Source organism: Streptomyces sp. NPDC002309, from assembly GCF_053593375.1.
This window is the reverse complement of the sequence record NZ_JBSFCI010000017.1, coordinates 1-113,428: the sequence shown is the minus strand read 5'-3', so window position 1 is coordinate 113,428 and position 113,428 is coordinate 1. Positions and strand designations below refer to the sequence as shown.

Sequence of the window (113,428 nt, the reverse complement as noted above, 5' to 3'; positions counted from 1 at the left end):
AGGCGGCGGCCGACGTGGACTGGCCCAGCGCCGGTTCCGCCTTCTCGATCACCGGCAGTCTCGCCGTCGTGCCCTCGGAGCCCTCTGGATCAGTCATCGGATCCTCCCCTGCGCCGTGTGCGCCGCCACCAGGTGCAGCCGCTCCACCTGGACCGCGACCTCCGGAACCTCCATTCCCACCAACGCGCCTACCCGCTCGACCACATGACGACGCACCTCGGCGCAGCGGGATCCGATGTCGCTCGGGTAGTCCAGTTCGAGATGGACCCGGACGCGTGCGGTGTGGGCGGGCGTTCCCGCGGGTCCGGCGGGGTCGGGAGGCTGAGGGCGGACCACGACCGTCGCCTGTGGGCGGGCCGCCTCCCGAGGCAGCGGCCCGAGCGCCTCGTGGGCGGCCCGGGCGGCGATCCTCGCGACCACCCGGTCGGCGATCGTGGTCTGCCCGCGCTCGCCCGCCGGGACGGCGGGCCGCGTCCCGCGGGGTTCGTCCGGCCCCCCGCTCACGGGTGTCACCGCCGCCGGTCGCGGGTGCGGAAGAAGTCGCCGACTTCCAGATCCCCTTCCAGGATCCGGCCGACGACGAAGCCGACGGCGCCCAGCGCCGCCACCAGCAGGAACGCGCCGAACCCGCCGAAATACCCGGCGAAGCCCAGCGCCATTCCGGCGATCATGCCGACCACGGCCCTGCTCATCGTGCGCTCCTCAGCTCGTAGCCGTGCGGACTGTTCCGGCCCGAAGGGATGCTTCCCTTCCCATTGTGGTGCAAGAGGGAATTCTGATGACGTTCCGTCACTGGATGCGGGGCTCCGGTTCGTCGTCCTCCTCGTCCGGAAGCTTGACGTCGCTCACCGCGATGTCGACCTCGACGACCTCCAGGCCCGTCATGCGCTCCACGGCCGCGACGACGTTCTCCCGGACGGCGCGCGCGACGTCCGCGATGGACACCCCGTAGTCGACGACGATCTCCAGGTCGAGCGCGGTCTGCACCTCGCCGACCTCGGCCTTCACCCCGCGCGTCACGGACTTGGAGCCGCCGGGCACCCGGTCCCGCACGGCTCCGAGGGTGCGGCTCAGTCCGCTGCCCATCGCGTGGACTCCCACGACATCGCGGGCGGCGAGCCCGGCGATCTTCTCCACGACACCGTCGGCGATGGTGGTCCTGCCCCGGGTGCCGGGGTCCCCGCCGCCTCGCCCGACCGGCCCCCGGGCCCGCGCCGTCGAGTCGGGCTCCCCTTCGGAGGTGTGCGTCCGGTCCCGGTCCGTGTCGGTCATGGCCCGCGTCCTTCCGTAGTCCTGCGACCACGGTAGGTGAGGTTGCGCGGACCCGCGCCGGGAATGCGGCAGGCTGGAGCAATGACCGCGGACCGTTGGACGCAGGCAGTACGACAGCAGCTGCATCTCGGCAGACTGCTCCCGCTCGGCGATCCGCTCGACGGCGCGTGGGTCACGGAGGCGGCGGCCCGGACCGTCATGCGGCAGGCCGCGCACGCGGTGCCGGGAGTCCGTCCGGGAGCGCTCCGGCTCACGCTGTCCGACCCGGACGCCGCGCCGGCGCCCGCCGTGCCCCCGCCGCCGAGCGCGCTGCCGCCCGGTCCGCTCCGGGTGACGGCCGACTTCGCCGCCACGCCCGCCGAGCCGCTGCCGGCCACGGCCGACCGGCTGCGCACGGCGTTGTCGGCGGCGGCGGAGGGACGGCTCGGGCTGACAGTGGCCGAGATCGACCTGCGGGTCACGGCCCTGCTGGACGAGGAGAGCGACCCCGATGCCGTACCGCCGCCCCGGCCGCCTCGGGCACGGCCGTCCGAGGGCGGTGAGGCCGCCGCCGTGGCGGCCGCGGCTCTGGCGGTGCCAGGGGTGTCACATCTGACCGGCGCGCTGGGCGGGACGGGCCGCGCGGTGCACATCGAGGCGCACCCCGGCGGCGCCTCCATGCCACGTCGGCATGTCCGGGTGGAACTGGCCGTCGACGCGGACCACCGGGCCGTGGAGGTGGCCCGGAAGGTCCGCACGAGAGTGGGCATCGCGCTGGCTGATCACCCGACGGTGGCCGTGCTGATCACGGCGGTCGGCTGAGCCGTCACTCGCCGAGGCCCGCGAGGTCCCGCAACCTCCGTGCCTGCGCCGCGCGTTCGGCGACGCGCTGCTCCTCGTAGGTCCGCTCGCCCGCGCCCCGCAGCAGCGCCTTGGTCTCGATCACGGCGTCGCGCGGCGCGGCGAGGAGCGCCGCCGCCAGGTCGCGGACCGCGCCGTCGAGCTCGGCCGTCGGCACGGCGACGTTCGCCAGGCCGATCTGGACGGCCTCGTCGGCCTGCACGGAGCGTCCCGTGACACAGATCTCCAGCGCGCGGGCATAGCCGACGAGCCCGACCAGCGGGTGCGTGCCGGTCAGGTCGGGTACCAGGCCCAGGCTGGTCTCGCGCATGGCGAACTGCACGTCGTCGCCGACGACGCGCAGATCGCAGGCGAGGGCGAGCTGGAAGCCCGCGCCGATGGCATGCCCCTGGACGGCGGCGACGGAGACGATGTCACTGCGCCGCCACCAGGTGAACGCGTCCTGGTACTCGGCGATGGTCGCGTCCAGCTCCGTGTCGTCCCCGCGCGCGAGGTCGATGAAGGAGGGCTCGCCGTCGAAGCCCTCGGGAGTGAAGGCCTGCCGGTCGAGGCCCGCCGAGAAGGACTTGCCCTCGGCGCGCAGCACCACGACGCGGACGGTGCCCGGCAGCAGCCGGCCCGCCTCGGCCAGCGCCCGCCACAGAGCGGGGCTCTGCGCGTTGCGCTTGGCCGGGTTGGCCAGCGTCACCGTGGCGATCGCGTCGTCGACGGTGAGCCGTACGCCGTCCTTGTCGAGAACCGGGTCGAACGAAGCCATGGGGCGCCTCCGATGGGTGCGGTCAGCGTGAGTGCCGTACCGAGGCACTCATAAGTGACTGCACAGTAACCACCCGGCCGATCACGGGACCGACCGGGTGGCCACCATCGAAGTCGAGGCGACCGCCCGGGCGTCAGGCCGAAGCGGCCTTCTTGCCCCGTGTCGCCCCGCCACGCCCACGGAGCGTGACGCCCGACTCGCTGAGCATGCGGTGAACGAAGCCATACGAGCGGCCGGTCTCCTCGGCCAATGCCCGGATGCTCGCACCGGCGTCGTACTTTTTCTTCAGGTCTGCCGCGAGCTTGTCGCGCGCGGCGCCGGTCACCCGGCTGCCCTTCTTCAGAGTCTCGGCCACCCGTGCCTCCTCATGGGAAGTGCGCTCTGGTCCCCTCATGATCACCCCTCCGGGCCTTCATGGCCACCCATTCGGCAAGGTCCGTGGACGGGGTTGTGACGACAGGAGCACATCCCCACAAGCGGAATTCGCTGCTCCGCAGAGTGGTGCACAGGAGACCGAACGGGTTGTTCCCCGAAGCCCCAGGTCAGGGCCGTGGCGTCACCCAGCCCTTGTCGACAAAGGGGTTCACCCGGAAATGGGTGTACGACACACCGGGGTACGAGGAGATCTCACACAGATGATGGATCACGGATAGGCCGAATGATCCATAGGCAGTGGATCAACCATTCGATCAAGCGGGACCGACCGATCGGCCGGGCGGCCGATCGGCGGTGGAGCGGGCGAACGAGCGCCCCCGGGCGGTCAGGCGAGGGCGACCAGGTCCGCGTAGTCCGCGCCCCACAGGTCCTCGACGCCGTCCGGCAGCAGGATGATCCGCTCCGGCTGGAGCGCCTCGACGGCGCCCTCGTCGTGGGTGACCAGGACGACCGCGCCCTTGTAGGTGCGCAGCGCGCTGAGGATCTCCTCGCGGCTGGCCGGGTCGAGGTTGTTCGTGGGCTCGTCGAGGAGGAGCACGTTCGCCGAGGACACCACGAGGGTGGCGAGGGCGAGACGGGTCTTCTCGCCGCCGGACAGGACACCGGCCGGCTTGTCGACGTCGTCGCCGGAGAAGAGGAACGAGCCCAGCGTCTTGCGGACCTCGACGAGGTCGAGGTCCGGGTTGGCGGTGCGCATGTTCTCCAGGACCGTGCGCTCGGGGTCGAGGGTCTCGTGCTCCTGGGCGTAGTAGCCGAGCTTGAGGCCGTGGCCCTCGATCACCTGACCGGTGTCGGGCTTCTCCACGCCGCCGAGGAGACGCAGCAGGGTCGTCTTGCCCGCGCCGTTGAGACCGAGGATGACGACCCGGGAGCCCTTGTCGATCGCCAGGTCGACGTCGGTGAAGATCTCCAGCGAGCCGTAGGACTTGGACAGTCCCTCGGCCATGAGCGGGGTCTTGCCGCAGGGCGAGGGCTCGGGGAAGCGGAGCTTGGCGACCTTGTCGGACTGCCGGACGGCCTCCAGGCCGCTGAGCAGCTTGTCCGCGCGACGGGCCATGTTCTGCGCGGCGACCGTCTTGGTGGCCTTGGCGCGCATCTTGTCGGCCTGCGAATGCAGCGCGGCGGCCTTCTTCTCTGCGTTCTGCCGCTCGCGCTTGCGTCGCTTCTCGTCGGCCTCGCGCTGCTGCTGGTAGAGCTTCCAGCCCATGTTGTAGACGTCGATCTGGGAGCGGTTGGCGTCCAGGTAGAACACCTTGTTGACGACCGTCTCCACCAGGTCGACGTCGTGGGAGATGACGATGAAGCCGCCGCGGTAGGTCTTGAGGTAGTCGCGCAGCCAGACGATCGAGTCCGCGTCGAGGTGGTTCGTGGGCTCGTCGAGCAGCAGGGTGTCGGCGTCCGAGAACAGGATGCGGGCCAGCTCGATCCGGCGGCGCTGACCGCCGGAGAGCGTGTGCAGGGGCTGCCCGAGCACCCGGTCGGGGAGGTTCAGCGCGGCGGCGATGGTCGCGGCCTCGGCCTCCGCGGCGTATCCGCCCTTGGTCAGGAACTCCGTCTCCTGACGCTCGTACTGCTTCATCGCCTTGTCGCGGGTGGCGCCCTGGCCGTTGGCGATGCGCTGCTCGTTGTCACGCATCTTGCGGATCAGCACGTCCAGGCCGCGCGCGGACAGGACGCGGTCACGGGCGAGCACGTCGAGGTCGCCGGTGCGAGGGTCCTGGGGGAGGTAGCCCACCTCGCCGGAGCGGGTGACGGTGCCGCCGGCGGGCTGGCCCTCACCGGCGAGGACCTTGGTGAGGGTGGTCTTGCCGGCGCCGTTGCGGCCGACCAGGCCGATGCGGTCGCCCTTGGCGACGCGGAAGGTGGCGGACTCGATGAGGACACGGGCACCGGCGCGCAGCTCGATGCCGGAGGCGGAGATCACGGACAGACTCCTGGGCAGGTGGTTGGCGGGACGGACGGCTGAGGACGTTTCCCGCCGTCTAATGCGCGAGGAGAATGGCCATGAGGCCAGTCTAACGGGGCGATGCAACCTGTTTTGGCGGGCGCGTCCGTTCCGGCGGCGGGGGCGTCCGTTCCGGCGGCGGGCGCGTCCGTTCCGGCGGCGGGCGCGTCCGTTCCGGCGGCGGGCGCGGGTCGGCGGCGCGCGGTACGGGCCGCGGAGCTGGACCGACGGGTGCAGGGCCTACGCCCGGGCCCACCGGGCCCGCGGAGCCGGCCGCCGACCGGGTCCGCCGAGCCGGTCAGGTCTGCGGAGTCGACCGGGTCCGCCGAGTCGACCGGGTCCGCCGGGCCGGGCCTGTCCGGGTCAGTCGGCGTCGTTGCCGAGGGGCGCTCGGTGCGGGGCGATCCGGCCGAGGTCGTCGAGGGCGACGAGCTCGCTGGTCCAGGCGGCCCGGGCGCAGGGCTGGGCGACGAGCAGGGCGCCGCCCCGGCGCAGCGCGCGTTCGGGCCGGAACGCGCAGCCCGCGCGGGCGGGCAGTACCCAGCGCAGGTCGCCGTCCGCGGTGCGGTACGCCGCGACACGGCCCGGGGTGACGACCGCGAGCATGCCCCGGCCCAAGGGGCGCAGGACGCCCCTGCCCCCGTGCGCCGCCAGCCAGCCCGCGGCGGCCGGGAGCGCGCGGTGCCAGCGGACGGTGGTGCCGTCGGTGTCGGTGACCATTCCGTCGTCCCAGAGCGTGAGCGCCTCCCCGCGCGCGGGGAGCACGGTCAGGGGGCGGGCTCCTTCGCGCGTGTAGCGCCAGCGGAGTCCGCCCGTGGCCCGCTCGTACGCCTCCACGGCGCCCCTGCGGATCCGCAGGGGCGCCGGAGGGTGCTGCACGCGCGCGTGCGCGGTGAGGCGGTCTCCGTACGGGGCCGGTCGGGCCTGGTGGGCGGCGGCCAGGAGAGGGGCGGTGAGCAGGAGGGCCGCGACGGCTGCCGGCAGGCGGCGGGGTGTGTGGCGCGGCGGCGGGGGCGCGGCGGGTCTCGTGTCCGGGGGGAGGGGCTGGATCGGCTTCGCCTCAGCCGGCAGGACGACCACCGGGCTCCCTTCGACAGCCGTGCTCGCGGGTAGGCGCAGAGCCTAACCAGGGGTGCCGGACGCCCCCGGGAGGGCGTGGGCACGCGGTGGGCACGTCGCCCGTTCGGACGCCCGCCCGGCGCCGGGAGGCTTCGGGCCCGTGAGGATGGCGCCAGGGGGACGGTGCGGCAGAGGGTGGTGCCTTCATGCAGTTCGACGACGACGCCAGGCTGGACACGTCCGAGGTGCAGGACGTGCGCGGCCGCCGGATCCCCGGGGGCCGGGCCACCGTCGGTGGTGGCCTCGCCGGTCTGATCGCCCTGCTGCTCGGCCTCTTCTTCGGTGTCGGGCCGGACCAGCTGGGCCTGACCGACGGAGGCGCGGAGCCGGTGCCGACGTCGTCCTCGCTCGCGCAGGTGCAGCAGAACTGCCGTACCGGCCAGGACGCGAACACCAAGGACGACTGCCGGATGGTGGCCGTGGTCAACAGCGTGCAGGACTTCTGGGACGAGGAGTTCCGGCGGCGCGAGGGCACCTACTCGCGCTCCCCCACCGTCTTCTTCAGCCAGCGGGTCGGCACCGCCTGCGGCGCGGCGACCTCGGCGGTCGGGCCGTTCTACTGCCCGGGTGACCGGAAGGTCTACCTGGACCTGGGGTTCTTCGACGAGCTGCGGACGAAGTTCGGCTCCAGCGGCGGCCCGTTCGCCCAGGCGTACGTGGTGGCCCACGAGTACGGGCACCACGTCCAGGACCTGATGGGCACCCTCGGCCGGGCGCAGGACGGCGGGACGGGCGCGAACAGCAACGCGGTGAAGGTGGAGCTGCAGGCGGACTGCTACGCCGGGGTGTGGGCCCACCACGCCACGACGACCCCGGACGAGTCGACGGGGCGACCGCTGATCACCAGCCTCACCGACGCCGACATCCGCGACGGGCTGGACGCGGCGGCGGCCGTGGGCGACGACCGGATCCAGGAGCGGTACCAGGGGCGGGTCACGCCGGAGAACTGGACACATGGGTCGGCACAGCAGCGGCAGGCGTGGTTCGAGCAGGGCTACAGGACCGGGGACATGGCCCGGTGCAACACCTTCGGCTGACGCGCGCCGGGCGGGAGTTTCGCGCCGATCCGGGCGGCGTTGTCGGTGGCGGGTGCCAGGATGAACGCACCGGGCGGGTCCTCGTACGGCGACCGCGGCCCCGACGCACAGCCCCGACGCACGGAGGAGTGATCGGCATGGCGGACACGAGCGGTGGCGGTCCGAGCATCTACCCGACCTTGCTGTACGCGGACGCCAAAGCGGCGATCAAGCAGCTCACGGAGGGCCTCGGCTTCACGGAACTCGCCGTGTACGAGGGAGAGGGCGGCACGGTGACCCACGCCGAGCTGGTCCAGGGCAACGGTGGGGTCATGATCGGTTCGAAGGGGCGCGGCGGGCTCTTCGACACGGTGATGAAGGACGCGGGACCGGTGGGGGTGTACGTCGTGGTGGACGACGTCGACGCACACCACCAGCAGGCCGTGGACCACGGCGTGGAGATCCTGATGCCCCCGACGGACCAGGACTACGGGTCGCGGGACTACATGGCCCGGGACACCGGGGGCAACGTCTGGAGCTTCGGCACCTACGCGCCCCGGACGGCCGGCTGACCGCGCCCGCCTCAGCTGCCCCCGGTGTGCACCTGGAAGGCGGCGCGGCGGACGGCCTTGGCCAGGGCGGGATCGGGGTGCGCGGCGGCCAGCGCGACCAGGACCTGCACGGTGCGCGGATGCCCCACGGCACGCACCTCGTCGAGCAGGGCGGGCACGGTCGGCTGCACGGCGGACTCCAGATGCCGTACCAGCAGCGGTGCCTCGCCGTGGTCGGCGACGGCGGCGGCCGTGTCGACCCACAGCCAGGTGGCCTCCTCCCGGGTGAGCACCTCGTGGGCGTCCTCGGGATCGGCGCCGTCGTGCTCCGCGAGCCACAGCAGGGCGTACGGCCGCAGCGTCGGCTCGTCGACCACGCCGCGGACGTCGGGTTCGGCGGGCGCGCCGACGACGCGCAGCGCCTCGAAGGCGAGGCCGCGCAGCAGGGCGTCCTCGCCGCGGGCGGCGTCGAGGAGTTCGGTCACGGCGCCGCCGACGGGCCGGGCCGCGAGCCAGGCGCGGTACTCGGCGCGGGCGGCGTTGGGCCGCAGCCGGGCGCAGCCGCGCAGCATGTCCTCGGCTACGGCCTCGATGTTGCCGGCGGGGCTCTGCGCGGCGACGCAGATCTGCTCCAGCTTGACCCAGACCGCCCAGCTGCCCAGCGGGGTGAGGGTGGCCTGGCCGCCGCCGTAGGTGAGGGCGCCGACGGAGGCGAGGGCGTGCAGTGCCCAGTCGAGGAGGGGGGCGAGCTCGGCGTTCTCGGGCTCGGTCCCGACGGCGGCCGCGGTGTCCGGGGCCGGAGGGCCCGCGGGCTCGCGCTGCGGGCCGTAGGGGACCTCGCAGCGTTCGGTGCGCAGTTCCGTCACCCGCTGCCGGAGGAGGTCGAGGAGCTGCTCGACGGGGACCGGACCGGCCGAGAGCTGGAGGAGGGAGAGGACCTGCGGCATCGCCGAGACGACCTCGGCGACCGAGGCGGGCTCGTGATCGGCGGGCTCCGGGTGTGCCAGCGACCAGGCGTCGAAGAAGGCGACCCAGCCGCGCAGGACGGCGGTGTCGTCGCGGTCCCAGGCGCGCAGCCGCCAGCCGGGACGGGCGCTGTCGCCGTGCACCTCGACGAGCCCGGCGAGCCGGGCCGTGTCCCACTCGGCACGGATCTGGGCCGGTGTCAGGCCCAGCTCACCGGCCGCGCGTTCGGCGGTCGCGTCGGCGAGGGTGGCCTTGCCGTCGGAGGTCGCGTTGCCCTTGCCGGGGCGCAGGGCGGCGTCGGCCCAGCGGGCTACGCGGGCCGCGCCCGCCAGCCTGGAGCGCGCCATTCCGGCCAGCTCCACGGGGGCCGGGGTGCCCTCCGGCGGGCGGGGGGCGGGGCGGCGAGAGCGCTGCTGGCTCATCGCTCGGGGGGCGGCGGCCAGGGGTCGCGGTCGGACGAGTCGGAGCCTGGAGTCGCGCGGGATACGGGACGTCACGGGTGCAGTCTTCCGGTTGACGGTCCGAAAACCCAAACGGAATGTCACGTGGGGCGACGGGAGTGGCCAAGGGACGGCCCCGGGAAGGGGGTGCCGGGCGAAATCCGGACAGTGGTACGCCGTGAAACGGAACCGCGGGCCGCGGGGTCACATGAGCGGCGTCAGGAAGCGGCGCAGCGCCTCCTCGCAGCCGCCGGGGTCGACGTTCCACATGGCGTTGTGCGGGGCCTGCGGGACGGTGTGGAGGGTGACCAGATCGGGCCGGCGCTCGGCCAGGCGGCGGGAGAAGGCCCAGGGGGCCACCAGGTCGTCGGGGCCGTGGAGGATCAGGGCGGGGACGGTCAGCCGCTCGGGGTGGGCGGCCTCGTCGATGCGGTCGCCGTACAGACCGGTGCGGCCCTGGGCGGCGCGGACGGCCAGCGGCAGCAGCCGGCTCGGGGTGTGCCGGGCGGCGGCGAGCGCGCGCAGGGTCGCCTCCCAGTTGAGCACCGGGGAGTCCAGGACGAGCCCGCTGACGCGGTCCCGCAGCGAGGAGTGCGCGGCGGTGCGCAGGGCCATGGTGGCGCCGGTGGACCAGCCGTGGAGGACCACGCGCGCGGCGCCCTGGGCCGTGGCGTGGCGGAGCGCCGCGTCCAGGTCGCGCCACTCGGTCTCGCCGAGGTGGTTCAGTCCGTCCGGGGGGCGTGGGGCACCGGGGTCGCCGCGGTAGGCGAGGTCGAGCACCGGGAAGCGCAGGCCGTGCAGGAACGCCATGAGGTTCATGGGGAGTTCCCGGCCGGCGCCCAGACCGTGCGCCGTGATGATCCAGGTGTCCCGGGCGCCGGGCACGTACCAGGCGGGCAGCGGTCCGAGTTCGCCGGGGATCTCGACGTCCGTGTGGTCGAGGCCGAGGGCGGTGCCGGGGTCGCCGGTGTGCAGGCTCGGAGTGAGCCGGACCTTGTCGCCGGGCTCCAGGGTGCCGCGGGTGACGTGTTCCAGGCGGCGTACGACGGAGTCGGGCGGGTGCGGGGTGGCGTCCAGGACGGGGCCGACCACCGCGTGGGAGCCGTTGCCGGCCAGGCCGTAGCTGCCGGGGCGCAGGGAGGCGAGGGTGCGGGTGAGGGTGACGCGGCCCGCGGCCGTGCCGTGCACGGTGAGCCGCGGTTCGGTGGGCAGGGGGCGGCCGGGCGGCGCCTTCAGCGCGGCGTCACTGGCGTACCGGCCGGCGGCCACCGCTGCGGCCCCGGCCACCGTCACGGCGGTGACGGCTGCGGCCGTCGCTCTGACAGTGCGCACCCGTCCAGTGTCCGGTCCCGCCCGTCCGGCGGCCAGCGGAGCGGCTGGACGGGGTGATCCGGCGTGGTGCGCGGACGGGGGCGCCACGGGTGGCGGGGCGCGAGTGCGGGGGCGGACGTCAGGAACGGGCGGCAGGGCACGGACGTGAGAAACCGGCGGCAGGCCCGCGGACACCAAGAACGGATGGCAGAGGGCAGGTGGCAGGTGGCGCCCACCCGCCCGTCGTCAGCCCGGCTGTCCGTAGCCCCGGAGCCGCTCGCCCGCCTCCAGCAGCTGCTCCCGCGACAGCAGGGACGGCGCCAGGCCCGGCACGGTGGACGCCGTCAGCCACACACGGCACATCCACTCGAGCTGGGCCGTGCGGTCGTACGCCTGGGTGAGGGTGGCGCCGTGGGTGACGGTGCCGTGGTTCTGGAGCAGGCAGCCGGAACGGCCGGCCAGCGCGCGCAGCATGTTCTCGGCCAGCGCGTCGGTGCCGTAGGTGGCGTAGGGGGCGACCCGGACGGGGCCGCCGAGCGCACCGGCCATGTAGTGGATGACCGGGAGTTCGGGGACGAGGGTGGAGACCGCTGTGGCGTGCACGGCGTGGGTGTGGACGACGGCGCGGGCGTCGGTGGTGCGGTAGACGGCGAGGTGCATGGGCAGTTCGCTGGTCGGCACGAGCGTGCCGCGCACCTGACGCCCGTCGAGGTCGACGCCGGTGACGTCGTCCGGCGTCAGCCGGTCGTAGGGAACGCCCGACGGGGTCACCAGGACCGTGTCCCCCACGCGTACCGAGACGTTGCCGGACGTACCGACGACGAGCCCCTCGGAGACGGTCCGGCGTGCCGTGGCCATGAGTTCCTCCCAGGCCCTCGCCTCCTCGTCCGTCATGCCGCCGCCCCTCCCCCCGGCCGCGTCCCGCGCGTCGGGGACGCCTCTCCGCCCCACGGCCACCTCCCCCGCGCCGCGGGCGCCGTCCCGCTCTCCCCGTGCGCCCCGCCGCTCCCACCGCTGTTCAGCCATGCCGAGATCCTGCCAGGGCGGGTCGCCGGCATGAACCCGCGCGGACGGACCGCCGGAACGCGCGCCTCACCCTCGTCGAGGCGGCCGAGTGACCGCAATCTCTTCGACGCGTCCTGGGCCCGGCCGGCGCGGTTCATGAAGGACCCGGTGACCGTACGGGGCCGATCGCACGGCGCGAGGACCGGCGGCTCACGCGGGTGCAACCACCCCCTCTTCCGGACACCCCCACGCCCCCCTCAGTTCATCTTTCGTTCACCTAGGTTACCTACGTTCGTCCAGCCAATGACCTCGAATGATTGCCTGGGTAAATGGAAGGCATCTCGCTCATCCTCGCGATAGTGGTGGTAACCGCTCTCGCGTTCGATTTCACGAACGGTTTCCACGACACCGCGAACGCGATGGCCACCACCATCTCGACAGGTGCCCTCAGACCCAAGGTCGCGGTGGCCATGTCCGCCGTCCTCAACCTGGTCGGCGCCTTCCTCTCCGTGGAGGTCGCCAACACGATCTCCAAGGGCCTGGTCGACGAGAGCGGCATCCGTCCCGAGGTCATCTTCGCCGCGCTGGTCGGCGCGATCCTGTGGAACCTGCTGACCTGGCTGGTCGGCCTGCCGTCCTCCTCCTCGCACGCCCTCATGGGCGGCCTGATCGGTGCCACCGTCGCCTCGGCCGGAGTGGGTGCCGTCCACAGCGACGCGCTGGTCACCAAGGTGCTGATCCCGGCGGTCGCCGCCCCGCTCGTCGCGGGCCTCGCGGCGATGCTCGCGACCCGGCTGACGTACAGCCTCGGCAGGAAGGCCGACGGCCAGGCGTCCGCCAAGGGGTACCGCGCCGGCCAGATCGCCTCCGCGGGCCTGGTCTCGCTGGCGCACGGCACCAACGACGCGCAGAAGACGATGGGCATCATCACCCTCGCCCTGGTCGCGGGCGGCACCCTCGCCCCCGACTCCGACCCGCCCCTGTGGGTCGTCCTCTCCGCGGGCGTCGCCATCGCGCTCGGCACCTACCTCGGCGGCTGGCGCATCATCCGCACCATGGGCAAGGGCCTGACGGACCTTCAGCCGCAGCAGGGGTTCGCCGCGCAGACCAGCGCCGCGACCGTCATCCTGGCCTCCTCCCACCTGGGCTTCTCCCTCTCCACCACGCACTCGGTCTCCGGTGCGGTGATGGGCGCGGGGCTCGGCCGCAAGGGCGGAGTGGTCCGCTGGTCCACCGCCACCCGGATGTTCGTCGCCTGGGGTCTGACGCTGCCGGCCGCCGCGCTGGTCGGCGCGATCGCCGAGTGGGTGACGGGCTTCGGCCCCTGGGGCACCGCCCTGGTCGCCGTCTTCCTGGTCGGCTCCAGCGCCGCGATCTGGAAGATCTCCCGCCGCGAGGTCGTCGACCACACGAACGTCAACGACGCGGCCGGTGAACCGGCCGGTGTGGTGACGACGGCGATCGCCGCGGTGACGCCGCCGCCCGCCGGCCCGCCGGCGGACGACCTCACGTCCACGTTCCCCCGGCAGTCCCCGACTTCGGAGCCGACCCGCTCCCAAGCCGGCGTCTGAGCACCCCTTTCACCGAAGGAAGCAGCACAAGCATGAAGATCGACTGGGTGGCCCTCGGCTCTGTGTTCGGTGTCAGCCTCGTGGTCACGGTGGCTCTGGTGAGCCTGTTCACCCTCGGGGTCGCCGGTCTGTCACGGCGCGAACGGGCCGTGGCACGAGGGGAGTCGGCGGCACTGGCGGTGACCGGCGCGTACGCGGCGTTCGCAGCGTGCGCGGGAGCCGTGGGATACGGGATCCATCTGATCGTGGTCTGACGGCCGCCGTTCATGTCGCGCCCTGCGCGGAGCCCTCGACAAGGGCCCCGGGCAGGGCACTTGCCGTCGAGGGCCCGTGCAGGGCACTCGCCGTGCGCCGGTGACCGCGCGGCGGGCGTGAGTCCGGTGCCACCAGTGCCGCGTGGGTCTTGGCACACTTACCCCGCCGCAGGTCAAGGGCAGTTGACGGCCGTTCCGGCCCCGTGGTGGACTGCCGGGGCCATGTACGGCGGCAGGAGAGGAAGCCCGGTGTGAATCCGGCGCGGTCCCGCCACTGTGACCGGGGAGGCGACTCCCCGGGAGCCAGGAACTCTCACCGCCGGTCTAGTCGAACCAGGGCGTGGACACCCTGAGTGAGGACGTACCGCGATGCCTGGCCGCTCAGTGAGGTCCCGTACCGACTCCCTGCCCGCCCGCACGGCCGGCTGAGCCCCGTGCGTGCCGATCGCGTCTTCGCGTACGGCGCCGCCGCCGGCCTCCTGGGCGACCTGCTGCTCGGCGATCCCCGCCGCGGGCATCCGGTCGCCGCGTTCGGGCGGGCCGCCGGCGCCGTCGAGCGGGTGCTGTGGCGGGACCACCGCGGGTGGGGCGCGCTGCACGCCGTGGTCTGCGCCGGAGGCGCCGTGGCGCTGGGCGCCGCGGCCCACCGGGTCGTACGGTCCTCCCCCGCCGCCTCCGTCGCGCTGACCGGGGTCGCCACCTGGGCCGTGGTCGGCGGGGCCTCGCTCGGGCGGGAGGCCCGGGCCGTCGGGCGCGCCCTGGAGGCGGGGGACATCGAGGCGGCGCGGGCACGGCTGCCGCATCTGTGCGGCCGGGACCCGCAGGCGCTGGACGCGCGGGGGATCGCGCGGGCGGTGGTGGAGTCCGTCGCGGAGAACACCTCCGACGCCGTGGTGGGCGCGCTGGTGTGGGGGGCCGCGGGCGGGGTGCCGGGGCTGCTCGGGTTCCGGGCGGTCAACACGCTGGACGCGATGGTGGGTCACAGGTCGCCGCGCCACCTCCGCTACGGATGGGCCAGCGCGCGGCTCGACGATCTCGCCGGGTGGCCGGGCGCCCGGCTGACGGCCTCGCTCGCCGTGCTGGCGGGCGGCGACCCCCGAGGGGCCCTGCGGGCCTGGCGGGCCGACGCCGCGAAGCATCCGAGCCCCAACGCCGGGCCCGTGGAGGCGTCGTTCGCGGGGGCGTTGGGGGTGCGGCTCGGGGGGACGCTGTCGTATGCGGGACGGGTCGAGCACCGGCCCGTACTGAACGGTGGAGGGCGCGCGGTGGAGGTCGGCGACATCGAGCGGGCCGTCCGGTTGTCCCGGCGGGTCGGCCGGCTTGCCCTGGTGGCCTGCGCGGCGGGAGCGTGGCTGCGCGGGCGGCTGCCGGGGAGGTGCGCGTGAACGGCCGCGGGCTGCTGGTCGCCGGTACCACCTCCGACGCCGGCAAGAGCGTCGTCACCGCGGGGATCTGCCGCTGGCTGGTGCGCCAGGGCGTCAAGGTGGCGCCCTTCAAGGCGCAGAACATGTCGCTCAACTCGTTCGTCACCGGCGAGGGCGCCGAGATCGGGCGGGCCCAGGCCATGCAGGCGCAGGCGTGCCGGGTGGAGCCGACCGCGCTGATGAATCCCGTGCTGCTCAAGCCCGGCGGGGAAAGCAGCAGCCAGGTGGTGCTGCTCGGCAGGCCCGTCGGGGAGATGAGCGCGCGGGGCTATCACGGCGGACGGCAGCAGGCGCTGCTCGGCACCGTGCTCGACTGTCTCGCCGAGTTGCGGGGCACGTACGACGCGGTGATCTGCGAGGGGGCCGGCAGCCCGGCCGAGATCAATCTGCGCCGGACGGACATCGTGAACATGGGGATCGCCCGCAACGCCGGGCTCCCCGTGCTGGTGGTCGGCGACATCGACCGCGGCGGCGTCTTCGCCTCGTTCTTCGGGACGGTGGCGCTGCTGTCGCCGCAGGACCAGGAGTGCGTCGCCGGGTTCCTCGTCAACAAGTTCCGAGGGGACGTCTCCCTGCTGGAGCCGGGCCTGGACATGCTCCACTCGCTCACCGGGCGGCGCACCTACGGCGTGCTGCCGTTCCGGCACGGGCTCGGCATCGACGAGGAGGACGGACTGAGGGTGTCGCTGCGGGGGACCGTGCGGGAGTCCGTCGTCGCGCCGCCCGTCGGTGAGGACGTGCTGCGGGTCGCCGTTTGTGCCGTGCCGCTGATGTCGAACTTCACGGACGTGGACGCCCTCGCCGCCGAACCGGGCGTCGTGGTGCGGTTCGTGGACCGCCCGGAGGAACTGGCCGACGCGGACCTCGTGGTGGTGCCGGGGACACGCGGGACCGTACGGGCGCTGGAGTGGCTGCGCGAGCGGGGACTCGCGGCGGCCCTCGTCCGCCGGGCCGCCGAGCAGCGGCCCGTGCTCGGGATCTGCGGCGGCTTCCAGATCCTCGCCGAGCGCATCGAGGACGACGTGGAGAGCCGGCGCGGCCGGGTGGACGGGCTGGGGATGCTGCCCGTGCGGGTGCGCTTCGCCCGGGAGAAGACCCTCGCCCGGCCGTCCGGCGAGGCCCTCGGGGAGCGGGTCGAGGGCTACGAGATCCATCACGGCGTCGCCGAGGTCCTGGGCGGTGACCCCTTCCTGGACGGCTGCCGGGTCGGGCAGACCTGGGGCACGCACTGGCACGGCTCGCTGGAGTCGGACGGTTTCCGGCGGGCCTTCCTGCGCGAGGTGGCCACCGCCGCGGGCCGCCGCTTCGTGCCGGCGCCCGGCACGTCCTTCGCCGCGCTGCGCGAGGAGCAGCTCGACCGGCTCGGCGACCTGATCGAACAGCACGCGGACACGGACGCGCTGTGGCGGCTCATCGAGTCCGGCGCGCCGCAAGGACTGCCCTTCATTCCACCGGGAGCGCCCGCATGAGCACAGTGTTGTTGTTGTCGACCGCCGACACCGATCTGCTGGCGGCCCGTGCCTCCGGCGGGCCCTACCGCATCGGCAACCCGACCCGCGTCGACGCCGACAGCGAGCTGCCCGCCCTGATCGAGGGCGCGGACCTCGCCGTCGTACGACTGCTCGGCGGCAAGCGGGCCTGGGAGGACGGGCTGGCCCGGCTGCGGGCGTCGGGCATCCCCACCGTGCTGCTCGGCGGGGAGACCGTGCCGGACGCCGAACTGATGGCCGAGTCGTCCGTGCCCGCCGGCGTCGTGGCCGAGGCGCTGCGCTATCTCGTCGAGGGCGGGCCCGGGAACCTCGCCGAGCTGGCGCGGTTCCTCTCGGACACCGTGCTGCTGACGGGTGAGGGGTTCGACAAGCCGCGGCAGATGCCGGAGTACGGCGTCCGCGGCTCCCGCCCGTGTGCCGAGGGCCGCCCGACCGTCGGCGTGCTCTTCTACCGGGCGCATGAGCTCAGCGGCAACACCGCCTTCGTGGACACCCTGTGCGAGGCGATCGAGGAGAGCGGCGCCAACGCCCTTCCCGTGTACTGCGGTTCGCTGCGCGGCGCCGACGCCGGGCTGTACGGGATCCTCGCGAAGGCCGACGCGCTCGTCGCCACCGTGCTCGCCGCCGGCGGCACCCACGCCTCGCATGCCTCGGCGGGCGGCGACGAGGAGGCGTGGGACATCGGGGCCCTCGCCGACCTCGACATCCCCCTGCTGCAGGGGCTGTGCCTGACCTCCTCGCGCGGCGCCTGGGCCGAGTCGGACGCCGCCCTGTCCCCCATGGACGCGGCGATGCAGGTCGCGATCCCGGAGTTCGACGGGCGCCTGATCACCGTGCCGTTCTCCTTCAAGGAGCAGGGCCCGGACGATGTCCCGGTCTATGTCGCCGACCCCGAGCGGGCCGCGCGCGTCGCCGGGATCGCCGTAAGGCACGCCCGGTTGAAGCACCTGCCGAACGCCGAGAAGAAGCTCGCGCTCGTCTTCACCGCGTACCCGACCAAGCACTCGCGCGTCGGCAACGCGGTGGGCCTCGACACGCCCGCGTCGGCCGTCCAGGTGCTGGACGCGCTCAAGCAGGCGGGCTACTCGCTCACCGAGTACCCCGACAACGGCGACGAGTTGATCCACCGGCTCATCAACGCCGGTGGCCACGACGTCGAATGGCTCACCGAGGAGCAGCTGGCCGCCGCGCCCGCACGGGTACCGCTCGCCGACTACCGGGCGTGGTTCGACAAGCTCGACCCTCAGCTGCGGGAGGGCATGCTGGAGGCGTGGGGCGAGCCGCCGGGCAGCCTCTACGTCGACGGGGACGAGATCGTGCTCGCCTCCCTCCAGTTCGGGAACGTCGTCGTGATGATCCAGCCGCCGCGCGGCTTCGGGGAGAACCCGATCGCGATCTACCACGACCCCGACATGCCGCCGTCGCACCACTACATGGCGGCGTACCGCTGGCTCGACAACTCCTTCGGCGCCGACGCGATCGTCCACATGGGCAAGCACGGCACCATGGAGTGGCTGCCGGGCAAGGGGCTCGGGCTGAGTGGCGGGTGCGCGCCGGACGCGGTCCTCGGCGACCTGCCGCTGGTCTACCCGTTCATCGTCAACGACCCCGGCGAGGGCACCCAGGCCAAGCGGCGCGGGCACGCCACCGTCGTCGACCACCTCGTACCGCCGATGGCGCGGGCGGACACCTACGGCGACCTCGCCAAGCTGGAGCAGCTGCTCGACGAGTACGCGCTGGTCTCCGACCTGGACCCGGCGAAGGCGCCGGCGGTGCGCGCGCAGATCTGGACGCTGGTGAAGGCCGCCGAGCTGCATCACGACCTGCGGGTGGACGAGCAGCCGGACGACGACACCTTCGACGAGTTCGTGATGCACATCGACGGCTATCTGTGCGAGATCAAGGACGTGCAGATCCGGGACGGCCTGCACGTCCTGGGCGGTGGGCCCGTGGGTGAGCCGCGGGTGAACCTGGTCCTCGCGGTGCTGCGGGCCTCGCAGGTGTGGGGCGGGCAGGCCGACGCGCTGCCGGGGCTGCGGGCCACGCTAGCCGCGCACTTCGGGCTGGTGGAGAAGGAGTTGCTGGCCGAGCCGGGGGCGCCGGTGAAGGTGCCGGTGGAGCTGACGGAGCTGGTGGACGGGCCGGCGCGGTCGGCCGCCGACGCGATCGATCTGCTCGAGCAGCTGTGCCGGCGGTTCGCACAGGGCATGGAGGACCGGGGGTGGGCGGCGTCCGGGAGCGGGGCCCTGGTGCGTGAGGTGGTCGGCACCGGCCTCCCGGACACCGAGGCCGTGCTCACGTTCGCCTGCACCGAGGTCGTGCCGCGCCTGGCCCGCACCACCGACGAGATCGGCCACATCCTCAAGGCGCTCAGCGGCGGTTACGTGCCGGCCGGCCCGTCGGGTTCGCCGACCCGCGGTCTGGTCAACGTCCTGCCGACCGGGCGCAACTTCTACTCCGTGGACCCCAAGGCCATCCCGTCCAGGCTCAGTTGGGAGGTCGGCCAGTCGCTGGCGGACTCCCTGGTGCAGCGCTACCTCGCCGACAACGGGGAGTACCCGAGGTCCGTGGGCCTCACCGTGTGGGGCACCTCGGCCATGCGCACCCAGGGTGACGACATCGCCGAGATCCTCGCGCTGCTGGGCTGCCGTCCGGTCTGGGACGACGCCTCGCGCCGGGTGAACGGCTTCGAGGTGGTGCCCCTGGCCGAACTGGGCCGGCCCCGCATCGACGTCACGGTGCGCATCTCGGGGTTCTTCCGGGACGCGTTCCCGCACGTCGTCGGGCTGATCGACGACGCGGTGCGGGCGGTGGCCGAGCTGGACGAGCCCGCCGGGTCCAACTACGTGCGGGCGCACGCCGACGAGGACACCGCCGCGCACGGCGACCGGCGGCGCGCCACCGCCCGCGTCTTCGGCTCCAAGCCGGGCGCGTACGGGGCCGGGCTGCTGCCGCTGATCGACGCCCGCAACTGGCGCTCCGACGCCGACCTCGCCGAGGTGTACGCCGTCTGGGGCGGCTACGCCTACGGGCGCGGGCTCGACGGGCGGGCGGCGCGCGGGGACATGGAGACGGCGTTCCGGCGGATCGCGGTCGCCGCGAAGAACGTCGACACCCGCGAGCACGACCTCGTCGACGCCGACGACTACTTCCAGTACCACGGCGGCATGGTCGCCATGGTCCGGCACCTCACGGGCACCTCCCCCGAGGCGTACGTCGGTGACTCGGCCACCCCCGACCAGATCAGGACCCGCACCCTCGGCGAGGAGACCCACCGCGTCTTCCGCGCCCGCGTGGTCAACCCGCGCTGGATGGCGGCGATGCGGCGGCACGGCTACAAGGGCGCCTTCGAGATGGCCGCCACCGTCGACTACCTCTTCGGCTACGACGCCACCGCCGGGGTCGTGGACGACTGGATGTACGAGAAGCTCAGCGCGGAGTACGTGTTCGACCCGGAGAACCGGGACTTCATGAAGCAGTCCAACCCGTGGGCGCTGCGCGGCATCACCGAGCGGCTGCTGGAGGCCGCCGACCGGGGCCTGTGGGCGGAGCCGGACGCGCGGACGCTGGAGCGGCTGCGCACCACCTACCTCGAACTCGAAGGCGATCTGGAGGGCGACGACAAGTGAGCACCCCCTTTCCGTTCACGGCCGTCGTCGGCCAGGACGACCTGCGCCTCGCGCTGCTGCTGAACGCCGTGTCGCCGGCGGTCGGCGGCGTGCTCGTCCGCGGTGAGAAGGGCACGGCCAAGTCGACGGCGGTGCGGGCGCTGTCGGCGCTGCTGCCGGAGGTCGGCGTGGTGCCCGGCTGCCGCTTCTCCTGCGACCCCGCGGCACCGGACCCGGCCTGCCCGGACGGCCCGCACGAGCCCGGCGCGGGGGCCGGCCGGCCGGCCCGTGTGGTCGAACTGCCCGTCGGTGCCTCCGAGGACCGGCTGGTCGGGGCGCTCGACATCGAGCGGGCGCTCGCCGAGGGAGTGAAGGCCTTCGAGCCCGGGCTGCTCGCCGACGCGCATCGCGGCATCCTCTACGTCGACGAGGTCAACCTGCTCCACGACCACCTGGTCGACCTGCTGCTGGACGCCGCCGCGATGGGCGCCTCGTACGTCGAGCGCGAGGGTGTCTCCGTACGGCACGCCGCGCGGTTCCTGCTCGTCGGGACCATGAACCCGGAGGAGGGGGAGCTGCGGCCGCAGCTCCTCGACCGGTTCGGGCTGACCGTCGAGGTCGCGGCCTCGCGGGAGCCGGACCAGCGCGTCGAGGTCGTGCGGCGACGGCTCGCGTACGACGACGATCCGGGCGGTTTCGCGGCGCGTTGGGCCGCCGAGGAGGCGGACGTGCGCCGGCGGATCGTCGCGGCACGGGAGCTGCTGCCGTCCGTGCGGCTGGACGACGGGGCGCTGCGCCAGATCGCGGCGACCTGCGCCGCCTTCGAGGTGGACGGCATGCGGGCCGACATCGTGATGGCCCGCACCGCCACCGCGCTGGCCGCGTGGGCGGGACGGACCGACGTGCTGGCCGAGGACGTGCGCCGGGCCGCGCTCCTCGCGCTGCCGCACCGGCGCCGCCGCAATCCGTTCGACGCGCCGGGCCTCGACGAGGACAAGCTGGACGAGACGCTTCAGGAGTTCGCGGACGGCGACGACGATCCTGATCCGGACGGCGACGGCCCGGACGGCGACGGTCCTGGCGGCGACGGTCCTGGCGGGGGCGGCGGGCAGCCGGCACCGGACTCCGGGCCGGGGGGCGGTGACACGGGCGCGCGTCCCGAGGCCGGGAAGGACGGTGAACCGCGGCCCTCCGGCGCGGGCGAGCAGTCCCCGGCACGGGCCGCGGAGCCGTTCCGCACCAAGGTCCTGAGCGTGCCCGGTATCGGCGAGGGCGCGGCCGGGCGGCGCTCGCGGGCGCGTACGGAGCACGGGCGCACGACCGGGGCGCGCCGCCCCCGGGGAGCCCTGACGAAGCTGCACCTGGCGGCGACCGTGCGGGCGGCGGCGCCGCATCAGCGGGCGCGGGGCCGGACCGGGCGGGGTCTGGTGGTGCGCCGGGACGATCTGCGCCAGGCGACGCGCGAGGGGCGCGAGGGCAATCTCGTGCTGTTCGTGGTCGACGCCTCCGGGTCCATGGCGGCCCGGCAGCGGATGGCGGCCGTGAAGGGGGCCGTGCTGTCGCTGCTGCTGGACGCGTACCAGCGGCGGGACAAGGTGGGCCTGGTGACCTTCCGGGGGGCCGGCGCCGACGTCGCGCTGCCGCCCACCTCGTCCGTGGACGCGGCGGCGGCCCGGCTGGAGTCGCTGCCGACGGGGGGCCGTACACCGCTCGCGGCCGGTCTCCTCAAGGCGTACGACGTGCTGCGCGTGGAACGGCTGCGGGACCCGGCACGGCGGGCGCTGCTCGTGGTGGTGACCGACGGACGGGCCACCGGCGGGCCGGAGCCCGTGGCGAACGCCGGGCGGGCGGCGCGCCTGTTCGCCGCCGACGGGGTCGCCTCGGTCGTCGTGGACTGCGAGTCGGGGCCCGTGCGGCTCGGGCTCGCGGGGCGGCTCGCGGGTGAGCTGGGCGGTACCGCGGTGACGCCGGCCGAACTGCGGGCCGACTCGATCGCCGGGCTGGTCAGGGATGTGCGGGGCGCCGGGTCGAGGAGGGCCGCGTAATGCCGCAGGGACAGCCGAGCGTCGTCCCCGACGACGGTCTGACGACACGTCAGCGCAGGAACCGTCCGCTGGTCGTGGTGCACACGGGCATCGGCAAGGGCAAGTCCACCGCCGCCTTCGGGCTGGCGCTGCGGGCCTGGAACCAGGGCTGGCCGATCGGGGTGTTCCAGTTCGTCAAGTCGGCGAAGTGGAAGGTCGGCGAGGAGAACGCGCTGCGGGTGCTGGGCGCCAGCGGCGAGGGCGGGTCCGTCGACTGGCACAAGATGGGCGAGGGGTGGTCCTGGGTCCAGCGGGACCTCCAGGGGGACAACGCGACCAACGAGGAGAAGGCCCGCGAGGGCTGGGAGCAGGTCAAGCGGGACCTCGCCGCCGAGACGTACAAGCTGTACGTGCTGGACGAGTTCGCCTATCCGATGCACTGGGGGTGGGTCGACGTCGACGAGGTCGTGTCGGTGCTGCGGGAGCGGCCCGGGACCCAGCATGTGGTGATCACCGGGCGGAACGCGCCGGAGAAGCTCGTCGACCTCGCCGATCTCGTGACCGACATGTCCAAGGTCAAGCATCCGATGGACGCCGGGCAGAAGGGGCAGAGGGGCATCGAGTGGTGACGTCCGTGCCCCGGCTGGTCGTCGCCGCGCCCTCCTCGGGGAGCGGCAAGACCACCGTCGCCACGGGGCTGATGGCCGCGTTCGCCGCGCGGGGGCTCGCCGTGTCCCCGCACAAGGTCGGGCCGGACTACATCGACCCCGGCTACCACGCGCTCGCGACCGGGCGGATGGGGCGCAACCTCGACGCGTACCTGTGCGGGCCGGAGCTGGTCGGGCCGCTCTTCGCGCACGGGGCGCGCGGGTGCGACCTCGCCGTCGTCGAAGGGGTGATGGGGCTGTACGACGGGGCCGCCGGGGAGGGGGAACTGGCGTCCACGGCGCAGGTCGCGAAGTTGCTGCGGGCGCCGGTGGTGCTGGTGGTCGACGCGTCGTCGCAGTCCCGGTCGGTGGCGGCGCTGGTGCACGGGTTCGTCTCGTGGGACCCGGAGGTACGGGTCGGGGGCGTGATCCTGAACAAGGTCGCGTCGGACCGGCACGAGGAGTTGCTGCGGGAGGCGCTGGAATCGGTGGGGGTGCCGGTGTCCGGGGTGCTGCGAAGAGTGCCTCAGGTGGAGACCCCCTCCCGGCATCTGGGCCTGGTGCCGGTCGCCGAGCGGCGGGCCGCGTCCGTCGAGGCGGTGGCCGCGATGGCCGCGCAGGTGGAGGCGGGCTGCGATCTGGAGGGGCTGCTGCGGCTGGCGCGGGGCGCGGGTGCGTTGCCGTGCGCGACCTGGGATCCGGCCGAGGCGTTGCTCTCCTCGCCCCCGCCGCCCCTGCCCGTCCGGTCCTCCACGGGCTCCGGCCCTTCGACCCCGCCGGGGGGCTCCGCCCCCTGGACCCCCGCTTCGGGGACCACCGCCCCCGTGCCCCCGCTCGGGCCCGAACGGCCCCGTCCTCGAACGCCGGACGGGCCGGTCGGTGCCGGACCGCGTACGAGGGTCGCCGTCGCCGGAGGGGCCGCGTTCACCTTCTCCTACGCCGAGCACGCCGAGTTGCTCGCCGCCGCCGGGGCCGAGGTCGTGGTCTTCGACCCGTTGCGGGACGAGGCGCTGCCCGACGGGACGCGCGGACTGGTCGTCGGCGGCGGGTTTCCCGAGATGTACGCCGGGGAGCTGTCGGCCAACGAGCCGCTGCGCGAGGCCGTCGCGGCGCTCGTGGAGCGGGGCGCGCCCGTCGCCGCCGAGTGTGCCGGGCTGCTGTACCTGTGCCGGGAGCTGGACGGCCTGCCGATGTGCGGGGTGCTGGACGCGAAGGCGCGGATGTCGCAGCGGCTGACGCTCGGATACCGGGACGCCGTCGCCGTGAACGACAGTGTGCTCGCGGCGGCGGGCACACGGATGCGGGGGCACGAGTTCCACCGCACGGTCGTCGAACCGGCGGCCGGGCCGGCGCCCGCCTGGGGGGTGCGCGCCCCCCGGCCGCGCGTCGAGGGTTTCGTGGAGCGCGGTGTGCACGCGAGCTATCTGCACACGCACTGGGCGTCGGCGCCCGGTGTCGCCCGTCGGTTCGTGGAGAGGTGCCGGACGTCATGAGCAGCAGGCTGGTCGGAGTGGGGGTCGGGCCGGGCGATCCCGAGCTGGTGACGGTGAAGGGGGTGAACGCCCTGCGCGCCGCCGAGGTGGTCGTCGTACCGGTGATGGCTGCGTCGGACGGCGAAGACGGCGGTGAGCGGGGTCGCGCCGAGGCGACAGTGCTGCACTACGTGCCGGTGGAGAAGGTCGTCCGGGTCGTCTTCGCGCTGAACGAGCGGACCGACCGGGCCCGGCGCGAGGCGGCGTGGGACGCGGCGGGCGAGCGGGTCGCCGGGCTGCTGCGGCGCCACGGCCACGTCGCGTTCGCCACGATCGGGGACCCGAACGTGTACTCCACGTTCACCTATCTCGCCCAGACCGTCGCCGCGTCGGTCCCCGGCACCGTGATCGGGACGGTGCCCGGCATCACCGCCATGCAGGACCTCGCGGCGCGGTCGGGTGCGGTGCTGACGGAGGGGACCGAGCCGCTCACGCTGGTGCCGGTGACCGCCGGTGCCGCCGTGCTGAAGGACGCGCTGAACGGGCCGGGGACCGTCGTCGCCTACAAGTTCGGGCGGCAGGCGGCCGAGGTCGCCGAGGCGCTCCGGGAGACCGGCCGTCTCGAAGGTGCCGTCTGGGGGTCGGCGCTCGGGCTGCCGGAGGAGTCGGTCCGGCCGGCCGCCGAACTCGACGGGGCGCCGCTGCCGTATCTCTCCACCCTCATCGCGCCCGCGCGGCGCGACGGTGGGCGGGGCGGCAAGCTGTGACGCTCCCCCGGTCATTCGGCGATGCCCACCACCAGCCAGATGAACGCCGCTCCCCCGACCGTGCACAGCAGGGTCGGGCCGGCGGCGTGCTTGTGGTGGGCCTCGGGGAGGATCTCGGCGGCGGCCAGATAGAGCAGCGCGCCGCCGAAGAGGCCGAGATAGCCGCCGAGCACGGGCTGCGGGACGGTGACGAGCAGGGTGCTCGCCGCGCCGACGACGGGCGCCACCGCGTCCGCGAACAGCATCGCGACCGCCCGGCGGCGGGCGTTGCCGTACAGGGTGGTGAGGGTGAAGGTGTTGAAGCCGTCCGCGAAGTCGTGGGCGATCACCGCGAGCGCGACCGCCACTCCCATGCCCTCGCCGATCTGGAAGGCGGCGCCGATCGCGACGCCGTCCATGGCGCTGTGCGCGACCATCGCGCCGGCGGCCGTCAGGCCTACCTCGGGGGTGCGCCCGTGCTCGTCGGCGCCGTGCGCCGCGCGGCGCGCCGCCAGCAGCCGCTCCACTCCGTGGGCCAGCAGGAAGCCGGCCACGAACAGGAGCAGGGCGACCGGCACGCCGTGCACCTCGGTGCCCGCCGCCGCGAGTGCCTCCGGCAGCAGGTCCATGCCGACCACGCCCAGCATCAGGCCGCCGGCCAGGCCCAGCACGAGGTGACGGCGGTCCGTCACACGCTGCGCCGTCCAGCCACCCGCCAGCGTCATGAGGAACGCGCCCAGCGCGACGAAGACCGCCATGCGCCCTTGCTATCCGATCAGTACGCGCTCGCGCACATCCGGCCGCACGCGCGTTGACTTCCGCACGAGAGGACTCGAACCCATGGCCGAAGCCCCCACCGGCAAGGTGACCTTCGTCGGTGCCGGCCCCGGCGCCGCCGATCTGCTGACGTTCCGTGCCGCGCGTGCCATCGCCGAGGCCGACGTCGTGATCTGGGCCGCGAGCCTCGTCCACGAGGACGTTCTCACCCACGCCCGGGAGGGCGCCGAGATCCTCGACTCGGCGGCGATGTCGCTGGAGGACGTCGTGGCCGTGTACGAACGGGCGCGCGCCGAGGGTCTGAAGGTGGCCCGCGTCCACTCCGGCGACCCCGCCCTGTGGGGCGGGACGCAGGAGCAGGCCGACCGGTGCGCCGCGCTCGGCATCGCGACCGAGATCGTGCCGGGCGTCTCCTCGTTCTCCGCCGTCGCCGCGATCGCCGGGCGGGAGCTGACGATCCCGGAGGTGGCGCAGTCCGTGGTGCTCACCCGGCTCGGCGGCGGCAAGACGCCGATGCCGCCCGGTGAGGAGGTGCGCGAGTTCGCCCGGCACGGCACCACGATGGCGGTCTTCCTGTCGGCGGCCCGCAGCGGGCAGTTGGTGCGGGAGCTGCTGGAGGGCGGCTATCCGACGACGACCCCGGTCGTCGTCGCGTACCAGGCGACCTGGCCGGAGGAGCTGGTCGTGAAGTGCACGATCGGGACGCTGGAGGAGACGGTGAAGGAGCACAGGCTCTGGAAGCACACCCTCTTCCTGGTCGGGCCGGCCCTCGACGCCCACGGCACCCGCTCGCACCTCTACCACCCGGGCCACTTCCACGGCTTCCGCAAGGCCGACCCCGAGGCCCGCCGGGCCCTGCGCGACAGGGGTGCGAGCACATGATCGGGGTCGCCGGCACGGGCAGCAGAACGCCTGCGCCGCACGACGTGGCCGCCGGCGCGGGGCACCTCGCCGGGAGGCGGCGGGCCGGCGCCGCGGCTCCCCGTGCCGGGGCGCGGATGGCGCGCGGCGCGGTGGACCGGGCACCGGCCGGGCCCGACCGGAACGACGCGGCGTCCGGCGGCGGCCGGGAGCGCGAACTGCCCGTGCCGGTGACCGGGTGCGCGCGACGGGCGGTGGCCGCCGCGCCGGCGGCGTCCGACCGGGAACCCGCGGCGGGGTTCCCCGGCGACGGCGTGCCGTCGCCGTCGTCGCGGCTCACCTCGCGGCCGGGTGCGGTGAGCCGTCCCGGGGCCGCCGACCCGGTCCTCCCGCCGCGGGGCGTCCGGCCTCCGGCTCGTACCGAAGGAGTCGTTCGGTGATCGGTCTCATCTCCGCCACGGCGAACGGAACGGCGGCACGGGACCGGCTGGCCGCGGCCTGGCCGGACCGGACGCGCGTGTACCCGGGGCCCGTGGGCGACGCCGTGCGGGCCGCGTTCGCGCAGTGCGAGCAGCTGGTGTGCTTCCTGGCCACGGGCGCGGTGGTGCGGCTCGTCGCCCCGCTGCTGGGCGACAAGGCGTCCGACCCCGGGGTGGTGTGCGTCGACGAGGGCGGCCGGTTCGCGGTGTCCCTGGTGGGCGGGCACGGCGGCGGCGCCAACGAACTCGCCCACGAGGTAGGCGGGTTGCTGGGCGCCGAGCCGGTGATCACCACGGCGACGGACTCCGTCGGGCTGGCGGGCCTGGACACCCTGGGCCTGCCCGTGGAGGGTGCCGTGGCGGCCGTGTCCCGGGCCCTGCTGGACGGCGAACCGGTGGCCCTGCGGGCCGAGTTGCCCTGGCCGCTGCCCGCGCTGCCGGTCGCCGCGGAGGGGACCCGCGTCATCCGGGTCACCGACCGTGCCCTGGAGCCCGGGGAGGACGAGGTCGTGCTGCGGCCGCCGTCCCTCGTCGTCGGTGTCGGGGCGTCCAGGGGAGCCCCCGCCGACGAGGTGCTCGCCCTGGTCGAGGGCGCCCTGCGCGAGGCCGGTCTCTCCCCTCGCAGCATCGCCGAACTCACCACCGTCGACGCCAAGGCCCGGGAACCCGGGATCGTCGCCGCGGCCGGGCGGCTGGGCGTCCCCCTCGTGACGCACCCCGCCGAGCGGCTGGCGGCCGTGCCGGTCCCCAACCCGTCCGACGCGCCCCTCGCCGCCGTCGGGACCCCTTCCGTCGCGGAGGCCTCGGCGCTGCTCGGCGGGGGTGAACTCCTGGTCCCCAAACGGAAGTCGGCGATGGCGACCTGCGCGGTCGTACGGCGGCCCGCGCGCGGCCGGCTCGCGGTGGTCGGGCTCGGGCCCGGGGCCCGCGATCTGCTCACCCCGCGCGCGCAGGCGGAGCTCCGCCGCGCCTCGGTGCTCGTCGGTCTCGACCAGTACGTCGACCAGATCCGCGATCTGCTGCGCCCCGGGACCCGGATCCTGGAGTCCGGCCTGGGCGCCGAGGAGGCGCGGGCGCGGACGGCCGTCGAGGAGGCGCGCAAGGGGCACGCGGTCGCCCTGATCGGCAGTGGTGACGCGGGCGTGTACGCCATGGCCTCCCCGGCGCTGGCCGAGGCGTCCGACGACATCGACGTGGTCGGCGTCCCCGGCGTGACGGCCGCCCTCGCCGCCGGCGCGATCCTCGGGGCGCCGCTCGGGCACGACCACGTCTCGATCAGCCTGTCCGACCTGCACACCCCGTGGGAGGTCATCGAGCGGAGGGTGCGGGCCGCCGCCGAGGCGGACCTCGTCGTGACGTTCTACAACCCGCGCAGCCGGGGCCGTGACTGGCAGTTGCCGAAGGCGCTGGCGATCCTGGCCGGGCACAGGGCTCCGGCGACGCCCGTCGGCGTCGTGCGCAACGCCTCCCGGCCCGACGAGTCGAGCCTGCTCACCACCCTCGCCGCACTCGATCCGGCGACGGTCGACATGATGACGGTCGTGACGGTGGGCAACACGGCCACCCGGAAGATCGCGGGGCGTATGGTGACTCCGCGCGGCTACCGTTGGCAGCGGGAGGAGTCCCGGTGAACCGCGCGGTCCACCCCGTCGAGCAGTCGGTGTTCCGGCCGCGCGATCGGCTCGGCACCGCGCGCTCCCTCCGCACGCACGGGCAGTGGTGGAGCGGGTGACCCACTCCGCCGCCGCGTCCCGGGCGGCGCCGCGCGGGAGCGGACCGCCCGCCGTGCGCGCCGAGTTCCGGGAAGTGCGGCCCGGCGGTCGCCGCAACGCCACGCCCAACACCCGGCCGTACCCGTCCACTTCGTACGAGGAGTCACCGTGACCACCCCGCCGCCCGCCCTGCTCATCGCCGGCCACGGCACCCGGGACGACGCCGGAGCCGAGGCGTTCCGCGCCTTCGTACGGGAGTTGGGGCGCCGCCGCCCCGAACTGCCGGTCGCGGGCGGCTTCATCGAGCTGTCCCCGCCGCCGCTCGGCGAGGCCGTCACCGAACTGGTGGAACGCGGTGCGAGCCGCTTCGCCGCCGTCCCGCTGATGCTGGTGTCCGCCGGGCACGCCAAGGGGGACATACCCGCCGCGCTGGCCCGCGAGAAGGAGCGGCATCCCGGGATCTCGTACACCTACGGCCGCCCGCTGGGCCCGCACCCGGGGCTGCTGTCGGTCCTGGAGCGGCGGCTGGACGAGGCACTGGGCACCGAGGGGCGCACGCCCGGGGACCGTGCCGACGTGACGGTGCTGCTGGTCGGGCGCGGGTCGACCGACCCGGACGCCAACGCGGAGGTGCACAAGGCGGCGCGGCTGCTGTGGGAGGGGCGCGGATACGCCGGGGTGGAGACGGCGTTCGTGTCGCTGGCGGCGCCGGACGTGCCCAGCGGGCTGGACCGGTGTGTGCGGCTCGGGGCGCGACGCGTCGTCGTGCTGCCCTACTTCCTGTTCACCGGCGTCCTCCCCGACCGGGTGCGGGCGCAGACGGAGGGCTGGGCCGCCGCCCACCCCGAGGTCGAGGTGCGCTCGGCCGACGTCATCGGCCCGGAGCCGGAGCTGCTCGACCTGGTGATGGAGCGGTACGAGGAGGCCGTGAACGGCGATGTGCGGATGAACTGCGACACCTGTGTGTACCGGATCGCGCTGCCCGGCTTCGAGGACAAGGTGGGCCTGCCGCAGCAGCCGCACTTCCACCCCGGCGACGACGGCCACCACCACGGGCATCACCCTCACCACGGCGCGCACTCCCATGCCCACTGACGGACCCGACCTGCGGCATCACGGTGACGCCGAGGTCCGCGACGACGGCGCGGCACTCGTCGACCTCGCCGTCAACGTCCGCCCGGAGGCGCCCCCGGCCTGGCTGCGGGAGGTGATCGCCGGTTCGCTGGCCGGGCTCGCCGCCTATCCGGACGGGCGCCGCGCGCGGGCCGCGGTGTCCGCGCGGCACGGGGTCGGCGTGGAGCGGGTGCTGCTGACGGCGGGCGCCGCCGAGGCGTTCGTGCTGCTGGCGCGGGCGCTGAAGGTACGTCACCCGGTCGTGGTTCACCCGCAGTTCACCGAGCCGGAGGCGGCACTGCGCGACGCCGGGCACACCGTGCGGCGGGTGCTGCTGCGCGAGGCGGACGGCTTCCGGCTGGACCCGGCGGCCGTCCCGGAGGACGCCGACCTGGTGGTGATCGGCAATCCGACCAACCCGACGTCGGTGCTGCATCCGGCCGCCGCCGTCGCCGGGCTGGCGCGTCCCGGGCGGACGCTGGTGGTGGACGAGGCGTTCATGGACGCGGTGCCCGGCGAGCGCGAGGCGCTGGCGGGCCGGACGGACGTCCCCGGGCTCGTCGTGCTGCGGAGCCTGACGAAGACATGGGGCCTGGCCGGGCTGCGCGTCGGCTATGTCCTGGCGTCCCCGGAGACCGTCGCCGACCTCGCGCGCGCCCAGCCCCTGTGGCCCGTCTCCACCCCCGCGCTGGCCGCCACCGAGGCGTGCGTGGCTCCGCGGGCCCTGGCGGAGGCGGACCACGCCGCCCACCGCGTCGCCGCCGACCGGGCCCACCTGGTGGCGGGGCTGTCGCGGATACCCGGCCTCCGGGTCGTGACACCGGCCGAGGGCCCCTTCGTCCTCGTCCGGCTGCCCCGGGCCGCCGCCGTGCGCCTGCACCTGCGCGACCTGGGCTTCGCGGTCCGGCGCGGGGACACCTTCCCCGGGCTGGACGAGGAGTGGCTGCGGCTGGCGGTAAGGGACCGGACGACGACCGGAGCCTTCCTGCGGGCGCTGGAACGCGCGGTGAGGTGACGCCGGCCGGCCCCCACCACACCTGAGGGCCGGGCCCATGGCGACGCAGGCGCGCGCCGGCACGGGCCCCGCGGTGACCGGTCTCAGCCGCGGTTGCGGCGGGCCAGGGCGACCGCTCCCCCGCCGGCCACGAGCAGCGCGAAGGCGCCGCCCGCGAGGTACGGAGTCATCGAACTGCCGCCGGTCTCCGCGAGGCCGGCCTCCGCGGCGCCGCCCTGGGGTTCGATCTCCGTGACGGGGTCGGTGCCGGTCCCCGCGCTCGGCTCCGGGGCCTCCTTCTCCGGCTCGGCGGGCGCCGGAGGCGTCTCGCAGGTCGCCTCGGCCAGGGTCACGGTGCCCCGCACATCGGCCACGTTGAGCTTCAGCGGGTTGACGGACACGTTCAGTTCGAGCGCGGTGGCGGCGGCCGTGCGGGAGGTCGTCTCGCGCCGGGACAGATCCAGGCGCACCTCGCCCACGCCCGGCACCGTCACCTCCGTCGTCCCCCCGGCGGTGAGCGTCACCTTCTTGCCCAGCACGGTCACGCCGGCCACGTCGGACTCGGCGACCGGCGCCTGTCCCGCGGCGCAGGTCGCGGTCGAGGTGACGGTGTCGACCTCGACGACCGACAGCAGCGGCAGACCGGGCACGTTCAGCCGGGCGTCGGCCAGCCGGGTGCTGCCCTCGGCCTTCCCGTCGGCGACGGTGGCCTTGGCCTGCGCGACGTCCGCGCGCAGCACGCTGAAGGGCTTTCCGCCGTCGACACCGTCCAACTGGGCCGTCAGCGCGGTCTTCTCGGCGCTCCGCGGGGCCGTGACCTCGTTGAGGGTGACCGCGAGCGGGACTTCGACGGTCTTGTTCAGCAGGGAGACGTCCAGTCCGGTGCGCAGGACGACGGCGCTCGCGCGGCCCTCCTCCGGAGTCGCCTGCGCGGAGCCCGCGCCGGCCAGGACCGCGGGACCTGCGGCGAGGACGGCGGCGGCCACGAGCGCGACCGGACGGCGTGCGGGCATACGGAAGTTGTTGCTGTTCAAGGCGGTGGGACCCCCACAAGAGTGACGCTTGGGACCCCGCAAGGATTACGCACTCAGAGTGAACAGGCTGCGATCCTGAGTCACTTCACTCCATCGTGGGGTTTCTGTGAACGAGTTCGATTTCCCGGCACGGGTGTTCGCTGCACCGTTCCCCGTTCCCCGTTCCCCGTTCCCCGTTCCCCGCTCTCGCTCTCGCTCCGACGGGCGACGCCGCATGAGCGCTCCTATGCTGAGGTGGACGTGGGCCGGGTCGCGGGCCCTCTCCCTCGGGGAGCTGGGAGTCAGCCCATGAGGCGCGCGTGTGGACGACTGCGCAGGGGTGCCGTGGTCGCGGTGGCGGCGGGGGCCCTGGTCGTCCCGGTCTGCGGCGGGACCGCCCTCAGAGCTGGTGAACGCGTTCCGTCGGTACTTGGGGACGAAAAGCACGTGAGCGTGCAGGTTGTACACAATATGGCGACCGGTTCGGACATCGAGGTGAGGGTGCCGGTGAGGTGACATGAACCAACGCTATGCTCACGCTCCGTGAGTCAAGGCGCCCTGGTAAAGCGGCAGTTCGGGCACCGTGCCCGACTGGTGAGGGCCCAGGGAATCCCGGCCGCCCTTCGCGGACAAGGCTCGGGGAACCCCGCCGCCCCTGCGCCAGCAAGGACCCGGGAAAGCCCCGCCGCCCTCCGCGAGCAAAGGCCCGGGGAAACCCCGCCGCCCTACCCGACGACCCGCCCGTCGAGCACCACCCGTTGCGGGGCCGCCAGCGCCCGCACGTCCTCGCGCGGGTCCGTCGCGTAGACCACCAGATCGGCCGGCGCCCCCTCGTCGAGGCCGGGGCGGCCGAGCCATTCCCGGGCCGCCCAGGTGGTCGCCGACAGCGCCTGGAGCGGTGGGATCCCGGCGGTGACCAGTTCCGCCACCTCGGCGGCGGCCAGCCCGTGCGCGAGAGCGCCGCCCGCGTCGGTGCCGACGTAGACCTGGATGCCGGCGTCGTAGGCGTCGCGGACGGTGTCGTAGCGGCGCTCGTGCAGCCGGCGCATATGGGCCGACCAGGCCGGGAACCGGGCCTCGCCGCCGTCGGCCAGCCGCGGGAAGGTGGCGATGTTGACGAGGGTCGGGACGATCGCGACGCGGCGCTCGGCGAACAGGGGGATCAGGTCGCCGGTGAGGCCGGTGGCGTGCTCGACGCAGTCGATGCCGGCCTCGACCAGGTCCTTCAGCGAGCTCTCGGCGAAGCAGTGCGCGGTGACGCGGGCGCCCAGGCGGTGGGCCTCGGCGATGGCGGCCTCGACCGCGTCCCTGGGCCAGCAGGCCGACAGATCGCCGAGGTCGCGGTCGATCCAGTCGCCGACGAGCTTGACCCAGCCGTCGCCGCGGCGGGCCTCCTGGGCGACGTAGGCGACCAGGTCCTCCGGCTCGATCTCGTGGGCGTAGTTGCGGATGTAGCGGCGGGTGCGGGCGATATGGCGTCCGGCACGGATGATCTTCGGCAGGTCCTCGCGGTCGTCGACCCACCGGGTGTCCGAGGGCGAGCCCGCGTCACGGATGAGGAGGGTGCCGGCGTCGCGGTCGGTGAGGGCCTGCTTCTCGGCGACGTCCCGCGGCACGGCACCGTGCGCGTCGAGCCCGACGTGGCAGTGGGCGTCGACCAGGCCGGGGAGGGCCCAGCCCCGCACCGTCCGCACGTCGTGGGCGCCCAGGGGGCGGGCGTACGCGATGCGCCCGCCGACGATCCACAGCTCGTCGCGGACGTCTTCGGGGCCGACGAGGACACGGCCCTTCACGTGCAGCACTTCGCTCATGTTCCGCACCCTAACGCCAGGCCGCCGGCCCGGTGTCGGGGTGCGCTCGTCCATGGTCGCGCGCGGCCGCCCGCGCCCCTCAGGGCGTGTTCTTCTCCTCCACGTCGGCCATCGCCGGGTCGAGGAGCCGGGACAGGAAGTGACGGGTCCGCTCGTGCCGGGGCCGGGCGATGACCTGCTCGGGGCTGCCGTCCTCCACGACCACCCCGCCGTCCATGAAGATCACCCGGTCCGCGACCTCGCGGGCGAAGGTCATCTCGTGGGTGACGACCATCATCGTCATGCCGTCCTCGGCGAGCATCCGCATGACCGCGAGGACATCGCCCACCAGTTCCGGGTCGAGGGCCGAGGTCGGCTCGTCGAAGAGCATGACCTCGGGGCCCATCGCGAGCGCGCGGGCGATGGCCACGCGTTGCTGCTGGCCGCCGGAGAGGGAGGAGGGGTAGGCGTTCGCCTTCTCGGCGAGGCCGACACGCTCCAGGTTCTCCGCGGCCACCTTCGCGGCCAGGGCCTTGTCCCGCCGCAGCACCCGGCGCTGCGGCAGGGTGAGGTTCTCGGTGACGGTCAGGTGCGGGAAGAGGTTGAACTGCTGGAAGACCATGCCGATCCGGCGGCGTACGGCGTCGATGTCGACGTCCCGGTCGGTGAGCTCGGTGCCGCCGACGAAGACCTGGCCCCCGGACGGTTCCTCCAGCAGGTTCACGCAGCGCAGCAGCGTCGACTTGCCGGAGCCGGAGGGTCCGATGACGCAGGTGACGTCGCCCTGGCCGATCTCCAGGTCGATGCCGCGCAGGACGTGGTTGTCGCCGAAGGACTTGTGCAGGCCCCGGATCTCGATCTCGGGTCGGCTCATTTCACGGCCTCCTGGGCCTTCGACTCCATACGGCGTACGACGAAACCGAGCGGGATCGTGATCAGCAGGTAGCACAGGCCGGCGACCAGGATCGGCGTCGAGTTGGCGGTCTGGCTGGCCAGGTCGCGGCCGAACTTGGACAGTTCCCGCTCCGCCAGCGTGACGCCGAGGAACAGGACCAGGGAGGAGTCCTTGAAGAGGAGCACCAGTTCGTTGGTGAGCGGCGGGAGGATGATCCGGAACGCCTGCGGCAGGATGATCGAGACCATCGCGCGGGCCGGGGAGAAGCCCAGCGAGCGGGCCGCTTCCATCTGCCCCTTGGGCACCGCCTGGATGCCCGCGCGGAACGTCTCCGCCATGTACGCCGCCGCCACCAGGCCGAGCGCGAGGGCGACCTTGCCGTAGGTGCCGCCGGGGATCTCGACGCCGGGGAAGGCGAGCGGGACGGCGACACCGATGAAGATGAAGATCAGCAGGGCGGGCAGCCCGCGGAAGATCTCGATGTAGACGCCGGCGACCCAGCGGTAGGGGCCCACCGACGACAGCCGCATCAGCGCGAGCACCATGCCGAGCACCAGGCCCACGGCGAAGCCGGAGACGGTGTAGAGCACGGTGTTCCTCAGCGCCAGGGTGATGACGTCCGGGAACATCTGCCGGGCGATGTCGCCCTGGGCGAACTGGTTGGCCAGCCGGCCCCAGTCGGCGCCGACCGCGAGGGCGATCAGGGCGCCGACGAACAGGACGTACTGCGCGCCCCGGGACAGGCCCCGCTTATGGCTGCGGGTGAGACCTTTCCTGCGGGGCTGGACCTCGGCCTTGGTGGCGTCGGTCATGAGGCGGTCGGCGACGGGGAGGCGGCGTTCTCCTCGTACGGGCCGATCCACTGCTCGTACAGCTTCTTGTACGTGCCGTCGGCCTTGGCGTCGGCCAGCGCCTTGTTGACGGCGGCGAGCAGCTCGGTGTTGCCCTTCTTCACCGTGATGCCGTACTGCTCACCGGTGTTGACCTGCTCGGCGACCTGGAAGGCGGCCGCGTTGGCCTTGTCCTTGAGCCAGCCCTGGACGACGGGGTAGTCGATGACGACGGCCTCGACCTGGCCGGTGCGCAGGCCGTTGAGGACGGCGTCGGAGGACTCGAAGGAGACCGGGTCGAGGCCCTGGCTCTTCGCGTACTCCTCGCCGGTGGTCTGCGCCTGGGCGCCGACCTTCTTGCCCTTGAGGCCGGCGAAGGACGTGATCCCGCTCTTCTTGTCGACCAGCACGGCCTGGGTGGCCTCGAAGTACGGGTCGGAGAAGTCGACGTTCTTCTTGCGCTCCTCGGTGATGGTCATGCCGGCGGCGGCCAGGTCGCACTGGCCGGCGTTGAGGGACCCGCCTGTCTTGAAGTTCTCGAAGGGCTGGTCGACGACCTGCTGCTTCACGCCGAGGTCTTCGGCGACCAGGTCGACCAGGGAGACGTCGAAGCCCTGCACCTTGCCGTCGATCTCCGACTGGAAGGGCGGGTACGGCAGGTGGGTGCAGGTGGTGAGCTGACCGGCCTTGACGAGTTCGACCCCGCCGGCGGTCTTCGTGCCGCCGCCGTCGCCGTCCGACGAGCAGCCGGCGATCAGCACCAGCCCGGCCGTCGCGGTGGTGGCGGCCAGAATGCGGGCCCGGCGCCCGAGGACCGTGTTCACGGGGTACCTCCTGTGGGGGAACTGAATGATCCGATTATAAGGAGAGCTTTGGGGTGCTCAAAACAAACAGATGACCGAAGGGTCCCGCGGCCCGCGGACCCACCGGTGACCGGGGGCCCGGCGGACGGGCGGACGGGCGGACCTCGGCTGACGTGGCACTAGGCTCGTCCGCGTCGATCCCGTGACCGAAGAGAGCACCGCCGTGACCCACCCCTTCCTGGACCTCGCCCCGCTGAGCGCCGCGCACTTCGCCTCCGTCGAGGACCGGGTGGCCCGGTTGCTGGACACCCGGCAGGACGTCGTGATCATGCAGGGGGAGGCGCTGCTGCCGCTGGAGGGCGCGATCCGGGGGACCGCGGGTCCCGGGACGGTGGCACTGAACGTCGTCACCGGTCCGTACGGGCAGACCTTCGGCGGCTGGCTGCGGGACTGCGGGGCGACGGTGCACGACCTCGCGGTGCCGTTCCACACGGCGGTCACCGCCGAGCAGATCCGGGAGGCCTTCGCCGAGCACCCGGACATCGACTTCGTGTCGCTGGTGCACGCGGAGGCGGCGACCGGGAACACCAACCCGGTCGCGGAGATCGGCGCGGCGGTACGGGAGCGGGGCGCCCTGTTCTATCTGGACGCCGTCGCCTCCGTGGGCGCCGAGCCCGTGCTGCCGGACGCGTGGGGCGTGGACCTGTGCGTGATCGGGGCACAGAAGGCGATGGGCGGGCCCGCCGGAGTGTCGGCCGTGTCGGTGAGCGAGCGGGCGTGGGCCCGGATGGCGGCGAACCCGCGGGCTCCCCGGCGCTCCTACCTGTCGCTGCTGGACTGGAAGGCGCGCTGGATCGACGCCGGCCGCAAGGCCCTGCCTCACGCCCCCGCACAGCTGGAGATGCTGGCGCTGGAGGCGTGCGTCGAGCGCATCGAGGCGGAGGGGCCGGCGACGGTCATGGCCCGCCACGCCCGTGCCTCTGCGGCGACCCGTGCCGGGGCCACGGCACTGGGCGGCGGTCTGGAGCCGTACGTCCACAAGGCGTCCGAGGCGGCGCCGGTGGCGACGACCCTGCGCACGCCGCCCGGCGTCGTGGCCTCGGAGCTGGTCGCCCGCGCCCTGGCCGCCGACCCGGCCCTTCCGCTGGCGGCGGGTGGCGGTGCCCTGGCCGAGGAGATGATCCGCGTCAACCACTACGGCCCCGACGCGACCCCCCGCGCCGTCCAGGCGAGCCTGGCCGCCCTGGGAGCGGCGCTCGCGGACGAGGGCCGTCCCACCGACCTGGAGGCCTGCCGCCGCGCGGTAGAGGGCGCCTGGCGCTGACCCGCCCTCCTCTGCCAGGGGCGCGCGCGGCACAACGGTCACGCCGGCATCCTCCGCGAACATATCGACACAGCGACCGGAAATTGAATTCACGGAAATAGCCGCGCATTCTCCGATCGATATTCCGCATTTCGATCCAGCGCAGCTTCCCGTACGCTTCTGCCCGCTCCTCCCGACCCTAAACGCAAAGATTTCGCGAACGCGGAACGGTCCGGAACGGGCAGATCCCGTGCGGGCCACATGCCTGTGACGCATTACACATCGCGCTTGATTTGCACTTTTTGACCGTGCCAAATCGTGACACTTCACCAGTGTGTCGCGCGATCACCCGCGCCCGCGCGATAACACATGACACGGTCTCGCGTAAGCCCGAACCGCCATGCATTTTCAATTCGCGATGGGTAAATTGAATTTGCATGACTGCCGCACAAGCAGACCTGCACATAGACCGCCCGGCGGTGGCCGACGGCGCCGCCCTGTGGCGGCTCGCCAAGGAATCCGGAACGCTCGACCTGAACTCCGCCTACAGCTATCTGCTGTGGTGCCGCGACTTCGCCGGCACCTCGGCCGTGGCACGCACGGCCGACGGCGAGGCCGCCGGGTTCGTCACCGGCTTCCTGCGGCCCGACCGCCCGGGCACCCTGCTCGTCTGGCAGGTGGCCGTCGCCTCCGCCCAGCGCGGCCGCGGGCTCGCGGCCCGCATGCTCGACGCCCTGACGGCCCGGGTCGCCGCCGAACACGGACTGACCTCCGTCGAGACCACGATCACGCCGGGCAACACCGCCTCCGAGCGCCTGTTCACCTCCTACGCCGCCCGCCACGACGCCCGCGTCGAGCGCGAGGTGCTGTTCGGCGCGGACCAGTTCCCCGACGGTCCCCACGACCCCGAGGTCCTCTACCGCATCGGCCCGCTGACACATCTGCCGCGGACCTCGGACTGACCCGCACCCGCGGGAACCACCCGGGCCGGCCCCCGGGCCCCACCCTGCTCTCACCACGCCCCCCGCACTCGCCTGCCGTACAGAGGAGCGAATTACCGTGACCATCACCCAGCCCGACCTCAGCGTCTTCGAAACCCTGGAGTCCGAGGTGCGCAGCTACTGCCGCGGCTGGCCCACCGTCTTCGACCGTGCGCGCGGCAGCCGGATGTACGACGAGGACGGCCACGAGTACCTCGACTTCTTCGCCGGCGCCGGCTCCCTCAACTACGGGCACAACAACCCGGTGCTGAAACGGGCCCTGCTCGACTACCTGGAGCGGGACGGCGTCACCCACGGTCTCGACATGTCGACCACCGCCAAGCGCGGCTTCCTCCAGACCTTCCAGGACCTGGTCCTGCGCCCGCGCGACCTGCCGTACAAGGTCATGTTCCCGGGCCCGACGGGCACCAACGCCGTGGAGTCCGCGCTGAAGCTGGCGCGCAAGGTGAAGGGGCGCGAGGCGATCGTGTCGTTCACCAACGCCTTCCACGGCATGTCCCTGGGTTCCCTCGCCGTGACCGGCAACGCCTTCAAGCGGGCCGGCGCCGGCATACCGCTGGTGCACGGCACGCCGATGCCGTTCGACAACTACTTCGAGGGCAGGATCCCGGACTTCCTGTGGTTCGAGCGCCTGCTGGAGGACCAGGGTTCCGGCCTCAACAAGCCCGCCGCCGTGATCGTCGAGACGGTGCAGGGCGAGGGCGGCATCAACGTCGCCCGTCCCGAGTGGCTGCGCGCGCTCGCCGACCTGTGCGAGCGGCAGGACATGCTGCTGATCGTCGACGACATCCAGATGGGCTGCGGCCGTACCGGCGCCTTCTTCTCGTTCGAGGAGGCCGGTGTCGTCCCGGACATCGTGACCGTCTCGAAGTCCATCAGCGGCTACGGGCTGCCCATGTCGCTGTGCCTGTTCACGCCCGAACTCGACGTCTGGGAGCCGGGCGAGCACAACGGCACCTTCCGCGGCAACAACCCCGCGTTCGTCACCGCGACCGCCGCGCTGGAGACGTACTGGACCGACGGCTCGGCCATGGAGAAGCAGACCCGTGCGCGGGGCGAGCAGGTCGAGCAGGCCCTGATCGCCATCACCGAGGAGAACCTCGCCGACGTCAGGGAGTACCGGGGCCGCGGCCTGGTCTGGGGCATGGAGTTCCACGACAAGGACCGCGCCGGGCGGATCGCCAAGCGCGCCTTCGAACTGGGGCTGCTCATCGAGACGTCCGGCCCCGAGAGCGAGGTCGTCAAGCTGCTGCCCGCGCTGACCATCACGCCCGAGGAGCTCGACGAGGGCCTGCGCGTCCTCGCCCGCGCGGTGCGGGAGACCTCCCCGGCCGCCCTCTGAGGGCCCTCACCACCCGTCCCGTTCACCTAGGAGGCATCGCACCACCGTGATCGTCCGTTCGTTCAAGGAACTCGAAGGCACCGACCGGCACGTGAGGTCCGCGTCCGGCACCTGGGAGAGCAAGCGCATCGTCCTCGCCAAGGAGAAGGTCGGCTTCTCCCTGCACGAGACGGTCCTGTACGCCGGCACCGAGACGTCGATGTGGTACGCCAACCACGTCGAGGCCGTGGTGTGTGTCGCGGGCGAGGCCGAGCTGACCGACCACGAGACCTCCCGGACGTACACCATCACGCCCGGGACCATGTACCTCCTCGACGGGCACGAGCGGCACACGCTGCGCGTCAAGGAGGACTTCCGCTGCGTCTGCGTGTTCAACCCGCCCGTGACCGGGCGGGAGGACCACGACGAGAACGGCGTCTACCCCCTGCTCACCGAACCCGAGGAGGTGTGACCGGACATGGCCACCACCGTCACCGATCTCTACCCCAGCCGGGGCACCACCGAGGTGTCCACTCCCCGCAAGGACCCCGTCCTCTGGGGCGCGCCCGGGACGCCGGGCCCGATCGGCCTCGCCGAACTCCAGGCGTACGAGCGTGACGGCTTCCTCACCGTCGAGGAGATCGTCACCGAGGACGAGGCCGCCGTCTACCGGCGGGAGCTGGACCGGCTGGTGAACGACCCGGCGATCCGGGCCGACGAGCGGTCGGTCGTCGAGCCGCAGTCCAAGGAGATCCGGTCCGTCTTCGAAGTGCACCGGATCAGCGAGCTGTTCGCCTCCCTGGTGCGCGACGAGCGGGTCGTCGGGCGGGCCCGGCAGATCCTCGGCTCGGACGTGTACGTCCACCAGTCGCGGATCAACGTCAAGCCCGGTTTCGGGGCGAGCGGCTTCTACTGGCACTCGGACTTCGAGACCTGGCACGCCGAGGACGGACTGCCGAACATGCGCACGGTGTCGGTCTCGATCGCCCTGACCGAGAACCACGACACCAACGGCGGGCTCATGATCATGCCCGGGTCGCACCGGACGTTCCTCGGGTGCGCGGGAGCGACGCCGAAGGACAACTACAAGAAGTCGCTGCGGATGCAGGACGCGGGCACGCCCTCGGACGAGGCGCTGACCTCGATGGCCTCGGAGTACGGCATCAAGCTGTTCACGGGCAGGGCCGGTTCGGCGACCTGGTTCGACTGCAACTGCATGCACGGGTCGGGCGACAACATCACGCCGTTCCCGCGCAGCAACGTCTTCATCGTGTTCAACAGCGTGGAGAACGCGGCCGTCGAGCCGTTCGCCGCGCCGGTGCGCCGCCCGTCGTTCATCGGGGCGACGGACTTCACCCCGGTGAAGTGACTGATCACGCCTGATCGCCGCGACCGGAGCCCGGACCCCCCTCGTGCGGGGGTCCGGGCTCCGGTCGCGGGATGGGTCAGCCGGACAGCACGTCGAGGATCCGGTCCACATCGGCGGCCGTGTTGTACAGGTGGAACGAGGCCCGCAGATTGCCCGCGCGGCCGGAGACCTGGACGTCCGCGCGCGCCAGTTCCTCCGCGCGGTGCGCGAGCCCGGGGACGGAGACGATCGCGGAGCCGGGCGCGGGAACGGCCTCGTGGCCGAGGGCGGCGAGTCCCTCGCGGAAGCCGTCGGCCAGGGCGACGTCGTGGGCGTGCACGGCCTCCACGCCGAGTTCCTCGATCAGTTCGAGGGAGCGGCGCAGCCCGGCGTAGGTGAACAGGGCCGGGGTGAGGTCGAAGCGCCGCGCGGAGTGGGCGAGTTCGGTGACCGGGCCGTAGCAGCTGTCCATCGGGACCTCCCCGGCGACCCAGCCCGCCAGCACCGGCGTCAGCCCGGCGAAGTCCTCCGGCAGGACGAGGAAGGCCGCCCCGTGCGGGCCGAGCAGCCACTTGTAGCAGGTGACCGCGGTGAAGTCGTCAGCGCTCGCGTCCATCGGGAGCCAGCCGGCGGCCTGGGAGAAGTCGAGGTACGTCCGGGCGCCGTGCGCACGGGCCGCCTCGCGCAGGGCCGGAAGGTCGGCGAGGCGTCCGTCGGCGGACTGCGCGGCGCTGACGGCGACGAGCGCGGTGCCCGGGCGGACGGACTCGGCGATCCGCTCCAGCGGCACGGCCCGCACCTTGAGGTCGCCGCGCACATGGAACGGATTGAGGACGGAGGTGAAGTCGTCCTCGGCGGTGAGGACTTCGGCGCCCGGCGGCAGCGAGGCGGCGATCACGCCGGTGTGCGCCGCGACCGAGGCGCCGGCCGCCACCCGGCCGGCCGGGACGCCGGCCAGCCGGGCGAAGGCGGCGCGGGCGGCTTCCACGTCGTCGAACAGCGGGTCCAGGGGGCGGCCCTCGGCCCGCAGCCGTACCGCGTCGTGCAGGGCGGTGACGGTGCGGGCCGGCAGCAGCCCGTTGCTCGCGGTGTTCAGATAGGTGTTCTCCGGGACGAACTCGGCGCGGACCAGGCTCTCGAAGGTCTCCATGGATCCACTGTGCGGCCGGGGGTTCTCCCCGTCCATCGCGTGTTTCTTCCTGGATTCCCTAAGGGGCTCTTATGGACCCGGCCTGACCTGGGCGTTCACTGGCGGGGCGGTACCGCGCACCCGTCAGGGCCACACGCTTCGCCCTCACCGTCCTGGATCAGCGTCAGCGGGGAGCGCTCGCCCCATGCCTGGGTCAGCACCTGCTCGAAGACCTCGATGGGCTGGGCACCGGACACCCCGTACTTGCGGTCGAGCACGAAGAACGGCACGCCCTTCGCCCCGAGCTGGGCGGCCTCCCGCTCGTCGGCGCGCACCTCGTCGGCGTAGGCCTCCGGGTCGGCGAGCACCTTGCGCACCCCGGCCTCGTCGAGCCCGGCGGCGACGGCGATCTCCACGAGCCGCTCGTCGTCGTTGAAGACGGACCGCTCCTCGGCGAAGTTGGCCTGGTAGAGCCGCTGGACCAGTTCGCCCTGGAGGCCGTGCTCCTTGGAGAAGTGGAGCAGGCGGTGCATGTCGAAGGTGCTGCCGTGGTCACGGTCGCGCGTGCGGTAGTCCAGCCCCACGGCGGCGGCCTGCGCGCCGACGTTGTCCTGGGCGGCCTGCGCCTGCGCCGGGCTCATGCCGTAGTTCTCCGTGAGCCTCGTCAGCACGGGCTGCACGTCGCCCTTGGCCCGGCCGGGGTCCAGCTCGAAGGAGCGGTGCACCACCTCGACCGCGTCGCGGTGCGGGAAGGCCGCGAGCGCCTTCTCGAAGCGGGCCTTGCCCACATAGCACCAGGGGCAGGCTATGTCGCTCCAGATTTCGACACGCAGGGTCACGGCACTCTCCAGGTCGTACGGCGGCGGAGGCCCTCTCCGCCGAGTGCGTGAACGTTCAACGGCTCCCGATCATTCCCGCGCGCCGCGGCCGGACCGCGGACTCAGCTGCCGTCGCGCAGCTCCCGCGGCCAGTCGGGCCGGAACTCGATGTGGTCGTACGTCACCACGCACCCCTCCCCCGTCGGCGACTGCGTCATGAACCCGATCAGGGCGGCACCGGTCTCCTTCTCCCCGCCCAGCGTGAACAGCCGCACGAAGGTCCAGTGCTCGCCGTCCCGGGAGGCGTGGAAGGCGAAGGCGCGGCCGGTGCGGCTGACCCTGAGCCAGGCGGAACTGCCGTCGAGGGTGAAGGAGTTGGCGTCGTCGGAGTGGCCTCGCGTGACCACCGTGCAGATGGTCGGCACGTCCGGGGAGTACTCCAGGCAGAGCTTGGCCCACTCCCCCGCGCCGACGTGGACGTAGAGCACCCCGGCGTCGAAGGCGGCGTTGAAGCCGACCGTCACGCGGGCGATCAGCTGGAAGTCCCCCTCGGGCGCCCCCAGCAGCCGCGGCGCGTCCGAGGCGGGCTCCAGCGCCTCACCGGTGGGCGGCACGAACCGGTCCTGCCGCCCGCCGGCCCACCCGGAGAGCACACCGTCCTCGTAGGCCCAGTGGCCGTCGGGCCCGTAGCTGCGAAGGGAGAAGGGCAGTTCGGGAAGCTCCATGTCCATGGCCAGATCTTCTCAGGCCCGGGAAGCCGCTACTGAATCAGCTCGACGTGCGGATGGTCCGGCGCCATCGGGCAGACGTGGAGTTGCAGGTCGTAGCCTCGGGCCAGATCGATCATGGTGAAGTTCGCCGGAGGGGTGCCGGGGAGAAGCTCTGTGGGATCGGCCTGGTCCTCTTCGGGGGCCCAGCTCTCGGTGCCGTCGTTCCATTCGGTAGAGGCGATCGTCAGCAGCGGGTCCATCCCGGTGCCGCAGTCGGGGCAGAGCCGGGGCACGGGGTCGGTGAGGCCCCAGCGGGTCCAGCCGCCGACCTTCCAGCCGGGGGAGACGGACAACATGTCCATGTAGAGCTCCTCCGGGGCGACCTCGTAGGAGCTGTCCAGCGCGGATCCGGCCGCCTGCCATCTGCTCCAGTCACCGAGCTGTTCCTGCAGCTCCTTGCTCAGCTCCAGGTGGTGGGGGTACTCGGTGACCTGCTCCGGCGTGAGCGGACAGGGCTCCGGCAGATAGGTGGGGAACTGGATCGCGGGCGGCTCGGGCGGGGTGCCGAGCACGTCGGTGACGGTGGCGGCGGAGCGCCAGAACAGCCCGGTCCTCGGGTGTGCCGGGTGGTCGAACGGGCACCACAGGACCTGGAGCAGATCGGCTTCGGAGCTGCCGGGCGGGCGGAGCTGCGGGATGTCTCGGACGTACAGCTGGGCCACGGGCAGCATGGCGACGGGACCCTCGGGCCACGGGCGCCCGGCCATGATCCGCTTCTCGGCCGCCAGTTCCTCGGGCGTGGCCCAGGGCTGCTGGGGATCGCGGCGGCGCCGGTCGGCCGCCGCCGCACGATTGCGGCGCCACAGCCGTACGTCCACCGGCGAGAGGGCCGCGTTGACCCGGTCCCACCTGTGCGGGCCCTCGCAGTACGGCCACGGCTCGTCGGCGGGCCACAGCAACGGCCCGCCGACGGAGCTGTCGTGCGGTGACGGGGACCCGGGGCGGGGATGCAGCCGAGTCGCCGTGCGTGCCAGGGGGGCCAGTTGAGGAAAGAGCGCCGCGACGTCGAACGGCCGTGGCGGGGTGGTGCGGCTCATACTGGCTCCCGTGGACACGAACTGGCCGATGTCAGTTTCCGAGGTTGAGCAGCCCAGTGTCTGCCTGGGTGTTGGGGATGTAGACGTTGGGGAACAGCTGTTCCGTAGCTCCGTTCGCCCGTTCGATGCTAGCGCTCATCGTGACGCCCACCGGAATCGTGCTGGTGGCGTCCCGGAAGACGGGCGTCACCTGGTAGGAGATCGCGTCGTTCGGCCCGAAGGAGTCCAACGCCACCGTCTTCTGCGCCTCGAACTCGTAGGTCCGCATGCTGGGCGTACCCGTGTTCATCCCCACCTGCCAGCACGGGACGAGGTTGTTCTGCCCGCCGTCCCGGATCCTGCCCGGTCCGCCGAGGATGTTGGCGATCAGGTGACACCGGGCCTGGCTGACCAGGGGCGGGTTCGCCTGGGCGAACAGCTGCGCGTCCTGCCAGCCGGTGATGTCTCCCGTGGCCTCCTTGCCCTTCCCGAGCGTCTTCCCCAGGCAGGCCTGCGCCACGGCCGGCCGGGTCCCGGGCGGGCCGGGCGGGCTGGTGGTCTTGTTGACGTGGGCCACCGATTCGGTGGTGTTCTTGATCCAGCCGTTGCCCGAGGGAAGCGCGCCGGTCGGCAGATTCGCCAGGCAGGAGGCCTGCGGGACAGTGGCGGGCATCGTGAACTCCACCTGGAACTGGTCGGCGTCGACGACCCGCTGGTTCCTGAAGCCCTCGGTCAGCTCTCCGTCGGCGAACTGCTTGTCGGCGGCCGGGACATGGGCACGCACACACGGTGCGGCGGGATCCATGTCCCTGCTGTCGCCGAGGATGTAGGTGTCCCATGCACCACTGCTGGCATTGGGAATCACCTCGACGCACCGGGCGCCGTCGATTCCCCCTTCCCCGGCCTCGGCGAAGGGGAATTCGCCACAGGTATCGGTCTCGACGAGGTCCGTATTGGCCTGGAAGGGCTCCGTGCCCGCGCTTCCGCACGTGCGAGCCGTTCGGCCGGCCGTGCCACTCACCTCTCGGGTCAGCGGCTTGCCGCGCCCCCAGCCGTCGGCGAGGTTCTGCTGCGCCCACTGATAGGCGGCCACCGCGCCACCCGGGTCCGAGCCCCGCGCGCTCATCGCCACGACGGCCATGACGGAGGGAACGGCGCAGCCCGCCACAGAGGTGCCGCCGACCGCGTCGTCGCACCTGATCTGACGCGCGTTCCTCCACGACGCGTTCGGGTCGACCGCCGTCGCGCCCGGGGACGTCACGTACATCGCGTAGGCCGTGTGGAAGGAGGCGGAGGAGCCCGTCGTCCGGGGCGAGGAGTAGGTGACGGTTCCGGTCAGGGTCTGGCCGAGGGTGATCGCGCCGCCGTACCAGGGGGCGGTCTTGGTGGCCGTGCAGCCGGCGTCGCAGGAGGCGCGGAACTTGACGTTCAGCGCGGCGACCTGGCCGGTGGCGCCGGTCATGGTGACGGAGACCTGCTCGCTCCAGGTCGTGGCCGTCGCCGAGAGGTCACCGCCGGTGGAGACCTGCAGGACGCCGCGGCCCAGCTCCGCGCCGTTGGTGTCGCGGAGGACGTAGGTGACGTCGATGCCGGTCACGCAGTACGAGAAGCGCTCGTAGGTGTAGCTGCCCGGGTTGGTGATGTCGCAGCTGCCGGCGTCGGCGGCCGCGACCGCGGCGGGGGACTGCCGTTGTGTCGCCGTGCTCCTGGCCGGGGCGGGGCTCATGCTCACACATGCCTCGGCGGCGCCTGCCCGGCGTTCCTTCGAGCGTGCCCGCGTGGGCTCGCAGTGCTCCCCGGAGTCCGCCGGCAGAGCGCTGGTCCTGGTGAGGGGCGCGGTCGCCGGCGGTTCCGCCGGATCCGCACTGCCCGCTTGTCGCGGCCTCGCTTCCGCCTCCTGCTGCGCATGGCCCACGCCGGATGTGGTGAGCCCCATCGCCACCACGGTCAGCAGGGTCAGTACCGCCGATCTGGCACGTATTCGTCCAGGCCGTTCGGATCGTCTCGCACGCGTGCTCGTCATACCTCTCCTCGTGACAGGGAGGCCGGCCAACTGCGGATGTCCCGGGGGGTCTTGGCCGGCCATGACGGCGCCACCGCCCCGACGCGAAGCGTCGGGGCGGTGGCGCCTGGGTCGGTCAGCGCGCCGCGTAGCCGAAGCGGTCGCCGACTGCCGGGAGGCCGCCCGCGCCGGGCTGGTAGGTCGTCACCGGGGCGACGGCGCCGCCGGCGGTCACGTTGGACAGGGGCAGGGCGTACAAGGTGCCGTAGGCGCTCGGTCCCAGCGGCAGGCCGACGTACAGCTTGGTGCCGGTGTAGCGGATGCTCGAACCGAGTTGCTGGTCGGCCCCGGGCGCGGTGGGGATGCCGTCACCGTCGCCCGCCTCCAGCCACCGGTCGTTGGCGCCCGGGGCGCCCAGCAGGGAGAAGGTGTGCACCGCGCCCGCCTTGGCCGCCGTGCCGATGGCCTCGCCGGGGGCGCCCACGGCCAGCTTCATCGTGGCCGTGGTGCTCACGGCCCGCGGGGCGGTGTTGACCGCGGTCAGCGTGGTGCCCATGCGGTCCCCGGCCTCGGAGGTGCCGGTCACATCGTCCTCGCCGTTGCCCTGGGAGATGCCGTAGAGCTGGGTGACGGCGCCCGCGGCGGTGACGCGGAAGGTCAGGGCGGTGCCCGCGTCGGCCTTGGCGACGCCGTCGACGTCGAGGTCCTCACCGGGAGCACCGACCGCGAGGATCGAGTCGGTGGCGCTGGTCGCGCCGGAGGGGCGGTAGGGGGCCAGGGCCAGGGAGAGGCCGAACTGGTCGCCCGCCTCGGCGCCGCCGGAGACGGTGTCGAGGTCCTGGTCGAGCCCGAACTTCGGGGTGGGCAGACCCGCGGAGGTCAGGGTGTGGCTGAACACCGCCAGGTTGCCGGCGCCGGCGTCCTCACCGATGGCCTCACCGGGGGCCCCGACGGCGAAGAAGTTGGCGTCGGCCGCGACCGAGCCGCCGAAGCCGTCGTTCGCCTCCGCAGCACCGGGCACGTCGGTGCTGTCCTGGTGGAAGACGATGTTGGTGGTGCCGTGGATGTAGAAGGCGGCGCCGGCCTTCGCCAGGCCGCTGACGGCCTCGCCGGGCGCGGTGCTGACCACGAACGGCTTACCGGCGGCGGTGACGCCGGCCGCGACGGAGTCGCCGAACCGGTCGCCGCTCTGGGTGACCGCGGTCGCCAGGGAGCCGGCGCCGGAGCCCTCCTCGAAGTGGGTGTTCTTGAGCGCGCCGGTGCCCAGGCCGCCCGGGGCGCCGTGCAGGATGTCGAGCGTGCCGGCGTCGGCCGCGCTGCCGATGTCCTCGGCCGGGGTGCCCACGACCAGGTCGGTGCAGCCGTCCTCGTTCCAGTCGACGGTGTCGAGCGACTCGCCGAACCAGTCGCTGGCCTCGGCCGCGCCGGGAACCCAGTCGAGGTTCTGATTGATCTCGGCGGTGCCCTTGCCGCCGCCGTAGACGATCCGCACCAGGCCCGCGGCGCCGACCCCGGCGACGGTCGCCCGCGGGTCGGAGATCGCGATGTCCTCGACACCGTCGCAGTTGAAGTCGGTGACCCGGACCGCGCCGGTGGTGGAGCTCACCCAGGAGGCGAGGTCGTCCACGCGCGTGACGACACCGCCCGTGCGGGTCTCGGTGGTGTCGATGCCGTAGCAGCCGCCCTGGTACGACCGGCTGGCGAGCGCGGCCAGTTGGGCCGTGCCGCCGCTGCCCCGGACCAGGGGGCCGCCGGTGTCTCCCCTGCACGCGGCCGTGCCGCTCGTGCCGGTGACCGAGGCGGTCGTGGCGGCGGGGGCGTCCACGGTGAAGGTGCCGGTGTGCAGGCTCAGCGGTGCCCACTCGGTCGCGGTGCGGCCGTAGCCGGCGAGGCTGAGGGTCTCGCCGGCGGTGGGCGCCGTGGTGGCCGGCGAGATCGGGGACACGTTCGTGACGGGGCGGTTGAGGCGGGCCAGCACCGCGTCGCGGTCGGTGCGCGGGACGAGTTCGACGATCTCGCGGGCGGCGCCGGCGGTGCCGGTGAGGTCGGAGCGGCCGATGACGGCGGTGGTCCTCGTGACCGGCTTGCCGGCGGGCACGGACAGGCTCGTGGCGGGGTCGGCGGCGAAGCAGCTGGCCGCGGTCAGCAGCCACTCGCGGTCGACCAGGACGCCCGAGCAGCCGCGGTCGTGGTCGCCGACGGTGATCTGCGCGGTGTAGGCGTAGGTGGTGTCGGCGGCGGCGACCGCGGGGCCGGTGACGGCGGCGGCGGAACCGGCCGCGAGCGCGGCGGAGCCGAAGGTCAGGGTGGCGGCCAGTGCGACGAGGCGCACGGGTCTGGCGTAGGTCATGAAGTCGTATCCCTGGTGGGTGGTGACGGATCGGACAGGAGGGCTCGGCGGGGCGCTACTTGGAGGTCCGAAGCTCCAGGAGCGTCCACTCACGGGCCTGTTCGTCCGAGCTCTCGCCCACGGGGGTCCAGGCGTTCTTCACGATGTCGTACGACTGCTGCTCGGTACCGACCGTCATGTCCGCCTCGGTCGCGTAGTCGTTGCCCCGGATGAGGTAGACCGAGGGCAGCTCCAGGGTCAGCCAGCCGGAGTTGCCCTTGACGTCGAAGCAGACCTTGCTCCGGTCCCGGGCCTGGACCTCCAGCTGGCCGGTGCCGCTCGCGCAGTCGGCGAGCGTGATGTGGCCGTCGCCCCGCTTGAGCGCGATGTTCTTCTCGGTGAGGATCTTGTCCGCCTGCGGGTAGTCGAAGTCCTCGACCGCGTAACCCGGGGCCTCGTCGGCCACCGCAGCAGTGCCTGCCGGGGCGTGGGACCCACCGGGGACGCCGGCCGCCAGGGCGGCCCATGCCAGAGCGCCGACCGCCGCGCTGCCCAGGGCGCGGGTCAGAAATCTCCCGCGTCGTTGCCGTATCGCAAATCGGCCCGGCTGCGCCGCAAATGTGGTGCGCGACTTCATCACTTTCCTCAACTCGTTGCTTCCAAAAAGATGTCCGTAACGTGGTTCAAGGCATGCGTGAAGGAATCGTCTTTCCCCCGTACAAGAAAGCCCCCCAAGAGCCGGGAGGCCGCCTTCCCCTTCCCCATGCCACCTTGCTTCCCCGACTTTGTCCACTACGCCAACAGCCCTAAAAAGGACGGCAGTTGGTGGTCCGGCGTGACCCTCACCACACACCCGGAACGGTTGTATGGACTCTTGTAAAGAAACGATAACGAAGGCGCGCCGCGCTGCGCCCGGGCGAATTGATTCGCGGCACCAAATTGATTGCGCCGCGAACGCGCATTGATATGGTCACGTCATTGCGCAGGCAACGCATACGCCTCACGGGGGCCACACATGACTGCCCGGGCATGCGGGGGAAGCCTGCCGCGTCAGTGATCGCCGATCTGCCTAGCCGGCAGAAACCACGAGGGCAAACTTCCTATGCAGACGATTTTCTGGAGTCGCAGACGACTCCTCGGCTCGCTCGCCGCCGTCACGGCCGCCGCCGCCACGCCCCTGGCGTGGACGCCCGTGGCCCGCGCCGCCGGGACACGGGCCGCGACGGCCGATCCGCTCACCCTGCCGGACACCGACCGGGCGAAGGTGGTCAGGGCCTGGATGACCGGCGGCAGGGCCACCAAGGCGGCTGCCGCCGACGCACTCTTCGGCACCGACGCCGACATCCAGGTCTTTCTCGGCCAGACACTGCCGAAGGTGACGACGGAGGACAACCGCGTCGCGATCGCCGGCTACCTGGCCCGTTCCGGCAAGGGCCTGCGCCGTGAGGCCACCGCCGCCCTCGACGGCGGCGACAGCGCCATCGCCGCCTTCCTCCAGGGCGGATACGAAGCGGCGCTCCTCGAAGACCTCCAGGTCGCCACCGCCATCCTGTCGGCCACCGGCGGAAAGGCCGTCCGGCGCAAGGCGTCCGCGGCCCTGGACACCGGCACGCGGGCGGCGCTGGAGTCCTTCTTGACGGGGGGTCAGTACTCAGCCCGCCTGGAGGACTCGCAGCTCCTGGTCGCCGCCATGCTGGTCAACGCCGGGCCCGAGGTGCAGAAGTACGCCAACCGCGCCCTGAACGGCACCGCGACGGACGTCCAGTGGTTCCTCGACACCGGCCAGCACATCGCGCGCGCCCGCGACCAGGAGACGGCGACCATCGAGGAACTCGTCGCCGTCGTCGACCGGGAGGGCAAGCGCGCCCAGGCCGAGACGGACCTCGCGGTCGAGGCGTCCGAGCGGGCCCTGGCCGCCGCGGCCGAGGCGAAGAAGGCGGCGGAGAGGGCCGCCGCCGAGGCCGAGGCCGCGAAGGAGGACGTACAGAAGTCCGCCGCCGCGGCCCGCAAGGCGGCCGGCGCGGCCACGGGCGCCGCGAACGCCGCCCGTATCGCCATCAACGCCTCCAACGCGGCCGTGAACGCCTCGCGTCGCGCCTCCTGGGCGGCCACGGCCGCATCCCAGGCCGCGTCGGCCGCCGGCGGAGCCGCGTCCCGTGCCTACAACGCGGCCATCGCCGCCTCCAAGGACGCGAGCAAGACCCAGGCGGCCAAGGACGCGGCGGTCGCGGCGCGCAACTCCGCCGCCAAGGCCCGCACCGCGGCCAAGGCCGCCGACTACGCGCGGGCCGCCTGCGCCCAGTCCGTCAACGCCAGCGCCTCGGCCGCCTCCGCGGCCCGCAACTCCGCGGCCGCCGCCAACGCCGCCGCGCAGGCCGCGGCCGCGTCCGGAGCCGCCCAGTCGCAGGCAGCCGAGGCCCGGCGCCAGGCCGCCATCGCCACCGCCGCCGCCAACCGCGCCACCAACGCCGCGTCCACCGCGCAGTCCCTCGCCAACACGGCGGCCTCCGCCGCGCGCGTCGCCCGGGACGCCGCCAACTCCGCCGCCGCCCACGCCGAGAAGGCCGCGGACGCCGTCGACGAGGCCGTGGCGAACGCCGGCAAGGCCATCGACTTCGCGAACAAGTCCACCGCCCACGCCGGCGAGGCCGTCAAGGCCGCCGACACCGCCACCCAGGCCGTCACGGACGCCGTCGCGGTCGCCCAGGCGGCCCGCAACGCCGAGCGGGCACGCCTGGAGCAGGAGCGGCTGCAGGGCCTGGACGAGGCCCGGCTGCTGGCCGAGATCGAGACGGAGGAGCAGGCCGAGTACGCGAACAAGCGGGCTCAGGAGGCGCAGACCGATCAGGCGATCAAGGACCTGATCAGCGCTGCCGAGAAGGCCCTGTTCACGGACGGCGACCTGTCGCTCGCCGCCACTCTGGGCCGCAAGGCCGCCACCGGGCTGCTCGACGCCAAGGGCGCGTGGACCCGGGAGGCCGCCCAGTTCGCGCTGTCCGGCAGCGACGACGACGTGTTCTCCTGGATCGACCTCGACCGGGGCGTCGCCCGCAACCAGGATGACCGGGAGACCGTCCTGTACATCGCCCAGGTGTCCAACCCCGCCATCGCGGCGGCGGCGCACGCGGCGCTGGCCAGCGGCAGCTCCACGGCGGTGGGCGACTTCCTCACCTCCGGGGTGATCCGGGCCTCGCAGGACGACAACCGGGTGCAGATCGGGCGCATCCTGGACCAGAAGCCCGGCAGGGCCGTCACCGAGGCGGCCAACGACGCGCTGGACAAGAACACCCCGGAGGCGTTGCAGGACTTCTTCGACCGCACCTATCCGGCGGCCGTACGGGAGGACGACGCGGTCGAGACCGCGACCTCGGTGGCGAACGGAGGCGAGTACACCAAGGCCTACGGGGACGTCGCCCTGGAGGGGCCGACGTGGATGCGCCGGAACTTCGTCCAGGTGGTGCAGTACTCCTCGGCCCAGCTCGACCACGACTCCGCCACCCACGTCGCCGCGATCCAGGGGGCGATCGCCGCCGCGGCCAAGACCGCCTACGCGGCGCAGCAGACCGCAGCACTGGCGTCGCAGGTGGCGGCGACCGCCCGCCAGGCGGCCGGGGAGGCGCAGGACTGGGCGGACAAGGCCATCGCCGCGGGGGCGAAGGCCGGCCAGTACTCCGACCAGGCCCGGCAGAACGCCGACGCGGCGGACAAGTCGGCCGCGGACGCGCGGGCCTCGGCGAACAAGGCCTCGGCCGCCGCGACGACGGCGCGCAGCGCCTCCCGCTCGGCGAACTACTCCGCGAACAAGGCCGTCGACGCGGCCCGTTCGGCCCTGAACTCCGCCTACAGCGCCCAGGCGTCCGCGGCCGACGCCCGCCAGTCCGAACTCGCAGCGGGCCGGGACGCGGCCACGGCTGCCGCCGCGGCCAACCAGGCGCGCGCCATCGTCGTCCAGAAGCGCCAGGAGGAGGACCGCGAGGCCGCCCGGAAGGCCGCCGAGAAGGCGCGGGAGGACCGGGACAACGGCAGGGACCCGGCCGACAGCGACGCCCACGACGAGGTCAACGAGAACGGCAGCGGCGGCGACAACGACGACTGGTGGTCGGACGCCGGCTGGTGGGCCGACGCCTTCAGCTACGTCAGCGTCGCCGCGGGACTGGTCGCCGCCGGCCTCGGGGTCGCCAGCCTCGTCTTCCCCCCGTTCGCGGTCGTCGGTGTCCCGGCCGCGGCCGTCTTCGGCGGCATAGCGATGGGTGCCGGCGCGCTGAGCACCCTGTTCACCGGCCTCGAACACGGCTTCACCAGCGGCGAGTTCATGTGGTCCGCGGCCGGCACCGCGCTGAGCCTGGTCACCCTCGGCCAGTCCCGGTGGATCACCCCGGTCGCCAAGAGGGTGGCTCCCGCGGTGAAGCGGGTCGCGGAGGAGGGCAAGGAACTGGTCTCCTCGATCACCAGCGGCCTGTCGTCGATGTTCTGACCGCCGTCCGGGCGTCCCGGGCGGGTGACGTGACATCCTCCGCCCGGGACCCCGCGTGAGGCCGGCGCTCGACCGGACCGACCCGGCGAGGCGCCCCGCGTCCTGTGGCGCAGGGCCCTCGCCAACCGGGGACCTTCCTCCCTCAGTGCTCCAGACGGCCGTTGAACCGCCGCGGCAGTCCCAGCGGATTCCCGTCGCGCAGCTCGGGCGGCAGCAGGGCCTCGGGCGCCCCCTGGTACACGACCGGCCGCAGCCACCGCTCGATCGCCGTACCGCCCACCGAGGTGGACGTCGAGGTCGTGGCCGGGTAGGGCCCGCCGTGGTGCTGGGCCGGCGCCACGGCGACCCCGGTCGGCCAGCCGTTCACCAGCACCCGCCCCGCGAGCGGCGTCAGCTCCGCGAGCAGCTCCGGCCCGCGGCCCCGCCCCGCGGCCTCCTCCGCCGACAGGTGCACCGTCGCCGTGAGGTTGCCCGGCAGCCGGGAGAGCACGGCCGTCGCCTCGTCCTCGTCCTCGTAGCGGACGACGACCGTGACCGGCCCGAAGCACTCCTCCAGGAGCAGGTCGTGCGCCCCCTCGTGCGCCAGCCTCCGCGCCGGCACCGTCAGGAAGCCCGCGCTGACCGTGTGCTCACCGCCCGCGCCCGGCGTCACGGGCGACTCGACGCCGTCGAGCGCGGTCCGCTCGGCGACGCCGGCGACGAAATCGTCCCGCATGCGGCGGTCGAGCAGGACGCCCGCCTCGGTGTCGCTGACGGCGTCCGTCAGGGACTTCACCAGCCGGTCCCCCGCGGCGCCGGACGGCGCCAGCACCAGCCCCGGCTTCACGCAGAACTGCCCGACGCCCAGCGTCATCGAGCCCGCGAGCCCCCCGCCGATCTGCTCGGCGCGTTCCTCGGCCGCCGCCTCGGTGACCAGCACCGGGTTCAGGGAGCCCAGCTCGCCGTGGAAGGGGATCGGGACGGGGCGGGCCGCCGCCGCGTCGAACAGGGCGCGCCCGCCGCGCACCGAGCCGGTGAACCCGGTCGCCGCGACCAGCGGGTGCCCGATCAGCTCCACTCCCGCCCCGAAGCCGTGCACGAGGCCCAGCACGCCGTCGGGGACGCCGTGCTCCCGGGCGGCGCGGCGCAGCACCTTGGCGACCAGCTCGGACAGGCCGGGGTGGTCGGGGTGCGCCTTGACGACGACGGGGCAGCCAGCCGCGAGGGCGCTGGCGGTGTCACCGCCGGCGACGGAGAAGGCGAAGGGGAAGTTGGAGGCGGCGTAGACGGCGACGACGCCCAGTGGGACCTTGTGGCGGCGCAGGTCGGGGACGGGCGGGGTCGCGGTGTCGTCGGGGTGGTCGATGACGACGTCCAGGAAGGCACCCTCGTCGACGATGCCGGCGAAGGCCCGCAACTGGTAGCACGTGCGGGCGAGTTCACCGGTCAGCCGGACGGGGCCGAGCGCGGTCTCGGCGTCGGCGGTCTCCACGAGCCCGTCCCGGGCCGCTTCCAGCTGGTCCGCGGCGGTGCGCAGGAAGGCCGCGCGGACGGCACGGTCGGCGAGGGCGCCGCGGGCGGCGTGGGCGGCACGGACGGTGGTGTCCACCTCCTGGGCCGTGGCCTCCACCGCAACCTGTTCCCGCTGCTTCCCGGTACGGGGGTCGACACTCCAGACTGGTGCTGCTGCCACCGCGGGTCCCTCCCAGATGTCCTGCCGCAGTACGTACGTCACTCACACGTCACTGACCAGCGCTGTTCGATATACTGAACATCGTCTCCGTCCGTGAATATGATGGAGACTATATCTCCGGTTTCCCGTCGAACGAAGGGGTCAAGGGCGATGTCGGCAGCCGAGACAGGCGGCGGGGCTCAGGTCAAGTCCGCGGTGCGGACGGTGGAACTGCTCGAGTACTTCGCGGGCAGTCCCGGTATGCACTCGCTGGCCGCCGTGCAGGAGGCCGTCGGGTACCCCAAGTCGAGCCTCTACATGTTGCTGCGCACCCTCGTCGAGCTCGGCTGGGTGGAGACGGACGCCACGGGCACGCGGTACGGCATCGGCGTCCGGGCGCTGCTCGTCGGCACGTCCTACATCGACGGCGACGAGGTGGTCGCGGTGGCCCGGCCGACCCTGGACCGGCTGTCGGACGACACGACGGAGACCATCCACCTGGCCCGCCTGGACGGCACCAACGTCGTCTACCTCGCCACCCGCCAGTCGCAGCACTACCTGCGCCCTTTCACCCGCGTCGGCCGCCGGCTGCCCGCGCACTCCACCTCGCTGGGCAAGGTGCTGCTCAGCACCTTCTCCGACGAGCAGGTGCGCAAGCTGCTGCCGGAGACCCTGCCGGCGCTGACCGAGCACACCCTCACCGACCGGGAGAAGCTCATCGAGGAGCTGCACCAGGTGCGGGAGCAGGGGTACGCGGTCGACCGTGAGGAGAACACCCTCGGCCTGCGCTGCTTCGGCGTGGCGATCCCCTACCGGACCCCGGCCCGCGACGCCATCAGCTGCTCCATCCCGGTGGCCCGGCTCACCCCCGCGCACGAGCAGATGGTGAAGGACGCCCTGTTCGACGCCCGCGACCGCCTCACGCTCGCCACGCGGAGGCTGTGACCGCGGCGCGAGCGGTGCCCGCGCGGGGCGGGCCGGTTTCCTGAGGAGCGGATGAGAAAACGGACGCAAGGGAACGTTCCGGCCGGTTCCGTTCGTCTCCACCAGTGGGATGAACAAGACGATCAGGCGGGCGGCGGTCTTCACTCTGCTCCTGGTGCTGGTCCTGCTGGTCAGGGCCACCTGGGTGCAGTTCTACGACGGCCAGGCACTCGCGGACGACAAGGACAACCGGCGGAACGCGATCGAGCTGTACAGCGCGCCGCTCGGCGACATCGTCGTGGCCGGCGAATCGGTGACCGGCTCGGCCCGGACGACGAGCGGCGACCTCAGATACAAGCGGACGTACAAGGACGGCGCGCTCTACGCGGCCGTGACCGGCTACAGCTCGCAGGTGTACGGCGCCACCCAGCTGGAGGGCGTCTACCAGGACCTGCTGGACGGCACCGACACCCGGCTGAAGAGCGTGCTGGGCACGGTCACCGGCAAACGCGCCGACCCCGGTGACGTGATCACGACGATCGACCCGGACGTCCAGCGGGCGGCCTACGAGGCGCTCGGCGACAAGAAGGGCGCCGCCGTCGCGATCGACCCGGGGACGGGAAGGCTCCTGGCCGTCGTCTCCACCCCGTCGTACGACCCGTCGGAGATCACCACGGGCAACCCGGAGGCCTGGGCGCGGCTCACCGAGGACGATGAGGACAAGCCGATGACCAACCGGGCGCTGCGCCGGCCGCTGCCGCCCGGCTCCACCTTCAAGCTGGTCGTGGCGGCGGCCGCGCTGGAGGACGGGCTGTACTCCTCGGTGGACGAGAGGACGAAGAGCCCCGACCCGTACCCGCTGCCGCAGTCCACGCGCGACCTCACCAACGAGAACCGGAACGCGCCGTGCGAGGACGCGTCGATCAGGGTGGCGCTCCAGTACTCCTGCAACAACGTCTTCGGCAAGATGGCCGTCGACCTGGGCCAGGACAAGGTCCGGGAGATGGCGGAGAGGTTCGGCTTCAACGACGGCGAGCAGGACGTGCCCGTGCGCGCGTACGAGAGCGTCTACCCGAAGGACATGGACAAGGCGCAGACCGCGCTGTCCGGCATCGGCCAGTTCGACGTGACCGCGACGCCGCTCCAGATCGCCATGGTCTCCGCCGCGCTGGCCAACGGCGGCGAACTGGTCGAGCCGCACATGGTCTCGAAGATCACCGACCACAGCGGCGACGTGCTGGAGGACTACGACGACAACGCCTCCAGTACGGAGGTCGTCAGCCCGGAGACGGCCGAGCAGTTGCGGTCGGCGATGCGGACGGTCGTCGAGGAGGGCACGGGGACGAACGCGCGGATCCCCGGCGCCACCGTCGGCGGCAAGACGGGCACGGCCCAGCACGGCGAGAACAACAGCAGCACGCCGTACGCCTGGTTCACCTCGTACGCCGAGTCCGACACCTCGGACAAGGAGGTCGCCGTGGCGGTGGTGGTGGAGCAGTCGGACGCGGAGCGCTCGGAGGTCAGCGGCAACGGACTGGCCGCGCCGGTGGCCAAGGCCGTGATGGAGGCCGCGCTGCGGTAATCGCCCGACGCGAGACCGGCGATTCCCGCTACACCAGCCAGGGGGCGGCCCCTCAGGGTCGCCCCCTCGCCGGCACCCTCACCCCGACGCCGGAACCGGTCGCCATATTGCCTACAACCTGCACGCTCACGTGCTTTTCGTCACCGAGTACCGACGGAACACGTTCACCGACGCCATGCCGACCCGCACCGAAGAGATCACACGGGAGGTCTGCGCCGACTTCGCGGCCGAACTGAAACAGTTCAACGGCGAACAGGACCACGTCCACCTGCCCGTGCACCACCCGCCCAAGGTCCAGCTCCCCAAACCGGTCAACTCCCTCAAGGGCGTCAAGTCCCGCAGACTCCGCCAGGAGTACGACAGCCACGTCCACCGGAACCTGTGGGACGGACACTTCCGGTCCGGCTCCTACTTAGCAGGATCATGCGACGGGGCGCCCCCGACCGTCGTCAAGCAGTACATCGAAAACCAGCAGCGTCCCGTCCGACCGTCACCCCTCAAACGCAGAGCACGCCGGCGCTCCACGCCTCCGGGCCAAGGACGGCCTTCACCCCCGCCCTGAAGGGCCGAGCACTGGCCAAGATCAGAGGTAGTGAACGGCATCACGACGATGGTGAGGAACGCCGGGACGGCGATCTCGTAGCGGTCCCGGTCGATCTGCGTGACCTCAGCGCCGCCCGCACCGCGGCGAGGTCGGCGTCCGACGCCAACCCGGCGTGATACAGCCGCAGTTCCGTCGCCCCGAGGGAACGCGCGCGTGCGGCGTCCTCGGCCAGGGTGCCGGGGCGCCCGCCCATCCCGGAGACCACGGTGAGGTTGGCGGCGAGCACGGCACCCCCGGGGGCCCGCTCGGCGAACGGCGTGAGCAGGCCGGCCCCCCTCGTGCACGGCACGACGACACCGTCCGCCACGGACAGGATGTGCGCCGGGTCGACGCCCGCGTCGGCACCGCAGTGGTACGACACCGGATGGGCGTGCAGGAGGACCTGGAAGCCCTCGGGCGCGGCGGCGCGGACCGCGGCGACCGCCGCCTCCTGGAGGGTGCGTGCCGTGTCGTCGCGCCACGCGCGCGTGGCGGTCGCCAGGTTCTCGCCGAGCAGCTTTTCGACGCCCGCCCAGCCGCCGTCCGACGGCGCGCCCCGCCACACCGGCTCCAGCGCGCCGCGTACGGCGTCCGCCAGCCGGTCGGGGTCGACGCCCCGCGCGGCGTAGCCCGCCCGGCAGGAGGGGCAGAAGCACAGCGACATCAGGTACTGGCCGGCGTCCCCGAGGGCGACGCCCGCGATCTTGTCGTGGGCGTGCAGATGGGCGAGGCCGTACCAGCCGAGGGACTCCAGCTCGGTGCCGCGCGCGCCGGGCCGTACGGCGGCCTCGGCGGCCAGCTCCACGAGGTACGCGCGCGTGGCGGGCTGGGCGACGCAGGGCGCCCAGGGGTAGCGGTCGCCGTAGGCGTTGACGACGGAGGTGTCCGGATGCTCGGCGCCCAGCCGGGAGTTGTGCGCGAGCACCACCCAGGTGTGCACCTCCAGGCCGGCCCGCGCGAGGGCGGCCGCCGCCTCGCCGTACGCGTCGCCCGGCGCCCAGTCGCCGGCCGGGTGGGGGCGCAGGGCGCGGCCCTCCCAGCGGGCCTCGTCCGCCGGGTAGAGCACCGCGGCGTGCGCGGCGGTGACGACGCGGTGGCGGGGGTGGCGGGGTGTCAGGGCGCGCGTGGAGTGGTAGGCGGCGGCGAGCGTGACCTGCTCCACGCCGAGCACGGCGATCCGGTCCGGGGCCCGCGGGTCCCCGTTGACGTCCCAGGGGTAGACGAAGGCCGACGCCTTCACCGGCCCTCCTCCAGCAGCGCGTGGCCCCGCTCGATCACCTGGGCGAGCTGCTTGACGTGGTCCTCGCCCGGCTCGTGCAGCGGGGGCCGTACCTCGCCCACGTCGAGCCCGCGCAGCCGCACGCCGGCCTTCACGAGGGAGACGGCGTATCCGCGGCCCCGCGCGCGCAGTTCGACGAACGGCCGGTAGAAGCCGTCGAGCAGGCGGTGGACGGTGCCGTCGTCGCCCGAGGCGAGCGCCGCGTGGAAGGCGAGCGCGATCTCCGGGGCGAAGCAGAAAACGGCCGAGGAGTAGAGCGGGACGCCGACCGCGCGGTAGGCGAGCTGGGTCTGCTCGGCGGTGGGCAGACCGTTGAAGTAGAGGAAGTCACCCGCGGCCTCGGTGCGTACGGCGCTCACTATCCGCTGCATCAGGTCCAGGTCGCCGAGGCCGTCCTTCAGGCCGATGATCCCGTCCGTGCGGGCGAGTTCGACGACCGTCTCCGGGGTGAAGACGGCGTTGTCGCGCTGGTACACGACGACCGGGAGGGCGGTGGCCGAGGCGAGTTCGCGATAGTGCCGCAGCAGGCCCTCCTGCCCGGCGACGACGAGGTACGGCGGCATGGCGAGCAGCCCGTCCGCCCCGGCGCGTTCGGCGGTCCGGGCGTAGCGCACGGCGAGCGCGGTGCCGTATCCGGCGCCGGCGACCACCGGCACGCGTCCCGCCGTCTCCTCCACCGCCGCCCGGACGCAGGTCTCGAACTCCTCAGGTGTCAGCGCGTGGAACTCCCCGGTGCCGCAGCAGGCGAAGACGGCGGCGGCACCGGCCTCGACCCCCCGGCGGACATGGGCTCGGAAGGCGTCGAGGTGCAGGGAACCATCGGGTCCGTAGGCGGTGACCGGAAAGAACAGCGGCCCGCTGGGCACGCTGAGGCGGGCGGCGAGCGGAGCTGGCGTCACAGGCTCTCCAAGGTCCATATTCATGTTTCGCGTCCACATTCCTGAACATGCCCACGCTAAGGCGGCGACCTGTGGGGGGTCAAGCAGGCCAACCCTCGATGCACCAGCGGATTCCCTGCCTCCGCGCGCCCCTTGACGGTCATTGGTCGGACTCCCTAGCGTGTCCACACATGTGAATTCCGTGCATGGATACGGCCATCGGTGGGCACGTCCATGCAGGGACACGGCCGCCCGCCCGTTCCTGGAGACCCGCAAGGAGACCCGAGGATGCCCGCTCCCCGCACCGTTCTGCTCACCGGCGCCGCCGGCGGGCTCGGCACCCTGATGCGGGACCTGCTCCCGGCGTACGGGTACACGCTCCGCCTGCTGGACCTGCGTCCCGTCGAGGGCGCGCCGGAGGCGATCACGGCGGACCTGGCCGACCGGTCCGCCCTGCGCGAGGCCGTCCGGGGCGTCGACGCGATCGTCCATCTCGCGGGCATCTCCCTGGAAGCCCCCTTCGAGAAGATCCTCAAGGCGAACATCGAAGGCACCTACCACCTGTACGAGGCGGCCCGCGAGGAGGGCGTCCCGCGTGTCGTCCTCGCCTCCTCCAACCACGCCGTCGGCTACACCCCGCGCCCCCAGGGCGACGACCCGCTCGTCCCGATCGACACCCCGCGCCGCCCGGACACCTTCTACGGCCTGTCCAAGTCCTTCGGCGAGGACCTCGCGCAGCTCTACTGGGACAAGCACGGCATCGAGACCGTCTCCGTGCGCATCGGCTCCTGCTTCCCGGAACCGACCAGCGTGCGCATGCTGTCGGTGTGGATGAGCCCGGCCGACGGCGCCCGCCTCTTCCACGCCGCCCTGACCGCCGAGCACGTCGGGCACACCCTCGTCTACGGCTCCTCCGCGAACACCCGTCTGTGGTGGGACCTCTCCACCGCGCGGGCGCTCGGCTACGAACCGCGGGACGACTCCGAGCCCTACGCCGAGAAGCTCGTCGCCGAACAGGGCGAGCTGGAACCCGGCAACGAGGCGCACGCGTACCTGGGCGGCCACTTCGTGACCGACCCGCCGATCTGGCCGTACTGACGGGATCTCGACCGTCACGGGGCGGCCGGGCAGGAAACGGGGTGGACGGCGAGGAACGGGGCGGACAGATAGAAAACGGGGTGGACGGCGGGGAACGGGACGGAAGCCGGGGTGCGAAATCCGGTGGGCCCGGGGACCGGCCGGGCCCTACCCTGGCGCCCATGCCCCAGCCGCACGGGTTCCACTACGACGTCCACACCGACGGCACGGTCGTCGTCACCCACCACGGACGCGCCGCGGCCACCCTGCGCGGCCCGCGCGCCGCCCGGTTCCTCACCGAGGTCGACGCCGGTGACCCCCAGCTGGTCATGGCCCGCTGGACGGGAAACTACCGGCGCGGCAACGAGCGCACCGCGCGCCTGCACCCCCGCAACCGCCGCTGACCCGATCAGCCGCACAGTAAGGGAACGGCAAAGCGACCCCGGTCGTTCTCGGGTCATGACAGTTATGACCCCAGGCTCGAACATCCCGCTCTCCGCCGCCCGCGTCACGGTGGACGTCGCCGCTCCGGTGCGGCTCGACGTATCGGGCCTGCTGCTCACCGCCGACGGCAAGGTGCGCTCCGACGACGACTTCATCTTCTACAACCAGCCCACCGGCCCGGGCGTGGCCTACCGCTCCGGCGGCGGCTCGGCACCCGACGCCATCACGATCGACACCACCGCCGTCCCCCCGGGCATCGAGAAGATCGTCGTCACCGCGAGCCCGGACGCCGCGGGCCAGACCTTCCAGGGCGTCGAACCGACGGCCACGATCCGCAACGCCGACGACAACAGTGTCCTGGCAACGTTCACGCCCCCGCAGCTCGGCAACGAGACGGCCCTCGTGGTCGTGGAGGTCTACCTGCGCAACGGCGCCTGGAAGGCCCGCGCGGTGGGCCAGGGCTATGCCGACGGCCTGGCCGGCATCGCCACGGACTTCGGCGTCTCGGTGGAGGAGCCGGCCGCCGCCCCGGCCCAGCCGGTCGCCCCGCCGGCCCCCGCCCCGGTGCAGCCGCCGGTGGCCCCGCCCGCCCCGGTCATGGACCCCCGCATCGCCACGCCGCCGGTGCCCCCCGCGCCCCCGGCCGCCCCGCCGGCCCCCGCCCCCGGCGCCGGGAAGATCAACCTCGACAAGGGCCGGGTCAGCCTCCAGAAGAACCAGACGGTGTCCCTGGTCAAGGGCGGTCGCCCGCTGCTCTCCCAGGTCAAGATGGGTCTCGGCTGGGAGCCTGCCTACCGCGGCCGGGACATCGACCTGGACGCCTCGGTCATCGCGTACGGCCCGCAGCGCAACCACATCGACAGCTGCTACTTCGGCAAGCTCCAGATCGTCGGCGGCGCGATCAAGCATTCCGGCGACAACCTGACCGGTGAGGGCGGCGGCGACGACGAGGTCATCGCGGTCGACCTCGGCCGGCTCCCGCAGGAGGTGACCGGCCTGGTCTTCACGGTCAACTCCTTCTCCGGCCAGAAGTTCACCGAGGTCGCGAAGGCGTACTGCCGGCTGATCGACGCCGCCAGCGGCGAGGAACTGGTCCGCTTCGACCTCACCAGCGCCGAGCCGCAGACCGGCGTGCTGATGGCCAAGCTGATCCGCCAGTTCTCGGGCGAGTGGGAGATGACGGCCATGGGCGACTTCGTCAAGGCCCGCACGGTCCGCAACATGGTCAAGCCGGCGGCTCAGGCACTCTGAGCCCCCGGCCGGCGGCGGGCGCCGACCGAATCCGGCGCCCGCCGACGCCCGTCGGCGCTCACCGGTCACCGCGTCCGGCGTCCGGTCTCGGTGCCGTCCCGGTGCGGTGGGGTCCCGGTGCCGTCCCGGCGCGGTGGGGTCCCGGTGCCGTCCCGGTGCGGTGGGGTCCCGGTGCCGTCCCGGCGCGGTGGGGTCCCGGTGCGGTCCCGGCGGGCCAGGTCTCACGGCCCGGGCCGAAGGCCCTCCATCAGCAGGGACAGATAGCGCCCGATCTCCGAGCCCTCGTCGTTCGCCAGTTCCGACGCCGTGGCCAGTCCGTGCGTCAGCCGCAGGACCTCGACCGGCTCGACGTCCTCGCGCAGGGTCCCCTCCGCCTGTGCCGCCCGCACCAGCCGTTCCGCGGCCGCCGTGAGGCAGGTTCCGCAGGCCGTGGCCACGTCCGAGCCGTCGCTCATGACGGCCGTGCCGAGCAGTGACTTCATGCCACGCACCTGGATCACACCCACGCCCAGTTCGTCGAGCCACTCCACCAAGGCCCGGCCGGGCGGCAGCTCTCGCGCGATCTCGTCGGCGCGCAGCGCCAGCGCCTCGATCCGGTCCAGGTAGGCGGCCTCCAGCAGCGCCTGACGTGTCGGGAAGTGACGGTAGAGCGTGCCGGAGCCGACCCCGGCCCGCTTGGCGATGTCGTCGAGCGACGCGCCCTCGCCGTGCTCGGCGAACGCCTCCACCGCCGCCTTCAGCAACCGCTCGTAGTTGCGCCGGGCGTCCGCGCGCATGGGCTTGACCTGCGTCATCCAGCAACTCCTCGCACACCGCGGACCCTCGCCGCATGCTACTTCGCCCCGCCCCGCCCCGGTCAGGGGCAGGGCGGGGCAGGGCATACGCGCTCCTCAGCCGGCCGGAGTCCAGGGCCAGTCGGCGTCCCGCGCGGCCTCCAGCAGGGGCACCATCCGGAACGCGGCGTCCGAGAGCCCCCCGAAGGTGTGCCGGTTCCCCCTCCCGGACGGCCCGTGGCCCGCCCGGTACCCGGCGAGGTTCCAGGTTTGAAGTGCTCTCCCGGCTGAAGGCCGGGAGATTCCTGCTTACCTTGCGGTTGCGGGCTTGACGCGCTTCGCGCGCCTGACGACTGCCCTCCCGGCAGCCGGGATGAGCGCGAGGCCCGTCCGGTACAGGTGCAGGACGTTCCGGGCTGCGTTGTGGTCGGCGTTGCCCGACCAGCCGCAGTCCGGGTTCTTGCACACGAACACGGCCTGGCTCTCCCGGCTGCCGGGCGTGGTGAAACCGCACGCTGAGCAGCGCCTGGAGGTGCCGGGGGCGGGGACCTTGTGCAGGGTGCCGCCGCGCCGGGCGGTCTTGTACGTCAGCATGGTGACCGTCCGGCCCCATGCCTCCCCGCTGATCGAGCGGTTCAGCCCGGATTTCCGGGCGACGTTCTTTCCCGGCTCCTCGATGGTTCCCCTGGCCGACTTGACCATGTTCGGGATGGTGAGTGCTTCGACCACGACGGTGCCGTAGGTGCGGGCGATGGCGGTGGTCGTCCGGTGCTGCCAGTCCAGGGCCCGGCGCTTGGCTTTCGCGCGGAGTCCTGCGATCTGGTCGTAGGTACGGTGCAGCCGACGGCTGGTCGGCTCGCCGGGCTTGCGGTGCCGCTTACGCTGCGCGGCGCGCTGCTCCAGGTGCAAAAGCCTGGCCTTCTCCTTGCCGGTCAGCCATTCGCCGTGCTCGTACGTCTCGCCGTCCGAGAGGGCGATCGGCACGGTGACGCCCATGTCGATGCCGACATCCGGCCCCTGGTGGGGATCGGGCTTGGCCTCCATGGTCTGGACGCGGAAGGCGATGTGCCAGCCGAGCGCGTCCTTGACCAGCCGCGCCCCGGTGATCCGGTTGTCCGCGCCTGCACGCTTGCCCACGGGCAGGTCTTTCGTCCACCGGAAGCGGACCCGGCCCACCTTGGGAATGTTGACCATGCCCCAGCGTCGATGCACGCGGGTGACGTTCAGGTCCCGGCCCTGCGGGACGTCCACGGACATCACCGTGCGCAGGCGGCCCTTGAAGTTCGGGGCGTCCGCGCGGCCCTCCCAGCAGTTCTTCCACGCCTGGACGTACGTTTTGAGTACTGCTTGCGCGGCCTGGGCGGGGAGGACTGCCAGAAAGTCGATGTCCTTGCGGGCTTGACGGATCGCGGCGTCGGCATGCGCGAGTGTCCGCTTGTCCTTCGGCATCATCCGCCACCACGCGTGGAGGAGATTCCACATGGTGCGGGCCGCGTGCGCCTGATCGTCCGCCGCGCGAACCCCCGTAGGAGACAGCGAAAGCCGGGCACGGTGCCCGAACTGCCGCTTGACCAGGACGCCTTGACTCACGGAGCGTGAGCATAGCCTTGGTTCATGTCACCTCGCCGGCACCCTCACCCCAATGCCGGAACCGGTCGCCATATTGTGCACAACCTGCACGCTCACGTGCTTTTCGTCACCGAGTACCGACGGAACACGTTCACCGACGCCATGCCGACCCGCACCGAAGAGATCACGCGGGAGGTCTGCGCCGACTTCGCGGCCGAGCTGAAACAGTTCAACGGCGAACAGGACCACGTCCACCTGCTCCCGAGGTCAGAGGGCGGCGACGGACTTAGCCAGATGCTCTACCGATTGAGCTACACCGACCCTGAGTCGATGACGGGACTCGAACCCGCAACCGTCCGATCCGAAAGAAGTAACCGTTGCCTGCGCACCGGGCACCCACCAAGTCGCTGCGCCTCCCGAGATCAAACCGGCGGCGGCATCGGTTCTTTTTACAGAAGAAGTAGCCGCCGCCTTCGCACCGGGAGGTGCGTGACGTTGTGATCTCACTGTAGGAGGCTCGGTGACAGCCCGGCGAGCGAATTAATCACCGCTTCTGGCGCTTCCAGGGGCCGTTGACGGCGAGCATGATGCCCGGTTCCTGGATGTTGGCGTAGAGGGTCTTTCCGTCGGGCGAGAAGGTGACACCGGTGAACTCGCTGAATTCCGGCTCGTCCTCGGTGCCGATGTTCAGGTCGTTGCGGGCGATCGGGTAGGTGTGGCCGCTGTCGGTGGCGCCGAACAGGTGCTGGATCCCCTCGCCGTCCTCCGCGATGATCAGGCCGCCGTACGGGGAGACGGTGATGTTGTCCGGGCCGTCGAGGGCGCCGTCCTCGGAAGGGTCGGCGTTGACGCCGAGCAGCACCTTGAGGGTGAGGGTGCGGCGCTTCGGGTCGTAGAACCAGACCTGGCCGTCATGCTGGACGGGGCTCTCCTCACGGGCGTACGAGGAGACGATGTACGCGCCGCCGTCCCCCCACCACATGCCCTCCAGCTTGCGGGCGCGGGTGACGTCGCCCTCGCCGAACTGCTCGCGCACGGGGACCGTCCGCGCGTCGCGGTCCGGGACGTCCACCCAGTCGACGCCGTAGACGGTGCCGACCTTGGTGGCGCGGGAGAGGTCGTCGACGAAGTGGCCGCCGGAGTTGAAGCACCTGGGGGCCTGGAGGACACCGGCGTCGTCGGTCAGGGTACGGAACTTGCGGGGGCCGTACTCGAATCCCCGCGGCGGGGTCCAGCGGTAGAACAGGCCGTTGGGCTCGTCGGCGTCCTCGGTGAGGTAGGCGTGGCCGCGCCGGGGGTCGATGACGACGGCCTCGTGGTCGTACCGGCCGAAGAACTTCAGCGGCTTGGGCGCGCGGTTGGCGCGCCGGTCGCACGGGTCGACCTCGAAGACGTAGCCGTGGTCCTTGGTCATGCCGTTCTCGCCGGCCCGGTCGGAGTTCTCCTCGCAGGTCAGCCAGGTGCCCCAGGGGGTGGAGCCGCCGGCGCAGTTGTTGGCGGTGCCGGCGATGCCGACCCACTCGGCGACGCGGCCGTCGGGGCGCACCTCGACCACCGTGCAGCCGCCGGGGGCCGCGGGGTCGTAGACCAGGCCCTCGGCGAGCGGCACGGGGTGGTCGTAGTCGGAGCGGGGGCCGTCCATCTCGTGGTTGTTGACCAGGAGGGTGGTGCCGCGCGGCCCGGCGAAGGCGGCGGTGCCGTCGTGGTCGGCGGGAGTGAACTCGCCGGAGTCCAGCCTGGTCCGGCCCGCGTGGGTGAGGACGCGGTAGGAGAAGCCGGCCGGCAGGGCGAGGATGCCTTCCGGGTCGGGCAGGAGCGGGCCGTATCCGACCCCGCCGTGCCGGGCGGCGGACCCCTCCTCGCCCGTGGTCTCCGTCTCGGCGGACGCGAGGGCGCCCGGCGCGCTGGACAGGGCGCCCACGCTGCCCGCGAGCACGACTCCGGTTCCGGCGATCGCGGTGGTCCTGGCGAAGTCCCTGCGTGTGAGCGACATGCTGTCTCCTGTGACGGGGGGAGTGCCATGGGGGGTGGGGCGGACCTCGGGTCGGCGCAACGGTGGCGCCCCGCGGTGAACGCCGTTTGAACACCGGGCGACTGCGCAGGGCCCGCTTCCGTGAATCCGCACGAACCGTCACCGGCCGGCCACGCGAACCGACCGGAACCCGTCCGGACGGCCTCCCCGGCCCGCCGGACGGCCTCCCCCCGCCCCTCGGCGCCCCTCAGGCGGGCCGTGGTCAACCCCTTTGCTGGGAGCGGGCCTTGAAGGCGGACTTGCGGGCCTCCTTGGCGATCCTCTTGTCCGGGTGGATACGCCCCATCGCCTCCAGGACGTCGGCCGTGGCCGGGTGGTCGACCCTCCAGGCCGCAGCGAAGAAGCCGCCGTGCTGCTCGGCGAGCCCTTCGACGAGGGCGTTCAGCTCCTCGGAGTTGCCCTCCGCGGCGAGCTGCGCGGCCAGGGTGTCCACGGTGAGCCAGAAGACCATCGTCTCGGACGGGGCGGGTACGTCCGCGCAGCCGTGCTCGGTCAGCCAGACCCGGGCGAGACCGCCGAGCTCGGGGTCGTCCAGGACCTCCCGCAGGGCGGGTTCGGCCTCGGCGCCGACGAGGGACAGCGCCTGCTGGCAGCGCAGCCGGCGCAGCGGCGCGCCGGGGTCCGCGCCCCGGGCGGCGGCGAGCAACTCCCGTGCGGCGGCGAGCGGTTCGCGGCGGTTCAGCCACTGCTCGGTCTCGGCCTGCGCGGCGCGCGGCCCGAAGCCGGCCGTGCCGTCGAGCAGCGCGTCGGCGCCCTTGTCGGCCAGCTCGCCCACCAGGGGCGCCTCGACGCCGTCCTCCAGCAGGCGTGTCCGCAGCCCGTACAGACCGAGCGGGGTGAGCCGGACCATGCCGTAGCGGGAGACGTCCGTGTCGTCGCCGGCGGCGGGTTCCTCGGCGTCGGCCATCAGCTCCTCGTCGACCGGCCGGTACTCCACGAGCCCCACCGGCTCCAGCACCCGGAACTGGTCGTCCAGCCGCATCATCGCGTCGGACACCCGCTCCAGGACGTCGTCGGTGGGCTCGGTCAGGTCGCCGGGCGCGATCACGGAGGCGGCCAGCGCGGGCAGCGGCACGGCCGCGGGGCCGGGGCCGTCCTCGCTGACGGTGAGCAGGTAGAGGCTGCCGAGCACACCGTCGAGGAACGCGGCCTCCCCTTCGGGGTCCCAGCCCAGGCCGGCGGGGTCGACCGGGCCGCCCGCGTCCATCGCGCCGAGCAGGTCGTCGAGGTCGGGAACGCTCGCGTCGGCGAGCACCGTCTCCAGGGCGCCCCGCCAGACGGCGAGGATGTCGTGCGGGGAGCCGCCGGTGATCCGCGCCAGCTCCTCACCCTGGGTGACCGTGCCGGCCTCCTCGTCGACGATCTCGATCAGCCCGGTGTCCACGCCGACCCGCCATGCCTCGCTCGCCGACGCGTCCGCGTCGGCCCCGCTCAGCCCGAGCGCCTCGGCCGCGTCCGGCAACTGCTCGTCGACCAGTCCGCCCCCGGCGTCCACACGGGTGGCGGGGCCGGCCCAGCGGGCGAGCCGCACGGCCCGCGACAGCACCGGGGTGGCCAGCGCGTCCCGCGCCAGTTCCGCTTCGGAGGTCAGCCGCACCGGCGGCAGGGAGGAGGTGTCTGACATCGGGGGGATCTCCTAGGACGACTCGCAGGCCGTACGTCACTCTGCATGTCGCACGGCCGCCGGAAGCCGTCGTACGACTCGGTCACTCAGCCTAGACGGATTTGGGCCCATGCCGCCCGGTTCATCTCGCCGCCGGGTGCCGTACATGGGCCGAACCTTGACAAGTACCGGGCCCGCACAGGAAATTGACGCGCGTAGAAGTTGGGCGGACAAGTGTTCACTACCGTCCCCGGCTGCTTTGCGCGTCGCCACCGTTCCACGCTCCGTCCTCGTCCTGGCGCCCACGAACGTCCCCGGAGGGATCCCCTTGCCGAGCAAGTCTTCCGCGCGCCTCGCCGCGCTGACCGTCGCCGCCGTCTGCTCCGCGGCGTCCACCGTCGTCATCGCCTCGCCCGCGCGGGCCGAGGCGGTGCGCATCCACGACATCCAGGGCAGCACGCGGGTGTCTCCCTACGCCGGACAGCAGGTCACGGACGTGGCCGGGATCGTCACCGGCGTCCGCGGCTACGGCTCGTCGCGCGGCTTCTGGATCCAGGACACCGCCGCCGACGCCGACCCGGCCACCAGCGAGGGCGTCTTCGTCTTCACCGGCTCCACCCCCAAGGTCGCCGTCGGCGACGCGGTGACCGTGTCGGGCACGGTCACCGAGTTCGTGCCCGGCGGCGCCTCCTCGGGCAACCAGGCGCTCACCGAGATCACCCGGGCGACCGTCACCGTCGTGTCCAGCGGCAACCCGATGCCGGCCGCCACGGTGATCGACGCGCGATCCGTGCCGAACGCGTACGCCCCGGCCGGCGACACCGCCGCGAACGGTTCCGTCAATGGCCTGACGCTGCGGCCGACGAAGTACGCCCTGGACCACTACGAGTCCCTGGAGGGCATGAACGTCCGGGTGACCGACACGCGCGTGGTCGGCGCGACCGACCCGTTCACCGAGCTGTGGGTCACCGTCAAGCCGCGCGAGAACACCAGCCGGCACGGCGGCGCCGTCTACGGCTCGTACGGCGCTCAGAACACCGGCCGGCTCCAGATCCAGTCCCTCGGCGCGGTCGCCGACTTCCCGGACGCGAACGTCGGCGACGTGCTCGCCGGCGCCACGACCGGCCCGCTGGACTACAACCAGTTCGGCGGCTACACCCTCGTCGCGAACGAGCTCGGCACCCTGAAGCAGGGCCGCCTGGAGCGCGAGACGACCCGCGAGCAGCGGCGCGGCGAGCTGGCCGTGGCGACGTACAACGTCGAGAACCTGGACCCGTCCGACGCCACCTTCGCCGCGCACGCCGCCGCGATCGTGAACAACCTGCAGTCGCCCGACATCGTGTCCCTGGAGGAGATCCAGGACAACAACGGCGCCACGAACGACGGCACGGTCGCCGCCGACGTGACGCTGGGCAAGCTGATCGACGCGATCGTCGCCGCGGGCGGGCCGGCGTACGAGTGGCGCTCGGTGGACCCGGTGAACAACGCCGACGGCGGCGAGCCGGGCGGCAACATCCGTCAGGCGTTCCTGTTCAACCCCGAACGAGTGTCCTTCACGGACCGCGCCGGCGGCGACGCGACGACCGCGGTGGGCGTGACGAAGGTGCGCGGCAAGGCGGCGCTGACCGTCTCGCCCGGCCGGATCGACCCGGCGGACACGGCCTGGACGAACAGCCGCAAGCCACTGGCCGGCGAGTTCGTCTTCCGCGGCGAGACGGTCTTCGTGATCGCCAACCACTTCAACTCCAAGGGCGGCGACCAGGCACTGACCTCGCAGTACCAGCCGCCGGCCCGGAGCTCGGAGACCCAGCGCCACCTTCAGGCGACCGCGGTGAACACCTTCGTGAAGCAGGTCCTGGAGACCCAGAAGAACGCGGACGTGGTCACGCTCGGCGACATCAACGACTTCGAGTTCTCCGACACCGTGGAACTGCTCGAAGGCCGGGGCGAGCTGTGGTCGGCGGTCAAGTCGCTGCCGAGGAGCGAACGTTACTCGTACGTCTACCAGGGCAACAGCCAGACGCTGGACCAGATCCTGATCAGCCCGTCGATCCGGCGCGACTGCGACTTCGAGTACGACAGCGTGCACATCAACGCCGAGTTCCACGACCAGATCAGCGACCACGACCCGCAGGTGCTGCGGTTCCGCCCGTAGCAGGTCGCGCTCCTCGTCAGGGCCGGCTGAACACGCCGTTCAGCCAGCCCTGCCAGGCGGCCTCGTCGTCCTTGGCGTCGGCGCCCGGGGCGAAGTCGTGCACGCTCATGCCGACGACATGGCCCCAGTGGTTGCGTCCGAAGAAGCGCAGCAGCGCGTCGTCGGTGCGCAGGCCGATGAAGTACGGGTCGCGGAAGTCGAGGACGGCGTCGAGGAGCCGGCCCTCGGGTCCGCGCACCTGGACCCGCCCGCCCACGGCGGAGCCGTCCGTCAGTCCGAGCGCCCGCCCGACCGCCTCCAGGGCGTCGGGCGTGCCGGAGGTCCCGGGCCCGTCGAAGGTGGCGAAGGCGGTCACCGGCCGGCCGCCGAACGCCGTGAGGTACTCGCGCAGGGTGTGCAGATAGAACCCGGTGTGCTTGCTCGCGCCGTCGTACTGGTTGTCCCAGTCGTCGACGAAGATCCCGCTGTGCACGTACCGCACCCAGGCCCGCCGCCCGTCGTCACGGGGTTCGACGGTGTAGTCGAGCTGGTTGAGGGTCTGCTCGGAGATCCCCTCGACGTCCTCGACACGGTTGGCGTAGCGGTGCGGCGGGTCCCAGACGACGACCTCGGAGCCGAAGGGCCCCCTGCCGCCCTCGCGGGGCTCCGGCGCCTCCATCGGCCACAGCCAGCCGCCGGTGCCGCTGGTGACGGCCTCCCACACCTGCTCGGGCGTGGCGTCGACCTCGAACTCTCGGGCGATCTCGAATTCCTTGGACATGGTGTGGCTCCTGAGTGGCGGCGGCACGGGCGGGGCCCGCGGTGCGCTAACTGTCGATTTCCGGGGCGGCCTGCTGGGGCTTGACCGTGGGATGGACGGCCACGACGATCCGGTGGTCCCGGCCGCCCTCGGCGTCCGGGGCGTCGTACTTCCGGATCAGCGCGCTCACGCCCGCGGTCAGCTCCTCGACGAACGCCGCCCGGTCGGCGGCCGAGGCGAACCGCACCTCGCCGTCCAGCGCGTACGTCGCGAGCCGCTTGCGGGCCTTCGTCGCACCCGTGACCAGCGTGCCGACGTCCCGCACGAGCCGAGCGCCGAGCGCGAGAAGCCAGCGCGCGGACAGCTGGTCCCGGAAGCGGTCCGGGTCCGGCTGCACCGCGGCCAGGGCGAGCGGCGAGATCACGTACGACGCGGCGGTCGCCCGCATCAGCCGCTCGGTGACGTTGCCCTTGCGGCGCTCTCCCGCGAGCTCGACCAGGCCGTGCCGCTCCAGCGTCTTGAGGTGGTAGTTCACCTTCTGGCGGGGCAGCCCCACCTGGCCGGCCAGCATCGCGGCCGAGGCGGGGCCGTCGGCGAGCCGGGCGAGCAGCGCGGCCCGGACGGGGTCCAGACAGACGGCTGCGGCCTCGGGGTCCTCGATCACGGTCACGTCCAGCATGGGTCCACCGTCTCACCGAAAACTTTTTTTGTCCAGACTGCTGAAGTTGTCGGTGTGGTCGGTGACAGGAGGCAGGCTGGCCGCCGGTGAAACGGCGCAGGCCGGCCGGTGTCTCCACCGGCCGGCCTGCGCGCTCGCACCGCACCCGGGCGGCGCCACCCGGCGCCGCGGTCACCTACCGTCCGCCGCGCCGCCGGCGCATCACCGCCGCCGCGACGACCAGCGCACCGGCCACCACGCCCGCCGCCAGAACCGGCCCGGGGTGCCGCAGCCCGGCGAGGGCGAGGGTGCGCACCGGCTGCGGTACGGCCGCGTGCTCCACGGTCTCGGTCGCCCTCACCGCCCGGCCGTGCACCGCGTCGTTCGCCCGCGCGGCCCTGCCCTGGACCGTGTGCGTGGCCTCGACGGCCCTGCCCTGCATCGTGTGCGTGGCCTCGACGGCCCTGCCCTGCACCATGTGCGTGGCCTCGACGGCCCTGCCCTGCATCGTGTGCGTGGCCTCGACGGCCCTGCCCTGTACGGCGTGCCCCGCCCGGGCCGCCTTGCCCTGGACGGTGTGGCCGGCCTGCGCCGCGGTGCTGCGCAGCTGGACGGTCATCGCCCCGGCCTTGTCCTTCAGGTCGGCGGCGCGCGCCATGGCCCGCCCCTTCACATCGGCCCTGGCCGCCAGCTCCTCGATGGTGTCGCCGAGTTGGCCGCGGGTCTGCTCGATCTGCCGGCGCAGTTCGTCGGGCCCCTTGGCGCCGGAGCCCGGCGTCGTCCTGTCGGTCATCGATGCACCCTTTCCTTGATCACCTCGACATCGGCCCTGACACTCCCGAGGGCCACCTCGGGCGTGGGGGGTCCCGCCCGGCGCAGCTGCGCGCGGCCGGTCACGGCCAGCAGCACGGCGAGCGCGAAGAGCACGCCCGTGACGATCAGCGCCGCGGCCCAGACGGGCAGCGCCAGCGAGAGCGCGGCGGCGGCCGTGGCGGCGAGAGCGAGCAGCCCGGCGTAGGCGACGGCACCTGCGGCGCCGAGGAGCCCGCCACCACGGCCCGCGCGCCGACCCTTCGCGGCCAGCTCCTCCTTGGCGAGGCTCACCTCCTGCCGCACGAGCTGGGAGACCTGCTCGGTCGCCTGGCCGACGAGTACGCCCACCGAGTGGCGCTCCCCGGCCATGGGTCTGGCGTCCTGGATCCTGGTCACGGCGTGTCCGCCTCCTCTCGGTCCGGAACACCCGGGTACCCGCAGCGCCTCCCCCTACCCCTTCGCCACGTCCTCGCCCCCCGCCGGCCGAGAGGGTTTGGGAACCGGTCGAGGCGGGCCTGCAACAGCGCCGCCCCGGCGGCGAGTTCGGGTACGCCGGGACAGGCCGCCGGCCCCGCGGTCTCCGGGCCGGCCTGGCGGTCGCCGCCCGCCGACCGTCCGGGCCCTCGGAGGCAACCCCACCACCACCCGCAGCACCTCTCCCACCGGCCGGGCGAAGGAGCGGGGCGAGGGGCGGCCCCCGAGACAGGGCCACCCACCCTCTCATCACGAACACTTATACATACGTCGTAGAAAATTTAAGTGGAGCTACACGGTCGCCGGGCCGACACTACTCGCATGACGTATCCCTCTCCTCCCGTCCGGCCCTTCGGCCGCGCTCTCTGCGCGATGATCACGCCCTTCACCGAGGAGGGGGCCCTCGACCTCGACGGCGCGCAGCGGCTCGCCGACCGACTGGTGTCGCAGGGCTGCGACGGGCTGGTCCTCAACGGCACGACGGGCGAGTCGCCGACCACGTCCGACGCCGAGAAGGCGGCGCTCGTGCGGGCGGTCCGGGAGGCAGTCGGGGACCGTGCGGTCCTGGTCGCGGGCGTCGGCACCTCCGACACCCGCCACACGATCGAACTCACCCTGCAGGCCGAGAAGGCGGGTGCCGACGGGGCGCTGGTCGTCACCCCGTACTACAGCCGGCCCCCGCAGGACGCCGTGGAGGCGCACTTCCGCGAGGTCGCGGACGCGTCCGGCCTGCCGCTCGCGCTCTACGACATCCCGGCCCGCACCGGCACCCGTATCGAGCCGGAGACCCTGATCCGGCTCGCGGACCACCCGCGTGTCGTGGCCGTCAAGGACTGCTCGTACGACTTCCTCGGCACTCAGAAGGTCATGGCCCGCACGGACCTGGCGTACTACGCGGGCTGCGACGAGCACGTCCTCGCGTCGTACGCGGTGGGCGCGGCGGGCTGCGTCAGCACGGTGGCGAACGTGATCCCCCGTCACATCGACGCGATCCTCTCCGCCTTCGACGCGGGCGACACGGCGGGAGCGGCCCGCCGTCAGCGGCAGGCCACGCCCCTGATCGAGGCGATGATGTCCGCCGGCCTCCCTGGCACGGTCACGGCCAAGGCCCTCCTGTCCGCCTTGGGGCTCCCGTCGGGCCCGGTCCGCCGCCCGTTGCGTTCCGCGGACGCGGGAGCGACGGCGGAGCTGCTGTCGGCGTACGAGGAACTGGCCGCGTGCGGGGAACCGGCCGGTTGCTCACAGTGAACTGGCCGCGTCCGGGCGCCGCCCCGCACGCGCGACCTGATCGCCTCCGCCGGCCGGAAGACCGGGCCCGCGCCGCCCGCCATGGCGACGGGCGGCGCGGGCGGTTCAGCCGACGCCGTTCTCCGTCGTCCGCTCGTCGCCGAACAGACGGAAGTGCTCCAGGACGTCCTCCGCGGGATCATCCACCTGGCCCAGGTTGACCAGGCCGATCCGGGGACCGTTGTGCGATCCCATGTTGGTCTCGTCGGCGTACGCGACGCCGGCCGGGAGCCAGCACACCGTCGCCGCGGCCACCACACCGGCCAGCCGACGCGCCACGATCCCCGCCCACTCGTTCGTCATTGCTCAGTCCTCTGTCTCACCGTCGCGGCGTCCGACCGGACACCGGGTCCACCCCGTTCATCTACCTGAAGCCGCTATAGGTAACGGAGGGTAATCCTTTTAAGTGATCGTTTTCGGCGACCATGACCGTCGACCAGGACTGTTCCGCGGGTGACGCCCGACGGACACGCGACCCACGACCCGCCTCGGGGTCCGCACCGGCGGCGCTGCGGTGTTGACGGGGTTCGCACCCGCCTCATGCCTTCGATCGAGGCCGTTCCGCCGGTGCGCGGCCGAAGCGGACCACACCGCCGTCGCCCGGACAGGCCCTACGCCGACCGGGGCCACGACCACGACAAGTGCCGTCGGCAGCTCCGGACTGTCGGGCCTGGCCTGCAACATCGTCTGCCGGCGACGACTGTCGGCCGGTCAGCGCCGCCACTCATAGGCACCGGGGGAGGTCTCCGCAACCTCCTGCGGCCAGACCGCCCGGACACGCCGCAGTCGTTCGTGGTGGTCATCGGCCCACCCATCGGCCAGACGCACCGGGACACGGACGGACGTCCTCGATGCGGCCGAGTCCGCCACCACAACCACCACGACCCCGTTCTCACGGGAAGGTTCAAGTCGGATCTCGGCGTTGCGCCCGTCGTCCATCCAGACGACGTCCCGGCCGGCCGCGAGCGCGTCCACGGCCTGCGACCAGCTGTCCAAGTCCTCCGGGGCCAGACACACATCCAGACGTCCCCGGGCGAACCCGCTCGTGACGACGATCTCCGCGTCGAGGAAGTCATGCCAGGGCAGTACCCCAGGCATGCTGCGGCCCAGCACCCGAACCTCAAGACCGCTCTCCCCGTCGGTCAAGCGGACGAGATCCACAATGGTGCCCTCGGCCATCCCCGCCCCCACCACTCGCATCGACTGCCCCGTCCTGATGCACCCACATCAGCCCGCGGCCCACACGCGGTATTCCGTCAGGCCGTGGCAGCGGAAGCCGCTATTACGGGCAGGCCCACAGACGGCCCGAGTTGCGGCAGGCTCACAGGCCTTGACCTCTCGCCCCATGACAGCTCCCGTGCAATCCCTCTCCGCACCGACCTGTCGTTGCGCCTGCGCCCTCGGGCAGTTCGGCGCGCCGTGAGCCAAGCGGCGCCCGGCTCAACAGCAGTGGATCTTCGCTACAGCCTGGCGGAAGTCCCCGGTCGTGAATGCCCTGACCGGGATCGTGAAGTACAACGTTCCGGCGTCACCCCAGCCCCATCCGAGGTCCGCGTCCTCCGCCAGCTGAAGCAGATGGACCGCGGGGCCGTCGTCCTCGCGGGAGGTCACCTTGAGCGTGTACGAAGTGTCCGGCCAGCCAAAGGCACAGTGACTGCCGGCGGTGTTCCCGTCGAGATCCCCCATCTCGCTGAGGATGAGCGATGTCGCGCCCCAGTGCTGTCCCTGGTCGAACTCGACGTCCTCGTCCTCGACATCCCAGCAGTCCGGAAGCATGGTGAGCTCAGCTGCGTGCACAGGTACGGCCGGATAGCTTCTCGCCGGTACAGGTGCCCGCGTCTCGACCGCGCGTGCCGGATCGGCGGGAATCACGCGGTACGCCTCGGGTCCGAACGCATCCAGATTGCGGTACTCCTCGTACGGCAAGTCTGGATCAAGGTAGAAGAAGTTGAGCAAGCCTGGCCGTACGGGCAGTTCGTCGCCCAGCCACGCAGCAAGGGCATCGGTATCGAGCACTGCGTGCAGGGACAACGGGACCCCGCTCAGCTCGGGCCAGGCAGTGCCCGGTTCCAGCAGTGCCGCCCCGCCAAGGCGGCATTGCCCAGTGGCGTGCACATCGCCCATCGGTCGGACCAGCTGAAAGCCACGGCGGGCCATGGCGGCGAACTGTCGGCCGGGCTTCTCACCGAGCCGTTCGGTGCATACACGGCTCAAACCGGCAAAGTCATCGAACCGCATGCCCGGGTCTCCTCGCATTTGATGCCGTACAGCTCCGTCGGACGGCCCCGACCGAAGGTCAGCCGCTGAGTCACTCGACCCCGCCCCTGATGCGGCGCACACGCGCCCGCGCCCTCCCGGGACGCCCGAAGGCAGGTCCCGGAAGGGCGCTCCACGATGACCGATGCAGCCGACTACCCCCAGTCCGGCGGCAGGTCACGGCGTCGATCGGCCGTCCGGCGTCAGTTGTGGCTGTGCAGCACCTCGTTCAGGCCGCCCCACTCCGCGTTGTTCGGGCGGGCCTCCACCGTGCCCGTGACGGAGTTGCGGCGGAACAGGATGTTGGAGGCTCCGGAGAGTTCGCGGGCCTTGACGATCTGGCCGTCGGGCAGGGTGACGCGGGTGCCGGCGGTGAGGTACAGGCCCGCCTCCACCACGCAGTCGTCGCCGAGCGCGATGCCGATGCCGGCCTCGGCGCCGACCAGGGAGCGCTCACCGATGGCGACCCGCTCCTTGCCGCCGCCGGACAGCGTGCCCATCGTCGACGCGCCGCCGCCGATGTCGGTGCCGTCGCCGACCACGACGCCCTGCGAGATGCGGCCCTCGACCATCGAGGTGCCGAGGGTGCCGCCGTTGAAGTTGACGAAGCCCTCGTGCATGACGGTGGTGCCCGCGGCGAGGTGCGCGCCGAGACGGACACGGTCGGCGTCGGCGATACGCACGCCGGCCGGTGCCACGTAGTCGGTCATGCGCGGGAACTTGTCGACACCGAACACGCTCAGGTGCAGGCCACGCGCGCGGGCGGCCAGACGGACGGTCTCCAGCGTGTCGACCGCGACCGGGCCCAGGGAGGTCCAGGCGACGTTGGCGAGCAGGCCGAAGACGCCGTCGAGGTTGGCCTCGTTCGGCTTCACCAGACGGTGCGAGAGCAAGTGGAGGCGCAGGTACGCGTCGTGGGTGTCGAGCGGCTTGTCCTCGACCGACGAGATGACCGTGCGGACCGCCACGACCTCCACGCCCCGCACCTCGTCCTTGCCCAGGGCCGCGACGCCGTGCTCGCCGAGCAGTTCGGCGGTGCGCGTCTCGTCGAGGCGCTCGGTACCGGCCGGTCCGGGTTCGGCGGACAGCTCGGGCGCGGGGAACCAGGTGTCGAGAACGGTGCCGTCGGCGGCGATCGTGGCGAGGCCGGCGGCCACGGCGCCGGTGGTGCGAGGAGCAGTCGTGTCGGTCATGAGGGCAACCTAACCGGCGCGGGGCCACGGAGGCGAACCAGCGCGGTGATGTCTCAGGTGACGGGCGGGATGCCAGCGCCGGCAGCGGGAGGGACGACCCCCTCGGCCCCGCGAGCGACGACCGCGTCGGCCGCCGGAGGGACGACCCGCCCCAGCACCTCACGGGCCCACCCTTCGTCGTACGCCCTCCCCGTGAGCAGCACCTGAAGACAGATCCCGTCCATCAGCGCCACCAGCGCCCGCGCGGTCACCGGGTCCGTGCGGCGGGCCAGGTGTCCGGCCACGTCCTCGGTCCACTCCGCGGCCACCGGCCTGAGCGCCGGGCGGCGCAGCGCGGCGAGGTAGAGCTCGTACTCCAGTTCTACGCCCGTGGGGTCCCCCGCGAGCCACTCCCCCAGCAGTGCCGCCAGTTCCGCCGGCAGGTCGGCCCGCGGGTCCGTCAGCGCCTCGCGCCCGGCGAGCAGAGCGGCGAAGCCCTCGTTCGTCTGCCGCAGCGCCGCCACCAGCAGGTCGTCCAGCGTCTTGAAGTGGTACGTCGTCGAACCGAGCGGCACGTCCGCCTCCGCCGCGACGGTCCGGTGGCTCAGCCCGGCGATCCCCTTGGCGCCGACCACCCGGATCGCCGCGTCGATGATCCGCTGCTGCCGCTCGGGGTCGTACCGCCGGGCCATCAGTGCGCCCCGCCCAGGTTGAGCACCACGACGCCCAGGACGATCAACGCGATGCCCGCCGCCTTTGCCACGCTCATCCCCTCCCCGAGGAACAGCATCCCGATCACGGCGATCGCCGCGGTGCCGGCGCCGGACCAGATCGCGTACGCCGTGCCGACGGAGACGGTCTTCAGGGTCTGCGCCAGCAGCGCGAACGCGACCACATAGCCGAGGCCGGTGATCAGTGAGGGTCCGAGCCGGGTGAAGCCGTGGCTGTACTTCATCGCGGTGGTGGCGGCCACCTCGGCGGCTATGGCGCCGGCGAGCAGAAGGAATCCCATGTGTACGAGAGTACACAACGTTATGTACACCTGTACGCAACGCCGTTCGGCGGAACCGGGACGGCTCCGGGAACGGCTCGGGGAATGGCTCGGGGAATGGCTCGGGAAGCGGCTCGGGAAACCGCTCCGGGATCGAAAGGGAAACGCTTGCCGCATCAGGCCCCGCGGGCGTCACGGCATCCACTACTGTGCGAGCGCTCCACCGGCCCCTCGTGGCCGAGCCCGTCCCCCGTGCGCCCCGGAGGAACCGCGCATGCCGGAAAGTCCCACCCCGTCCCCGCGGCAGCCGTGGGAGGAGAACTGGTCCCCGGACACCTCCCGGGTCCCCGGCACGCGGCGCCTCTGGCTGGCCGGCGCCCTGGCCGCCGCCACCGTCGTCGCCTGCGTGACCGCGGTGACCGTCATGGACCCTCGTTCCGACGGAGTGTCGTCGGAGAACAGGCCGGCCGGCGCGACGGCACCCGGCCTGATCTCGTTCGCCAGCCCCTCCACGACGGGCCGCACGACCACACCCCCGGGCAAGAGCGCCCTGACGTCCGCCCACGCCTCAAAGGCCCCCTCGGGCCGGCCGAGCGGCAGCCCCGCCGAGCCCCCGGCGCCCGGCGCGACGACCTCGCGGCCGCCCACGAGTTCGGGTGACCTGCGATTCGTCCGTTCGCTCAACTACCCCGACCACTACTGGCGCGTGAGCGACGGTCAGGTCGTCCTCGGCACAGTCACCTCGTCCTCGGCCCGCCGAAGCGCCGGTTTCAGGCTCGTGAAGGGCCTGGCCGACCCCTCCTGCCACTCCTTCGTGACAGCCGACGGCGCGTATCTCCGCCACCGCGACTTCGTCCTGCGCGCCGACGGCCACGACGGCTCACGCCTGTTCCAGCGGGACGCCACCTTCTGTCCCCGTTCCCTCGGCCGCTCCGGCGCCGTCGCCCTGGAATCCGTGAACCACCCCGGCCACTTCCTTCGCCACCGGAACTTCCGGCTGCGTCTGGACCCGTCCCAGCACGACGAAGGATCCTCCGGCGACACGGCGTTCCGTCTGGAGACCGACGTGACGGGGTCCGGGTACGGGTACGGGTACGGGTACGGGTACGGGTACGGGTACGGGTACGGCGACCACGGCGACCACGGCGACCACAGCGACCACAGCGACGACGACGGCTACGACGACGGCGATCACGGCTACAACGACGATCACGACTACGCCGACGGATACGGGTCCGGGTACGGGTCCGGATATGGCTACGGATCCGGGTACGACAGTGGCCCCCGGCACTGACACCGGGGGCCACTGAAGAGAACCTGCGAGGACGACCTCAGACGTTGAAGCCGAGCGCCCGCAGCTGGTCACGGCCGTCGTCCGTGATCTTGTCCGGGCCCCACGGCGGCATCCAGACCCAGTTGATGCGCAGCTCGTTGACGAGGCCGTCCGTGGCGGACTTGGCCTGGTCCTCGATGACGTCGGTGAGCGGGCAGGCCGCCGAGGTCAGGGTCATGTCGAGCGTCGCGTTGTTCGCGTCGTCGATGTGGATGCCGTAGATCAGGCCGAGGTTGACGACGTCGATACCCAGCTCGGGGTCGACCACGTCGTACAGCGCCTCACGGACCTCTTCCTCCGAGGCCGGCTTCATCTCAACGGTCTCGCTCATGCCGTCTTCCTTTCGGCGTCGGCGTCGGCATCCAGTGCCTGGGCCGTCGCGTCCTTCCACGCCATCCAGCTCAGGAGGGCGCACTTGACCCGGGCCGGGTACTTGGAGACTCCCGCGAACGCGACCGCGTCCTCCAGGACGTCCTCCATCGCGTCGTCCGGTTCGATCTTCCCCTTGGACTGCATCAGCTCCAGGAAGGTCTCCTGGATCCGCTGCGCCTCGGCGAGTTCCTTGCCGACGAGGAGTTCGTTCAGCACGGAGGCCGAGGCCTGGCTGATCGAGCAGCCCTGGCCCTCGTACGAGACGTCACTGATCGTCGAGCCGTCGTACTTCACCCGCAGGGTGATCTCGTCGCCGCAGGTCGGGTTCACATGGTGTACCTCGGCGTCGCCGTCCCGCAGACCACGCCCGTGAGGGTGCTTGTAGTGGTCCAGGATGACTTCCTGGTACATGGAATCCAGTTTCACCGTGTGTGCACGCCCCTCAGCCGAAGAAGTTCCGTACGTGCTCCAGCCCGTCGACCAGAGCGTCGATCTCGGCCGGCGTGGAGTACAGATAGAACGACGCTCGCGTGGTCGCAGGAATTCCGTAGCGCAGGCATACCGGGCGGGCGCAGTGGTGGCCCACGCGGACCGCGATGCCCTGCTCGTCCAGCACCTGGCCCACGTCGTGCGGGTGGATGTCACCGAGGGTGAAGGAGATCGCGGCGCCGCGCTCCTCGGCCGTGGTCGGGCCGATGATGCGCAGGTCGGGGACCTCCGTCAGGCGCTTGACCGCGTACTCGGTGAGCGCGTGCTCATGGGCGAGGATCTTGTCCATGCCGATCGAGTTGAGGTAGTCGATCGCCGCGCCCAGACCGACCGCCTGCGCGATCGGCGGGGTGCCCGCCTCGAACTTGTGCGGGGCCGGGGCGTACGTCGACGAGTGCATCGACACCGTCTCGATCATCTCGCCGCCGCCGAGGAACGGAGGCAGGTCCTCCAGCAGCTCCTGGCGGCCCCACAGCACGCCGATGCCCGTCGGACCGCACATCTTGTGACCGGTGAAGGCCACGAAGTCGGCCTGGAGGGCCTGTACGTCCATCGGCATGTGCGGAGCGGCCTGCGAAGCGTCGATGCAGACCAGCGCGCCCACTTCCTGCGCGCGGCGCACTATCGCCTCGACCGGGTTGTGGGTGCCCAGGATGTTGGAGACCAGCACGAAGGAGACGATCTTCGTCTTCTCGGTGATGACCTCGTCGATGTTCGAGAGGTCGAGCCGGCCGTCGTCGGTCAGGCCGAACCACTTCAGCTTCGCGCCCGTGCGCTGCGCCAGCAGCTGCCACGGCACGATGTTGGAGTGGTGCTCCATCTCCGTGATGACGATCTCGGTCTCGTGGTCCACGCGGTAGGGCTCGTCGGCCCAGCCCAGCATGTTCGCCACGAGGTTGAGCGACTCCGAGGCGTTCTTGGTGAAGATCACCTCGTCGCGGGAGGGCGCGTTGACGAACTCCGCGACCTTGTCGCGCGCGCCCTCGTACAGCGCCGTGGCCTCCTCGGCGAGCACATGCACACCGCGGTGGACGTTGGCGTTGTAGCGCTCGTAGTACTCGTTGAGGGCGTCCAGCACCTGACGCGGCTTCTGCGAGGTCGCCGCGTTGTCCAGGTACACGAGCTTCCGGCCGTCGTGGATCTGTCGGTCCAGGATGGGGAAGTCCTTGCGGATCGCCTCGGTGTCGAGGAGGCCCGGCAGCTGTGTCACGCGGATGCGCCACCCTTCGTGTCGACTTCGTCGAGCTTCGCATAAGCCTCGTAGCCCTCGTTCTCCAGCTTGTCGGCGAGCTCGGCGCCGCCGGACTCGACGATGCGGCCGGCGGAGAACACGTGGACGAAGTCGGGCTTGATGTAGCGCAGGATGCGCGTGTAGTGCGTGATCAGCAGGGTGCCGACCTCGCCGGTCTCGCGGACGCGGTTGACGCCCTCGGAGACCACGCGCAGCGCGTCGACGTCCAGACCGGAGTCGGTCTCGTCGAGGATCGCGACCTTCGGCTTGAGCAGCTCCAGCTGGAGGATCTCGTGGCGCTTCTTCTCACCGCCGGAGAAGCCCTCGTTGACGTTGCGCTCGGCGAAGGCGGGGTCCATGTTGAGGCGCTCCATGGCCTCCTTGACCTCCTTCACCCAGGTGCGCAGCTTGGGGGCCTCGCCGCGGACCGCGGTGGCGGAGGTGCGCAGGAAGTTGGAGACCGAGACGCCGGGAACCTCGACCGGGTACTGCATCGCGAGGAACAGGCCGGCGCGGGCGCGCTCGTCGACGGACATCTCCAGGACGTCCTCGCCGTCGAGGGTGACGGTGCCGCCGGTGATCGTGTACTTCGGGTGACCCGCCAGCGAGTAGGCGAGGGTCGACTTGCCCGAGCCGTTGGGGCCCATGATGGCGTGCGTCTCGCCCTGCTTCACGGTGAGGTCGACGCCCTTGAGGATCTCCTTCGTGGCGTTGTCGGCCTCGACGGTGACGTGCAGGTCTCGGATTTCAAGCGTTGCCATGGGTGCCTCAGGACTCCTGGGTGAGGGAGACGAGCACGTCGTCCCCTTCGATCTTTACGGGGTATACGGGAACGGGGCGCGTCGCGGGGAGGCCGGACGGCTTGCCGGTGCGCAGGTCGAACGACGATCCGTGCAGCCAGCACTCGATCTGGCAGTCCTCCACCTCGCCCTCGGAGAGCGAGACGTTCGCGTGCGAGCAGATGTCGTGGATCGCGAAGACCTCGCCCCCGGTGTGCACGAGCGACACCGGCGTGCCGTCGAGTTCCACCCGCTTCGGGGTGTCCTCCTCCAGCTCGCTCAGTGCGCACGCGCGTACGAAGGTGGTCATCCGACCGATGCCTCCAGCTCCTCGTCGATCTTGGCGAGCAGACGCTCCTCGATGTCCGGGACACCGATCTGCTGGACCAGCTCGGCGAAGAAGCCGCGGACGACGAGACGGCGGGCCTCGCGCTCCGGGATCCCGCGGGCCATCAGGTAGAACAGCTGCTCGTCGTCGAAGCGGCCGGTGGCGGACGCGTGACCGGCACCGACGATCTCGCCGGTCTCGATCTCCAGGTTCGGCACCGAGTCGACCCGCGCGCCGTCCGTGAGGACGAGGTTGCGGTTCATCTCATAGGTGTCCGTGCCCTCGGCCTTGGCCTCGATCAGCACGTCGCCGATCCACACCGCGTGCGCCGCGTCGCCCTGGAGCGCGCCCTTGTAGACGACGTTCGACTTGCAGTGCGGGGTGTTGTGGGTGACCAGCAGGCGGTGCTCCTGGTGCTGCCCGGCGTCCGTGAAGTACAGGCCGAGGAGTTCGGCCTCGCCGCCGGGGCCGGTGTAGTGGACGCGCGGGTGCAGGCGTACGACGTCACCGCCGAAGGTGACGACCACGGACTTGAAGGAGGCGTCGCGGCCGACGAGGGCGTTGTGCTGGGCCACGTGCACGGCCTTGTCGTCCCAGTCCTGGACGGAGACGACCGTGAGCTTGGCGCCGTCACCGACGAGGAACTCGACGTTGGCGGCGATCACCGCGTCACCGGTGTGGTCGAGGATGACGACCGCCTCGGCGAAGGCACCCAGCTCGACGACCTGGTGGCCGTAGGCGGTGCCGCCCTGGCCGTGCACGGCGAGCCGGATGGGCTCGGTGAGCTGGGTGTCCTTGGGGACGGACACCACGAACGCCTTCTCGAACGAGCTGAAGGCCTGGGCCGCTACCCGGTCCACGGGCTTGCCGGACCGGCCGACCCGGGGGTCGTCACGACCGACGGTCTCCTGGGTGACGCCGGCGGGGGTGGTCACCTCGACCCGGATGCCGCCGTCGGCCACGGCCGTACCGTCGTGGAGGCCGCGCAGGCGCTCCAGCGGAGTGAACCGCCACTCCTCCTCACGACCGCCCGGAACCGGGAAGTCCGCCACGTCGAAGGACGGGGGCGCGCTCATGCGCGTGGCGACGGTCGACTCGGCGGCCACCGCGATCTGGCCGGCGGTGGTGGATCCCACCGGGAAATTCTGAGCCTCAGCCATGGCTGTCGGTCTGCTCTCTTCCTACGTCAGAAATCTGCTGCTGCTTGTCGGGAGGGCGGTCAGCCGACCGCGCCCTCCATCTGCAGCTCGATCAGCCGGTTGAGCTCCAGGGCGTACTCCATGGGCAGCTCCTTGGCGATCGGCTCGACGAAGCCGCGCACGATCATCGCCATCGCCTCGAACTCGCTCAGACCGCGGCTCATCAGGTAGAAGAGCTGGTCCTCGGAGACCTTGGAGACGGTCGCCTCGTGGCCCATGGACACGTCGTCCTCGCGGACGTCGACGTACGGGTACGTGTCCGAGCGGGAGATGGTGTCGACGAGCAGCGCGTCGCAGAGCACGTTGGACTTCGAGCCCGGGGCGCCCTCGCCGATCTCGATCAGACCGCGGTAGGACGTACGGCCGCCACCGCGGGCCACCGACTTGGAGACGATGTTGGACGAGGTGTTCGGAGCCATGTGGACCATCTTGGCGCCGGCGTCCTGGTGCTGCCCCTCGCCCGCGAAGGCGATGGACAGGGTCTCGCCCTTGGCGTGCTCGCCCATCAGGTAGACGGCCGGGTACTTCATCGTCACCTTGGAGCCGATGTTGCCGTCGACCCACTCCATGGTCGCGCCCTCGTAGGCAACGGCGCGCTTGGTGACCAGGTTGTAGACGTTGTTCGACCAGTTCTGGATGGTCGTGTAGCGGCAGCGGGCGTTCTTCTTGACGATGATCTCGACCACGGCGCTGTGCAGCGAGTCCGACTTGTAGATCGGGGCGGTGCAGCCCTCGACGTAGTGCACGTAGGCGCCCTCGTCGACGATGATCAGGGTCCGCTCGAACTGGCCCATGTTCTCGGTGTTGATCCGGAAGTAGGCCTGGAGCGGGATCTCGACGTGCACGCCCGGCGGCACGTAGATGAAGGAGCCGCCCGACCACACGGCGGTGTTCAGCGAGGCGAACTTGTTGTCGCCGACCGGGATGACCGTGCCGAAGTACTCCTTGAAGAGCTCCGGGTGCTCCTTCAGCGCGGTGTCGGTGTCGAGGAAGATGACGCCCTGCTCCTCCAGGTCCTCGCGGATCTGGTGGTAGACGACCTCGGACTCGTACTGGGCCGCGACGCCCGCGACGAGGCGCTGCTTCTCCGCCTCCGGGATGCCGAGCTTGTCGTACGTGTTCTTGATGTCCTCGGGCAGGTCCTCCCAGGACTCCGCCTGCTTCTCCGTGGAGCGCACGAAGTACTTGATGTTGTCGAAGTCGATGCCCGACAGGTCCGAGCCCCAGTTCGGCATGGGCTTCTTCTCGAAGAGCTTCAGGCCCTTGAGGCGCAGCTTGGTCATCCACTCCGGCTCGGACTTCTTGCCCGAGATGTCAAGGACGACGGCCTCGCTCAGGCCACGCTTCGCTGCGGCACCGGCTTCGTCGGAGTCGGCCCAGCCGTATTCGTACTTGCCCAGACCCTCGAGTTCGGGGTGGGCAGTCTCCGTGGGGAGAGTCATGCGGGGTTCCTCCCGGCCGTGCTTGCAGTGTTGTCGGTCTTGGAAGACTTGGAAGTCCTGGGAATGAACGTCGTGCAGACGCCGTCGCCGTGCGCGATGGTGGCCAGCCGCTGGACATGCGTCCCGAGCAGCTCGGCGAAGACCTCCGTCTCCGCCTCGCACAGCTGCGGAAACTGCTCGGCGACATGGGCGACCGGGCAGTGGTGCTGGCACAGCTGTTCGCCCGTGGGCGCGCTGCGCGCCGTAGCAGCGTACCCGTCCACGCTCAGGGCCTTGGCCAGTGCTTCCGCGCGCTCCTCGGGGGCCGCCGAGGAGACGGCCTCGCGGTACGCGCCCGCCTGGGCGGCCATCCGGGCGCGGGCGAAGGCGGCGACCGCCTCCTCGCCGCCTTCCCGCTCCGCGATCCAGCGCAGCGCGTCGGCGGCGAGCTTGTCGTAGGACTGGTCGAAGGCGTCGCGGCCGCAGTCGGTCAGGGCGAACACCTTGGCGGGGCGGCCGCGCGTGCGCGCTCCGTAGACCCGCTGCTCGCGCGGCTCGACCACGTCGTCGGCGACCAGCGCGTCCAGGTGCCTGCGTACGGCCGCCTGGGTGAGTCCGAGTCGTCCGGCGAGGTCGGCGACGGTCGACGGGCCGTGGTCCAGGATGGATCGCGCGACCCGGTTGCGCGTCGAGCGCTCTCCGGTCGCGAGCTCCTCCTGAGGGGCCCCCGTGGGGGTCTCCCGAGCCTCGCCGACGTTTTTCACAACGCCATTGTTGCGTAATTCCTCTGAGCCTGACAAGCGGCAGCCGATCCACCGGACGGTGCCCTGCGTCACTTAGGTTTACCTAAGCTGACCTGCGGAAACGATCTTTGATCGATCAAACCCCCGGTGGACGGCCCTCTCGTGTCCCGTGCCGCCCACCACCCCCGTCCGGAGGAGTTCCCGCACCCGCCCGTCCGGGTGACCGGACGCGTACCTAGACTCTGGACCCATGCGAAGTGAGCCCGTGGTCCAGGTGCAGGCCCTGGTGAAGCGGTACGGCGACCGGACCGCGGTGAACGGCCTCGACCTGGAGGCCGGGGCAGGCGTCACCGCCGTGCTCGGACCCAACGGGGCCGGCAAGACGACCACGGTCGAGATGTGCGAGGGATATCGCAGGCCGGACTCCGGCACGGTGCGCGTCCTGGGCCTCGACCCGGTGCGGGACTCCCGCGAGCTGCGGCCGCGGATCGGCGTGATGCTCCAGTCCGGCGGCGTCTACTCCGGCGCCCGCGCCGACGAGATGCTCCGCCATGTGGCCCGGCTGCACGCGCACCCGCTGGACGTGGACACCCTGATCGAGCGTCTCGGCCTCGGCGGCTGCGGCCGTACGAGCTACCGCCGCCTCTCCGGTGGCCAGCAGCAGCGGCTGGCGCTGGCCATGGCAGTGGTGGGCCGACCTGAGCTCGTGTTCCTGGACGAGCCGACCGCGGGCCTCGACCCGCAGGCCCGCCGGGCCACCTGGGACCTCGTCCGGGACCTGCGCACGGACGGTGTCTCCGTGATCCTCACGACCCACTACATGGACGAGGCGGAGCAGCTCGCCGACCACGTCGCCATCATCGACGCGGGCCGGGTCATCGCCGAGGGCTCCCCCGAGGAGCTGTGCCGCGGCGGCGCCGAGAACACCCTGCGCTTCACCGGCCGCCCCGGTCTCGACGTCAACTCCCTGCTCAAGGCGCTCCCCGCCGACTGCACAGCGGCCGAGCTGACGCCGGGCGCGTACCGGGTCGTCGGCAAGATCGACCCGCAACTGCTGGCGACGGTGACCTCATGGTGCGCCCAGCACGGGGTGATGCCGGACCGGATCTCGGTGGAACGGCACACCCTCGAAGACGTCTTCCTGGAACTCACGGGCAAGGAGCTGCGGTCATGACCACCACCGTGGAGAACGGCGCGTACGCCCCGAGGCCCGGTGCCGCCCCGCTCCCCCGCATGATCGCGGCGCAGGCGGCGCTGGAGACCAGGATGCTGCTGCGCAACGGCGAGCAGCTGCTGCTGACGGTGGTCATCCCGACCCTGCTGCTCGCGCTCTTCAGCACCGTCGACATCGTCGACACGGGCGAGGGGAAGGCCGTCGACTTCCTCGCCCCCGGCATCCTCGCGCTCGCCGTGATGTCCACGGCCTTCACCGGCCAGGCCATCGCGACGGGCTTCGAACGCAGGTACGGCGTGCTGAAGCGGCTGGCCTCCTCCCCGCTCCCCCGCTGGGGCCTGATGACCGCGAAGACCGCGTCCGTGCTGGTCGTCGAGGTGCTCCAGGTGCTGCTCGTGACGGTGATCGCGCTCGCGCTGGGCTGGTCGCCGCAGGGCAACCCGTTCGCCGTGCTGCTCCTGCTGGTCCTCGGTACGGCGGCCTTCTCCGGGCTCGGTCTGCTGATGGCGGGCACGCTCAAGGCGGAGGCGACGCTGGCCGCGGCGAACCTGGTGTTCCTGCTGCTGCTCATCGGCGGTGGTGTCGTCGTGCCGCTGGACAGGTTCCCGGACGCCGCGCAGAGCGTGCTGGGCCTGCTGCCCATCGCGGCGCTCTCGGACGGACTGCGGGACGTACTGCGGAACGGGGCGGGGATGCCGTGGGGCGACCTGGGGATCCTCGCCGCGTGGTCGGTCGTGGGGCTGGCGGCGGCGGGCCGCTTCTTCCGCTGGGAGTAGGACCGGGGCGGACCCTCGTGAAAGCGTGCACAAGCCCGGGCCTACGATGGTCCGCGTGCCGAACGTGACCCCCTCCGACGCCGCAGCAGCCGTGCGCAACCCGCTCGCCTTCATCGCCGCGCGCTGGACCCCGACGCCCAGGACGGTCCGGCGGGCCGCGCTCGCCGCCCTCGTGATGGCGGTGCTGATCGTGGTGACCGGCGGCGCCGTCCGGCTGACCGGCTCCGGCCTCGGCTGTCCGACCTGGCCCAAGTGCACCGCCGACTCGCTGACCACGACCCACGAGATGGGTCTGCACGGCGTCATCGAGTTCGGCAACCGCCTGCTGACGTACGTGCTGTGCGCGGCCGTCGGCTGGGCGATCATCGCGGCCCGCGCGCAGAAGCCGTGGCGGCGCGGCCTGACCCGGCTGGGCTGGGCCCAGTTCTGGGTCGTCATGAGCAACGCCGTGCTCGGCGGCATCGTCGTGCTGGTCGGCCTCAACCCGTACACGGTCGCGGCCCACTTCCTCGCCACCACGGCGCTCATCACGGTCGCCGCGGTGATGTGGCAGCGCACCCGGGAGGGCGACGGTCCGCCGCGCCGGCTGGTCGACACGGCCGTGCGGCAGCTGGTGTGGTGCCTGATCGCCGCGAGCGTCCTGCTGATCGCGGTCGGCACGGTGGTCACCGGCGCGGGTCCGCACGCGGGTGACTCCAGTGACGTGCCGCGGATGCCGGTGGACTGGGAGACCGTCAGCAAGGCGCACGCGGTCCTGGCGTGGATCGTGGTGACGCTGACCTTCGCGCTGTGGTTCGTCCTCAAGGCGGTCGACGCCCCGCGCGGCCCGCTGAACCGCACCCGCGACCTCTTCCTGGTCCTGCTCGCCCAGGGCGTCATCGGCTACGTCCAGTACTTCACCGACCTGCCCGAGATCCTGGTCGGCCTGCACATGCTGGGCTCCTGCCTGGTCTGGATCGCGGTGCTGCGGGTGGCCCTCGCCCTGCGCGAGCGATCGGCGGACCTCACGGACGAGGCGCCGGCCTCTCAGGAGTACACCGCCACCAACGCGTCGACGGCCGCCCCCAGGTAGCTCCGCGTCAGCTCGCCGCGCCGCACGGCCCACTCCGCGGCGGGCGGCGCCGGGTCCCCGTACCGCCGCGCGCCGACGTCCTCGACCAGAGACAGGGCAGCACCTCCAGGGCCTCCCGCTCGGAGATCAGCCGCCCGTCCCGCAGGGTGACTCTCGCCCGGGCGAAAGCCGTCGGCCCCAAGTCGACCCAGGCCGCCCGCGTCCACAGCAGCTCCAGCGTCGGCACGCGCCCGGTCCGTCCGGCTCAGTCCAGCCCGTACACCCTGCGCGCGTTGCCCGCCGCGATCAGGCCGGCGACGCGCTGAGCGTCCGTCAGGGACCAGGCGCCCTCGGTGACCCAGGTGCCGAGGACCCGGGCGAGGGCCTCGCGGAACAGGCGGGCACCCACCACGTGCAGCTCGGGCAGTCCCTGGGCGCCGCTGGAGAAGAGGATCTTGCCGAACGGGGCAAGTTCGAGGATCTCGGCGAGGACGGTGGCGGCGCGCGCCCCCGTGCGGACCAGGGCGGCGCCCGAGTCCGCGTAGACATGCGGGAAGACGCCGGCCAGGTGGGCGGCGTGCCGGTGGTACGGGTAGCCGTGCAGCAGGACGAGGTCGGTGCCCAGGCCGGCGGTCGCGCGGACGAAGTCCGTCAGGAGCACCGGGTCGGTGCGGTCGATGCGCAGGCCCGGCTCGCCGAGCCCGGCGTGCAGTTGGAGGGGCAGTCCGGAGGCGACGGCGATCCACAGCAGATGCCGCAGCAGCACCGGGTCGCTCAGCTCGCCGCCGACCCGGCGGCCGGCCAGCCAGCGGCCGGCCGCGCCGCGCACCTCGCCCGGCCCCGGTGGTTCGGGGGCGAGCGCGAGACCGTGCCGGACCCCCGCCACGGAGGTGAAGGCGGCGGCGTGCACGGCGGCCCCGTGCACCGACTCGGCGAGGTTCGCCAGGAACGACTCGACAGTGCCGGAGGTGTCGGCGACCTGCTCGGCCAGCAGCTCCAGGCGGACGACCTCACGCGCGTCGGCGGTGGCGGCCGAGGCCATCTCGGTGGGGCCGGTGAGGTCGCCGGGCAGCCCGGTGTCGACGAGATACGTGGTGATGCCGCTGCCGCGCAGCAGCCGCCGGGCCGCCTCCAGCACGCCGAGTTCGCGACGCCGGGCGAGATAGCGGGCGGGCGGGCAGTGCGGTTCCAGGCCGAGCAGCGGCGGGCACCAGCGGCGCAGCGCGAAGCCGGTCTGGGTGTCGAAGAGGGTGGTGCCGGGGGCGGGCGGGCCCTCGGTGCGGGCCAGCTGGGCCTCGAAGGTGCCGAGGCCCAGCTCCGTTCTCAGCACGCCGTGGCAGTACTGGTCCACGAGGGACGGCGTTTCGATCATCCGGACTCCCGGGACTGGACCACGTACTCCTACGAGTCCTAACGGGTGAACCGGGTGTCAGGTGTTGCGTTCCGCCGCACCCCGGAAAAACGTCCGGGAAAGGCCGGGGAATGCCGCGGGGCGGCACGGCGGAATCCCGGGAGAACGGCGCTGTTCAGCCGCCGATCTGGATGCCGGCCATCCGCTTCCACTCATAGGGGCCGGTCTTCACCTTCGCCGCGAACTCGCCGTCGAAAGCCTCGTGCACGGTGAGCCCGGATTTCCGCACCGCCTTTTCGGCGGTCTCGTACGACGGTGCCACGAGGTCGCCCCAGCCGCCGTCCTCGCCGACCAGCACGATCCGCGCCCCGCGCTCACCGAGGTACGCGACGTGGGCCTCGGCGCCTCCGTGCGCCTTGGCGAAGGCGCTCATCCGCTTGGCGAGCTTGGCCACCCCGCGCTCGACCTTGGCGTCAGTCTGCTCAGTGTCTCCCATGGCCAGGATGCTACTCACGAGTAGCCCGGCTGGCGAGGGCGGGGTCCTGTGACGTGGGTCAGCGGAGGAACGGATCGACCGCGACGGCGACGAAGAGCAGGGAGACATAGGTGATCGACCAGTGGAACAGCCGCATCTCCTTGAGCTTGCCGCCCGTCACCTCGGCCTTCGCCCGGTTCTGCAGGGCGTGCGCCTCCCACAGCCACCAGCCGCCGGCCGCCAACGCGACCACCGTGTAGAACCAGCCGGTGTAGCCGAGCGGGGTCAGCAGCAGGGAGACGGCGACCATGACCCAGCTGTAGAGCACGATCTGCCTGGCGACGACCTTGTTGGAGGCGATGACGGGGAGCATCGGCACGCCGACGCGCGCGTAGTCCTCCTTCACCTTCATCGACAGCGGCCAGTAGTGCGGCGGCGTCCAGAAGAAGATGACGAGGAACAGGATGAACGGCGCCCAGGAGAGCGAGTTCGTCACCGCGGACCAGCCGATCAGCACCGGCATACAGCCGGCGATGCCGCCCCAGACGATGTTCTGCGAGGTACGCCGTTTGAGGAGCATCGTGTAGACGACGACGTAGAAAAGCAGTGCGCCGAGGGCGAGCCAGGCGGACAGCCAGTTGACGGCGAGGCCGAACAACAGGGTGGAGGCGACCGCCAGGGCGATGCCGAAGGCGAGGCACTCCCTCGGGCTGACCATGCCGGTGACCAGCGGACGCTGGGACGTGCGGTCCATGAGCGCGTCGATGTCGCGGTCGATGTACATGTTGAGCGCGTTGGCGCCGCCCGCGGAGAGGTATCCGGCGAGACAGGTCACGAGCACGAGACCGAGGTCGGGAACACCGCCCTCGGCCAGGAACATCACCGGCACGGTGGTGATCAGCAGCAGCTCGATGATCCGCGGCTTGGTCAGTGCCACGAACGCCATGACACGGGCCCCGAACGGCCGGTGCGCCGGGCTCCGGCTCGTCCCGGTTTCCCCCATTGCCTGAACGGCATGGGCGGTGCCCCCATCCGCAGGACGGGATTCAACGGCCGTCACGCACACCCCTGACAGAGACATCCCAGCAAGCCTGAACCGTGTGAAGTCCGGGTAAAGGCTCGCGCGTACCACGCCACTGTAGACGTTGCCCATACCGCGACCTTCGCGGGGGTGGGGTCGTGTTGGACGGCAAGCTCCGAGGTGCGGGAAGAGCGTCGATTGAGCAGTCGGACGAACGGCTGCGTATTCATCTGCCGAATGCGGAACGGCCCTGTCGGGAGGCGGATCGACGACACTCCCGTCAGTCTGGAATCACTCGAAAAAACGCACGTTCTCACGGGGGTAGGCTCGACAGCGGCCGGTGGCGCGATCTGCACCGGCAGCCGGTGTACGCCCAGGACACCGGCCTTCGACATGTGGAGAGGAGCCCTGAACCAGGGTGAGCACCAAGCCGACCACCACAGACCTCGAGTGGACCGAGCTGGACCAGCGGGCGGTCGACACCGCTCGCGTCCTGGCCGCCGACGCCGTACAGAAGGTCGGCAACGGCCATCCCGGTACGGCCATGAGCCTGGCTCCGGCCGCCTACACCCTCTTCCAGAAGGTGATGCGGCACGACCCGGCGGACGCCGACTGGGTCGGACGGGACCGTTTCGTCCTGTCCGCCGGGCACTCGTCCCTGACCCTCTACACCCAGCTGTACCTGGCCGGTTTCGGCCTGGAGCTGGACGATCTGAAGGCGTTCAGGACCTGGGGTTCGAAGACCCCGGGCCACCCCGAGTACGGCCACACCGTCGGCGTCGAGACCACCACCGGCCCGCTGGGCCAGGGTGTCGCCAACGCCGTCGGCATGGCGATGGCGTCCCGCTACGAGCGCGGTCTCTTCGACCCGGACGCGGCCCAGGGCGAATCTCCGTTCGACCACTTCATCTTCTGCATCGCCGGTGACGGCTGCCTCCAGGAGGGCATCTCCGCCGAGGCGTCCTCCCTCGCCGGCCACCAGCAGCTGGGCAACCTCGTGCTGCTGTGGGACGACAACCACATCTCCATCGAGGGCGACACCGAGACCGCCGTCTCCGAGGACACCGTCAAGCGCTACGAGGCGTACGGCTGGCACGTCCAGCGCGTGGCCCCGAAGCCGGACGGCGACCTGGACCCGCACGCGCTGTACGACGCGATCGAGGCGGCCAAGGCGGTCACCGACCGGCCGTCCTTCATCGCCATGCGCTCGATCATCGCCTGGCCCGCCCCGAACGCGCAGAACACCGAGGCCGCGCACGGCTCGGCGCTGGGCGACGAGGAGGTCGCGGCCACCAAGCGCGTCCTCGGCTTCGACCCGGAGAAGTCCTTCGAGGTCTCCGACGAGGTGCTCGGCCACACCCGGCAGGCGCTGGAGCGGGGCCGGCAGGCGAAGGCCGAGTGGGAGAAGTCGTTCCAGGTGTGGCGCGACAACAACCGCGAGCGGGCCGCCGAGTTCGACCGCATCTCCAAGGGCGAGCTGCCCACGGGCTGGGAGGAGAAGATCCCGGTCTTCGAGGCGGGCAAGGGCGTCGCGACGCGTGCCGCGTCCGGCAAGGTGCTCCAGGCGCTCGGCGCCGTGATCCCCGAGCTGTGGGGCGGCTCCGCCGACCTGGCCGGCTCGAACAACACGACGATCGACAAGACGTCGTCCTTCCTCCCGGCGGACAACCCGCTGCCGGAGGCCGACCCGTACGGCCGCACGATCCACTTCGGCATCCGCGAGCACTCCATGGGCGCGGAGCTGAACGGCATCACGCTGCACGGACACACCCGTGTCTACGGCGGCACCTTCCTCGTCTTCTCCGACTACATGCGCAACGCCGTACGTCTCGCGGCGCTGATGCACCTGCCGGTGACCTACGTGTGGACGCACGACTCCATCGGTCTCGGTGAGGACGGCCCGACGCACCAGCCCGTGGAGCACGTGGCGTCGCTGCGCGCCATCCCCGGTCTGAACGTGGTCCGCCCCGCGGACGCCAACGAGACCGCGATCGCCTGGCGCGAGATCCTGGGCCGCTACACCAAGGAGTACGGCAAGGGCGCCCCGCACGCCCTCGCGCTGACCCGCCAGGGCGTGCCGACCTACGAGCCCGACGAGAACGCGGCGCGCGGCGGTTACGTCCTGTTCGAGGCAGAGGGCGGCGCTCCGGAGGTCATCCTCATCGCCACCGGTTCCGAGGTGCACGTCGCCGTCGAGGCGCGCGAGCAGCTGCAGGCCGACGGTGTGCCGACCCGGGTGGTGTCGATGCCGTCCGTGGAGTGGTTCGAGGAGCAGGACCAGGGGTACCGGGACAGCGTGCTGCCCCCGTCCGTGCGGGCTCGCGTCTCCGTCGAGGCGGGGATCGGCCTGACCTGGCACAAGTACGTCGGGGACGCCGGCCGCATCGTTTCCCTGGAGCACTTCGGTGCTTCGGCCGACGGCAAGGTGCTTTTCCGCGAGTTCGGCTTCACCGGCGAGAACGTGGCCGCGGCAGCGCGGGAATCGATCGCCGCCACCCGGCGCTGACGCTCATATACGACACGTAGGAGATGCAATTTCCATGACAGACGCACTGAAGCGCCTCTCCGATGAAGGCGTCGCGATCTGGCTGGACGACCTGTCGCGCAAGCGGATCACGTCCGGCAACCTCGCCGAGCTGATCGACCAGCAGCACGTCGTGGGCGTCACCACCAACCCGACGATCTTCCAGAAGGCGATCAGCAGCGGCGACGGCTACGAGGGCCAGCTCGCCGACCTCGCCGCCCGCAAGGTCACCGTGGACGAGGCCGTGCGCATGATCACGACGGCGGACGTCCGCGACGCCGCCGACATCCTGCGCCCGGTCTTCGACGCCACCGGCGGCCAGGACGGCCGTGTCTCGATCGAGGTCGACCCGCGCCTCGCGCACAACACCCGCGCCACCGCCGCCGAGGCCCGCCAGCTGGCCTGGCTGGTGGACCGCCCGAACACCCTGATCAAGATCCCGGCCACCAAGGCGGGTCTCCCGGCGATCACCGAGACGATCGGCAACGGCATCAGCGTCAACGTCACGCTGATCTTCTCGCTGGAGCGCTACCGCGAGGTCATGGACGCCTACCTCTCCGGCCTGGAGAAGGCGAAGGAGCGGGGCCTGGACCTCTCCCTGATCCACTCGGTGGCGTCCTTCTTCGTGTCCCGTGTGGACACCGAGATCGACAAGCGGATCGACGCGCTCGGCACCGACGAGGCCAAGGCGCTGCGCGGCAAGGCCGCCGTCGCCAACGCGCGCCTCGCGTACCAGGCGTACGAGGAGGTCTTCGGCTCCGAACGCTTCAGCCCGCTGGAGAACGCCGGCGCCAACAAGCAGCGTCCGCTGTGGGCGTCGACCGGCGTGAAGGACAAGGCGTACAGCGACACCATGTACGTCGACGACCTGGTCGCCCCGAACACCGTGAACACCATGCCGGAGGCCACCCTGGTGGCCAGTGAGGACCACGGCCGCGTCACCGGGAACACCATCGCCGGGACGTACGCGCAGGCCCGCGCCGACCTCGACGCGGTCGAGAAGCTCGGGATCAAGTACGACGACGTGGTCCAGCTCCTGGAGGACGAGGGCGTCGAGAAGTTCGAGGCGTCCTGGATCGACCTGCTGAAGTCGACCGAGGCGGAGCTGAAGCGCCTCGCCCCCTCGGAGGGCTGAGACCTTGTCCTCACCCGGAGCGAACCCGCTCCGTGACCCCGCAGACCGACGGCTCCCGCGTATCGCGGGGCCGTCGGGCCTGGTCATCTTCGGCGTCACGGGTGATTTGTCACGAAAGAAGCTGATGCCCGCGGTGTACGACCTCGCGAACCGGGGTCTGCTGCCGCCGGGCTTCTCGCTGGTCGGGTTCGCCCGCCGCGAGTGGGCGAACGAGGACTTCGCGGAAGTGGTCCACGACGCGGTCAAGGCCCATGCCCGCACGCCGTTCCGTGAGGAGGTCTGGCAGCAGCTCATCCAGGGGATGCGCTTCGTCCAGGGCACCTTCGACGACGACGACGCCTTCGAGCGGCTGCGCGCCACCATCGACGAGCTGGACAAGGCGCAGGGCACGGGCGGCAACTTCGCCTTCTACCTCTCCGTGCCGCCCCGCTCGTTCCCGGTGGTCATCCAGCAGCTGAAGAAGCACGGGCTGGCCGACCAGAAGGGCGGCTCCTGGCGCCGCGCGGTGATCGAGAAGCCGTTCGGCCACGACCTCGAGTCGGCCGAGGAGCTGAACAAGGTCGTGCACGAGGTCTTCGCCCCGGACCAGGTCTTCCGGATCGACCACTACCTGGGCAAGGAGACCGTCCAGAACATCCTGGCGCTGCGCTTCGCCAACACCATGTTCGAACCGATCTGGAACCGCTCCTTCGTCGACCATGTGCAGATCACCATGGCCGAGGACATCGGCATCGGTGGCCGTGCCGGCTACTACGACGGGATCGGCGCCGCCCGCGACGTCATCCAGAACCACCTGCTCCAGCTGCTCGCGCTGACCGCGATGGAGGAGCCCTCCTCCTTCGGTGCCGACGCGCTCGCCGCGGAGAAGACCAAGGTGCTCGGCGCCGTGAGGCTCCCCAAGGACCTGGGCCGCTCCACCGTGCGCGGGCAGTACGCGGCGGGCTGGCAGGGTGGCGCCAAGGTCATCGGCTACCTCCAGGAAGACGGCATCGACAGCGCGTCGAAGACCGACACCTACGCGGCCATCAAGGTGGGGATCGACAACCGGCGGTGGGCGGGCGTGCCGTTCTACCTGCGCACCGGCAAGCGCCTCGGCCGCCGGGTCACCGAGATCGCGGTGGTCTTCCAGCGCGCCCCGCACTCCCCCTTCGACACCACGGCCACCGAGGAACTGGGCCAGAACGCGATCGTCATCCGCGTCCAGCCCGACGAGGGCGTCACCGTCCGCTTCGGCTCCAAGGTGCCCGGCACCTCGATGGAGATCCGGGACGTCTCCATGGACTTCGCGTACGGCGAGTCCTTCACGGAGTCCAGCCCGGAGGCGTACGAGCGGCTGATCCTGGACGTCCTGCTCGGCGACTCGAACCTCTTCCCGCGCACCGAGGAGGTCGAGCTGTCCTGGCGGATCCTCGACCCGATCGAGCGGTACTGGGACAGCCACGGCAGGCCCGCGCAGTACCCGGCCGGCACCTGGGGGCCCGTCGAGGCGGACCAGATGCTCGAACAAGACGGACGGAGCTGGCGCCGGCCATGAAGATAGACCTCACCGACACCACCTCCAGCAAGATCAACAAGGCCCTCGTGGAAGGTCGCCGCGCCATCGGCACGCCCGCCGTCGGCATGGTCCTCACCCTGGTCGTCGTCACCGACGAGGAGAACGCCTACGACGCCCTGAAGGCGGCCGGCGACGCCTCGCGCGAGCACCCCTCGCGCACGCTCGTCGTCATCCGCCGCGTCTCGCGCAGCCCGCGGGACCGCACGCAGTCCCGGCTGGACGCCGAGGTGCGGGTGGGCGCGGAGGCGGGCACCGGCGAGACGGTCGTCCTGCGGCTGCACGGCGAAGTGGCCGACCACGCGCAGTCCGTGGTGCTGCCGCTGCTGCTGCCGGACGCCCCCGTCGTCGTCTGGTGGCCGGTCGACGCGCCGCTCGACCCGGCGGGCGACGCGCTGGGCGCGCTGGCCCAGCGCCGGGTCACCGACACCTACGCCGCCGAGCAGCCGGTACGGGAGCTGTCGGCCCGCGCCGACACCTACGCACCCGGCGACACCGACCTGTCGTGGACCCGCATCACGCCGTGGCGCTCCATGCTCGCGGCGGCCCTCGACCAGGTCGTCTGCGAGGTCAGGGCCGTCGAGGTGGAGGGCGAGGAGTTCAACCCGAGCTGCGAGCTGCTGGCGATGTGGCTCGCGGACCGGCTGGACGTCCCCGTCCGGCGCTCGCTGTCCGCGGGGCCCGGCCTCACGGCGGTCCGCATGGACACCGACTGCGGGCCGATCGCCCTCGACCGCGCGGATGGCACGCTGGCCACGCTGTCCATCCAGGGCCAGCCGGACCGCGCGGTGGCGCTCAAGCGCCGGGACACGGCGGAGCTGATCGCGGAGGAGCTGCGGCGGCTGGACCCGGACGACACGTACGCGTCGGCGCTGCGCTTCGGGGTGGAACGGCTGAACGCGACGGTGTCCGTCACCGACCGGGCCGCCTCCGCCTCCCCCGAGGAGCGGCCGGCCAAAGGAGAAGGTGCGGGAGACGGCGACGGAGCGGCCCCGGCTCCCGTCGAAACTGCTGCGGAGGCGCCCGCGAAGGACGCGGCGGCGCCGGAACCGGTGAAGAAGGCGGCGGCGAAGTGAGCACACCCCAACTGGTCGTCCATCACGACAAGGAACTGATGGCGCAGGCCGCCGCGGCCCGGCTGATCACGAAGGTCGTGGACGCCCAGGCCTCGCGCGGCAGCGCCTCCGTCGTCCTCACCGGCGGGCGCAACGGCAACGGCCTGCTGGCCGCGCTGGCCGCCGCGCCCGCCCGGGACGCCATCGACTGGTCCCGGCTGGACCTGTGGTGGGGCGACGAGCGCTTCCTGCCCGAGGGCGACCCGGACCGCAACGTCACCCAGGCCCGCGAGGCGCTGCTCGACTCCGTCCCGCTGGACCCGAAGCGCGTGCACGCCATGCCCGCGTCGGACGGCCCGCACGGTTCGGACGTGGAAGCGGCGGCGGCCGCGTACGCCGAGGAACTGGCCGGGGCGGCGGTCCCGGAGAACCACGCCCCGGTCCCGACGTTCGACGTCCTGATGCTGGGCGTCGGCCCGGACACCCATGTGGCGTCCCTGTTCCCGGAACTCCCCGCGGTACGGGAGACGGACCGCATGGTGGTGGGGGTCCACGGCGCTCCCAAGCCCCCGCCGACCCGCGTCACCCTCACCCTCCCGGCCATCCGCGCGGCCCGCGAGGTGTGGCTGCTGGCCGCCGGCGAGGACAAGGCCAACGCCGCGGCGATCGCCCTCTCGGGCGCCGGTGAGATCCAGGCCCCCGCGGCGGGCGCCCGCGGTCGCGCCCGCACCCTGTGGCTCCTGGACTCGGCGGCGGCGTCCCAGCTCCCGAGGTCCCTGTATCCCCCGGCGTCGCCCTGACGAAGGAACATGACGACGCCGGGCCCGCCGTACGGTGGCGGGCCCGGCGTCGTCGTACATCAGGGCGCCGACGGGAACTCGTACTCCCGCCAGGTGCCGGGCGCGTCCCGGATCTCGGCCAGGAGGTCGGTGAACACGGCGCCGTCGAAGAGCAGCCCGTTGTACTCCATCGGGATGCGCACGTCGTTGATGACGGCGGTGGGGGTGCCCGGCCCTTCGGGCTCCTTCTTGCCGCCCGCGCGTTCGTAGGCCTTCTCGGAGGCGGTCACGAAGGCGCGGTACTTCATGCCCTTGACGGCGGAGTCGAAGGCCGGGCCGCGCAGTCCGTCCACCTGACCGGCCAGTTCGAGCAGCCGGGCGTCGGTGAAACCGTCGACGCTCTCCTCGGGCTGGTTGTCGTAGAGGACCTTGTGGTACTCGGCGAACCTGCCCTCCTCCAGCGCCGCCCGCAGTGCGTTGACGGCCTTCTTCGAACCGCTGCCGCCGACCCGGTCGTCGAGGAAGGAGGCGAGGGTGTACTCGGTCACCGCGTCCCGCAGCACGGTGGCGTCGCGCAGCTCCGGGCCCGCGCCGGAGGTCTCGAACTCCTCGCAGGCCGGGCAGCGCGGGTCCTCGTAGAGACGCACCACCACGGCGGCGGACGGATCCCCGACCACGATGGTCGTGCCGTCCGCCGCCAGCTTCTCCGGTACCTCCTCCAGGCTCCTGTAGGGCGCCGTCCGTCCGCAGCCCGCGAGCGACATGCCCAGCACCACCATGGTCGCCGCCACGGCGGTCACCATGCGTCGTGTCCCCACCCTGTGCACTCCTTGCCTCCCCTTGAGTCAGCGGGAGACTAGGGCAACCGGTGAGAGTTCCGCTCGGCATTTCCCGGCGGGCGGAGACCTACTTGACCGACCCCGCCATCACCCCCTGCACGAAGTGCCGCTGGAAGGCGAAGAACACCGCCACCGGGACGACCAGGGAGACGAACGCGCCGGGAGCAAGGACGTCGATGTTGCTGCCGAACTGGCGGATCTGGGACTGGAGTTCCACCGTCAGGGGCTGGGCGGAGCTGTCCGCGAAGAGGAGTGCCACCAGCATGTCGTTCCAGACCCAGAGGAACTGGAAGATGGCGAGGCTCGCGATGGCGGGGCGGCCCACCGGGAGGATCAGGCGGGTGAAGATGCGCCACTCGCTGCCGCCGTCCATCCGGGCCGCCTCGAGCATCTCCTTCGGTATCTCGGCGAAGTAGTTGCGCAGCAGGAAGACCGCGAAGGGCAGGCCGTAGGCCACGTGGAAGAGGACCACGCCCGGGATCGTGCCGAACAGTCCCAGCTGGCCGAAGAGTTTGGCCACCGGGAGCAGGCCGATCTGGACCGGCACCACCAGCAGGGCGACCACCAGCAGGAACAGCGGCTCGCGGGCGGGGAAGTCCAGCCAGGCGAAGGCGTACCCGGCGAGGGCCGCGACAACGACGACCAGGAACGTCGTCGGCACCGAGATCAGCACCGTGTTCCAGAACGCCTGGGTGACCCCGGAGTTCTGCAGCAGCGCGGAGTAGTTGTCGAAGGAGAGCTGGCCGGGGCTGGTGAACACCGTCCACCAACCACCCCTCGCGGTGTCCTCGGCGGACCGCAGCGACGACAGGAACAGCCCGGCCAGCGGGGTGAGCCAGAACAGGCCCATCACCACGAGGAAGGCCTGGACCAGGCTGTTGCCCAGGCTCCGGCGGACGGCGTTCATCGCCGCACTCCCCTTCGCCGCTGACTCCGCCTTCATCGCTCACTCCTTCGGAAACGGCGGACGTTGAAGACCATCGCGGGGATCACCAGGAGCAGCAGCAGGACGCCGAGAGCGCTGCCGAGGCCCTGGTCGTTGCCGCCGCCGAAGGACACCAGCCACATCTGCGTCGCCAGCACGGTCGCGTCCTCCTGCACCGGTCCGGGCGCGATGATGTAGACGAGGTCGAAGACCTTCATCACGTTGATCATCAGCGTCACGAACACCACCGTCAGCACGGGCGCGAGCAGCGGCACCGTGATCTTCCGGAAGATCTGCCACTCGCTCGCGCCGTCGATCCGCGCCGCCTCCAGCGCGTCCCGCGGCAGCGCTGACAGCCCCGCGCCGATCAGCACCATCGCGAAGCCGGTCCAGATCCACAGGTACGCCCCGATGATCGCCGGTGTGACGAGCGCCGGGCCGAGCCAGGAGACGCCGTCGTAGGGCGGCGCGAAGTTCGAGGCCGGCAGCCGCACGGTGTACGAGCCCGCCTCCAGCCCCTCGAAGCGGAAGGAGCCGTCGGACGCGGTGGTCGCCGTAGCGGCCGTCCTGCCGTCGCGCACCGCCTCCACCGCCATCCCGGGCAGCCCGCTCTCCTGCGGGTCGACGCGGCCCTGCTCCCCTCCGCCGCCGGGCGTGAAGTCCAGGTACACGACCCCCCGCAGCTCGCCGGAGCCCGCCTTCTGCCCGGCCGCCCCGTGCGCGGGTTCCGCGCCGCCCGGCAGGTCCCCCGGCAGCACGCCGACCAGGCCGAGCGCCACCGTGTCCCCCGGCGAGACGCCCGCGCTCGTGCGGTACGCCCCGCCGGTCTCCTCGGTCAGCCCCTGGCCGTCGCGCGCCCGCGCGGTCGGATAGGACGACGTGCCCTCGAAGGCGTCGTGGACCGAGACCACGGCGGCGTTCAGCACGCCCTTGTCCGGGTCCTCGTCGTAGGCGAGCCGGAAGATGATGCCGGCGGCGAGGAAGGAGACGGCCATCGGCATGAACAGCAGCAGCTTGAACGCCGTCGCCCAGCGGATCTTCTCCACCAGGACGGCGAGGATCAGGCCCAGCCCGGTCAGCAGCGTCGGCGCCACGACGACCCAGATCGCCGTGTTGCGCACGGCCTTCAGCGTCGCCGGGTCGCGGAACATCTCCGTGTAGTTGCCGCCGCCCACGAACCGGGTGCCGGACGCGTCGAAGAAGCTGCGGCCGACGGAGAACAGCACGGGGTAGACGACGAGCGCGCCGAGCAGGAGCAGGGCGGGCAGGACGAAGAGCAGGGCGACGACCGTCCCCCGCCGCCGCCGGCGCCGAATGTTTCCGGCACCGGCGGCGGCCGGGGAGCTCGCCTCTTTCACGAGCTTCGCGGTCATGGCCGTCAGTTCCCGTACGCCTTGGCCGCCGCGGCCTCCAGGTCGGCGGCGGTGCCCTTCGGGTCGGCGGGGTCGCGCAGGAAGTCCTGGAGGATCTTCCACTCGCCGGCGCCCTTGGTGCCGCCGAAGGCCGCCGGTGCCTGGTCGGACATGTCGAAGCGGACCGAGTCGCCCGCGTCGACCAGGGACTTGGCGGTCGCCCGGGTGACGTCGTCGCCGTAGGAGGCGAGGTCGACGGCCTTGTTCGGGGACAGGAACCCGCCCGCCTCGGCCCAGACCGCGGCGGCCTCGGGGGTCGCCAGGTACTCCAGGAGCTTCATGCCCGCGTCGGCGTTCTTGCCGTCCTTCAGGACGACGGCCGCGTCTCCGCCGCTGACCACCGGGGCGTCGCCGCTGCCGACCGGCGGGAACGGGAAGAAGTTCGCGTCCTCGCCGATGGTTTTGCCGAACTGGTCCTTGGCGACTCCGGCCACGAAGTCCCCTTCGTAGACCATGCCGGCCTCGGGCTTCGGACCGAACACCTTCTCCACCGAGCCCGGGAAGTCGGTGTTCAGGGCGCCCTTCTGGCCGCCCGCTATCAGCTGCTTGTCCTTGAACAGCTTGCCGAGCGTCGTCAGCGCCTCGACCACCGACGCGTCCGTCCACTTCAGTTCGTGCGCGGCGAGGGCGTCGTACTTCTCGGGTCCGGCCTGGGAGAGGTAGATGTTCTCGAACCAGTCGGTGAGCGTCCAGCCGTCCTGCCCGGCGACCGAGAACGCCGCGAGCCCGGAGTCGGAGACGGTCTGTCCGGCCTTCAGCATCTCCTCGTACGTCTTCGGCGGCTCGACCCCGGCCTGGGCGAGCGCGTCGGGGCTGTACCAGACCGTCGACTTGTGGGCGGCCTTGAAGTACAGGCCGTACAGCGTGCCGTCGACGCTGCCGTACGTCTTCCACGCCGCCGCGTAGTTGGCGCCGACCGACTCCTGCGCGGTCTTGGACAGCGGCTTGAGCCAGCCCTCCTTCGCGAACTGCTGGAGCACGCCGACCTGCGGGACCATCACCACGTCGGGGGCGTTGCCGCCCTCGATCTTGCTGCCGACGACGGTGGAGACGTTGTCACCGGTGGACACGAACTGGGTCTTCGCGCCGGTCTTCTCGGTGAAGGCGTCGAGCACCTTCTGGAAGTTCTCCTGCTCGCTGCCGGACCAGACACCGGCCACGCTGACGGTCTGGCCGCTGAGCGCCTTGTCACCGCCGCCGGCCGAGACGGGGCCGCTGTCGCAGGCGGTCGCGCCGAGTGCCAGGACGAGGGCGGTGCAGCCGGTGAGCAGGGTGGTACGTCGTCGCATCATCGTTGATGTCCCTTCAGAGGGTGGGAGTTGACGAGGAATCGGTGATCCACCAGACAGCGGTGGAGCCGGGCAGCATCCCGGCGTCCGGGCAGGGCCCGCTCGCGAGCAGCGGGGTGCCGGAGACCGGCGCGGGGGTGGGGGCCGTGCCGAAGTTCACGGCGCAGACCAGGTCGTCGTCGCGGACGAAGGCCAGGACGTCCGGTGGGGTGTCCAGCCAGCGCAGCGTGCCCTCACCCAACTGGGGCAGTGCAGCGCGGAGTTGGAGGCCGTCGCGGTACAGGTGCCAGAAGGAGCGGGTGTCGGCGAGGGCCCGGTCGGTGGCGTGCTCGGCGAACCACTCGGGCTGCGGGAGCCACGGTGCGACGCCCTCGACGCCGGAGGTGAAGCCGAACGGGGAGGCCTGTCCCGACCAGGGCAGCGGCACCCGGCAGCCGTCGCGGACCCGGGCCCGGCTGCCGGTGCGGTGGAAGATCGGGTCGGTGAGCACGTCGTCGGGCAGGTCGACGACCTCGGGCAGCCCGAGCTCCTCGCCCTGGTAGACGTACGCGGCTCCGGGCAGCGCCAGCATCAGCAGCGCGGCGGCGCGGGCGCGGGCGGGGCCGAGACCGCTGCCCTCGGTGGCCGGTTCGCCGTAGCGGGTGACGGTGCGGACCTGGTCGTGGTTGTTGAGCACCCAGGTGACCGTGGAGCCGGTCCCGGCGATGTCCTGCATGGCCTCGGAGATGACCTTGCGGAAGGAGTCCGGGTTCCAGGGCGCGCCGAGCAGGTCGAAGAAGAAGGCCTGGTGCAGTTCGTCCGGGCGGACGTACAGCGCGTGTTCGCGGGCGGTCGGCACGGACACCTCGCCGACGAGGAGCCGCTCGGCGCCGTCGCGGGCGGCGTACTCGTCGCAGACCGCGCGCCACCGCCGCCAGACGTCGTGCACCTCGGGCTGGTTCCAGGCGAGCGGATTGACCGCGTCGCGGGTGCGGGCGTCCGCCTCCGGGTCCGGGGAGTCGGGCAGTCCGGGGTCCTTGAAGAGGCCGGCGGCCACGTCGATGCGGAAGCCGTCGACGCCGCGGTCGAGCCAGAAGCGCAGGGTCCGGTCGAACTCCGCGCCGATCTCGGGGTCGCGCCAGTTCCAGTCGGGCTGCTCGGGCGTGAACATGTGCAGGTACCACTGGCCGTCGGGGACCCGGGTCCAGGCGGGGCCGCCGAACATGGCGTGCCAGTTGTTGGGCGGCTCGGCACCGTCCGGGCCGCGGCCGTCGGCGAAGTGGAAGCGGGCGCGGGCGGCGCTGCCGGGCGGCGAGGCGAGGGCCTCCCGGAACCAGGGGTGCTCGCTGGAGCAGTGGTTGGGGACGATGTCCAGGAGCACCTTGACACCGAGCCGCCGGGCGGCGCGCACCAGCAGGTCGAACTCGTCGAGATCACCGAACAGCGGATCGACGTCGCGGTAGTCGGCCACGTCGTATCCGTGGTCGTGCTGCGGCGAGGGGTAGAAGGGGCTCAGCCAGATCCCGTCCACCCCGAGCTTCTTCAGGTACGGCAGTCCGCTGCGGACGCCGGCGAGGTCGCCGATGCCGTCACCGGTGCTGTCGAGGAAGCTGCGGACGTAGACCTGGTAGATCACCGCGTCGCGCCACCAGTGGTGCCTGTTCAACCCATTGATCCATCTCTACGAGTGCATCGGTTATGCATACATGTTAAGTAGCGATGTCAGGAGGGTGTCAACGAAAGGGCGCAAGCTACCGAGGAGTTGACCGGCGCATAGAGGGATCTAATCGGGCATCGCGCCTCAGTTGAGATGTCCGCGTTACCTGACAGGTAACTAGCGGAACTATCGGCTGGAGGTGGCGGCGAGCTCGCGCGCCAGCCGCCGCACCGCGCTCCCGGGCGTCTCGCGGCCGTTCATCGCGTCGTGCACGACCGCCTGCACCACCAGGCTGACCTGGTCGTAGCGCGGGCTCTTGGGGCGCGGCGCCGCGGCGAGCACGCTCGCGCGCAGGGTCGGCAGATGGGGGAAGTCCCGGATCAGCGACGGGTCCTCGTACAGCGCGGCCCGTACGGGCGGCAGGGCGCCGCGGGTGAGCACCTTGCGCTGGACGGGCTCGCTGGTGAGGTACGCCATCAGACGCGCGGCCGTGTCGGGGTGCCGGGCGTGGCTGCTGACGGCCAGGTTGGAACCGCCGAGCACACTCGTACCGGCCCCGTCGGTGCCGGGCAGGGGCACGGCGCCGACCTTGCCGGCCAGCGGGGAGCCGGCGGCCGAGGCGGCCGTGTAGGCGTAGGGCCAGTTGCGCAGGAAGAGCAGGCGGCCGTCGAGGAAGGCCTGTTTGGACTCCTCCTCCTTGTAGGTCAGCGCCTGCCGCGGGATCCAGCCCTCGCGTACACCGCGGGAGAGGAAGCCGATGCCCTCACGGGCCGCGTTCGAGTTCACCGTGACGCGTTCGCCCTCGTCGCCGAGGATCGTCCCGCCCGCCGAGTACACGGCCTCGGCCGCGTTGACGGTGAGGCCCTCGTAGGGCAGGAACTGCCCGGCGTAGCCGCCGAGGCCGTACTTCGGGGCGATCGTCTCCGCCGCCCGTTCCAGCTCGGCCCAGGTGCGCGGCGGCGGGACGCCCTCCTCGGCGAGGACGTCCTCGCGGTACAGCAGCAGCCCGGCGTTGGTGACGTAGGGCACCGCGTACAGCCGCCCGTCGTACGTCGCGGTGCCGACGACCGGGGGCAGGAAGGCGCCGAGCGGGAAGCGGTCGCGGGGCAGCGGGCGGATCCAGCCGGCCGCCGCGAACTCGGAGGTCCAGGCGACGTCGATGTTGAGGACGTCGAAGCGTCCGCGCGAGCCGCCGCGCAGGTCGGTGATCATCTGCGCCCGGGTCTCGTCGGCGGAGTCGGGCAGTTCGACGAGCGTGACCTCTTCGGCGGGGTGGGTGCGGTTCCAGTCCTGGAGCAGGGGGCCGAGATAGCCGGTGAGGTCGCCGGCGGTGGCCAGGGTGAGCGGGCCGCGGCCGCCGGGCGGGCCGTCGTCGGCGCGGGCGCCGGAGGCGACATGACCGGTCAGTACGACGACCAGGAGGAGGAGGCCCCTACCGGCGGCGTGCGTCCACCGCATAGGTTCCTCCCTGTACGACGGCAACGGGCCTCGTCGCCCGGAGTCAGTCGCCATGTATACCTGTTAGGTATGGGCGATACTAGGGCGTGGAGCACAATGAGCGGACGTGAGGAGGAGAGCACGAGTGCGCCTGCCCCTCCTGGCACTCCTCGCGCGCGGACCTGCCCACGGCTACGAGCTGAAGCAGGACCTTGAGCAACTGCTGGGTGCCGCGTACCCTCAGCCGAACATCGGCCAGATCTATGTCACCCTCGCCCGCCTGGAGAAGTCGGGGCTGATCGAGGGCGAGGAGATCGAGCAGTCGAACCGGCCCAACAAGAAGATCTACCACCTCACCGACGCCGGGCGGGAGGCGCTGCACGCCTGGTACGAGGAGACGGCGGACGAGCCGCGGGTGCGCGACGAGTTCTTCATGAAGCTCGCGCTCGCCCCGCAGACCGGGCTGGCCGACCAGATCGCCCTGATCAACAAGCAGCGGCGCCAGTATCTGAACACCATGCGCAGCCTGTCGAAGCTGGCCGCCGCCGAGAACCGGGACAACCGTGTCGCCCACCTGCTGATCGAGGGCGCGATGCTGCATCTGCAGGCCGACCTCGACTGGTTGGAGCGCTGCCAGGAGGAACTGGAGGTGCAGGAGTGAGCGAGCACCGTCCCACTCCGCTGCTGCGCGCCGAGGGCCTGGCCAAGACGCATCACGGCGAGGGCGCGCCGGCGCACGCGGTGCGCGGGGTCGACCTGTGCTTGGCGCGCGGGGAGTTCGTGGCCGTGACAGGCCCGTCGGGCGCCGGGAAGTCGACGCTGCTCCATCTGCTCGGCGGTCTCCAACGCCCGGACGGCGGCAGCCTCTGGCTGGACGGCGAGTGCACGGACGCCTACAGCGAGGCGCGCTGGGCCGTGGAGCGCAGGCGGCGGATCGGGATCGTCTTCCAGTTCTTCAACCTGGTCTCCAACCTGTCGGTCGCGGACAACGTCGAACTGCCCGCGCTGCTCGCCGGCATCCCGCCGAAGCGGGCCCGGGCGGAGCGCGAGGCGCTGCTGGCCGAGCTGGGGCTGGAGGGCAAGGAGCGCAGCATGCCGGGCGAGCTGTCCGGCGGTGAACAGCAGCGGGTCGCGCTGGCGCGCGCCCTGGTCAACCATCCGCCGCTGCTGCTGGCCGACGAACCCGCGGGCAGCCTGGACAGCCGGGGCACCCGCGAGGTGATGCGGCTGCTGACCCGCTTCCACCAGCGCGGTCAGACGATCCTGCTGGTCACCCATGACGCCCGGCTGGCCAGCGCCGCGGACCGGGTCATCAGCTTCTTCGACGGACGCATAGCGGACGACGCGGAGCTGACCGGCACCCCGTCGCGCCGGGTGGGGGCGTCCGGCGTGCTGGAGCTCAGGGACTGAGGCGGCGGGCGATGCGAGCGACCCTGCGCTGGGTGCACTCCGATCTGCGGGCGCACCGCGGTGAGGCGCTGTTCCTCGTGCTCGCGACCGCCGGAGTCGTCGCCTCGCTGCTGCTGGCGACCGCGCTCTTCGGTTACGCGACCAACCCCTGGCAGCGGGTGTTCACCCAGTCCCGGGACGCGCACGTCTGGATCCACACGGCCCGCACCGCCGACACGGGCAGGCTCTCCGGCCTGGACGGCGTCGACTCCGTCGCGGGGCCCTACCCCACCGAGTCCGCCACCCTCGCCGCCCGTGGCATCCGCGCCTCGGTCGAGCTGCGCGGCGCGGCCACCGGCCCCGCCGAGGGGCGGCCCCTCCTCACCTCCGGCCGCTGGCTGGACGACACGCGTCCCGACGGCGTGGTGCTGGAGAGCCATCTGGCGCGTGCCATGCTCGCCGAGCCCGGTGACGTCGTCGCCCTGCCGGGGACCGCGCGCAGGCTCACCGTCGCCGGGATCGCCGACAGCGCCGAGCCGCGCTACCGCCCCGGCGCGCGGCCCGGCCTGGTCTGGGCGCTGCCGTCCGCCGTGCGCGCCCCGGACGGCGAGGTGACCGGGCTGCGTCTGACGGACCCGGACGAGACGGACTACGCGGTCCAGCGCGCCGTCACCCTCCTGGGGGCCGGCGCGGTGAGCGAGGTCTCCACCTGGCAGCAGGCCCGCTCCGAGGCACAGGGAGACACCCGGCTGCTCGGCCAGGTGCTCGGCCTGTTCGGGCTGGGCGCCCTGCTCGCCGCCGGGCTCGCCGTGCACGGGGCGATCGGCACCCGGATACGGGGGCATCTGCGGGACATCTCCGTGCTGAAGGCGATCGGCTTCACACCGGGGCAGGTCGTCCGGGTCTTCCTGCTCCAGCACGTCGCGTACGCGCTGCTCGGCGCGGTGGCCGCGGCGGCGCTCACCACGGCTCTGGGCAGCCGGATACCGGGCCGCCTCGGGGACGCGGTCGACGTGTGGCAGGGGCTGCCGGGACACACCGCGGCCCTGGCCTGCATCCCGGTGGCGGCCGTGCTGTTCATCGCCGCGACCACCGGGCTCGCGGCGTGGCGGGCCGGACGGGTGCCGCCGGTGCCGGTGCCCCGCGGCGCCGCCCCGGCCGCCGGACGGCTCTCGGGCCCGGCCCGCGGCGCGCTGGGACTGCGGCTGTCCCCCGCGCTGGTCCTGGGCTGGCACCGGGCGTTCGCCCGCCGGCCGCGCACTCCGGTCACCGTCGCCCGGCTGGCGCTGCCGCTGCTGCTGATCGTGGTGGCGATGAGCGCGTGGACGACCATCGACCGCTTCCACAGCAGGCCCGAGCAGGTCGGACTGGCCGCCGATCTCACCGTCCGCCCGGACCGCGAGATCGGGGACCGCGAGGTCCGCTCCCTGCTCGACGGCGACCCGCGGATCGCCGCCGCCCATCCGGGCGTGGAGATGGCGGCGCTGGTGCCGGGCCAGACGGCCACGATCGCGCTGCGCGGCCTCGGCACCCGCACGGCCCCCTACCCGTACGCCCTGGCCGAGGGGCGTGCGGCGCTCGGCCGCGACGAGGCGGTGGCCGGGCAGGGACTGCTCGACCTGCTGGGCGTGCGCGTCGGGGACTGGGTGCGCATGACCGTCGGCGACCGGCCGCAGGTCCTGCACATCGTGGGCCGCAGCATCGAGCCGGAGTACGCCGGCCGGGTCATCTCCACCTCGCTCGACACCCTCCGCGAGAACGACCCGGCACTGCGCCCCGCCCTCTACGAACTGCGTCTGCGGCCGGGTGCCGACGCGCACGACGTCGCGGGCGACCTGGCGACGGCGGCGGGCGGACATCTGGACGTGCACGCCGCGCCCCGTCCGGTCGACGGGCTCTCGTCGCTGCGCGGAGTCATGCTCGGCCTGATCGCCGTGCTGGCGCTCATCGGGATCATCGAGCTGCTCACCGTGATCGGCGGCACCGTCCGCGAGGGCGAGCGGGACCTGCTGGCGCTCAAGGCGATCGGCCTCACGCCACGGCAGATCACCGGGATCACCGTCACGGCCACCGCGTGCACCGCCCTGACCGCGGCGGTGCTCGGCACGGCCCTGGGCCTTCCGCTGGCGCACTGGCTGATCGACGCCCAGGGCAGCTCCAGCGGCATCGGCGCGGGCATAGCGCAGGGCCCGTCGCCCGGTCTCCTGGTGCTGTTCGGCGCGGCGGCCGTCCTCGGCGCCGCCGCTCTCGCCGCGCTGCCCGCGACCCGCGCGGCCCGCCGCCGCCTCGCGGACACGCTCAGCGCGGTGGCCTGAACGCCCACCGTTCCGGGGCGGTTCCGTCAGGGGCTGGGCGCCGTGGCACGGCGGTAGCTGCTGCCGTCACGCTCGCGTACCAGCAGGCCGTTCTCGACGCAGTAGCGGCGCAGCGCGGACGTGTCGTCGTGGACGGTACGGAACGCGTCGTTGACCTCGCGCTCGGTGTAGCCGCGGTCGGCCGCGAAGAGGGTCTCCGTCAGATGCTCCAGCAGTTCACGGCGTACGACGGGACGGACCGGGATCGACGTCAGCCGCCCGTGGGCGAAGAACCCGGTCAGGCGCCGGGGCACACCGGTCTGCGCCGGTTCCGCGGGGCGGGCGCGGCGGAAGACGGCCGGGTCGGCCTTCAGGGAACCGTCGGGCAGGCGCTCCACGAGCCCCGAGGAGATCAGGCGCCCCAGATGTCTGCGCGCGGCGGGAGAGTCCTCCTCGCGGGGCGACAGGTCCCCCAGCACGATCCGGGCGTACAGCTTCAGCCGTTCCGGGTCGGCGAGCGCGGCCATGAGCTGATCCATCGTGGGTGTCCTTCCGGCGGGTGACAGGCCGCAGCAGTGTCACCCGCCGGAAGCCGGCCACGCATCCGCTTTTGCGTCCGCGCCGCCGGTCCCGCACATCAACGGCCGCGCAGTTCCCTGTACTTGGCGACCAGCGCCGTGGTGGAGGCGTCCAGGCCGGGCACCTGCGCGCCCTCGGTCAGGGCGGGTTCGACGCGCTTGGCGAGTACCTTGCCGAGCTCGACGCCCCACTGGTCGAAGGAGTCGATGTTCCACACGGCGCCCTGCACGAACACCTTGTGCTCGTAGAGGGCGATGAGCTGGCCGAGCACCGACGGGGTCAGCTCGCGCGCGAGGATCGTGGTCGTGGGGTGGTTGCCCTGGAACGTCTTGTGCGGGACCAGTTCCTCGGCGACGCCCTCGGCGCGCACCTCCTCCGGCGTCTTGCCGAAGGCCAACGCCTGGGTCTGGGCGAAGAAGTTGGCCATCAGCAGGTCGTGCTGGGCCTTCAGCTCGTCGCTGAGCTCGGCGACGGGCTCGGCGAAGCCGATGAAGTCCGCCGGGATCAGCTTGGTGCCCTGGTGGATGAGCTGGTAGTAGGCGTGCTGCCCGTTGGTGCCGGGCGTGCCCCACACGACGGGACCGGTCTGCCACTCCACCGCCCGGCCCTGACGGTCCACCGACTTGCCGTTGGACTCCATGTCGAGCTGCTGGAGATACGCCGTGAACTTCGACAGGTAGTGCGAGTAGGGCAGTACCGCGTGCGACTGGGCGTCGTGGAAGTTGCCGTACCAGATCCCCAGCAGGCCCAGCAGCAGGGGGGCGTTGGACTCGGCGGGGGCGGTGCGGAAGTGCTCGTCGACGAGGTGGAAGCCGTCGAGCATCTCGCGGAAGCGGTCCGGGCCGACGGCGATCATCAGCGAGAGGCCGATCGCGGAGTCGACGGAGTACCGGCCGCCGACCCAGTCCCAGAACTCGAACATGTTGGCCGTGTCGATGCCGAACTCGGCGACCTTCCCCGCGTTCGTCGACAGCGCCA

The 113,428-nt window shown here is 72.3% G+C and carries 101 protein-coding genes, 3 pseudogenes and 1 riboswitch (1 of these 105 cut by a window edge); of the genes and pseudogenes, 43 read left to right on the top strand and 61 right to left on the bottom strand.

Features of this window, described 5'->3' with window-relative positions:
• From ACWCPM_RS16565 to ACWCPM_RS16550, 4 genes are all read right to left on the bottom strand, one after another.
• Window positions 1-97: the 5' portion of a DUF6286 domain-containing protein gene (locus ACWCPM_RS16565; protein ID WP_450976880.1), read on the bottom strand. Its footprint begins 578 nt before the window's first position; only the first 97 of its 675 coding nucleotides appear in the window; the start codon lies at window positions 95-97; its stop codon lies off the left edge, out of view.
• Entirely contained in the window at window positions 94-513 is a 420-nt protein-coding gene (locus ACWCPM_RS16560; RefSeq protein ID WP_450976879.1) for an Asp23/Gls24 family envelope stress response protein, read from the bottom strand. The genes ACWCPM_RS16565 and ACWCPM_RS16560 overlap by 4 nt, the downstream gene beginning before the upstream one ends.
• On the bottom strand, window positions 510-692 hold the full coding sequence (locus ACWCPM_RS16555) for a hypothetical protein (protein WP_450976878.1): 183 nt from the start codon (window positions 690-692) through the stop codon (window positions 510-512). Before ACWCPM_RS16555 ends, ACWCPM_RS16560 begins: the two co-directional genes overlap by 4 nt.
• Window positions 693-789: 97 nt before the next feature.
• The gene (locus ACWCPM_RS16550) at window positions 790-1,272 is read right to left on the bottom strand and encodes an Asp23/Gls24 family envelope stress response protein (RefSeq protein ID WP_450976877.1); all 483 of its coding nucleotides are present in this window, start codon (window positions 1,270-1,272) and stop codon (window positions 790-792) included.
• Window positions 1,273-1,353: 81 nt separating this feature from the next.
• Here ACWCPM_RS16550 and ACWCPM_RS16545 point away from each other — a divergent pair, with 81 nt between their 5' ends.
• Window positions 1,354-2,073: a nucleopolyhedrovirus P10 family protein gene (locus ACWCPM_RS16545; RefSeq protein WP_450976876.1), complete on the top strand. Its 720-nt coding sequence runs from the start codon at window positions 1,354-1,356 to the stop codon at window positions 2,071-2,073.
• Window positions 2,074-2,077: 4 nt separating this feature from the next.
• On the opposite strand, the gene ACWCPM_RS16540 is transcribed toward ACWCPM_RS16545, so the two are convergent.
• The 4 genes from ACWCPM_RS16540 to ACWCPM_RS16525 all read right to left on the bottom strand — a co-directional run bounded on the left by ACWCPM_RS16540 (window position 2,078) and on the right by ACWCPM_RS16525 (window position 6,329).
• Window positions 2,078-2,869, bottom strand: coding sequence for an enoyl-CoA hydratase/isomerase family protein (locus ACWCPM_RS16540; RefSeq protein WP_450976875.1), 792 nt, complete (start codon window positions 2,867-2,869; stop codon window positions 2,078-2,080).
• A gap of 133 nt (window positions 2,870-3,002) precedes the next feature.
• Complete coding sequence (locus ACWCPM_RS16535) at window positions 3,003-3,224, bottom strand: helix-turn-helix domain-containing protein (RefSeq protein WP_018567695.1); 222 nt, start codon at window positions 3,222-3,224, stop codon at window positions 3,003-3,005.
• A 405-nt stretch (window positions 3,225-3,629) separates the two neighbouring features.
• Window positions 3,630-5,228 (bottom strand): ABC-F family ATP-binding cassette domain-containing protein, encoded by a 1,599-nt coding sequence (locus tag ACWCPM_RS16530; RefSeq protein ID WP_450976874.1) that lies wholly within the window; start codon window positions 5,226-5,228, stop codon window positions 3,630-3,632.
• A gap of 384 nt (window positions 5,229-5,612) precedes the next feature.
• Window positions 5,613-6,329: a hypothetical protein gene (locus ACWCPM_RS16525; protein ID WP_450976873.1), complete on the bottom strand. Its 717-nt coding sequence runs from the start codon at window positions 6,327-6,329 to the stop codon at window positions 5,613-5,615.
• A gap of 185 nt (window positions 6,330-6,514) precedes the next feature.
• On the opposite strand from ACWCPM_RS16525, the gene ypfJ reads away from it, so the two are divergent.
• Window positions 6,515-7,405, top strand: coding sequence for a KPN_02809 family neutral zinc metallopeptidase (gene ypfJ, locus ACWCPM_RS16520; protein WP_450976872.1), 891 nt, complete (start codon window positions 6,515-6,517; stop codon window positions 7,403-7,405).
• Window positions 7,406-7,542: 137 nt separating this feature from the next.
• Complete coding sequence (locus ACWCPM_RS16515) at window positions 7,543-7,956, top strand: VOC family protein (protein ID WP_450976871.1); 414 nt, start codon at window positions 7,543-7,545, stop codon at window positions 7,954-7,956.
• An 11-nt stretch (window positions 7,957-7,967) separates the two neighbouring features.
• On the opposite strand, the gene ACWCPM_RS16510 is transcribed toward ACWCPM_RS16515, so the two are convergent.
• From ACWCPM_RS16510 to ACWCPM_RS16500, 3 genes are all read right to left on the bottom strand, one after another.
• On the bottom strand, window positions 7,968-9,398 hold the full coding sequence (locus tag ACWCPM_RS16510; protein WP_450976870.1) for a hypothetical protein: 1,431 nt from the start codon (window positions 9,396-9,398) through the stop codon (window positions 7,968-7,970).
• A 147-nt stretch (window positions 9,399-9,545) separates the two neighbouring features.
• Window positions 9,546-10,673 carry an alpha/beta hydrolase family protein gene (locus ACWCPM_RS16505; protein ID WP_450976869.1) on the bottom strand — a complete coding sequence of 376 codons (1,128 nt, stop codon included), beginning with the start codon at window positions 10,671-10,673 and terminating at the stop codon, window positions 9,546-9,548.
• A gap of 225 nt (window positions 10,674-10,898) precedes the next feature.
• On the bottom strand, window positions 10,899-11,678 hold the full coding sequence (locus tag ACWCPM_RS16500; protein ID WP_450976868.1) for a class II aldolase/adducin family protein: 780 nt from the start codon (window positions 11,676-11,678) through the stop codon (window positions 10,899-10,901).
• A 308-nt stretch (window positions 11,679-11,986) separates the two neighbouring features.
• Here ACWCPM_RS16500 and ACWCPM_RS16495 point away from each other — a divergent pair, with 308 nt between their 5' ends.
• The 9 genes from ACWCPM_RS16495 to cobI all read left to right on the top strand — a co-directional run bounded on the left by ACWCPM_RS16495 (window position 11,987) and on the right by cobI (window position 24,914).
• Window positions 11,987-13,228, top strand: coding sequence for an anion permease (locus ACWCPM_RS16495; protein ID WP_450976867.1), 1,242 nt, complete (start codon window positions 11,987-11,989; stop codon window positions 13,226-13,228).
• 32 nt (window positions 13,229-13,260) lie between these two features.
• Complete coding sequence (locus ACWCPM_RS16490) at window positions 13,261-13,482, top strand: hypothetical protein (protein ID WP_450976866.1); 222 nt, start codon at window positions 13,261-13,263, stop codon at window positions 13,480-13,482.
• Between the two features lie 190 nt (window positions 13,483-13,672).
• A riboswitch (cobalamin riboswitch) is annotated at window positions 13,673-13,814 on the top strand.
• Window positions 13,815-13,916: 102 nt separating this feature from the next.
• Window positions 13,917-14,867 (top strand): cobalamin biosynthesis protein, encoded by a 951-nt coding sequence (locus tag ACWCPM_RS16485; RefSeq protein WP_450976865.1) that lies wholly within the window; start codon window positions 13,917-13,919, stop codon window positions 14,865-14,867.
• Window positions 14,864-16,375: a cobyric acid synthase gene (locus ACWCPM_RS16480; RefSeq protein WP_450976864.1), complete on the top strand. Its 1,512-nt coding sequence runs from the start codon at window positions 14,864-14,866 to the stop codon at window positions 16,373-16,375. Before ACWCPM_RS16485 ends, ACWCPM_RS16480 begins: the two co-directional genes overlap by 4 nt.
• A complete protein-coding gene (cobN, locus tag ACWCPM_RS16475) occupies window positions 16,372-20,025 on the top strand; it encodes a cobaltochelatase subunit CobN (protein ID WP_450976863.1) in 3,654 nt (1,217 codons plus the stop codon). Before ACWCPM_RS16480 ends, cobN begins: the two co-directional genes overlap by 4 nt.
• Entirely contained in the window at window positions 20,022-22,049 is a 2,028-nt protein-coding gene (locus ACWCPM_RS16470) for a putative cobaltochelatase (protein ID WP_450976862.1), read from the top strand. Before cobN ends, ACWCPM_RS16470 begins: the two co-directional genes overlap by 4 nt.
• Complete coding sequence (gene cobO / locus ACWCPM_RS16465; RefSeq protein WP_450976861.1) at window positions 22,049-22,657, top strand: cob(I)yrinic acid a,c-diamide adenosyltransferase; 609 nt, start codon at window positions 22,049-22,051, stop codon at window positions 22,655-22,657. Before ACWCPM_RS16470 ends, cobO begins: the two co-directional genes overlap by 1 nt.
• Window positions 22,651-24,168: a cobyrinate a,c-diamide synthase gene (locus tag ACWCPM_RS16460; protein ID WP_450976860.1), complete on the top strand. Its 1,518-nt coding sequence runs from the start codon at window positions 22,651-22,653 to the stop codon at window positions 24,166-24,168. Before cobO ends, ACWCPM_RS16460 begins: the two co-directional genes overlap by 7 nt.
• The gene (gene cobI / locus ACWCPM_RS16455) at window positions 24,165-24,914 is read left to right on the top strand and encodes a precorrin-2 C(20)-methyltransferase (protein ID WP_450976859.1); all 750 of its coding nucleotides are present in this window, start codon (window positions 24,165-24,167) and stop codon (window positions 24,912-24,914) included. Before ACWCPM_RS16460 ends, cobI begins: the two co-directional genes overlap by 4 nt.
• A gap of 11 nt (window positions 24,915-24,925) precedes the next feature.
• Here cobI and ACWCPM_RS16450 read toward each other — a convergent pair whose 3' ends face one another.
• Window positions 24,926-25,651, bottom strand: a complete 726-nt coding sequence (locus ACWCPM_RS16450; protein WP_450976858.1) for a ZIP family metal transporter — start codon at window positions 25,649-25,651, stop codon at window positions 24,926-24,928.
• A gap of 82 nt (window positions 25,652-25,733) precedes the next feature.
• Between ACWCPM_RS16450 and cobM the strand changes: the two genes are divergently transcribed.
• The 4 genes from cobM (at window position 25,734) to cobC (ending at window position 30,850) form a co-directional block, all read left to right on the top strand.
• On the top strand, window positions 25,734-26,552 hold the full coding sequence (gene cobM / locus ACWCPM_RS16445) for a precorrin-4 C(11)-methyltransferase (protein WP_450976857.1): 819 nt from the start codon (window positions 25,734-25,736) through the stop codon (window positions 26,550-26,552).
• 415 nt (window positions 26,553-26,967) lie between these two features.
• Window positions 26,968-28,641: a precorrin-3B C(17)-methyltransferase gene (cobJ, locus tag ACWCPM_RS16440; protein ID WP_450976856.1), complete on the top strand. Its 1,674-nt coding sequence runs from the start codon at window positions 26,968-26,970 to the stop codon at window positions 28,639-28,641.
• Between the two features lie 249 nt (window positions 28,642-28,890).
• Window positions 28,891-29,817: a sirohydrochlorin chelatase gene (locus ACWCPM_RS16435; protein ID WP_450976855.1), complete on the top strand. Its 927-nt coding sequence runs from the start codon at window positions 28,891-28,893 to the stop codon at window positions 29,815-29,817.
• Window positions 29,807-30,850 (top strand): Rv2231c family pyridoxal phosphate-dependent protein CobC, encoded by a 1,044-nt coding sequence (cobC, locus tag ACWCPM_RS16430; protein WP_450976854.1) that lies wholly within the window; start codon window positions 29,807-29,809, stop codon window positions 30,848-30,850. Before ACWCPM_RS16435 ends, cobC begins: the two co-directional genes overlap by 11 nt.
• 83 nt (window positions 30,851-30,933) lie before the next feature.
• On the opposite strand, the gene ACWCPM_RS16425 is transcribed toward cobC, so the two are convergent.
• From ACWCPM_RS16425 to ACWCPM_RS16405, 5 genes are all read right to left on the bottom strand, one after another.
• Window positions 30,934-31,863 (bottom strand): SCO1860 family LAETG-anchored protein, encoded by a 930-nt coding sequence (locus ACWCPM_RS16425; RefSeq protein ID WP_450976853.1) that lies wholly within the window; start codon window positions 31,861-31,863, stop codon window positions 30,934-30,936.
• A 704-nt stretch (window positions 31,864-32,567) separates the two neighbouring features.
• Entirely contained in the window at window positions 32,568-33,653 is a 1,086-nt protein-coding gene (locus ACWCPM_RS16420) for an amidohydrolase family protein (RefSeq protein WP_450976852.1), read from the bottom strand.
• Window positions 33,654-33,732: 79 nt separating this feature from the next.
• Window positions 33,733-34,506 (bottom strand): amino acid ABC transporter ATP-binding protein, encoded by a 774-nt coding sequence (locus ACWCPM_RS16415; RefSeq protein ID WP_450976851.1) that lies wholly within the window; start codon window positions 34,504-34,506, stop codon window positions 33,733-33,735.
• Window positions 34,503-35,339, bottom strand: coding sequence for an amino acid ABC transporter permease (locus ACWCPM_RS16410; RefSeq protein ID WP_450976850.1), 837 nt, complete (start codon window positions 35,337-35,339; stop codon window positions 34,503-34,505). Before ACWCPM_RS16410 ends, ACWCPM_RS16415 begins: the two co-directional genes overlap by 4 nt.
• Complete coding sequence (locus ACWCPM_RS16405) at window positions 35,336-36,181, bottom strand: transporter substrate-binding domain-containing protein (RefSeq protein WP_450976849.1); 846 nt, start codon at window positions 36,179-36,181, stop codon at window positions 35,336-35,338. The genes ACWCPM_RS16410 and ACWCPM_RS16405 overlap by 4 nt, the downstream gene beginning before the upstream one ends.
• A 202-nt stretch (window positions 36,182-36,383) precedes the next feature.
• Between ACWCPM_RS16405 and ACWCPM_RS16400 the strand changes: the two genes are divergently transcribed.
• From ACWCPM_RS16400 to thpD, 5 genes are all read left to right on the top strand, one after another.
• The gene (locus ACWCPM_RS16400) at window positions 36,384-37,484 is read left to right on the top strand and encodes a pyridoxal-phosphate-dependent aminotransferase family protein (RefSeq protein WP_450976925.1); all 1,101 of its coding nucleotides are present in this window, start codon (window positions 36,384-36,386) and stop codon (window positions 37,482-37,484) included.
• Between the two features lie 416 nt (window positions 37,485-37,900).
• A complete protein-coding gene (gene ectA, locus ACWCPM_RS16395) occupies window positions 37,901-38,425 on the top strand; it encodes a diaminobutyrate acetyltransferase (RefSeq protein ID WP_450976848.1) in 525 nt (174 codons plus the stop codon).
• A gap of 97 nt (window positions 38,426-38,522) precedes the next feature.
• The gene (ectB, locus tag ACWCPM_RS16390) at window positions 38,523-39,806 is read left to right on the top strand and encodes a diaminobutyrate--2-oxoglutarate transaminase (protein ID WP_450976847.1); all 1,284 of its coding nucleotides are present in this window, start codon (window positions 38,523-38,525) and stop codon (window positions 39,804-39,806) included.
• Between the two features lie 46 nt (window positions 39,807-39,852).
• On the top strand, window positions 39,853-40,257 hold the full coding sequence (locus tag ACWCPM_RS16385) for an ectoine synthase (protein ID WP_450976846.1): 405 nt from the start codon (window positions 39,853-39,855) through the stop codon (window positions 40,255-40,257).
• 6 nt (window positions 40,258-40,263) lie between these two features.
• Window positions 40,264-41,154: an ectoine hydroxylase gene (gene thpD / locus ACWCPM_RS16380; protein ID WP_450976845.1), complete on the top strand. Its 891-nt coding sequence runs from the start codon at window positions 40,264-40,266 to the stop codon at window positions 41,152-41,154.
• 76 nt (window positions 41,155-41,230) lie between these two features.
• Here thpD and ACWCPM_RS16375 read toward each other — a convergent pair whose 3' ends face one another.
• The 7 genes from ACWCPM_RS16375 to ACWCPM_RS16345 form a co-directional block, all read right to left on the bottom strand.
• Entirely contained in the window at window positions 41,231-42,283 is a 1,053-nt protein-coding gene (locus ACWCPM_RS16375) for an aminotransferase class V-fold PLP-dependent enzyme (protein ID WP_450976844.1), read from the bottom strand.
• A 95-nt stretch (window positions 42,284-42,378) separates the two neighbouring features.
• On the bottom strand, window positions 42,379-43,095 hold the full coding sequence (locus tag ACWCPM_RS16370) for a DsbA family oxidoreductase (RefSeq protein ID WP_450976924.1): 717 nt from the start codon (window positions 43,093-43,095) through the stop codon (window positions 42,379-42,381).
• A gap of 107 nt (window positions 43,096-43,202) precedes the next feature.
• A complete protein-coding gene (locus ACWCPM_RS16365) occupies window positions 43,203-43,811 on the bottom strand; it encodes a DUF1349 domain-containing protein (protein ID WP_450976843.1) in 609 nt (202 codons plus the stop codon).
• A gap of 29 nt (window positions 43,812-43,840) precedes the next feature.
• The gene (locus ACWCPM_RS16360; RefSeq protein ID WP_450976842.1) at window positions 43,841-44,887 is read right to left on the bottom strand and encodes a hypothetical protein; all 1,047 of its coding nucleotides are present in this window, start codon (window positions 44,885-44,887) and stop codon (window positions 43,841-43,843) included.
• A 31-nt stretch (window positions 44,888-44,918) separates the two neighbouring features.
• Window positions 44,919-46,592, bottom strand: a complete 1,674-nt coding sequence (locus ACWCPM_RS16355; RefSeq protein WP_450976841.1) for a DNA/RNA non-specific endonuclease — start codon at window positions 46,590-46,592, stop codon at window positions 44,919-44,921.
• A 412-nt stretch (window positions 46,593-47,004) separates the two neighbouring features.
• On the bottom strand, window positions 47,005-49,218 hold the full coding sequence (locus ACWCPM_RS16350) for a S1 family peptidase (protein WP_450976840.1): 2,214 nt from the start codon (window positions 49,216-49,218) through the stop codon (window positions 47,005-47,007).
• Between the two features lie 55 nt (window positions 49,219-49,273).
• The gene (locus ACWCPM_RS16345; protein WP_450976839.1) at window positions 49,274-49,663 is read right to left on the bottom strand and encodes a hypothetical protein; all 390 of its coding nucleotides are present in this window, start codon (window positions 49,661-49,663) and stop codon (window positions 49,274-49,276) included.
• 636 nt (window positions 49,664-50,299) lie between these two features.
• Here ACWCPM_RS16345 and ACWCPM_RS16340 point away from each other — a divergent pair.
• On the top strand, window positions 50,300-53,671 hold the full coding sequence (locus ACWCPM_RS16340) for an ALF repeat-containing protein (RefSeq protein ID WP_450976838.1): 3,372 nt from the start codon (window positions 50,300-50,302) through the stop codon (window positions 53,669-53,671).
• Between the two features lie 142 nt (window positions 53,672-53,813).
• Here ACWCPM_RS16340 and ACWCPM_RS16335 read toward each other — a convergent pair whose 3' ends face one another.
• A complete protein-coding gene (locus tag ACWCPM_RS16335; RefSeq protein WP_450976837.1) occupies window positions 53,814-55,343 on the bottom strand; it encodes an aldehyde dehydrogenase (NADP(+)) in 1,530 nt (509 codons plus the stop codon).
• Between the two features lie 150 nt (window positions 55,344-55,493).
• Here ACWCPM_RS16335 and ACWCPM_RS16330 point away from each other — a divergent pair, with 150 nt between their 5' ends.
• From ACWCPM_RS16330 to tnpA (ACWCPM_RS16320), 3 genes and pseudogenes are all read left to right on the top strand, one after another.
• Window positions 55,494-56,267 (top strand): IclR family transcriptional regulator, encoded by a 774-nt coding sequence (locus ACWCPM_RS16330; protein ID WP_450976836.1) that lies wholly within the window; start codon window positions 55,494-55,496, stop codon window positions 56,265-56,267.
• 109 nt (window positions 56,268-56,376) lie between these two features.
• Complete coding sequence (locus ACWCPM_RS16325) at window positions 56,377-57,828, top strand: peptidoglycan D,D-transpeptidase FtsI family protein (RefSeq protein WP_450976835.1); 1,452 nt, start codon at window positions 56,377-56,379, stop codon at window positions 57,826-57,828.
• 106 nt (window positions 57,829-57,934) lie between these two features.
• Window positions 57,935-58,303 (top strand): annotated as a pseudogene (tnpA, locus tag ACWCPM_RS16320) (IS200/IS605 family transposase); the annotation flags it as partial.
• A gap of 127 nt (window positions 58,304-58,430) precedes the next feature.
• Here the strand turns inward: tnpA (ACWCPM_RS16320) and ACWCPM_RS16315 are convergent.
• Window positions 58,431-59,651 (bottom strand): hypothetical protein, encoded by a 1,221-nt coding sequence (locus tag ACWCPM_RS16315; RefSeq protein ID WP_450976834.1) that lies wholly within the window; start codon window positions 59,649-59,651, stop codon window positions 58,431-58,433.
• Complete coding sequence (locus ACWCPM_RS16310; RefSeq protein WP_450976833.1) at window positions 59,648-60,589, bottom strand: 5-dehydro-4-deoxyglucarate dehydratase; 942 nt, start codon at window positions 60,587-60,589, stop codon at window positions 59,648-59,650. The genes ACWCPM_RS16315 and ACWCPM_RS16310 overlap by 4 nt, the downstream gene beginning before the upstream one ends.
• A 267-nt stretch (window positions 60,590-60,856) precedes the next feature.
• Between ACWCPM_RS16310 and ACWCPM_RS16305 the strand changes: the two genes are divergently transcribed.
• The 3 genes from ACWCPM_RS16305 (at window position 60,857) to ACWCPM_RS16295 (ending at window position 63,340) form a co-directional block, all read left to right on the top strand.
• Complete coding sequence (locus ACWCPM_RS16305; protein WP_450976832.1) at window positions 60,857-61,666, top strand: NAD-dependent epimerase/dehydratase family protein; 810 nt, start codon at window positions 60,857-60,859, stop codon at window positions 61,664-61,666.
• 161 nt (window positions 61,667-61,827) lie between these two features.
• Complete coding sequence (locus ACWCPM_RS16300; RefSeq protein ID WP_450976831.1) at window positions 61,828-62,049, top strand: hypothetical protein; 222 nt, start codon at window positions 61,828-61,830, stop codon at window positions 62,047-62,049.
• 64 nt (window positions 62,050-62,113) lie between these two features.
• Window positions 62,114-63,340 (top strand): TerD family protein, encoded by a 1,227-nt coding sequence (locus tag ACWCPM_RS16295; protein ID WP_450976830.1) that lies wholly within the window; start codon window positions 62,114-62,116, stop codon window positions 63,338-63,340.
• Between the two features lie 221 nt (window positions 63,341-63,561).
• Here ACWCPM_RS16295 and ACWCPM_RS16290 read toward each other — a convergent pair whose 3' ends face one another.
• Both ACWCPM_RS16290 and ACWCPM_RS16285 read right to left on the bottom strand, forming a co-directional pair.
• A complete protein-coding gene (locus tag ACWCPM_RS16290; RefSeq protein ID WP_450976829.1) occupies window positions 63,562-64,134 on the bottom strand; it encodes a TetR/AcrR family transcriptional regulator in 573 nt (190 codons plus the stop codon).
• A gap of 288 nt (window positions 64,135-64,422) precedes the next feature.
• Window positions 64,423-65,703, bottom strand: a complete 1,281-nt coding sequence (locus tag ACWCPM_RS16285; RefSeq protein WP_450976828.1) for an RNA-guided endonuclease InsQ/TnpB family protein — start codon at window positions 65,701-65,703, stop codon at window positions 64,423-64,425.
• A gap of 24 nt (window positions 65,704-65,727) precedes the next feature.
• Between ACWCPM_RS16285 and tnpA (ACWCPM_RS16280) the strand changes: the two are divergent.
• Window positions 65,728-65,943, top strand: a pseudogene (gene tnpA, locus ACWCPM_RS16280) (IS200/IS605 family transposase); the annotation flags it as partial.
• 283 nt (window positions 65,944-66,226) lie between these two features.
• Here tnpA (ACWCPM_RS16280) and ACWCPM_RS16275 read toward each other — a convergent pair.
• Both ACWCPM_RS16275 and ACWCPM_RS16270 read right to left on the bottom strand, forming a co-directional pair.
• Window positions 66,227-67,675, bottom strand: coding sequence for an alkaline phosphatase PhoX (locus tag ACWCPM_RS16275; protein ID WP_450976827.1), 1,449 nt, complete (start codon window positions 67,673-67,675; stop codon window positions 66,227-66,229).
• 241 nt (window positions 67,676-67,916) lie between these two features.
• Window positions 67,917-69,338, bottom strand: a complete 1,422-nt coding sequence (locus ACWCPM_RS16270; protein WP_450976826.1) for a hypothetical protein — start codon at window positions 69,336-69,338, stop codon at window positions 67,917-67,919.
• 307 nt (window positions 69,339-69,645) lie between these two features.
• Here ACWCPM_RS16270 and ACWCPM_RS16265 point away from each other — a divergent pair, with 307 nt between their 5' ends.
• Window positions 69,646-71,472 carry an endonuclease/exonuclease/phosphatase family protein gene (locus tag ACWCPM_RS16265; RefSeq protein ID WP_450976825.1) on the top strand — a complete coding sequence of 609 codons (1,827 nt, stop codon included), beginning with the start codon at window positions 69,646-69,648 and terminating at the stop codon, window positions 71,470-71,472.
• Window positions 71,473-71,488: 16 nt separating this feature from the next.
• On the opposite strand, the gene ACWCPM_RS16260 is transcribed toward ACWCPM_RS16265, so the two are convergent.
• From ACWCPM_RS16260 to ACWCPM_RS16245, 4 genes are all read right to left on the bottom strand, one after another.
• The gene (locus ACWCPM_RS16260; RefSeq protein ID WP_450976824.1) at window positions 71,489-72,232 is read right to left on the bottom strand and encodes an SRPBCC family protein; all 744 of its coding nucleotides are present in this window, start codon (window positions 72,230-72,232) and stop codon (window positions 71,489-71,491) included.
• 46 nt (window positions 72,233-72,278) lie between these two features.
• Entirely contained in the window at window positions 72,279-72,890 is a 612-nt protein-coding gene (locus ACWCPM_RS16255; protein WP_450976823.1) for an ArsR/SmtB family transcription factor, read from the bottom strand.
• A 175-nt stretch (window positions 72,891-73,065) separates the two neighbouring features.
• On the bottom strand, window positions 73,066-73,662 hold the full coding sequence (locus tag ACWCPM_RS16250) for a DUF3618 domain-containing protein (protein ID WP_450976822.1): 597 nt from the start codon (window positions 73,660-73,662) through the stop codon (window positions 73,066-73,068).
• Window positions 73,659-74,051 (bottom strand): phage holin family protein, encoded by a 393-nt coding sequence (locus ACWCPM_RS16245; RefSeq protein WP_450976923.1) that lies wholly within the window; start codon window positions 74,049-74,051, stop codon window positions 73,659-73,661. Before ACWCPM_RS16245 ends, ACWCPM_RS16250 begins: the two co-directional genes overlap by 4 nt.
• A gap of 426 nt (window positions 74,052-74,477) precedes the next feature.
• Between ACWCPM_RS16245 and dapA the strand changes: the two genes are divergently transcribed.
• Entirely contained in the window at window positions 74,478-75,404 is a 927-nt protein-coding gene (dapA, locus tag ACWCPM_RS16240) for a 4-hydroxy-tetrahydrodipicolinate synthase (RefSeq protein WP_450976821.1), read from the top strand.
• Between the two features lie 105 nt (window positions 75,405-75,509).
• Here the strand turns inward: dapA and ACWCPM_RS16235 are convergent, their stop codons facing one another.
• From ACWCPM_RS16235 to ACWCPM_RS16210, 6 genes are all read right to left on the bottom strand, one after another.
• Window positions 75,510-75,746, bottom strand: coding sequence for a hypothetical protein (locus ACWCPM_RS16235; protein WP_450976820.1), 237 nt, complete (start codon window positions 75,744-75,746; stop codon window positions 75,510-75,512).
• A gap of 408 nt (window positions 75,747-76,154) precedes the next feature.
• Window positions 76,155-76,622 carry a DUF5959 family protein gene (locus tag ACWCPM_RS16230; protein WP_450976819.1) on the bottom strand — a complete coding sequence of 156 codons (468 nt, stop codon included), beginning with the start codon at window positions 76,620-76,622 and terminating at the stop codon, window positions 76,155-76,157.
• A gap of 261 nt (window positions 76,623-76,883) precedes the next feature.
• Complete coding sequence (locus ACWCPM_RS16225) at window positions 76,884-77,681, bottom strand: DUF1963 domain-containing protein (protein ID WP_450976818.1); 798 nt, start codon at window positions 77,679-77,681, stop codon at window positions 76,884-76,886.
• A 221-nt stretch (window positions 77,682-77,902) separates the two neighbouring features.
• A complete protein-coding gene (dapD, locus tag ACWCPM_RS16220) occupies window positions 77,903-78,892 on the bottom strand; it encodes a 2,3,4,5-tetrahydropyridine-2,6-dicarboxylate N-succinyltransferase (protein WP_450976817.1) in 990 nt (329 codons plus the stop codon).
• 53 nt (window positions 78,893-78,945) lie between these two features.
• Window positions 78,946-79,563, bottom strand: a complete 618-nt coding sequence (locus tag ACWCPM_RS16215) for a TetR/AcrR family transcriptional regulator (protein ID WP_450976816.1) — start codon at window positions 79,561-79,563, stop codon at window positions 78,946-78,948.
• Window positions 79,563-79,883, bottom strand: a complete 321-nt coding sequence (locus ACWCPM_RS16210) for a DMT family transporter (RefSeq protein ID WP_450976815.1) — start codon at window positions 79,881-79,883, stop codon at window positions 79,563-79,565. The genes ACWCPM_RS16215 and ACWCPM_RS16210 overlap by 1 nt, the downstream gene beginning before the upstream one ends.
• A 253-nt stretch (window positions 79,884-80,136) precedes the next feature.
• On the opposite strand from ACWCPM_RS16210, the gene ACWCPM_RS16205 reads away from it, so the two are divergent.
• Window positions 80,137-81,156 (top strand): AbfB domain-containing protein, encoded by a 1,020-nt coding sequence (locus ACWCPM_RS16205; RefSeq protein ID WP_450976814.1) that lies wholly within the window; start codon window positions 80,137-80,139, stop codon window positions 81,154-81,156.
• 37 nt (window positions 81,157-81,193) lie between these two features.
• Here the strand turns inward: ACWCPM_RS16205 and ACWCPM_RS16200 are convergent, their stop codons facing one another.
• The 8 genes from ACWCPM_RS16200 to ACWCPM_RS16165 are packed head-to-tail and all read right to left on the bottom strand — an operon-like array spanning window position 81,194 to window position 87,778.
• The gene (locus tag ACWCPM_RS16200; RefSeq protein WP_450976813.1) at window positions 81,194-81,526 is read right to left on the bottom strand and encodes a metal-sulfur cluster assembly factor; all 333 of its coding nucleotides are present in this window, start codon (window positions 81,524-81,526) and stop codon (window positions 81,194-81,196) included.
• Window positions 81,523-81,993 carry a Fe-S cluster assembly sulfur transfer protein SufU gene (sufU, locus tag ACWCPM_RS16195; RefSeq protein WP_450976812.1) on the bottom strand — a complete coding sequence of 157 codons (471 nt, stop codon included), beginning with the start codon at window positions 81,991-81,993 and terminating at the stop codon, window positions 81,523-81,525. Before sufU ends, ACWCPM_RS16200 begins: the two co-directional genes overlap by 4 nt.
• Window positions 81,994-82,009: 16 nt before the next feature.
• On the bottom strand, window positions 82,010-83,266 hold the full coding sequence (locus ACWCPM_RS16190; RefSeq protein WP_450976811.1) for a cysteine desulfurase: 1,257 nt from the start codon (window positions 83,264-83,266) through the stop codon (window positions 82,010-82,012).
• Window positions 83,263-84,048 (bottom strand): Fe-S cluster assembly ATPase SufC, encoded by a 786-nt coding sequence (sufC, locus tag ACWCPM_RS16185; protein ID WP_450976810.1) that lies wholly within the window; start codon window positions 84,046-84,048, stop codon window positions 83,263-83,265. The genes ACWCPM_RS16190 and sufC overlap by 4 nt, the downstream gene beginning before the upstream one ends.
• Window positions 84,049-84,055: 7 nt before the next feature.
• Window positions 84,056-84,376, bottom strand: coding sequence for a bifunctional 3-phenylpropionate/cinnamic acid dioxygenase ferredoxin subunit (locus tag ACWCPM_RS16180; RefSeq protein WP_450976809.1), 321 nt, complete (start codon window positions 84,374-84,376; stop codon window positions 84,056-84,058).
• A complete protein-coding gene (gene sufD / locus ACWCPM_RS16175) occupies window positions 84,373-85,554 on the bottom strand; it encodes a Fe-S cluster assembly protein SufD (protein ID WP_450976808.1) in 1,182 nt (393 codons plus the stop codon). The genes ACWCPM_RS16180 and sufD overlap by 4 nt, the downstream gene beginning before the upstream one ends.
• Window positions 85,555-85,613: 59 nt before the next feature.
• A complete protein-coding gene (gene sufB / locus ACWCPM_RS16170; RefSeq protein WP_450976807.1) occupies window positions 85,614-87,035 on the bottom strand; it encodes a Fe-S cluster assembly protein SufB in 1,422 nt (473 codons plus the stop codon).
• Window positions 87,032-87,778: a helix-turn-helix transcriptional regulator gene (locus tag ACWCPM_RS16165; RefSeq protein ID WP_450976806.1), complete on the bottom strand. Its 747-nt coding sequence runs from the start codon at window positions 87,776-87,778 to the stop codon at window positions 87,032-87,034. Before ACWCPM_RS16165 ends, sufB begins: the two co-directional genes overlap by 4 nt.
• Window positions 87,779-88,007: 229 nt before the next feature.
• Between ACWCPM_RS16165 and ACWCPM_RS16160 the strand changes: the two genes are divergently transcribed.
• From ACWCPM_RS16160 to ACWCPM_RS16150, 3 genes are read left to right on the top strand one after another with little or no spacing between them, the layout of a single operon-like run.
• A complete protein-coding gene (locus ACWCPM_RS16160) occupies window positions 88,008-88,931 on the top strand; it encodes an ABC transporter ATP-binding protein (RefSeq protein ID WP_450976805.1) in 924 nt (307 codons plus the stop codon).
• A complete protein-coding gene (locus tag ACWCPM_RS16155; protein WP_450976804.1) occupies window positions 88,928-89,707 on the top strand; it encodes an ABC transporter permease in 780 nt (259 codons plus the stop codon). Before ACWCPM_RS16160 ends, ACWCPM_RS16155 begins: the two co-directional genes overlap by 4 nt.
• Before the next feature lie 46 nt (window positions 89,708-89,753).
• Entirely contained in the window at window positions 89,754-90,779 is a 1,026-nt protein-coding gene (locus tag ACWCPM_RS16150) for a COX15/CtaA family protein (RefSeq protein WP_450976922.1), read from the top strand.
• Here ACWCPM_RS16150 and ACWCPM_RS16145 read toward each other — a convergent pair.
• The 4 genes and pseudogenes from ACWCPM_RS16145 to ACWCPM_RS16130 form a co-directional block, all read right to left on the bottom strand.
• Window positions 90,734-90,987 (bottom strand): annotated as a pseudogene (locus ACWCPM_RS16145) (nucleotidyltransferase); the annotation flags it as partial. The gene ACWCPM_RS16150 and the pseudogene ACWCPM_RS16145 overlap by 46 nt on opposite strands.
• Before the next feature lie 36 nt (window positions 90,988-91,023).
• Entirely contained in the window at window positions 91,024-92,130 is a 1,107-nt protein-coding gene (locus tag ACWCPM_RS16140; RefSeq protein ID WP_450976803.1) for an amidohydrolase family protein, read from the bottom strand.
• 154 nt (window positions 92,131-92,284) lie between these two features.
• Complete coding sequence (locus tag ACWCPM_RS16135) at window positions 92,285-92,605, bottom strand: hypothetical protein (RefSeq protein WP_450976802.1); 321 nt, start codon at window positions 92,603-92,605, stop codon at window positions 92,285-92,287.
• Between the two features lie 58 nt (window positions 92,606-92,663).
• Complete coding sequence (locus tag ACWCPM_RS16130; RefSeq protein ID WP_450976921.1) at window positions 92,664-93,650, bottom strand: heme o synthase; 987 nt, start codon at window positions 93,648-93,650, stop codon at window positions 92,664-92,666.
• 373 nt (window positions 93,651-94,023) lie between these two features.
• On the opposite strand from ACWCPM_RS16130, the gene tkt reads away from it, so the two are divergent.
• The 5 genes from tkt to pgl are packed head-to-tail and all read left to right on the top strand — an operon-like array spanning window position 94,024 to window position 100,671.
• Window positions 94,024-96,111, top strand: a complete 2,088-nt coding sequence (gene tkt / locus ACWCPM_RS16125) for a transketolase (protein WP_450976801.1) — start codon at window positions 94,024-94,026, stop codon at window positions 96,109-96,111.
• 34 nt (window positions 96,112-96,145) lie between these two features.
• Window positions 96,146-97,264: a transaldolase gene (tal, locus tag ACWCPM_RS16120; RefSeq protein ID WP_450976800.1), complete on the top strand. Its 1,119-nt coding sequence runs from the start codon at window positions 96,146-96,148 to the stop codon at window positions 97,262-97,264.
• A 4-nt stretch (window positions 97,265-97,268) separates the two neighbouring features.
• Window positions 97,269-98,798 (top strand): glucose-6-phosphate dehydrogenase, encoded by a 1,530-nt coding sequence (zwf, locus tag ACWCPM_RS16115; RefSeq protein WP_450976799.1) that lies wholly within the window; start codon window positions 97,269-97,271, stop codon window positions 98,796-98,798.
• A complete protein-coding gene (opcA, locus tag ACWCPM_RS16110) occupies window positions 98,795-99,892 on the top strand; it encodes a glucose-6-phosphate dehydrogenase assembly protein OpcA (protein WP_450976798.1) in 1,098 nt (365 codons plus the stop codon). Before zwf ends, opcA begins: the two co-directional genes overlap by 4 nt.
• Window positions 99,889-100,671 (top strand): 6-phosphogluconolactonase, encoded by a 783-nt coding sequence (gene pgl, locus ACWCPM_RS16105; protein WP_450976797.1) that lies wholly within the window; start codon window positions 99,889-99,891, stop codon window positions 100,669-100,671. The genes opcA and pgl overlap by 4 nt, the downstream gene beginning before the upstream one ends.
• Window positions 100,672-100,730: 59 nt before the next feature.
• Here pgl and ACWCPM_RS16100 read toward each other — a convergent pair whose 3' ends face one another.
• From ACWCPM_RS16100 to ACWCPM_RS16075, 6 genes are all read right to left on the bottom strand, one after another.
• Entirely contained in the window at window positions 100,731-101,429 is a 699-nt protein-coding gene (locus tag ACWCPM_RS16100; protein ID WP_450976920.1) for a DsbA family protein, read from the bottom strand.
• A 127-nt stretch (window positions 101,430-101,556) separates the two neighbouring features.
• Window positions 101,557-102,396 carry a carbohydrate ABC transporter permease gene (locus ACWCPM_RS16095; protein ID WP_450976919.1) on the bottom strand — a complete coding sequence of 280 codons (840 nt, stop codon included), beginning with the start codon at window positions 102,394-102,396 and terminating at the stop codon, window positions 101,557-101,559.
• Between the two features lie 32 nt (window positions 102,397-102,428).
• Complete coding sequence (locus tag ACWCPM_RS16090; protein WP_450976796.1) at window positions 102,429-103,787, bottom strand: ABC transporter permease subunit; 1,359 nt, start codon at window positions 103,785-103,787, stop codon at window positions 102,429-102,431.
• A gap of 5 nt (window positions 103,788-103,792) precedes the next feature.
• Complete coding sequence (locus ACWCPM_RS16085) at window positions 103,793-105,118, bottom strand: ABC transporter substrate-binding protein (protein WP_450976795.1); 1,326 nt, start codon at window positions 105,116-105,118, stop codon at window positions 103,793-103,795.
• A gap of 13 nt (window positions 105,119-105,131) precedes the next feature.
• Window positions 105,132-106,760, bottom strand: coding sequence for a glycoside hydrolase family 13 protein (locus tag ACWCPM_RS16080; RefSeq protein ID WP_450976794.1), 1,629 nt, complete (start codon window positions 106,758-106,760; stop codon window positions 105,132-105,134).
• 177 nt (window positions 106,761-106,937) lie between these two features.
• Window positions 106,938-108,209, bottom strand: coding sequence for an ABC transporter substrate-binding protein (locus ACWCPM_RS16075; protein ID WP_450976793.1), 1,272 nt, complete (start codon window positions 108,207-108,209; stop codon window positions 106,938-106,940).
• Between the two features lie 124 nt (window positions 108,210-108,333).
• On the opposite strand from ACWCPM_RS16075, the gene ACWCPM_RS16070 reads away from it, so the two are divergent.
• The 3 genes from ACWCPM_RS16070 to ACWCPM_RS16060 are packed head-to-tail and all read left to right on the top strand — an operon-like array spanning window position 108,334 to window position 111,892.
• A complete protein-coding gene (locus tag ACWCPM_RS16070) occupies window positions 108,334-108,849 on the top strand; it encodes a PadR family transcriptional regulator (RefSeq protein ID WP_450976792.1) in 516 nt (171 codons plus the stop codon).
• On the top strand, window positions 108,846-109,598 hold the full coding sequence (locus ACWCPM_RS16065; protein ID WP_450976791.1) for an ABC transporter ATP-binding protein: 753 nt from the start codon (window positions 108,846-108,848) through the stop codon (window positions 109,596-109,598). The genes ACWCPM_RS16070 and ACWCPM_RS16065 overlap by 4 nt, the downstream gene beginning before the upstream one ends.
• Window positions 109,599-109,609: 11 nt before the next feature.
• Window positions 109,610-111,892, top strand: coding sequence for an FtsX-like permease family protein (locus ACWCPM_RS16060; RefSeq protein ID WP_450976790.1), 2,283 nt, complete (start codon window positions 109,610-109,612; stop codon window positions 111,890-111,892).
• Between the two features lie 26 nt (window positions 111,893-111,918).
• Here the strand turns inward: ACWCPM_RS16060 and ACWCPM_RS16055 are convergent, their stop codons facing one another.
• Window positions 111,919-112,410, bottom strand: a complete 492-nt coding sequence (locus ACWCPM_RS16055) for a DUF2087 domain-containing protein (protein WP_450976789.1) — start codon at window positions 112,408-112,410, stop codon at window positions 111,919-111,921.
• A 98-nt stretch (window positions 112,411-112,508) separates the two neighbouring features.
• Window positions 112,509-113,428: glucose-6-phosphate isomerase (gene pgi / locus ACWCPM_RS16050; protein ID WP_450976788.1), on the bottom strand; the 920-nt coding region annotated here is incomplete at its 5' end.

Excerpts from the sequence above, each read along its gene's own strand:
- ACWCPM_RS16140 (WP_450976803.1), bottom strand. The coding sequence starts at position 92,130 with ATGATCGAAACGCCGTCCCTCGTGGACCAGTACTGCCACGGCGTGCTG.
- sufB (WP_450976807.1), bottom strand. The coding sequence starts at position 87,035 with ATGACTCTCCCCACGGAGACTGCCCACCCCGAACTCGAGGGTCTGGGC.
- ACWCPM_RS16500 (WP_450976868.1), bottom strand. The coding sequence starts at position 11,678 with ATGGCTGAACAGCGGTGGGAGCGGCGGGGCGCACGGGGAGAGCGGGAC.
- ACWCPM_RS16550 (WP_450976877.1), bottom strand. The coding sequence starts at position 1,272 with ATGACCGACACGGACCGGGACCGGACGCACACCTCCGAAGGGGAGCCC.
- sufC (WP_450976810.1), bottom strand. The coding sequence starts at position 84,048 with ATGGCAACGCTTGAAATCCGAGACCTGCACGTCACCGTCGAGGCCGAC.
- ACWCPM_RS16250 (WP_450976822.1), bottom strand. The coding sequence starts at position 73,662 with ATGACCGACAGGACGACGCCGGGCTCCGGCGCCAAGGGGCCCGACGAA.
- ACWCPM_RS16210 (WP_450976815.1), bottom strand. The coding sequence starts at position 79,883 with ATGGGATTCCTTCTGCTCGCCGGCGCCATAGCCGCCGAGGTGGCCGCC.
- dapA (WP_450976821.1), top strand. The coding sequence starts at position 74,478 with ATGACGTATCCCTCTCCTCCCGTCCGGCCCTTCGGCCGCGCTCTCTGC.
- thpD (WP_450976845.1), top strand. The coding sequence starts at position 40,264 with ATGGCCACCACCGTCACCGATCTCTACCCCAGCCGGGGCACCACCGAG.
- ACWCPM_RS16200 (WP_450976813.1), bottom strand. The coding sequence starts at position 81,526 with ATGAGCGAGACCGTTGAGATGAAGCCGGCCTCGGAGGAAGAGGTCCGT.
- ACWCPM_RS16260 (WP_450976824.1), bottom strand. The coding sequence starts at position 72,232 with ATGTCCAAGGAATTCGAGATCGCCCGAGAGTTCGAGGTCGACGCCACG.
- ACWCPM_RS16225 (WP_450976818.1), bottom strand. The coding sequence starts at position 77,681 with ATGCGGTTCGATGACTTTGCCGGTTTGAGCCGTGTATGCACCGAACGG.
- ACWCPM_RS16150 (WP_450976922.1), top strand. The coding sequence starts at position 89,754 with ATGGTCCGCGTGCCGAACGTGACCCCCTCCGACGCCGCAGCAGCCGTG.
- ACWCPM_RS16340 (WP_450976838.1), top strand. The coding sequence starts at position 50,300 with ATGCAGACGATTTTCTGGAGTCGCAGACGACTCCTCGGCTCGCTCGCC.
- ypfJ (WP_450976872.1), top strand. The coding sequence starts at position 6,515 with ATGCAGTTCGACGACGACGCCAGGCTGGACACGTCCGAGGTGCAGGAC.
- ACWCPM_RS16555 (WP_450976878.1), bottom strand. The coding sequence starts at position 692 with ATGAGCAGGGCCGTGGTCGGCATGATCGCCGGAATGGCGCTGGGCTTC.
- ACWCPM_RS16415 (WP_450976851.1), bottom strand. The coding sequence starts at position 34,506 with ATGAGCCGACCCGAGATCGAGATCCGGGGCCTGCACAAGTCCTTCGGC.
- ACWCPM_RS16155 (WP_450976804.1), top strand. The coding sequence starts at position 88,928 with ATGACCACCACCGTGGAGAACGGCGCGTACGCCCCGAGGCCCGGTGCC.
- ACWCPM_RS16205 (WP_450976814.1), top strand. The coding sequence starts at position 80,137 with ATGCCGGAAAGTCCCACCCCGTCCCCGCGGCAGCCGTGGGAGGAGAAC.
- ACWCPM_RS16375 (WP_450976844.1), bottom strand. The coding sequence starts at position 42,283 with ATGGAGACCTTCGAGAGCCTGGTCCGCGCCGAGTTCGTCCCGGAGAAC.
- ACWCPM_RS16295 (WP_450976830.1), top strand. The coding sequence starts at position 62,114 with ATGACCCCAGGCTCGAACATCCCGCTCTCCGCCGCCCGCGTCACGGTG.
- cobM (WP_450976857.1), top strand. The coding sequence starts at position 25,734 with ATGGCCGAAGCCCCCACCGGCAAGGTGACCTTCGTCGGTGCCGGCCCC.
- ACWCPM_RS16330 (WP_450976836.1), top strand. The coding sequence starts at position 55,494 with ATGTCGGCAGCCGAGACAGGCGGCGGGGCTCAGGTCAAGTCCGCGGTG.
- ACWCPM_RS16490 (WP_450976866.1), top strand. The coding sequence starts at position 13,261 with ATGAAGATCGACTGGGTGGCCCTCGGCTCTGTGTTCGGTGTCAGCCTC.
- cobN (WP_450976863.1), top strand. The coding sequence starts at position 16,372 with ATGAGCACAGTGTTGTTGTTGTCGACCGCCGACACCGATCTGCTGGCG.
- ACWCPM_RS16290 (WP_450976829.1), bottom strand. The coding sequence starts at position 64,134 with ATGACGCAGGTCAAGCCCATGCGCGCGGACGCCCGGCGCAACTACGAG.
- ACWCPM_RS16495 (WP_450976867.1), top strand. The coding sequence starts at position 11,987 with ATGGAAGGCATCTCGCTCATCCTCGCGATAGTGGTGGTAACCGCTCTC.
- opcA (WP_450976798.1), top strand. The coding sequence starts at position 98,795 with ATGAAGATAGACCTCACCGACACCACCTCCAGCAAGATCAACAAGGCC.
- ACWCPM_RS16360 (WP_450976842.1), bottom strand. The coding sequence starts at position 44,887 with ATGAGCCGCACCACCCCGCCACGGCCGTTCGACGTCGCGGCGCTCTTT.
- ACWCPM_RS16135 (WP_450976802.1), bottom strand. The coding sequence starts at position 92,605 with ATGGGAGACACTGAGCAGACTGACGCCAAGGTCGAGCGCGGGGTGGCC.
- ACWCPM_RS16090 (WP_450976796.1), bottom strand. The coding sequence starts at position 103,787 with ATGACCGCGAAGCTCGTGAAAGAGGCGAGCTCCCCGGCCGCCGCCGGT.
- ACWCPM_RS16540 (WP_450976875.1), bottom strand. The coding sequence starts at position 2,869 with ATGGCTTCGTTCGACCCGGTTCTCGACAAGGACGGCGTACGGCTCACC.
- ACWCPM_RS16180 (WP_450976809.1), bottom strand. The coding sequence starts at position 84,376 with ATGACCACCTTCGTACGCGCGTGCGCACTGAGCGAGCTGGAGGAGGAC.
- ACWCPM_RS16355 (WP_450976841.1), bottom strand. The coding sequence starts at position 46,592 with ATGAGCCCCGCCCCGGCCAGGAGCACGGCGACACAACGGCAGTCCCCC.
- ACWCPM_RS16270 (WP_450976826.1), bottom strand. The coding sequence starts at position 69,338 with ATGTCAGACACCTCCTCCCTGCCGCCGGTGCGGCTGACCTCCGAAGCG.
- dapD (WP_450976817.1), bottom strand. The coding sequence starts at position 78,892 with ATGACCGACACGACTGCTCCTCGCACCACCGGCGCCGTGGCCGCCGGC.
- ACWCPM_RS16085 (WP_450976795.1), bottom strand. The coding sequence starts at position 105,118 with ATGATGCGACGACGTACCACCCTGCTCACCGGCTGCACCGCCCTCGTC.
- ACWCPM_RS16325 (WP_450976835.1), top strand. The coding sequence starts at position 56,377 with ATGAACAAGACGATCAGGCGGGCGGCGGTCTTCACTCTGCTCCTGGTG.
- ACWCPM_RS16305 (WP_450976832.1), top strand. The coding sequence starts at position 60,857 with ATGCCCGCTCCCCGCACCGTTCTGCTCACCGGCGCCGCCGGCGGGCTC.
- ectA (WP_450976848.1), top strand. The coding sequence starts at position 37,901 with ATGACTGCCGCACAAGCAGACCTGCACATAGACCGCCCGGCGGTGGCC.
- cobC (WP_450976854.1), top strand. The coding sequence starts at position 29,807 with ATGCCCACTGACGGACCCGACCTGCGGCATCACGGTGACGCCGAGGTC.
- ACWCPM_RS16230 (WP_450976819.1), bottom strand. The coding sequence starts at position 76,622 with ATGGCCGAGGGCACCATTGTGGATCTCGTCCGCTTGACCGACGGGGAG.
- ACWCPM_RS16365 (WP_450976843.1), bottom strand. The coding sequence starts at position 43,811 with ATGGACATGGAGCTTCCCGAACTGCCCTTCTCCCTTCGCAGCTACGGG.
- ACWCPM_RS16450 (WP_450976858.1), bottom strand. The coding sequence starts at position 25,651 with ATGGCGGTCTTCGTCGCGCTGGGCGCGTTCCTCATGACGCTGGCGGGT.
- ACWCPM_RS16410 (WP_450976850.1), bottom strand. The coding sequence starts at position 35,339 with ATGACCGACGCCACCAAGGCCGAGGTCCAGCCCCGCAGGAAAGGTCTC.
- ACWCPM_RS16095 (WP_450976919.1), bottom strand. The coding sequence starts at position 102,396 with ATGAACGCCGTCCGCCGGAGCCTGGGCAACAGCCTGGTCCAGGCCTTC.
- ACWCPM_RS16075 (WP_450976793.1), bottom strand. The coding sequence starts at position 108,209 with ATGCGGTGGACGCACGCCGCCGGTAGGGGCCTCCTCCTCCTGGTCGTC.
- ACWCPM_RS16215 (WP_450976816.1), bottom strand. The coding sequence starts at position 79,563 with ATGGCCCGGCGGTACGACCCCGAGCGGCAGCAGCGGATCATCGACGCG.
- ACWCPM_RS16545 (WP_450976876.1), top strand. The coding sequence starts at position 1,354 with ATGACCGCGGACCGTTGGACGCAGGCAGTACGACAGCAGCTGCATCTC.
- ACWCPM_RS16055 (WP_450976789.1), bottom strand. The coding sequence starts at position 112,410 with ATGGATCAGCTCATGGCCGCGCTCGCCGACCCGGAACGGCTGAAGCTG.
- ACWCPM_RS16350 (WP_450976840.1), bottom strand. The coding sequence starts at position 49,218 with ATGACCTACGCCAGACCCGTGCGCCTCGTCGCACTGGCCGCCACCCTG.
- ACWCPM_RS16300 (WP_450976831.1), top strand. The coding sequence starts at position 61,828 with ATGCCCCAGCCGCACGGGTTCCACTACGACGTCCACACCGACGGCACG.
- ACWCPM_RS16235 (WP_450976820.1), bottom strand. The coding sequence starts at position 75,746 with ATGACGAACGAGTGGGCGGGGATCGTGGCGCGTCGGCTGGCCGGTGTG.
- ACWCPM_RS16420 (WP_450976852.1), bottom strand. The coding sequence starts at position 33,653 with ATGAGCGAAGTGCTGCACGTGAAGGGCCGTGTCCTCGTCGGCCCCGAA.
- ACWCPM_RS16245 (WP_450976923.1), bottom strand. The coding sequence starts at position 74,051 with ATGGCCGGGGAGCGCCACTCGGTGGGCGTACTCGTCGGCCAGGCGACC.
- cobO (WP_450976861.1), top strand. The coding sequence starts at position 22,049 with ATGCCGCAGGGACAGCCGAGCGTCGTCCCCGACGACGGTCTGACGACA.
- ACWCPM_RS16275 (WP_450976827.1), bottom strand. The coding sequence starts at position 67,675 with ATGTCGCTCACACGCAGGGACTTCGCCAGGACCACCGCGATCGCCGGA.
- ACWCPM_RS16100 (WP_450976920.1), bottom strand. The coding sequence starts at position 101,429 with ATGGTGGTGCTGGGCATGTCGCTCGCGGGCTGCGGACGGACGGCGCCC.
- tal (WP_450976800.1), top strand. The coding sequence starts at position 96,146 with ATGACAGACGCACTGAAGCGCCTCTCCGATGAAGGCGTCGCGATCTGG.
- ACWCPM_RS16160 (WP_450976805.1), top strand. The coding sequence starts at position 88,008 with ATGCGAAGTGAGCCCGTGGTCCAGGTGCAGGCCCTGGTGAAGCGGTAC.
- ACWCPM_RS16515 (WP_450976871.1), top strand. The coding sequence starts at position 7,543 with ATGGCGGACACGAGCGGTGGCGGTCCGAGCATCTACCCGACCTTGCTG.
- ACWCPM_RS16060 (WP_450976790.1), top strand. The coding sequence starts at position 109,610 with ATGCGAGCGACCCTGCGCTGGGTGCACTCCGATCTGCGGGCGCACCGC.
- sufD (WP_450976808.1), bottom strand. The coding sequence starts at position 85,554 with ATGGCTGAGGCTCAGAATTTCCCGGTGGGATCCACCACCGCCGGCCAG.
- cobI (WP_450976859.1), top strand. The coding sequence starts at position 24,165 with ATGAGCAGCAGGCTGGTCGGAGTGGGGGTCGGGCCGGGCGATCCCGAG.
- ACWCPM_RS16255 (WP_450976823.1), bottom strand. The coding sequence starts at position 72,890 with ATGCTGGACGTGACCGTGATCGAGGACCCCGAGGCCGCAGCCGTCTGT.